This is a genomic window from Nocardioides baculatus (genome assembly GCF_016735675.1).
Lineage (GTDB): Bacteria > Actinomycetota > Actinomycetes > Propionibacteriales > Nocardioidaceae > Nocardioides > Nocardioides baculatus.
The window spans coordinates 1074822-1174169 of the sequence record NZ_JAERSG010000001.1 but is presented as its reverse complement, the minus strand read 5'-3'; the positions used below and the strand labels follow the sequence as shown (position 1 = coordinate 1174169).

The following is a 99348-nucleotide window of genomic DNA, read 5'->3' as shown; positions in this document are numbered from 1 at the left end:
GAGGATCGGGTTCCACCGGGTGGCGAAGTCCTCATAACCCGCATCGACCAGGTCCTGGGAAGCCGGCGGGAACATCGCGACGTACTTCCAGATCGACGACCCGGTGAACCCCACCACCACGTCGACACCGAGCCGGCGTGCGGCCCGGGCCGTCATCTTCATCTCCTCCGCCGCCCGCTGACGCACACCCTCGGCGTCACCATCACCCCAGATCCGGTCCGGCAGGATCCCGCGGTGCCGCTCGTCGATCGGGTCGTCACACACCGCCTGACCCTTGAGGTGGTTGCTGATCGCGAACACCTGGAGGTCGTGCTTCTTCAACACCTCCAGCTTCGCCGGCACGTAGGAGTCGTCCTCCACCGCCGCCCACGGGTCGAAGTGATCACCCCAGCAGGCGATCTCCAGACCGTCGTAACCCCACCCCGAGGCGAGCCGGCACACCTCCTCGAACGGCAGGTCGGCCCACTGGCCGGTGAACAAGGTGATCGGGCGTGGCATGCGGGCTCCTCGGATGGCGGTGGTCGTGCGGTCCTGACGTCGGTGCTGCGGTGGTGCGGTGACACTGGTGCGAACCGGTGCCGGGACGGAGCGCGCTGTCCCGGCACCGGTCGCGGGGGGCGGCGCCTGTCGGCGCCACCACCCCGCCCGTACGGGGACCCGACCACCGTCCTCCCCCAGGGCCGAACCCGGGGGAGGTCGGCTGCGTCACCTCGCGGTGCCGCCGGCCGAGTCACCCCTGTGCGGACGTTCTCCTCTCTCTCCTCCCCGCGCCTACAGCTGCTTCTTCAGCGTGCGGGCGAGGTGCTTGAGAGCCTTCCTGGCCTCCGCGTCGTCGACCTTCGAGGCGAGCTTGGTGAAGCGCTTGATGGCCTTGCGGGCCTCGCCCTTCTCCTTGCTCTTGTCGGCGCGCTTCACGGCCTTCAGCTCCTTCTTGAGCTTCGTGCCGAGCTTTGCGCCGATCGTGTCCTCACGGTCGAGCCGCTTCACGAGCTTCTTGGCACCGCCATAGCTGGCGACCACCTTGAAGCCGATCGTCGACGACGCCTGGTTGCCCGCCTCGTCGGTCACGGTGACCGAGAGGGTGTGGCTCCCGCTCCGCAGCGACAGCGCGTCGATGCGGGTCGGGGAGTCCACGAGGGCGCCGTCGAGACGGACCACCCGCTCGGTGACCCCGGACGTCGCGTCGGTGGCGTTGACCAGGGCCTGACGGACCGCAGCCACGTCGAGCCTGGCCTTGTCGGCGATCCCGCTGATGCTCAGCGTCGGCGCCGTCGCGTCCATCTTGATGGTGACCGTCTCGACCGCGGAGGTCTTGCCGGTCGTGTCCGTCGCCCGGGCCTGGACCAGGGTGACGCCGTCGGCCTTGATGGTGAAGGGCGCGGTGTACGCCGTCCACGGACCGTTGCCGATGCGGTACTCCAGGTTGAGGTTCCCCGTGCCACCGCTACCCGCGAGGGTGACGGTCACCGGTGCGGTGAACCAGTTCTTGCGGCCGTTGGCTGCAGCGGGCGACGTGGTGATCGCGACGCTCGGCTTGGCCGTCTCGACCGGCGGCTCCTCGCCCTGGGGCACGACCACCTCGAACGAACCCGTCGTGGTGTTGTCCGCCGCGTCCTTGGCCGTGTAGGACACGACGTGCGTGCCCGGGGCCGTGATCTCGAACGGACCGTCGTACGCCGTCTCGGCTCCCCCGTCGACCGTGTAGGTCAGCGAGGTGACGTCGACATCGTCCGTGGCGTCCAGGACGACTGTCCCGGGGCCGGTGAGGTCGAGGTCGACGCAGCCGATGATCGCGCCGTCGCGGTGCAGGGCGAGGATGCCGCCCTGGATGCGAGGTGCCCACGGGACCGTGGCAGTCGCGAACGACGTACCGTCGGCGGCGGCCTTGATCCGTGCCTCACCCGATCCTGCGGTCCAACCCGGGTTGGTCGGCCACAGCTCGTTGGGCGGCACGCCGTCGCCGGCCGGGTCGTCGCGGTAGTGGCCCGCGAACCCGCCGCAGGTGGTCCCGATGTGCAGGTGGGACTCGTAGTTCTGCGAGGGGTCGAGACCCGCGAGCGTGAGCTCCACGGTCGTGGTGAATCCACTGCCGTCGGCCGCGGAGACCATGGTGGCCTCGCCCGTGACGCCCGTGCTGGCCTGGTCGACCAGCTCCCCGGCGTACGAACCGAGGACCGTGGCCCCCACCTCGGGCTTCGTCGAGTCGTCGACCACCACGGTGGTGGTGCCGACGTCCGAGACGTTGCCCGCCACGTCGGTCGCCCGGAAGCGGACGACCTTGGTGCCCACCTCGTCGATCGTCAGCGGCGTGGAGTAGGTCGTCCACGTCGTGGCGTCGCCGATCTGGTACTCGATGCTCGCCACACCCGAGGTGGCGTCGGTGGCGGTCAGGGTGACCGTCTTGGTGGTCGTGCCTGCGGTCGCGCTCGTCACGGTCGGGTCGACCGTGTCGATCTTGACCGTCTGCGACTTGATGGACTCCACGTTGCCGGCCGAGTCCTTGGAGCGGTACTCGATCAGCTTCGTCCCCTCACCGGGCACCGACACCGCAGTGGTGTACGGCGTCCAGGTGCCCCCGTCGATCCGGTACTCGGTCGAGGCGACGCCCGACCCGCCCGTGTTGTCGGTGGCAGCGAGGGTGAACGACGGACGCGTGTTGTACCAGCCGGCCTGCCCGTTGGGGAGCGGGATGGTCAGCGTCGTCGTGGGTGCCGTGGTGTCGCTCGGCCCCCCGCCCGGCTGGCAGGTGTCGTCCTGACCCAGCGTGAAGAAGTCGAACTTCGCCACGAGGTTGTCCGCAGCACCGGCGGCCGTGGCCCCCAGGGCCACAAGACCGACCTTGGGTGCCGTGATGCCGGTGAGGTCGCGTGCTGCGTTGGCGGCGGTGACGGGGAGCCAGGTGGCGCCGTCACTGCTGTAGGAGGCAGTCACGGCATTGCCATCGGTGCTCGACAGCCGCAGCCACACGGTGTCGGGGAAGGCCGCGCCGAGTGCTGCACCGTTGGTCTCCGATGCGACGGCGTTGGTCTCCTTGAAGAACTGGATGATGTTGGCCGCCTTGCTCCCCGCGGCCGCGGTGGAGCGGCCCGAGTAGACCAGCTTGATGTAGTTGTCATCATCGCCGTAGATGGTCAGACCGCCCTGCTGGTAGCCCTTGGTGGCGTTCAGCGTGACCTTGGTGGTGACCACGAACTTGCCCGTCGGGAGGTCCCGGAGCACCACGTTGGGCGTGGTGTTGGTGGTCTGGTAGAGGTCGGAGTTGGTCAGCGGGATGTTGAGCGTCCCGTCGGCCACGGTCATCGTGTCGTTGACGCGCACGCTGCGGTTCCAGCTCGTGAGGTCCAGCGCGTTCCCGTTGAACTGCTCGACCTGGCACGGAGTGGCGCACGGAACGGCCGTGTCGTCCGGCGTGAGGGTGAAGTAGTCGAACTTCGCCGTCAGGTTGTCCGCCGCTCCCGCAGCCGTGGCACCCAGGGCGAGCAGCCCGATCCTGGGTGACGTGATGCCGGTGAGGTCGCGAGCCGCGTTGGCCGCAGTGACGGGGAGCCAGGTGGCGCCGTCAGAGCTGTACGAGGCGGTGACGGAATTGCCGTCGGTGCTCGACAGCCGCAGCCACACGGTGTCGGGGAAGGCCGCGCCGAGGTTGGCGGAGTTGGTCTCCGTGGCCGTGGCATTGACCTCCTTGGCGAACTGGATGATGTTGGCTGCCTTGCTGCCGGCAGCTGCCGTCGAGCGGCCCGAGTAGACCAGCTTCAGGTAGTTGTTGTCGTCGCCGTAGACGATCAGACCGCCCTGCTGATAGCCCTTGGTGGCGTTCAGCGTGACCTTGGTGGTGGCCTCGAACGCTCCGCCCGGCAGGTTCTGCAGGACGATGTTCGGGGTCGTGTTCGTGGTCTGGTAGAGGTCAGAGTTGGTCAACGGGATGTTGAGCGTCCCGTCGGCAACGGTGAGCGACTGGTTGACCCGCACGCTCTGGTTCCAGCGCGACGTGTCGAGCGAGGTGCCCAGGAAGTCGTCGGACCGGCCGCTGAAGCAGATGGGCGCCGCAGCGGTGACGGTGATCTCCGTCGTCTTCGTCGTCTTCGCACCACGGGCGTCGGTGACCGTCAGGGAGACGGTGTACTTGCCCGGGTTGGAGTAGGTCTTGCTCGGGTTGGGCGCGGTCGACGTCGTCGTGTCGCCGAAGCTCCACGCGTACGTGAACGGGGCGTCGTTGTCGGCGTCGCTGACCGTGCTCGTGAAGTCCACGGGCAGCGGGGCCGACCCGGTCAGCTTGCTCGCGCTGATCGAGACCGTCGGCGGCGTGTTGTCGGTGACTCCACGGCCGGCGAACTCCACCCAGTTGACGTTGGCTCCACCGGTGGTGGCGACGAAGTACAGCGGGACGCTGGTCGTCGTCGCTCCGGTGAACGTGGTCGACACGTTCTGCCAGGTCTGGGCGCCGCCGGTGTTGGGCACCGTCAGCGTCCCGATCGCGGTGCCGGTGGGCGAACCCTGCCGGACCTCGAACGTGGCACCCGTCGTGGTGGAGGCGGCCCGCATGGTGACCCCGGTGATGTTGGTGAGGTTCATGACGTCCCAGCGGAACCAGTCACCGGTCTCGACGCCAGTGACGTTGAGGCCGCCATTGGTGTCGGTGGTGGTCTGCGTGGCCACACCGGCGGTGCCGGCGGTGTTCGAGCCCGTCCGACCCGTCTGGTCGTAGAACTCGGCTTCCTTCTTCTTGGTGTGCAGGACCGCGCCGTCGATGCCCGTGAGGGAACCAGCCGCGCCGTTGCCACCGTCCTTGTAGGTGGCGGTGACGGTGCCGAAGACGTTGGCTCCGGAGTGTCCGGCGTCACCGGGAAGCACGAAGCTGCCCTCGCAACCGGTGTACTGCTCGTAGCCGTGCGAGTGCTGGTCGTGGCCCAGGCCCGGCTGCACGATGACCTTGCTGCAGTCGATCGTGCCGTCCTCGGCGTCGGTGACGACCACCTTGTACTTGATGGTGTCGCCGAACTCGAAGAAGCCACCGTTGAGCGGCAGCTGCAGGTCGACCACCGGCGCGCTGTTGCCCGCGACGATGTCGATGTTCGTCGTACCGGTCTTGCCGTTCGCGGCCGTCACGGTCAACCGGGCGGTGTAGTTGCCAGCCGCGTTGTAGGTGAAGGACGCGGTCGGCGACGTGGCGTCGACGGTGCCGTCGCTGGTGAAGTCCCACGCATAGGTGAGGCCGACGTTGCTGCCGGTGTCACCGTCGAACGACCCGGTGCCGTCGAAGTTGACGGTCAGCGGAGCGGCACCGGACGTCTTGTCGGTGGTCGCGCGGGCGGTCGGGGAACGCTCCCCTTCCACGTAGTCGATGCGGTAGACGCCCGAGTCGGCGTTGTTGCCGTCGAACCCACTGCCCCACTCGATCATGTAGAGCGCGCCGTCCGGGCCGAACTGCAGCGCGTGCGGTCGACGCATCTGCAGGTTGGGCAGGAACCGGTTGATGTCGGTGTAGTTGGTGCCGCCGTCGTTCATCTGGACGGTGAAGAGCCGGCTGTTGTTCCAGTCGGCCCAGATCGCCTTCTCGTCGAAGTAGGCGGGCCACTTGCGGTCCGACACCAGGTCGGGGTCGTAGTCGTAGGTGCCCGAGGTCATCGGCGCACCGCTGGCCCCGATCTCCGGAGTGCCGGTGATGGAGGCGTTGTTGCTCTGCCAGATCACCGCAGCCTTCGCGGGGGGCAGGTTCGTCAGGCCCGTGTTGTTGGGCGAGTCGTTGACGGGAGCGGCGCAGTTGAACGTCGCACCAGCCGTGCCGCTGGCGAAGTTGTAGTCGTTGTAGGGCGTGTTGGCGCCGACACAGTAGGGCCAGCCGTAGTTGCCGGGCTGGTTCAGGATGTTCCACTCGACCCGGCCGTTGGGGCCACGGGTGGCGCTCGTGGAGCCCGAGTCAGGGCCGTAGTCGGCGACGAGGAGCTTGTTGTTCTGCTCGTCGAGACCGATGCGGAAGGGGTTGCGGAAGCCCATGGCGTAGATCTCGGGCCGGGTCTTCTGCTGGGTGTCGGCCGCCTCGTCGAAGAGGTTGCCGGCGGGGATGGTGTAACCGCCACCGGCCGAGGGCTTGATCTTCAGCACCTTGCCGTTGAGGTCGTTGGTGTTGGCCGAGGTCCGCTGGGCGTCCCAGGCCTCGCGGCCAGGACGCTCGTCGATCGGGTTGAACCCGTTGGAGTCGAACGGGTTGGTGTTGTCACCCGTGGCGAGGTAGAGGTTGCCGTCGTGGTCGAACTCCATCGACCCACCCGCGTGGCAGCACTCGTTGCGCTGCACCGGGACGTCGAGGATCGTGACCGCCGATGACAGATCCAGCGTGTTGCCGTTCATCGTGAACCGCGAGATCCGGTCGATGGATGCCGTGCCCTGCGGTGCGTAGTAGAGGAACACGTGGTTGTTCGTGGCGAAGTCGGGGTCGAGGGCGATACCGAGGAGACCGAACTCCTGACCCGTGTAGACCGGCACCGTGCCGGCGGTGACCACGCTCCCGTTGCTCGGCAGGATGATCTTCACCGCGCCGGCGCGGTCGATGTAGAAGACCCGCCCGTCGTCGGCGATGGCGAGCTCCATCGGGTTGGTGGTGTTCTCGTCGAGCGCGACCTTCTCGAAGCTGGGCTGGAGGGTGGCCTTGCAGTCCGAGGGCACGACACCGGCGGCGGTCTCGATGCCACCGAGGATGTGCTTGAGGAAGTTCGCGTCGGCGAAGGAGGCGTCGGTGTGGCCCATGCCGGTGTACCAGCTACGGCCACCGTCGTAGTCCTGGCACCAGGCGATGGGGTGCTCGACGCCCATGGCACCGGTGCCCGGGGCGTAGGTGGTCTCGTCGAGGGAGGCGAGGATGTGGATCTTGTTGCGTGCGGTCGCCGGGTTGGTGCGGAAGTTGTACCACTCGTCGGTGCGCTCCCAGCGCTTCGGCAGGCCGGCGGTCGACGGGTGCGCCGGGTCCTCGACCTTGACGGTCGCGGTGGGCGTGCCGTTGGGGTGGTTGTTGAAGTAGGCGCCGACCAGGTTGCCGTACCAGGGCCAGTCGTACTCGGTGTCCGAGGCCGCGTGGATGCCGGCGTAGCCACCGCCGGCCTGGATGTAGCGCTCGAACGCGCCCTGCTGCGTCTCGTTCAGCACGTCGCCGGTGGTGGACAGGAAGATGACCACCTCGTACTGCTCGAGGTTGGCGTCGGTGAACGCGGTGCTGTCGGCGGTCACGGTGACGTTGAAGTTGTTGTCGGCGCCCAGCTGCTGGATGGCGGCGGTGGCGACGGGGATGTTGGTGTGCGGGAACGCCGCGGTCTTGTTGAAGAGCAGTGCGTCGAACTGCTCGCCCGCGGCCGCGGCCTCGGCGGCCGCGTCGGCGGTCTGGCCGAGGGTCCACGGCTCGGCCTTGCCGAGCTTGGTGGAGGAGGTGTCGGAGGACTTGTCCGAGGACTTGCCCGAGGTCTTGTCGGAGGTGGTGGTCGTGCGTGCCGTGTCGGCGGCCCGGCCCGTCTCGGCGGCGGCCGCCGCAGAGACGCCCATGCCGAGCGCTGCCGCGAGCGGCAGCGCCACGATGACGGCCATGGACGAGCCGACGACGACGCGCGAGCGTCGTTGCAGCCGCGTGATGAGTGAGTTCATCACGATCCCTTCGTTGTGATGGATTGCGCTCCATCGGTTCCGGGGCGGGTCCCCGGGCGTCGGCCCTACGTGCTGGTGGTGCGGTGGTACGTCGTGCGGTCGTGCGGTCGTGCCGCGCCGCGAGGGCGAGGCTGATGGGAGGTGGTTGCCAGGGGGGTAGGGGGTGGTTGCTAGGGGTTGGTGCTCACGGGACCCCACCCACGGGCACGGTCCGACGAGCCACCTGCGTGGGATCGGCGAAGACGGTCTCGAGCGACGCGGTGGCGCCGCCTCGGACGGCGGCGCTGAAGCCGAGGGTGGACAGCTCGACGCGGGTGCCGCCGGAGTCGGGTGCGAGCACGCCCGCGCGCAGCTCGCGCTCGATGGCCGGGCGCATGTGGTGCCCGACGGCGGCGTAGTAGCCGGTCAGCACGATCGTGGCGGGGTTGAGCGCGTTGGTGAGGACGGCCGCACCGACCCCGACCCAGCCCCCCACGTCGTCCAGCGCCCGCAGGGTACGGGTGTCGCGCAGGTCCGCCCGGCGGTTGAGCTCGGCGAGCCGGTCGTCGAGGGCCATCGCGGGGTTGCGGATGGGGTCGTCGGGGTCCGCGGCCATCTCGAGCAGGGCGCGCAGTCCGCTGACGGTCTCCCAGCAGCCCTGACGACCGCAGCCGCAGCGCAGCCCGCCCGGCTTGACGATCATGTGGCCGAACTCGCCGGCGTAGCCGTGGCTGCCGCGCAGCAGGCGTCCACCGCTGACGATCCCGCCACCGACGCCGACCTCACCGTGCAGGACCAGGATGTCCTGGCGACCGGGGTCGCCGGGGGTCACCTCGGCCGCCGCGGCGAGGTTGCCCTCGTTGTCGACGACGATGCGGAAGGTCGCGCCGAGGTCGCGGCGCAGGATCGCCCCGACCGGTACGTCGTACCAGCCGAGGTTGGGGCCGTGGGTCAGCACGTCCCGGGTCTGGTCGTAGAGCCCGGCCACGCCGACGGTGAGACCGGCGATCGAGACGCCGCGCACCTCGAGGGACGACACCGTCTCGCGCACCAGGTCGGCCAGGTGGGCCAGGACGCGCTCGGCGTCCAGCGAGCGGGCGTCGAGGGCGAGCTTGCGCTCCTCCACCACCTCGCCGCGGAGGTCGAGCGCCATGGTCGAGACGTGGTTGACGTTGATCTCGGCACCGATGCCGCACACGGTGCGGCCGTCGACCTCGACCGCGGTGCTCGGTCGGCCGACCGTGCTGTGCACCGGCTGTCCGTCCGTCACCAGACCGCGCTCGATCAGCTCGGACACCAGGGTCGAGATCGTGGACCGGGTCATGCCCAGCTCGGCCGCCAGCGCGGCACGCGAACGGGGACCGTGGTCGCGCAGGTGACGCAGCGCGAGCCCGAGGTTCGAGCGCCGGACGTCGAAGTTGGCGAGGCCGTGGTCCGTGGCGGACTGGGGCATCGTCGACATGGCGCCTCCTCTCCGAGCTGGATGTGACCACGATCACGCTTTGTTGGGACGACGCCCAAACTAAGGCCGTGCCGAGGAGGGCGACAAGTGGCCACAGGACATTTCCAATTCGAAATGCGCACTTGTGACGGAGGCGGTTCTCATTACGACCGAAACGGTCGTAAGTCGGCCGTCAACCGACCGTGGGGTGCATGCTCCACGCGTCGATCGCTGCCGACGCGGCACCCACGGCCACCCCCTGCTCCCCCAGCTCGCTGAGCACGATGTCGAGGTCCTCGGCCGCCCGGGCCGGCGCGAGGCGGTAGACCGTCGCGCGCAGCTCGCCGAGCAGCTGACGCCCCAGGGCGGCCACCGGTCCGCCGACCACCACGACCCGCGGGTCGACCTGCGCCACCTGGGCAGCCACCACCCGACCGAGGCGCTGGCCGAGGTCACGGGCGAGCTGGGCGACGACCGGGTCGCCGGACCGTCCCGCGGTCACGAGGTCGTCGAGCACGAGCGTCCCGGTGCGTTCGAGCACCGGCCCCATCGCCGGGGAGCGCCCCCGGCGGGTGAGGTCGGTGGCCTGCTCGACGAGCGCGCCGGCACTCACGAAGGAGTCCAGGCAGCCGGTGAGGCCACAGGTGCACGCGGGACCGAACTCCTCCACGCGCAGGTGTCCGATCTCCCCGGCGCGACCCGACGCGCCGTGGTCGAGGTGCCCACCCGAGATCGTCGTCGAGGTGACGGTGTCCCCCAGCCGGATCGCCACGAGGTCGTCCGTGCCGCGCGCGACCCCGGCTCGTCTCTCGCCGAGTGCCATCGCCCGCACCGCAGCAATGGTGGCCTGGGGAGTGTCCGGATAGGTCTCGGCGACCTGCTGCGCGACGCGCAGGTGCAGGGACGACTCCACGTCCAGCGTCGCCGTCCCGATCGCCGTGGGGACGTCGTCCCCCAGCAGCTGGCGCACCGCTCGCAGCACCGTGCCCGCCAGCAGGTCGACGTCGGTGCCACGGTCCCGGAGGTCCACGCTGAGGCTGTTGGCGATGGTCAGGTGCCCGTCCAGGAGGACCACTCGCGCCCTGCGTTCGCCGATCGACACGACGAGCACCCGTCGCCGGGGCGAGATGCGGACCAGGAGCGAGCGCCGACCTCCCGAGCTCGCGGCGAGCGTCCCCTCCTCGACGTGGCCGGCCGCGGCCAGCGAGCGGAGGGAGACCGACAAGGTGGTGCGGGGGACGTCGAGCGAACGGGCGAGCTGGTTCCTGGTCTGTGGACCGCCGTCGACCAGTGCCCTCAGCAGCTCGCCCTCCAGCCCGCGCCTCATGCGGGTCAAGGTCTCACATCGGGTAGGTCCGTGCAGTCGGGGGCGGCTACCGGCCGGCCTCCGACAGCGCGAGACCGGTCCCGGCGTCGAACAGGTGCGCGCGGTCGAGGTCGACCGCCACGGCGAGCTGCTCGCCCGGCGTCCCGGTCACGCTGGGGCGGGCCTTGACCTTGACCATCTCCTCGCCCACCTTGACGTCGACGACGGTGCGGTCCCCGAGGGGCTCGAACCCGTAGAGCTCGCCCGGCAGGGACGCCTCGCTCCGCGTCTCGACCGACAGGTCCTCGGCGCGGAGACCGAGCATCAGGGGTCGTCCGTCCTCGGCGGTGGTCCAGCGCGGACGCGGCAGGGACCAGCCCTGGGCGCCGACCAGGCGGTCACCCTCGGCGTGGCAGGCGAGCAGGCTGATGCGGGGGCTGCCGACGAAGCCGGCGACCCACTGGTTGGCCGGCCGCTCGTAGACCTCGGTGGGGGTCCCGACCTGCTGCACCTTGCCCTCGCGGAGCACCGCGACCTGGTCGGCCATGGAGAGCGCCTCCACCTGGTCGTTGGTGACGTAGACGAAGGTGCCGCCCAGGCTGCGGTGGATCCGGGTCAGCTCGGTGCGCATCTCGACGCGGAGCTTGAGGTCGAGGTTGGTCAGCGGCTCGTCCATGAGGAACGCTCGCGGCCGTCGTACGAGCGCACGCGCCAGGGCGACGCGCTGCTGCTCACCGCCCGACATCTGCGACGAGCGCCGCTCGAGCAGCCGCTCGATGTGGAGGAGCTCCGAGACCTTCTGCACCGCTTCCTTGATCTCTCCCGACGACGCGCGACGGGCACGCAACGGCGAGGCGATGTTCTCGTACGCCGTCTTGCGCGGGTAGAGCGCGTAGCTCTGGAACACCATGGCCAGGTCGCGCGCGGCCGGGGTGTCGGCGGTGGCGTCGCGGCCGTCGAGGTGCACGGTGCCGCCGTCGAGCCTCTCGAGGCCGGCGATGGCGCGCAGGGTGGTCGTCTTGCCCGCGCCGGAGGGGCCCAGCACGACGAAGAACGAGCCGTCCGGGACGTCCAGCGTGACGCCGTCGAGGGCCTGCACCTCCCCGAACGACTTGCGCAGCTCGTGTGCTGCCACGGTTCCCATCAGGCCACCAGCTCTTCCGTGCTCACGTCGTAGACCGGCGGGGTCCCGCCGGCGTGCCGCAGCCCCACCGGGGCGTCCGGGGCGAACCGGACGGTCGGTGGCATCCGGACGCGGACGTCCCGAACGCCGCCGTGGTCGAGGACGTAGATGATCTCGTCGCCGAGCGCCTCCGCCGACACGACGCGCGCGGCCACCGTGCCGTCGGTCCCCGCTGCGGTGACCTCGAGCGCCTCCGGTCGTACGCCGGCGACCAGCGTGCGGTCGCGCGGCAGGCCGGGCGGCGGCGGGAGGACCAGGCCCCCGGCTCCACGCAACGCTCCCTCGGCGACCTCGACGTCGATGAGGTTCATCGGGGGCGAGCCGATGAACGAGGCACAGAAGAGGCTGGCCGGCCGGTCGTAGACCTCGAGCGGGGTGCCGACCTGCTCGACGCGTCCCTTGTTGAGGATCGCGATGCGGTGCCCGAGCGACATGGCCTCGACCTGGTCGTGCGTGACGTAGACCATCGTCGTTCCCAGCTCCGCCTGCAGGTGCTTGATCTCGGTGCGGGTGTCCGCCCGCAGCTCGGCGTCGAGGTTGGTCAGCGGCTCGTCCATCAAGAAGGCCTGCGGCCGGCGCACCAGCGCACGCGCCAGTGCCACGCGCTGCTGCTCGCCACCGGAGAGCCGGTGCGGGCGACGGTCGAGCAGCGGGTCGAGCTGCATCATCCGCGATGCCTCGGCGACCCGCTCGCGGACCTCCTTCTCCGGCAACCCCTCGGCGCGCAGCGGGAAGGCCAGGTTGTCCCGGGTCTTCAGGTGCGGGTAGAGGGCGTAGAACTGGAAGACCATCGCGATGTCGCGCTCGGCCGGGGGCAGGTCGTTGACCAACGTGCTCCCGATCCGGATGTCACCGGACGTCTGCCGCTCCAGGCCGGCCATCGCGCGCAGCGTCGTGGTCTTGCCGCAGCCGGAGGGGCCGAGCATCACGAAGAGCTCGCCGTCACCGATCGACAGGTCGACCTCCTCCACCGCGACGGTCCCGTCGGGGTAGCGCTTGTGCAGCTGGGTGACCTCGATGCCCGCCATCAGCGACGCACCGCCCCGAGGGTCACGCCGGCGACCAGGTGCTTGCGCACGAGGAAGGCAAAGACGAGGACGGGAAGGGCGAAGACCACCGCGGAGGCGGCCACCAGGCCCCAGTCCACGGTCGTGCCGCCGATGAGGCCGGCGATGGCGGGAGGAGCCGTACGGACCTCCTGGCTGGAGGTGAGGAAGATGGCGAACACGAACTCGTTCCAGGAGAAGATGAGGGCGAAGACCGCGGTCGCGGCGATGCCGGGCACGAGCAGGGGCAGGGTGAACTTCCGGAACGCCTGGAGCCGGGTGTAGCCGTCGAGCATCGCGGCGTCCTCGTACTCGGCGGGGACCTCGTCGACGAAGCCCTTCATCATCCAGATCGTGAACGGCACGTTGAACGCCGCGTAGATCAGGATGAGCCCGAGCTTGCTGTCGATGAGCCCGAGCTCGCGGTACATCAGGAAGATCGGGATGACCACGACGACGGGCGGCATGAAGCGGGTCGAGAGGATGAAGAACAGCTGGTCCTTCTTGGCCTTCAGGGTGAAGCGGGAGTAGGCCCAGGCCGCCGGCACGCCGAGCACGGTGGCCAGGATGGTCGAGGCACCGGCGACGATCACCGAGTTCAGGAACGAGCCGGACAGGTCCGACCTGCCGCCTCCCTGCGCGACGAACACGTCCTTGAAGTGCTGGAGGGTGAAGTCGAAGTTGAAGAACTTCGCCGGCACGGCGTAGACGTCGCGGTTCTCCTTGATGGACGTCTCGACCATCCACAGCACCGGGAAGAGCATCGCCACGGCCAGGGCCACGAGCAGCACGACCTCGATCACCCTGCGCGCCCGCCCTCCTCGGCGGCGCGCGGCAGGCGCGTCGTCCGTGACCGGGGCGGGCACGGCCTCGTCGATGGAGATGGCCATCAGCCCTCCTTGAGCTTGTTCAGGTAGCGCAGGTAGAACTGCGCCAGGACGATGACCACGAGGACCATGAGGATCCCGTAGGCGGAGGCGGTCCCGGTGTTGAAGCCGAGGAACGCGACCTTGTAGACGTGGAAGGACAGCGTCTCGGTGGAGACGCCTGGGCCGCCGCTGGTGAGGATGTAGACGAGGTCGAACAGCCGGAACGCCTCGATCGCACGGAACATGACCGCGATGAGCAGCAGCGGCCAGACCATCGGCAGGGTGATGTGCCGGAAGCGGAACCACTCGGAGGCACGGTCGATGGACGCGGCCTCGTACAGGTAGTTCGGGACCGCCGTGAGCCCGGCGAGCGCGATGAGCATGATGAACGGCGTCCACTGCCACGTGTCGACCACGATCAGCGAGAACAGCGCGGTCCGCTGCCGGGTGAGCCACTCCACCTGCCCGAAGCCCAGCGAGCCGAGCATCGAGTTGATCACGCCGAACTGGGCGTCCAGCATGAACTTCCAGAACAGCCCGACCACCACGGGCGAGAGCATCATCGGCACCAGGAACAGCGTCGTCAGCGCACCGCGACCTCGCGTGCGCCGCGAGATCAGGTAGGCGATCGAGAAGCCGAGCACGGTCTGGAGCAGCACCGCACCGACCACGTAGATCAACGTCGTCAAGGCACGCTTGTGCACCTCGGACGAGCCCAGGATGAGGCTGTAGTTGTCGAAGCCGACGAAGTTGGCGCCCGTGGCGCGGGTGGCCGAGTAGTCGGTGAAGGACAGGTAGAGCGCCCACAGCAGTGGGAACACGGACATCCCGAGCAGGAGCAGCAACGCAGGGGAGATGAACGCCACGGCCAGGCCGCGGTCGCTGAGACGGGGGGAACCCCCCGGTGCAGGAGTCGTCGAGGACGCCTCCTGCACCGGGCGGTCGGTCGTGGTGGTCATCGGGTCAGCTCACAGCCCGCCGCCGCCGTCGAGCACGCCCTGCTGCTGCTCGGCGATGTCGTTGAGTGCGTCCTCGGGGCTCTTGGCGCCGTTGAGCGCGGCGTTGACGTTGGTGTTCTCGATGTCGATGAGCTTGGCGTACTCCGGGACGTTCCACATGTCACGCATGCGGGCCACCGAGTCGGCGTAGACCTGGTTGAACGGACCGGCCTCGAGGAACTCCGGCGACTGGATGGCGTCGGTGCGCGACGGCACACCGCCGGCAGCGGCCCACTTCTTCTGGATGTCCTCCTGCTCGAACCACTTCATGAAGTTGAGCGCCTCGGCCTGCTGGGACTCCGAGACGTAGGCCGAGATGTGCATGCCCATCCCGCCGAGCGGGACGACGTCGGAGTCCTGCGTCGGGAGCGTCGCGAACCCGAGCTTGTCGAGGATCTCGTCCTCGGTGGTGCCGAGCGTCGACTGCGCCGGGTCGAGCAGGCCACCGGCGGCGGCGATCCACTGGAACGCGATGCAGGCCTTGCCCTGGGCGACCGCGGCGTTGGTCTCGTCGATGAACCAGTTGCCGGAGCCCTTGGCGGTCAGCGGCTTCATCTCGTTGACCAGGACGTCCATCGCCTTCTGGCCGGCCTCGTCGTTGATGACGCCCTCGATCTGCTTGTCGGCCGAGTTCCACAGGTTGCCGCCGTAGACACCGTTGACGGTGTTGTAGGTGACGGCGGCGGCGTCGGAGCCGTTGGCCTGGTGGAAGGCGAGGCCGCTGACGCCCGGGTTCTCGTCCTGGCACTTCTGGGCGGTGTCGATCATCTCGTCCCAGGTCTCCGGCGGCTCGTCGCCGATGAGGTCCTTGCGGTAGATCATCGTCCAGGTGTCACCGAGGAGGGGCAGGCCGTAGAGGCTGGCGTCCTCGTCGCGCTGACCGGTCTCGGCCTGGGGGTACTGGCCGTACGCAGCGAGCAGGTAGGGGTCGTAGGCGTCGACGTCGATGTTCTCGTTCACGAAGTCGGTGATGTCGAGGATGTTGCCGTTGGTGACGGCCTCGCCGATGTGCTGCGAGTCGAGGATCGCGATGTCGAAGTCGGTCTGCTGGGCCGCGAACTGCGTGAACATCGCGTCGTGCCAGTTGGCGTTGGGGACCGTGTTGACCTCGATGGTCACGTTGGGCCGCTCCTTGGTGTACTCCGCGTTGGCGAAGTCCTCCAGCGCCTGCGCGGGCGGCCACTCGAACCAGACGAAGCTGAGGGTCGTCGGGTCGTCGGAGAGCTCGGGAACGGTTGCCGGGGCCTTCGGGCCGCCGGCCGCCGGGGTGCCTCCGTCGTCGTCGCCGTCGTCGCCACCACCTCCGCACGCGGCGAAGGTCGTTGCCACGAGGAGCGCTGCCGTCGCCAGCCGCACCTTCCGGCCGGGGAGGGACGAGAGTCCCGCTCGCTTCGAGTACCGCATCTGTTCTCCTGCTTCCTGCATCGGGGGATCGGTTGGTTGGTGCTCTGCCCGAGGGTGGTGCTGGGTTCGTGGGGTCTCGCCGGTCACCAGGACGTCGCGATGTAGTGGGCCTCCATGAACTCGAGGAGGCCCTCCGTGCTGCCCTCGCGGCCGAGCCCGCTCTGCTTGGTGCCGCCGAAGGGTGCGGCCGGGTCCGAGACCAGCCCGCGGTTCAGGCCGACCATGCCGCTCTCCATCTGCTCGGCCATGCGCAGGCCGCGGGCGAGGTCGGCGGTGTAGAGGTAGCTGACGAGGCCGAAGACCGTGTCGTTGACGAGCGGGAGGACGTCCTGCTCCCGCTCGAACCGGACGACCGGCGCGACGGGTCCGAAGACCTCCTCGTGCAGGATCCGCGCGTCGTGCGGCACGTCGACGAGGACGGTGGGCGGGTAGAAGTGGCCCTGCCCCCCGGCGGGGGCTCCCCCGAGCAGCGCCCGGGCGCCGCGGTCGAGGGCGTCGCGCACGAGCTCGTCGACCTTGCGGACGGCAGCGTCGTTGATGAGCGGCCCGCACTGGGTGGCCTCGTCGCTGCCCGGCCCCATCCTGACGTCGCCCATCCGGGCGACGAGGCCCTCGACGAAGGCGTCGTGGACGGCGTCGGCCACGAAGAAGCGGTTGGCAGCGGTGCACGCCTGGCCGCCGTTGCGCATCTTGGCGACCATCGCGCCCTCGACCGCCGCAGGGATGTCGGCGTCCTGGAGGACAACGAAGGGGGCGTTGCCGCCGAGCTCCATGCCGCACTTGAGGACGTTCTCCGCCGCCGTGCGCAGCAGCACGCGGCCCACCTCGGTCGACCCGGTGAACGACACCATCCGCACCCGGCTGTCGGTGAGCATGGACTCGACGACCGGACCGGGCGTGGACGTGGTGACGACGTTGAGCACGCCGTCGGGCAGCCCGGCCTCCTCGAGGATCGCCGCCACCGCCAGCGCGGTGAGCGGCGTCTCGGCGGCCGGCTTCAGCACGGCCGTGCATCCTGCCGCCAGCGCCGGCCCGATCTTGCGGGTCGCCATCGCGGCGGGGAAGTTCCAGGGGGTGACCAGGACGCTCACCCCGACGGGCTGGTAGCCGACCACCAGTCGGTTCGCGCCGCTCGGCGACCACCCGAGGTGGCCGTGCAGGCGTACGCCCTCCTCGGCGTACCACCGGAAGAACTCCGCCGCATAGGCGACCTCGCCGCGTGCGTCGGCCAGCGACTTCCCGTTCTCGAGGCTGATGAGCAGGGCGAGCTCCTCGCTCCTGCTCTGCATGAGGCCGAAGGCCCGCATCAGGAGGTCGGCGCGTGCGCGCGGGCTGGTCGCGGCCCAGTCGGCCGCCGCACCGGCAGCGGCGGCGACGGCGGCGCGTGCGTCGTCCACGTCAGCGTCCGCCACCGAGGCGAGCACGGAACCGGTCGACGGGTCGTTGACCTCGATCCGGCGTCCGCTCGCGGCGGGGCGCCACTCGCCTGCGACGAACAGCTCCGTCGGCACGTCGATCGCGTCCAGCACCGGCGCCAGTGGCGCGTCCACGGTCGTCATCGGCCGTCCGCCGTCGTCGCAGCAGAGGCACCGGCCAGGACGGGGGCCGCGTCGCGCAGCGCACCCCGGTCGCCGGAGTGCGCGGCCCGCACGATCTGCTCCAGCGCGTCGACGTCCAGCGGGCGGGGGTTGTTGGTGACCAGCCGTTCGGCGAGGAGCGCCTGCTCGGCGGTCCACCGCAGCCGATCGGCCGGCAGGCCGAGGTCCGCGAGCGTGCGCGGCACCTCGACGGCGGCGAGCAGGTCCGCGACCCTCTGGATCGCCTCGTCGGCCAGGTCCTCGGGCGAGGAGTCGGGCGAGGCGCCCATGGCGAGCGCGACGGTGGCCAGCTCCGGGATCCGGGAGGGTCGGTTGAACTCCATGACGTAGGGCAGGAGGCAACCGACACCGATACCGTGGGGGGTGTGGGTGATCGCACCCACCGGGTACTGGATGGCGTGCGCCGCTGCGGTGCCGGCCGTGCCGAGGGCGAACCCGCCGGCGGTGGCCCCCAGCATCATCGCCTCGCGGGCCTCCATGTCCGTCGGGTCCGACCAGGCGCGGAAGAGGCTCCCGGCGATGAGCCGGATGCCGAGCAGCGCGAAGGTGTCGGCGATCTCGCTCTTGCCGACGAAGACGCGCTCCGTGGCGAGCTCGGGGCTCACCGGGCGGCGTACGGCCGTGAACGCCTCGATGGCGTGCGACAGGGCGTCGGCACCGGCACTGGCCGTGAGGCCGGGCGGGCAGCCGAGGGTGAGCTCGGGGTCGCACAGCGCCGTGTGCGGGATCAGGAACGGGCTGGAGATGCCGACCTTGCTCGTGCGCTCCGGGTCGGTGAGCACCGCGACCGGGGTCACCTCCGAGCCGGTGCCCGCGGTCGTGGGCAGGGCGACGACCGGCAGGACCGGACCCGGGACGCGCATCTCGCCGTAGTAGTCGGACGGCTGCCCCCCGTGGGTGAGGACGACGGCCACGGCCTTGGCCAGGTCGATGCAGCTGCCACCGCCCATGCCGACGACCACGTCCGGCGAGACCCGGCTCGCGAGCTCGGCACACTCCCCGACCTGGTGGACGGGCACGTCGGGCAGCACCTCGGTGAACGCGGTGACCCGGACACCGGCCTGCTCGAGGAGCCGCACCAGGTCGGCGAACTCGGGGGTGCTGCCGAACCGGGCGTCGGTGACGACCAGGGCGTGGGATCCCAGGGCGGCCGTGACCCGTCCGAGCGCGGCTCGTTGACCGGCTCCGAAGAGGACCTGTTGCGGTCCACGTAGGACGGCGAGCATGCTCATGGACACTCCGGGGGATCGAGAAGCACGGGAAGGACCGGCTCATCGCTCTGTGCGATCTGCCATTTCCTATAGGATCTGATCGGTGATCATGAGGCATGCGTCACACCGTGTCAACACGGACGACCATTCGAGGAGAGGAACCTCACGACGTGGACGAAGGATCACTCAGCGAGGCAGGCAACCGGTCCAGTCCGGACCACACCCATCTGGCGCGCCGCCGCGGCCGCATGGCCGACGAGGTGTACGACACCCTCCTCGGGCAGCTGATGTCCCTGCGGATCGTGCCCGACTCGCGCGTCACCATCGACGCACTCGCACGTGAGCTCGGCGTCTCCCAGACACCGATCCGCGACGCGCTGAACCGGATGGAGGCCGATGGCCTGGTCGTGCGGGTCCCGCACGCCGGCTACCGCATCCCTCCGCAGATCACGCGGGAGCGGTTCGAGGACATGGTCGACCTGCGCCTCCTGCTCGAGCCGGCCGCCGCGAGGCGCGCTGCTGAGCGTGCCTCCGCGGAGCAGGTGGCCGCGTTGCGCCGGATGCTGGAGGAGATGGCCGACCTGGTGCAGGGCGACAACCACCTCGCCTACGGCACCTTCGGACTGCGGGACGCGGCCTTCCACGACCTCATCGCCGAGACCGCCGGCAACCAGCTCGTGCGCGAGGCGCTGGCGCGGCTGCACACCCACGTCCACCTGTTCCGCCTGGTCTTCGACACCGAGGTCACCTACGCCGCCATGGGCGAGCACGACGAGGTGCTCGCCGCCGTGGCGGCCTGCGAGCCCGACGCCGCGGCGTACGCCATGCGCCGCCACATCCTGCTCTCGCGCGACCGCTTCCGCCGGCTCTTCGACGGGGGGACGAACGACACCTGGGTCGGCGAGGAGGCTTGACGCGGCGCGCCCCGAGCCGCCACTGTTGTCAGCCGGACCAAAATCAAATCCGATCTGATCTGACCCGATGGGGGCCAGTTCACTCACCCTTTCGTGCGAGGAGACCGAGTTGCCCAGAGCGCTGCTCATGACCGGCGATGCCGCCGAAGAGCTCGACACCATGTACCCCTACTACCGCGTGCGCGAGGGCGGGTGGGACGTCGACGTCGCCAACCTCACGACCCGCGACGTGCAGCTCGTGATCCACGAGTTCGACCCCAACTCCGACGCCTACGTCGAGAAGAACGGGCGCAAGCTCCCCGTCGACCTCACGTGGGCCGAGGTCGACGTCGAGCGCTACGACGCACTGATCATCCCCGGCGGCCGCGCACCGGAGTGGATCCGGACCGACGCGGACGTCCGCCGGATCACCGAGCACTTCTTCGCCCGCGACCTGCCGATCGCGCTCGTGTGCCACGGGGCACAGGTGCCCGCGGTCTACGGGCTGCTGAAGGGTCGCAAGACCGCGTGCTTCCCGCCGATCACCGGGGACATGGAGAACGCCGGCGCGACGGTCATCGACGCGCCCGACGTCGTCGACGGCAACCTGGTCTCGTGCCGGGGCTGGCCCGACATGCCGTGGTTCGGCCGGGCGATGATGGAGCTGTTCGACAAGTCGATCGACTCCGCATCGTCATGAGCTCCCCCGACGTACGTCGGTGACGTCCACCCGCACCCTCGACGTCCTGGGCCACCCCGTCCGCCTCCTCGAGGGGGGCGACGGCCCTGCGGTGCTGCTCCTCCACGGCTCCGGACCCGGCACCACCGGGTCCGGGGCGTGGGGAGCCACCGTCGAGGCCCTCGGCACGTCGTGGCGCCTCGTCGCGCCCGACCACGCCGGCTTCGGTGGATCCGCCCTCCCTCCGGGTTCGAGGGGCGGGCTGCAGGTGTGGACGGACCGGGCAGCCGGGCTGATGGACGCCCTCGGCGTGGGCTCCTTCGCCGTCGTCGGCCACTCGATGGGCGGGGCCGTCGCCCTCGCGCTCGCCGCCTCGCTCCCGGACCGCGTGACCCAGGTCGTGGCCGTGTCCACGTTGGGCGCGCCCGGGGCTCCCCTGTCCGACGACCTCGACGCCCTGTGGGCGGCCAGGCCCGGTGTCGACGGTGCCCGCGACATGCTGGAGCGGCTCCTGCTCGACCGGTCCCTGGTGACACCGGACGCCGTCGATGCGCGAGCACGGGCGATGGTCGACGGCGCCTCCGCCTTCGACACCCTGTTCCCTCCCCCGCGGCAACGCTGGGTCGACGACCTCACCCTGTCCGAGGAGGCACTCGCGGCCGTACGGGCTCCGGTGCTCCTGGTGCACGGCGCCGACGACGGCGTCACTCCCCTCGCGACCGCGGCTCTCCCCCTCCTCGGCCTGCTCCACGATGTACGACTGCACGTCCTCGGGAGGTGCGGGCACGTGCCCAGCGTCGAGCATCCCGGCGAGTTCCGCCGGGTCGTGTCGTCGTTCCTCCACCACGCACGCGCGCCGCGCACCGACGCGACCTGAGACCACCCCCACCCCCGAGAGAGCGAGCCGCGCGTGCTGGACCGGCTGGGGCAGTGGCTGCACCGACGACGGGGTGTCGTCCTGTCCGTCTGGGCCGTCGTGGTCGTCGCCGGCGCGGTCCTCGGCGGCACGGTGTTCGACAGGGCCGAGGACGTGGGGCTGCGCGCCGGTGCCGAGTCGACGCGGGTCGACCAGCGGCTCGACGAGGTCGATCCCGAGGGCCGTCGGCTGGTCGTGCTGCTCGCCGGTGCCGATCCCGTCGACGCGGCCACGAGCGAGGCTGCGGCCCAGGTCATCCAGCCCCTGCGTGAGCTCCCGGGCGTCGCCGACCTCCGGGACCCCTGGACCACGAGCTCCTACGACCTGGTCGCCGGCGACCGCAGCAGCGCTCTGGTGGAGGTGGAGCTCGATCCCGCGCTCGACGACGAGGCCGCACTCGCCCTGGCCGACCGGATCACCGCGGCGCTGCGGACCACTCCCTTCCCCGAGGTCGCCGCGGGCGGGGACCTCCTGGCCGAGCGGACCTTCACCGACCAGGCGGTCCAGGACGCCGCGCGCGGGGAGGGTGTCGCCCTCGTGGTGGTCACGCTCCTGCTGGTGGTCGCGCTCGGCGGCGTCGTGGTGGGGGTCCTGCCCGTCCTGACGGCTCTCGCGGCCGTCGCCGGATCCCTGCTCGCCCTCGTGGCGGTGGCCGACCTGTGGTCGGTCAGCGACTTCGCGGTCAATGTCGTCACGGTGCTGGCGCTGGGACTGTGCGTGGACTACTGCCTCCTCGTGCTCGCCCGGTACCGCGAGGAGCGCGCCGCGGCCGGCCCCGAACCCGACGCGGCGGTCGTGCTCGGCCGGACCCTCGCGACGGCCGGTCACACCGTGCTGGTCTCCGGGGCCACCGTCGGGATCTCGCTCGCCGCTCTGCTGCTGCTCGACGACCCGCTGCTCTCGGGGATGGCGACCGGTGGTGTCGTGGCCGTGGCAGTGGTGACCGCGGCGGCCCTGACCCTCGCGCCGGCGCTCCTGACCGTGTGCTCGTCGCGGATCCCGGCCGACGGACGCAGGCCACGAGGAGCGGTCGCCCGCGCCCCCGGGCGAACGCTCCTCGCCCGGCTCGCCGGCGTGGCGCAGGCGAGACCGTGGCCGGTCCTGCTGGTGTCGGCCGGACTCCTCGTCGTGCTGTCCCTCCCGCTGCTCGGGCTCCAGGTCGGTGCCTCGGACGCGCGCTCACTGCCGCCGGGCAGCGAGGCGCGCACGGTCGTGGAGGTGGTCGAGCGTGACTACCCCGACATCAGGACCGCACCGGTCGACCTGCTCGTCGACGCGCCGCTGGGCGACGCCCGCCTGACCACGCTCACCGAGCAGGTGACGGCGCTGCCTGACGTCAAGGACGTCGTGGTGCGCGACGGGCTGCCCGACGGCTGGAGCCGCTTCTCGCTGGTCCCCCGCGGCACCACCAGCGGACCAGCAGCGCAGCGGGTCGTGGACGACGTACGCATGCTCGGTGACGGGCTCGACGTGCAGGTCGGCGGACCGGCGGCCGAGCTCGTCGACGCCCGAGCGGCGCTGGCGGCCCGGTTGCCCTGGGCCGTCGCCGCGGTGGTCCTCGTTGCCGGTCTCCTCCTGCTCCGCCTCACGGCGTCACCCGTCGTGGCGCTCAAGACGCTCCTGCTCAACCTGCTCTCGCTCACCGCCACCCTCGGCGTGGTGACCCTGGTGTTCCAGCACGGGTGGGGTGGACCGCTGCTCGGCGGCACCGCGACCGGCACGCTGGACCTCACCTCGCCGCTGCTGCTCTTCATGTTCGCCTTCGGGCTCTCGATGGACTACCACCTCTTCCTCGTGTCCCGCATCAAGGAGGAGTGGGACGCGCGCGCGACCGGGCACGGCTCGCGGCGCGACAACGACGCTGCCGTCCTCGCCGGGATCACGGCATCAGGGCCGGTCGTCACGCTCGCGGCGCTCGCCATCTCGGTGGTCTTCATCGGCTTCGCGGCGGGACAGCTGGTCGCCGTCAAGGAGGTCGGCGTCGGCATGACCGTGGCCATCGCACTCGACGTCACCGTGGTGCGCGGCCTGCTGCTCCCGGCTGCCATGACGCTGCTGGGCGAGCGCAACTGGTGGCGTCCGGGGCTCGGCACCCGCAGGACGGGGACCGAGGGAGTCGCGGCTCAGCGCACCGAGACCGAGCCCACGCGGTAGGCGCCGGACGAGGTCCGGCCGCGGTTGGCGAGGTACATCGGCGCGGAGTAGCCGCTGGGGTCGACGACGCTGACGGAGACGTCGTACCGCCCCTTCCTCAGGCTCGGTACGGCGACACGGGTCCGGCTGCTCGACGAGTCGGTGACCCCGCGCAGCTGGTCGCCCAGCGACACGGTCGTCGCCCTCCCCTTGCGGGTGAGGGTGAGCTGCACGTCCCAGCGGTCGTACGTCGGCGCGCTCCCCTGGTTCAGCCACGACGTCCGCACGGCCACCTTGCCATCGGCCTCGATCCGGCGCGGGAGGGTGAGCGAGCGGAGGCGGAGGCGGTAGCCGGCCGTCGCGACCGCGGTGGCGTACGCCGACCGCTGCGGGGGCGTGAGCGTGTCGAAGGTCCAGGGCATGTTGCTCGACGACAGCGTCGAGACGTGGAACTGACGCACCTGCTTCGCGCCGAGCACGGGGTCGGCCCGGGTGCACCACTCGGAGAAGAACGGGCGGGTCTTCCAGACCTTCTGCAGCCGCCTGTCGACGGCGACCATCGAGTACATGTCCGGGCAGCCGAGGCTGTCGGTGCGGATGCCGAGGTTCGGGTTGGCCTCCAGCGCGGCCAGGGTGAAGTCGACCGAGGTCATCGTGTTGATCAGGACGTGCTTGGTCGGGAACGCCGAGGTCACCGCCTCCACGACCGCGAGGCCATTGGGCTCGGCGATCCCCGCGCCGGTGTCGACGTGCCACTCGCCGTAGCTGCCGTAGCCGCCGACGTCGACGTAGCCAAGCCGCGGGTCGTCGCCGTAGCGGCGCCCGAGCTCGGCCATCAGCTCCTGCCACTGGGCGAGGAAGGCCGGGGAGTTCCAGTCGGGGACGGCGGTGCCGGGCTGGAGCGGGACGAACGACGGCGTGACCGCCGGGAAGTCCGAGCGGTAGTTCATCCAGCAGCCCGGGCAGTAGGCGAGCACCCGGAAGCCGAACTTGCCGCCGCGGGCACCCGCGTCGGCCAGCCCCTGGTCGATCAGGGAGAAGTCCCAGGCGTTGTCGGACGGCTCGATACGGCCCCAGTAGACCTGGTCGCGGTAGTAGACGTCGTTGGACGTCACCGTCGACGGCGTCGGGTCGGTGCCGAACCAGCGGTACTGCCCGCGCAGCGGGTTGGGGAGGTCGACGCCCACGCTCGCAGGTGCGAGGGCGAAGGTCTTCTGCGCGCGCTTGCCCGACGGGGCCGACTGGGCCGTGGCGGACGACGGGCCGAGGACCGCGGTGGCCAGGCAGGCGACCGCCACGAACGTCGCGAGGGCGCGCGCGGCCACCCACGTCGTAGGACGGTCTCGATCGGTCACGGACGCAAGTGTGCGCGAGACCAAGGATCACCGCAGGAATACCCAAGGATCCGTCAAGCCCAGCGTCCTTCGTCAGGGCAGCGTGACCCGCAGGAAGTGGGGTCGGTAGAGGAGCGGGTCCTCCAGCACCTCACCGAAGTCGGTGCTGTTGCGGCTGTAGGAGACGACCATCGTGCCGGGTCTCGGCAGCAGGTCGGGGTGGGCGAGCGGCATGTAGCGGAGCAGCCCGGAGGCAGCGTCGGACGGGAGCTGGGCCAGCGCCGGCTGCCGCGTGAACGGGCCGGTCGGTCCGGGAGCGGTCCAGACGGTGAGGTCGGTCCCGAGCACCTCGTCCCGCTTGCTGAGGGCGTACCAGGTGCCATCGACCTCGAAGACGCTGAGCGTCTGCGACACGCCACCCTCGGACGGGATCAGCGTCGCCGCGTCGGCGGCGCGCGACGACCACGACGTCCCGTCCCAGTAGCGCCACCTGGTCTCGTCGAGGAGGTCGTCGGGACGGACGCGCGCGACGTGGAGGGCGTAGCCGAAGATCCCCGCGGTGTCGGGCCGGGAGGTGCCGTAGAGGTAGACCCACGGGTCGGCGGCGGAGGTGACGAGCGACGCGGCGCCCCACGTGGGACGGCCGGGATCGGCGTCGTCCGGTCCGATGTCGCGCTGGTCCACGAGCTGGGGCGGCTGCCCGGCCGGGACGACGAAGACCGCGATGGAGGTGCCGAGGTTCTCGAAGTCGAAGACACCCGAGCCCACCGTGCGGACCCGCTGGGCGGCGACGGCGACCAGGTCGTAGCCGGGTCGCTCCACCCTGCCGATCGACATCGGCCAGTAGCCGACCCGCGCAGCCGCCGCGCCAGACCCACCCGCCGGGCTCGGGCGGTCGGGGATCACGGCGCCGCGGTCGGCCGGCAGCACCACGCTCAGGCAGTCGGGACCGATGACGAGCATCGAGTTGCGGACCAGGCCCTGGCCGCCGAAGTCGCCCCCGCGCAGGGTGTCGCCGAAGACCCACAGCCGGCGGCCGTCCTGGAGCTGCACGTCGGCGCCGACGTCGCCACCCCGGAAGGCGGCGCTCCCGCGCAGCCGACCGGCCACCCGGTTGAGGTCGCCCACGGTCCGCAGCCGACCGGTGGCCAGGCACCTGGTCTCCGTGGCCTGGGACGGCAGGTCCGCCGTCGCGGCCGTGTCGTCGGGCACCAGCACTGCTCCACCGATCAGGAGAGCCGCGACCGGCACCACCGCGGCGAGGACGGCCCAGGTGCGCCCGCCCAGGCCGGCGTACGACGACGAGGTGTCCGGCACCTCGCCGGTCCACCGCCGCACCCAGCGGGCCGACAGGAGCGCGAGCACGGCCACCGTCGTCCAGGCGAGGAGGACGAGCGCCGGCTGCAGCAGGTGTGACCCGCCGAAGAGCACGAGCGAGTCGACGCCCTCGAACGCGGCGCCGCTCGGCGACCAGGTCGCCAGCCGCGCCCAGGAGGTCGGCAACAGGTGCGGGTCCGTCCGGGCCAGCAGCGGCGCGGTCAGCCCGAGGCCGGCCACCGCCGCGACCACCAGGCCGGACCGACCGAACATCGACTGGAGCGCGAGGGCCAGCAGGGAGACGGCGAGCACGTGCAGGGTCACCACCGGCGTCGCGAGGGCCGGCAGCCCGAGGAGGACGACCGCCCCACCACCCACGACCAGCGACGCGACACCCACCAGGAGGGCACGGCGTACGCCTGCGCCCAGGCTCGCCGCGACGGGTCCACGCCGGGCAGCGACCACGGCTGCCAGCGCGAGTCCGGCCAGGGTCGAGGCGAGGGCCAGCAGGCGCGCACCGCCGGCGCCGATGGGGCCTGTGGGACCCACCCGCTCGACCACGATCGTGCGGTCGCGGGTCGCCTCCGTGCGGTCGACCCGTTCGGTGACGGCGCGGGCGAGGGCGGGGTCGGCCCCCGCGTGGAGGACGAGGGTGTCCTCGGTGCCGCGGAGGTCGACCAGCAGCGTGGCCACCACCGAGCCGTCGGCCACCCGGCCGCGGGAGGCGGTCGCGTCGTCCTCGGCGACGGCGCTCGCGGCGAACGGGTGGCCGGCGAGCGACTCCGCCTGCTCGGCCAGCGACTCGGCGACCAGCGCCGGGGCGACCACCTCGACCGGGACGTCGTGGGGGCCGCCCGCGCGCGGGTCGCGGACCAGAGCGCCGAGGAGCACGAGCTCTCCCAGCACGAGCAGGACGCAGGCGAGCACCGCCGGCCGGCGGAGCAGGCGCACCATGGGCATCACGGCAGCGTCACGGGGGCGTCACGGCAGGGTCAACGGCGGCGTCACCACCGTAGGGTCAGCTGCTGACGCCCTCGGTGGCCACGCCGCGTACGCCCGAGTCGGTGAGCTCGGCCTCGCGGGCCGCGGCCGCCTCCAGCTCCTGGCGGCGGGTCTCCTCCATCATCGCGCGCGTCGCGTCGTAGATGCCCGGGTCGGACACCAGGTCGGCGGCACCACGCCGCAGCCGCGCGAGCGCCGCACGAGCGAAGATCTGCTGCTCGGTGGTCGTCCGCTCGGAGCGGTTGTTGCTGATGAAGGTGATCGCCCAGCGCATCAGCGCCGACACCTGGTTCTTGAAGCCGGTGAGGTAGACGAGGTGCACGCCGAGCCACATCAGCCAGGCGATGATGCCGGTGAGCCGGAGCTTGCCGACCATCGCGACCGCGCGGAAACGGCTGATGATCGCCATCGACCCCTTGTCGAAGTACTTGAACGGCTCCTGGGGCTGCTTGCCCTCGAGGCGGTTGCGGATCTCCTTGGCGGCGTACTTGGCGCCCTGGATCGCGACCTGCGCGACGCCCGGGAGGTTGTCGAGGGCGATCATGTCGCCGACGACGAAGACCTCGGGGTGGCCCGGCAGCGTGAGGTCGGGGTTGACGCCGATCCGTCCCGCACGGTCGAGCGGCGCACCGGACTGCTCCGACAGCGTCTTGCCGAGCGGGTTGGCCTGCACGCCGGCGGCCCAGATCTTGGCGACCGAGTTGATCCGCTCGACGCGCCCGTCCTTGAACTTCACCTCGAGTCCGCGCTCGTCGACCTCGGTGACCATGCCGCCGAGCATCACCTCGACGCCGAGCTTCTCGAGCTCCTTCTTCGCCTTCTCGCCGAGCTTGGCGCCGAAGGGCGGCAGCACCTGGGGTGCCGCGTCGACGAGGACGACCCGCGCCTGGCGGGTGTTGATCGCGCGGAAGTCCTTCTTGAGCGTCCGGTGCGCGAGCTCGGCGATCTGGCCGGCCATCTCCACACCGGTCGGGCCGGCGCCGACGACGACGAACGTCAGCAGGTGGTCGACGTCGTCGCCGCGCGTCGCACCGAGCTCGGCCATCTCGAAGGCGCCGAAGATCCGGCCGCGCAGCTCGAGTGCGTCGTCGATGCTCTTCATGCCGGGCGCGAACTCGGCGAAGTGGTCGTTGCCGAAGTAGGACTGGCTGGCACCGGCCGCCACGAGCAAGGAGTCGTACGACGTCACCGTGTCGCGGCCCAGCACCTGCGAGGTGACCGTGCGGGCCTCGAGGTCGATGCCGGTGACCTCGCCCAGGATCACCCGGGCGTTGTCCTGGCCGCTGAGGACCTCGCGGGTCGGCGGGGCGATCTCGCCCTCGGACAGGATGCCGGTCGCCACCTGGTAGAGCAGGGGCTGGAAGAGGTGGTGCGTGGTCTTCGCGATCACCGTGACGTCGACGTCGGCGCGGCGGAGGGCCTTCGTTCCGAAGAGGCCGCCGAAGCCGGAACCGATCACGACCACCCGGTGTCGCGGGGCCTGCGTGGTGCTCATCGGAGCTCCTTGGGGTCGGGTTGCACACCTCATGCTGACGCTGGAAGACCATTCTCCTCCCGGCCCGACCAGCAGGCGAAACGCCGGGAACGTCTCGTTGCTCACATCCACTACCCGGACCTGCGAGAAACTATGGTGATGGTCGAGGTTTGAACTATCCACTCGGGGGGTAACCATCGCCCCACTGGACTGCCCACCCCCTCGAAAAGAGTCCCAGTGCCGCTGAGCTCCGAGTTGACCCTCGCGTCGTCGCCGCGCGCTGCGGCCGACGCCAGGCGTTGGGTGAGCGACGTCTTCGAGCGGCTGGAGCGCGACGACCTCGTCGAGTGCGCCGAGCTCGGCGTCTCCGAGCTGGTGGCCAACGCCGTCCTGCACGCCACCGCGCCCTTCAAGGTGCGGGTGCGCGGGACCGTCAGCCACCCCCGCATCGAGGTGATCGACGGGTCCACCAGCCCGCCCGTCCCACCGGTCCCGCTGGCGGGCGACGACCTCGACCTGCTGCTGACCTTCGGCCGCGGCCTGTCGATGGTGGCCCAGTGCGCGACCGCCTGGGGCGCCACGATCGAGTCCGACAGCAAGATCGTCTGGTTCGAGCCGGCCGCCCAGATGAGCGACGAGGGCGGCGCCGAGTGGGTGATCGACGTCCACGACCAGCACGCGCCCGAGCCGATCAGCGACACCGCGGTCGAGGTGCGGCTGCTCGGCCTCGACGTCCCGCTCTACTCCTCGCTCGCCCGCCAGTACCACGAGCTGCGCCGTGAGCTGCGGCTCCTGTCGCTGTCGCACCAGTCCGACTACCCGCTCGCCGGCGACCTCACCTCGATGTTCGCCAACTTCGAGCGCCAGTTCCCTGATGCCTTCAGCGAGCAGCTGCGCGCTGCCGAGCGCGACTCCCGCCCGCGCGTCGACCTGATCTTCCCGATGGTGCGCGAGGCCGGCCCGATCTTCGTGACGATGACCGAGATGTTCGACGTCGCCGACGCGTTCTGCCGGGCCGAGCGGCTGCTGTCGATGGCCCGCACCCCCGCGCAGCGCGCCCTCCAGAACTGGTTGCTGACCGAGCTCGTGCAGCAGCTCGGCGGGGCGAGCGCCCAGCCGTGGGACGCCCAGGGCCACACCAAGCCGTCCACCAGCCAGGTCGGGTGAGCGCACGCCGCACCGGCGCGGCCGGTCTCGTGGTCGTCGCGGTCGGCGGTGCCGTCGGCGCCCTCCTGCGCCTCGGGGTCGACACCGCGGCTCCGGACTCCCTCTTCCCGTGGCCCACGCTGGCCATCAACGTCGTCGGCGCGTTCGTCCTCGGCATGCTGCCGGCGCTGGCCGTCGTACGCCGTTCGCGCACCGTCGCGCTCTTCGTCGGTCCGGGCGTGCTGGGCGGGTTCACCACGGTGTCGGCGTGGGCCGGTCAGGTCCGCCGGCTCGCGGACGACGGCCATGCCGGGCTCGCCGGGCTGTGCCTGCTGGTGACCCTGGCCGCCGGCCTCACCGCGGCCGCCCTCGGCCAGCACCTCGCGCGTCGGGCTGAGCCGCAATGACGGCCCTGCTCGTCGCGCTCGGTGCCGCCGTCGGGGCACCCCTGCGCTACACGATCGGCCGGGCGCTCGACGGCCGGTTCCCGACCGGCATGCTCGTGGTCAACGCGCTGGGCTCGGGGCTGTTCGGGGTGTTCGCGGCGCTGTCCCTGGGCGACGCGGGCTGGGCGCTGCTCGGCACCGGCTTCTGCGGCGCCTTCACCTCCTTCTCGACCTTCGCGGTGCAGTCCGTCGAGCGACCGGCGCGCACCGCGACGGCGTACGTCGTCGCGACGGCGGTGCTGTCGATCGGCGCGTGTGCGGCCGGATGGAGCCTCGTCGGCGTCGTGGGCTAGACCACCGGACGGCAGGATCCGACGGCAGTCGACGACCTCCCGGGAGGTCAGCCCCAGCCGAGGGCGTGCAGCCGCGCGTCGTCGAGACCGAAGTGGTGGGCGACCTCGTGCACGACGGTGATCCGCACCTCCTCCTCGAGGTCCTCCACGGTGTCCGCCATGTCGAGGAGCGGGCCGCGGAAGAGCAGGATGCGGTCGGGCAGCTCGCCGGCATGGTTGGCCGGTCGCTCCGTGAGCGCGAGGCCGTCGTAGAGGCCGAGCAGGTCCGGGTCGTCGGCCGGGGCGTCCGCCTCGACGAGCACCACGACGTTGTCGACGAGCCGCGCGAGGTCGTCGGGAAGGCCGTCGAGCGCGCGGCCGACCATGGCGTCGAACGCGGCGGGGTCGAGGTCGATCGGCATGCGAACAGCCTAGGAGCCACGGTAAATGCGGCGATGTGGCCGAAATGCCACACAGGCTGAGCCTGGCGGCTCAGCCTGTGTGGCATGCGTTGGCGACCCCGACGGGACTCGAACCCGCGGCCTCCGCCGTGACAGGGCGGCGCGCTAACCAACTGCGCTACGGGGCCAGATGGACGAACTGTGTGGTGCCTGGGTGGTGCTGGTGAAGCGGGTGGAACTCTAACCCAAGGTCTTCCGGGACCACCAATCGGCGTCCGATCCCGACCCGGGTCGCACCCCCAACCGGATTCGAACCGGCGCTACCGCCGTGAAAGGGCGGGGTCCTGGGCCGCTAGACGATGGGGGCCAGCTTGCCTGGGCGAGCCCATCCAAGCGTCGACCAGCATAGAGGCAGCCGCCGCCACGCTCCCAACCACCGCCTCGAAGGGAGGTGCCGTCCGACACAGTGCCGGGAACAGGCGCGAAGTGTCGGTGGTCCTGACTACGCTTGGGCCGTGAGCACGGGGGCACGACAGCTGCGCTTCCTCGTTGTCGACGACAACGAGGACATCCGCGACGTGTTCTGCCGCCTCGTGGAGCGTGCCGGGCACGTCGCGTCGACGGCTGTCGACGGGCTGGAGGCGGTCGAGTGCCTCCAGCGTGAGACCTTCGACGTGATGCTCCTCGACCTCACGATGCCCCGGATGAACGGTGTCGAGGTGGTGCGCTGGATGCGGGACCACCCCAAAGTAGGTGCGTCGATGCGAGTCGTGGTCATCAGCGCCTGGGCAGGTGAGCACAGAGCGGCGCTCCAGGAGCTCGGAGTTGAAACTGTGATGCAGAAGCCGCTGCGGATTCAGCAATTGACTGATCTGATTGCGGAGACGCTGCCCGACCCTGAGTCCTGACTCCCGACCCTGACAGCTTCACGGGGGCCAGTTCTACGGGTGGTGTCGGGGCGTGCCCGTCCGGGCGCGCTTCTCGGCAATCCTCCTGGAGAAGAAATCATGATGAACCGCATCCGCACCCGCATCGAGTCCGCCCGCGCCAACAACCAGCTGCAGTCCTACTACCTGTGGCGCCCGGCCCCCGGCCGTCGCTGAACAGCTGGTCACGACGCGGACGTGACGCACACACAGTGATGCACGCACCGTGATGCACATGGACAGCGTCGAGTCGGCCGGCGGTCGGCTCGGCGCTGTCCTCTCAGCCCCACGCTCGGGGGCCGTCGCCCTCGGCCGCCACGGACCGTGGCTGGTCACCACCCCGGCTCTCGCGCGGCGGGTGCTGACCGACCCCGGCCGCTTCGACTTCCCCGGCGACGTCAGCCGCAGCGGCGACCTCTCGTCGAGCCGGGGCGCGACCCGCTCGGGACACGTCGTGTTCGCACCGCTGACCCCGGACGCGGTCGCGCGCGGGGTCGCCGTCCTCGACGGCGAGTGGGACGCCGCACTGGCCGAGCACGACCGGCGTGCTCCGGGTGAGGCGTACGACGCCATGGCGCTGCTGCGCCGTCCGGTGGCCCGCTCCACCGTGGCCGCGGTGCTCGACACCGACACCCGTACGCGCGACCTGGTCGCCGACCTCACGCTCGCCTGGATCGACTCCCTCGCCCCCGTCATCTCCGCACGCCGTCCGCCGGGGCGCTGGAGCCGCGTCCGCCGCGGCGAGCGCGACGCCCGCTTCGCCCTCGACGACGCCCTGTCCGCCGTGCCCGGCCTGCCGGCGCCCGCCGAGCAGGTGGCCACCGTGCTCGCCGCCGGGGTGCAGGTCCCGATCGCGGCGGGCGCCTGGCTGCTCGGCTGGATCGCCGCCCACCCCGCCGACCACGACCCGGTGCACGCCGTGTGGGAGACCTTGCGGCTGACGCCGCCGACCTGGATCACGGCCCGCATCACCACCGAGCCGGTCGACCTCGCCGGCACCGCGGTTCCGGCGGGGCGGGTCGTGCTGGTCAGCCCGCTGCTCCTCGGCCGGCTCGACGAGCTGGTGCCCGGTGACCCCGATGGCGGTTTCGACCCCACCCGGTGGGAGGACACGTCGCGCCGGCCGGGGGCCTGGCTGCCCTTCGGTGCCGGGCCCCACGCCTGCCCGGGGCGCACGCTCGGACTGGGACAGCTGGTCCACGTCGCGACGTGGGCCGGGCGCCACCGGCTGGCGCTCGCGGAGCACGTGAGAATCGACCAGAGCCGGGGCATCTCACCGCTACCGTGTCGTTTCACCGTTGTTTCCTGAGGGGAGACGCGCATGACCGAGCACCCCGCCCTGCAACCCCTGACCAGCGGGGGGCCCGTCTCCGCCTCGGCAGCGGCGATCGCCGCGCAGGTCGTCGACCAGCAGCTCGGCCTCGACGAGGCCCTCGGACGCGCGGTGGAGCACTTCCAGGCCGACGGCCGGGTGGAGATCGTGACCGTGGTGCTGACCAGCCTCGCCCCGGAGGATCCGACGGGCTGGACCCCGCTCGGCGGGCGCGCCTGGGTCCGTGAGTGGACGCCGCCGGGATCGACCCGCACGCTCCTGCCCCCTCCCGGCGCAGGTCCCGAGGCGGCCCTGACGATGCCCTGGCTCTCACGGCGCGGACGCGAGGCCATCATGGTGGTCCTGAGCGACCGGGAGCTCCTCACCCCCGATGCCGCGGAGGACCGGGGCCAGCTCGAGCGTGAAGGGGTCCGCAGCCTCGTCGCCGCCTCGCTGCGGTCGCGGAGCGAGATGTTCGGCAGCATTTCCCTCTCGAGCGACGCGGCAGGTCCGTGGCCCCAGCAGCTGCTCGACGACTTCCGGCTGCTCACTGCCGCGATCACCTCACGGCTCACGCTCGAGCAGGCCCGTCGGGCCCTCGCCGAGGCGATCGACGCAGGAGCCGAGGCGCAGCTGGGCTACCAGCAGCTCTTCGGCGCGGTCGGGCACGAGCTGCGTACGCCGATCTCGGCCGTGCTCGGCTACTGCGAGGGGCTGATCGACGACGCGCAGCACGGCACGCCCGACGAGCTGGTGTCCGGGATGCTGCGCGACGGCCCCCGGATCGTGCGGGCGTCGGAACAGCTGCTCGCCATCGTCGACAGCCTCCTCGGCGCCGGCCGCGCGCTGGCCAGCGACGACGCCCGCCAGCACGTGGGGGTCGCCGCCGCGCTGGCCGACGTCGTCCACTGGCACCGCACTCCCGCGGCGACCGCCCAGGTGGACATGACCGTCGACGTCGACCCCGACCTGACCGTGTGGGCGCACGCGTCCGGCGTACGCCAGGTCCTGACCAACCTGCTCGGCAACGCCATCACCCACCACCGTCCGGGCGGTGGCACGGTCCAGCTGTCGGCGGGCCGGCTGGTCGGCGAGAGCGGCCACCCGATGGTGCGGGTCATCGTGCGCGACGACGGTCCCGGCCTCGACGCCGACCAGATGGCCCACGTCTTCGAGCCCTTCGTCCGGTTCGCGGCCGACCGCACCGCGGGCACCGGCCTCGGCCTGTCGATCTCGCGCACCATGGCCGAGCGCGACGGCGGCGCGGTGCGCGGCGAGTCCGTCCCCGGCGTCGGATCGACGTTCTGGCTCGAGCTGCCGGCCGAGGCGCTCGCCTCGGTCCAGGCCGCGGCCGATTGAACCCGCACCATCGCGCTCATGTATCTTTGTCCCCGCTTGGGCAGGTAGCTCAGTTGGTACGAGCGATCGCCTGAAAAGTGATAGGTCGGCGGTTCGACCCCGCCCCTGCCCACAAGCACAGAAGGGCCCCGATCACGTCCCGGTCGGGGCCCTTCTGCGTGCGCGGGCCAACCCCTAGCATCTGCGGATGCGCATCCTCCTCGCGAACTCCGCCTTCCACCGGGTCGGCGGTAGCGAGACCTACCTGACGACCCTGGGCGAGAACCTGGTCCGGCTCGGTCACGACGTCAGGATCTACACGCGCGTCGCGGGCGACATGGCGATGCTCGCCCGCCGCCGCGGGATGGAGGTCGTCGACAGCGTCGACGACCTCGGCGCACCCGCGGATGCCGTCCTCGCGCAGGACGGCATCGTCGCCCACGACCTGGCCGCTGCCTGGCCGGACGTCCCGCAGGCGTTCGTGTGCCACAGCTCGCTCTTCGACGTGCAGCAGCCGCCGATCGTCCCGGGGATCACCGCCTCGGTGATCGTGCTCAACGACCGCGTACGACGACGGGTGGAGGCCCTCAACGCCGACCTGGACGTCGTACGCCTCACGCAGCCGATCGACACGCAGCGGTTCTCCCCCACCTCCGCCCCGAACCAGCGCCCGACGCGGGCCCTGGTCCTCAGCACCTACCTCGACGGCGCCCCGCGTCGGGCCCTCGAGGAGGCGTGGGGTCGGGCTGGCATCGAGCTCGTCTCCCTCGGCATCGACGAGGTCGACCTCGCGCCGGAGGTGCTGATGGGAACCGTCGACATCGTCGTCGGCAAGGGACGCGCGGTGCTCGAGGCGATGTCGTGCGGCCGGGCGGCCTACGTCTTCGACAGCTTCGGTGGCGACGGGTGGATCACGCCCGAGAGCTACGCGGCGGTCGAGGCCGACGGGATCACCGGCCAGCTCGGCGACCAGGGGCTCGACACCAGCCGCCTCGAGAGCGACCTCGCCGACTACAGCCCCGAGCTCGGACGACTCGGACGCGAGCTGGTCCTGCGGCACCACGACGCCCGCCGGCACGCGCACGACGTGCTGGACGTGCTGACCGGTCTCGGCGCCGGCCACGGGCGCCCCCCGACCCTGGAGTCGGAGGTGGGCCGCCAGATCCGCCTGCGGTGGAGCGCCGAGGCGGAGCTGTTCGGGCTGCGCGCCGAGATGCGACGGACCAACGCCCGGGCCGACAACCTCGAGGTCTGGGTCGCGGAGGAGGTCGAGCTCGCCCGCAAGGAGACGACCCACGCCCGCGACGAGCTCGCGACGGTGCTCGAGGAGCTGGAGAAGGTCCGTGAGCGCGTGGACGTCCTGACGGAGCGCAACCAGCGACTGCGTCGACGCCTGCGCCGGCTCGACCCGGAGGCCGACGCCGGGTCCGCCGATGACTGAGCTCCTGGCCTCGGACCGGGCGCCGTACCTGCTGGTCGCGCCCGACGTGGTGATCGGCACCGACGTCGAGATCGGCGCCCACGTGGTGCTGCACGCCGGCGTCGTGCTGGGCGACCGGTGCCGGATCGACGACGGGGCGGTCATCGGGCGGCGGCCCCGAATGGGCGGTCGCTCGGGCTCACCGGACGCCGCGGTCGCGCCCACCCTGGTCGGCGAGGACGTCGTCGTCGGGTGCCACACGGTGGTCAACGTCGGTGCCGTGCTGGGCGAGCGGAGCTGGATCGGCGACCACTGCCTGGTCCGCGAGGGCGCCCGGCTCGGTGTGGACGCCTCCATTGGGCACGCGTGCACGATCGGTCGCGACTGCGTCATCGGCGACCGCGTCCGGATGCAGGGCTACGTCGGCCTCGCCACCGGCGTCGTCGTCGAGGACGACTGCTTCTTCGGCGCCCAGGTGATCGTCAACGGCGGGCTGACGCTGGGCTCGCGACCCTCCGGACCACCCGTGCTGCGCCGCGGGGCGCGGGTCGGCAGCGGGTCGCAGGTCCTTCCCGGGATCGAGGTCGGCGAGCGCGCGGTCGTCGGCGCGGGGTCCGTGGTGGTCCACGACGTCGCCCCCGGAGTGACCGTCCGGGGCGTGCCCGCCCGCTGACCTGGGGCACGATGGGCGCGTGCTGCCTCGCGTCGATGTCGTCCGCCGGCTGCGGCCGATCGACCTCGTCGCCCCGGGCGCCGTTCACCTCGCGAGCGACGAAGGTGGCACCACGACGGTGCCGGTGGTCGCGCCCTACGTCGCCGCGACGTCGGCGGCGTCCGACGGTGCGACGCTGGCCCTGCACCTCGCGGGCGCCCGGCTCTCGGCCTCGCTCCGCGACGGGTCGGTCTCGCTCCGGGTGGGTGAGCAGGACCTCCGGAGCCGGAGGTTCCACCGGGCGGAGGCGCCCGCGCAGATCGGCATCTCGCTGACAGGGACGCACCTGACCGCGTGGAGCCTCGAGGCCGGCGCGTGGCAGGCCCGGGCCCGGCACGACCTGCGCGACACCCTCGACACCCGCGACGAGGCGGCGCTCGCCGACCTCCGGGTCGAGCTCCCGACCGGGGGCGGCACCGTCGGCGGGTTCGGCCAGCTCGGGCTGCGCGACGTCCGGTTCGTGACCGACGCCTCGGGCCGGCCGCTGCGCGAGGACGGCGCCCTGTGGCTGACCGCCACGTCCGCCGGGCCGGGCTTCTTCGACACCGCGCACACGAGCGTGTGGCGCCTCGAGGCCACGTCGCTGGACCTCCAGCACACCGGCGACCTCTTCTTCCGTCGTCCGGACCGCCCGGGCGTCTTCGGCGACCACGCGACCCACCTCGTCCGCGCCGACGACCGGTGGCTGGTGGCGACCAGCACGTGGGGGGACTTCGAGACACCGACGACGCGCTCCGGTCGTCGTACGCCGTCCGGGTTGCGGGTGACCCTCGCCGCGTCGGACGCCGACCTCCTGCGTGGCACCCACGTCCTCGACACCCGCGAGCTGCCGCTGCCGACCGACGGCCTGGCCTCGATCGCGACGTGGGACCCGCACCTCGTGCACCGTGACGGCGAGTGGCTGGTGGGCTTCGTCAGCGCGCGGAAGTTCTTCGACTTCCACCCGGCACTGGCCTCGGGTCCGGCGCTCGACGACCTGCGGCTGCGCGGTGCCGCGACCGACCGCACGTCGACGGAGGGGACGACGCTCGCGGAGGTCGACGGCCGGATGGTCGTGCTGGCCAGCGACGGACGTGACTCCCGGCGCGGCACGCGTGCACGGTTCCCGGTCTTCGACCTCGCCATGTCGGAGGTCGGTCTGCTCGACGCGCCCTACCCGACGAACCTGCCGTGGCCCTCGCTCGCCGAGGTCGACGGCGGCTGGCTGATGGCGACCTTCAACGGCCGCCGGGCCGGTGGCGACCTGCTCGGCTACGGCACCCACGGGGACCTCGTGGTGATGCGGTCCCAGTGATGCGGGCACCGTGATCCTGCGGCGATACGCTGGTCGTGACGGCGGTCACCACCCCTCGACCGCACCGACCAGGTCCGCACACCCCGCGGCCGCACCCACCAGAAAAGGACGCATGACCATGTCTGGAGCCGCCACTTCCGGCGTCGACGTCTTCGAGCTCGGAGCCACGCACGAGCAGGTCGTCTTCTGCAACGACAGCGCGACGGGCCTGCGGGCCATCATCGCCCTCCACTCCACGGCACTCGGCCCGGGCCTCGGCGGTACGCGGTTCTACCCCTACGCCAGCACCGATGACGCGATCGTCGACGTGCTCAACCTCTCGCGCGGGATGTCCTACAAGAACGCGCTCGCCGGCCTCGACCTCGGCGGCGGCAAGGCCGTCATCATCGGCGACCCGGCCGAGCTCAAGACCGAGGCGCTGCTGCGTGCCTACGGTCGCTTCGTCCAGTCGCTCAACGGCCGCTACTACACCGCCTGCGACGTGGGGACCTTCTCGGTCGACATGGACCACATCGCCCGCGAGTGCGACTACGTCACCGGCCGCACCGTCGCCCACGGCGGCGCGGGCGACAGCTCGGTGCTGACGGCGTACGGCACCTTCCAGGGCATGCGCGCCGCAGCCGAGCAGGTCTGGGGCGAGCCCACGCTCGCCGGTCGCACCGTCGGCATCGCGGGCGTCGGCAAGGTCGGGCGCCACCTCGTCCGCCACCTCATCGAGGACGGTGCGTCGGTCGTCGTCACCGACGTCTACGCCCCCTCGGTCGAGGCCATCCGCGCCGAGTACCCCCAGGTCACCGCCGTCGCCTCCACCGACGAGCTCGTCGCGAGCGAGATCGACGTCTACGCCCCCTGCGCCATGGGCGGCGCGATCAGCGACGAGGTGCTCGAGGTGCTCCGCGCCACGATCATCTGCGGCGCGGCCAACAACCAGCTCGCCCACCCGGGCATCGAGAAGCAGATCGCCGAGCGCGGGATCCTCTACGCCCCCGACTACTGCGTGAACTCCGGCGGCGTCATCCAGGTCGCCGACGAGCTCGAGGGCTTCTCCTTCGAGCGCGCCCAGCAGCGCGCCCGCGGCATCTTCGACACGACCCGCCAGGTCTTCGAGCTCGCCAAGGCCGACGGCATCACCTCCGCCGAGGCCGCCGACCGGCTCGCCGAGCGCCGGATGCGCGAGGTCGGCCGCCTGCGCGGCATCCACCTCTAGCGCCGAGCTGACGCTTGTGCACGCGGGGCGACCCTCGAGCTGACGCTTGTGCGCACGACGACGTGCATAAGCGTCACCTCGCCGGCTTCTGCGTGCACACAAGCGTCAGCTCGGCATCACGTGCGCGTGCACAAGCGTCAGCTCGGCGTCAGGGCGCGGTCGTACGCCGCCACACCCGGTCGCTCGGGTGGTGATCAGCTGCGATCGGTGCGGTCAGTCAGTCCGCACGTCGACTGCGGTCGGCATAGTCCGACCACTCGTCCTCGTCCGGCTCGACCTCGGTCGGCCGGGGATGAGAATTGTCATTGCCGTGCAGCTCGTTCGCCAGCGCCCCGAAGTCGGTCTCGTGAGTCCGGTACTTCAGGTCGCGTGCGACCTTCGTCTGCTTCGCCTTAGCTCGGCCGCGCCCCATAGGGTCGACCCCCTCGCACACTTGGCCGGGGCCGCCTGAGGCGCGCCCGGTCTGAACGGTCACATATCGTGAGGACAACGCTACCTGAGCGGTGGCTGTTCCCGCACACCAGATCCGGCATTTCGCGGATCGGGTCCGGATTCGGGCTCACCAGCCGGGGTGCTGGCCCTCCAGGAGCACGCGGCCGCCGTGGTCGTCGTCGAGGCGCACCTCTCCGGCCACCCACGCCCTGATGCCGTGGCCGGCCAGGACGGCGATCGCGGTGTCGACCGAGTCGGGGGCGGTCAGCGACACCATGCCGACCCCGCAGTTGAGCGTCGCCTCGAGGTCGGGCTGGGACACCGAGCCCACCCGGCGTACGACGTCGAAGACCGGCTGCGGCGTCCACGTCGAGCGGTCGAGCCGCACCGACACCTCGGCGGGGAGCACGCGCTCGAGGTTGGCGGCGAGCCCTCCGCCGGTCACGTGCGACATCGCGTGGGTCTCGGTGCGGTCGGCCAGGTCGAGGCAGGCCTTGGCGTAGATGCGGGTCGGCTCGAGCAGCTCCTCGCCGAGCGTGCGCCCGAAGTCGTCGACCTGACGGTCGACGGCCCAGCCGGCCTGCTGCAACAGGACGTGGCGCACGAGCGAGTAGCCGTTGGAGTGCAGGCCGCTGGCCTCCATCGCGATGACCACGTCGCCGGGGCGTACACGTCCGGGGCCGAGCAGCTTGCTCGCCTCCACGACACCCGTCGTGGCGCCCGCGACGTCGTAGTCGTCGGGGTCGAGCAGGCCGGGGTGCTCGGCGGTCTCGCCACCGATGAGGGCGCAGCCGGCGACGACGCAGGCCTCGGCGATGCCCTTGACGATGGCAGCGATCCGCTCGGGCACGACGCGACCGCAGGCGATGTAGTCGGTCATGAAGAGCGGCTCGGCGCCGCACACCACGAGGTCGTCGACGACCATGCCGACCAGGTCGAAGCCGATGGTGTCGTGGACGTCCATCAGCTGCGCGATCTGCACCTTGGTGCCGACGCCGTCGGTCGACGTCGCGAGCAGCGGGCTCTCGTAGCCCTTCAGCGCCGTGGCGTCGAAGAGCCCGGCGAAGCCGCCGAGGCCGCCGATCACCTCGGGGCGGCGAGCCTTGTCGACCCACCCCTTCATCAGGTCGATCGCGCGGTCGGCCGCCTCGATCGAGACCCCGGCTTCGGCGTAGGCCCCGGGAGAGGACTCGGTGGGCTGGTCGGTCACGGGGCTCCTCGGGAGACGGTGGCGGCGGGGCGATCAGGGGTTGTTGAGGACCGGGAGCGCGCGACCCAGGGTGGGCGACTGCAGCGTGGCCTCGAGCAGGTGCTTGCCGAGCAGGCTCTCGTCGGGGAGCTCGACGGGGTAGTCGCCGGTGAAGCAGGCCGTGCACAGCGTCTCGCGGGTCTGCTTGGTGGCGTCGATCATGCCCTCGAGCGAGATGTAGCCGAGCGTGTCGGCCCCGACGCTCGCCGCGATCTCCTCGGGCGTGAGGCCGTTGGCGATCAGCTCGGCGCGGGTGGCGAAGTCGATGCCGTAGAAGCACGGCCACTTCACCGGCGGGCTGGAGATCCGCACGTGCACCTCGAGCGCGCCCGCCTCACGCAGCATGCGCACCTGCGCGCGCTGGGTGTTGCCGCGCACGATCGAGTCGTCGACCACGACGATCCGCTTGCCGCGGATCATGTGCTCGAGGGCGTTGAGCTTGAGCCGGATGCCGAGCTGGCGCAGCGTCTGGCTGGGCTGGATGAAGGTACGTCCGACGTAGGCGTTCTTCACGAAGCCCTGCCCGAACGGGATGCCCGACTCCTCGGCGTAGCCGGCAGCGGCTGGCGTGCCCGACTCGGGCACCGGGATCACGAGGTCGGCCTCGACGGGGAACTCGCGGGCGAGCTGACGGCCCATCTCGACGCGGGACTCGTGCACGCTGCGGCCGCTGATCGTGGCGTCGGGGCGGGCGAGGTAGACGTACTCGAACACGCAGCCCTTGCGGTCGGCCTCGGCGAAGCGGTGGGAGCGCAGGCCGTTCTCGTCGATGACGACCATCTCGCCGGGCTCGACCTCGCGCACGACGCTGGCGCCGATCGTGGCGAGGGCGGCGTCCTCGCTGGCGACCACCCAGCCGCGGTCGAGGCGACCGAGCACGAGCGGGCGGATGCCCTGCGGGTCGCGGGCGGCGTAGAGGGTGCCCTCGTTCATCCAGACGAAGCAGAAGGCCCCGCGGACCTTCGGCAGGACCTCGAGGGCCCGCTGCTCGAGCGAGGTGTCGGGGTGGTGCGCCAGCAGCGCGGTGACGAGGCTGGTGTCGTTGGTCGAGGTCTCCACGTCGCGCGACTGGAGCGGCAGCTCGTCGTCGGGCCCGGGGAGGTCGCGCACCATCTGGGCGAGCTCGTGGGTGTTGATGAGGTTGCCGTTGTGGCCGAGCGCGATCGATCCGTCGACGGTGGGTCGGAAGGTCGGCTGCGCGTTCTGCCAGGTGGAGGCGCCGGTCGTGGAGTAGCGCGAGTGGCCGATCGCGAGGTGGCCCTTGAGCGACTCGAGCGTCGACTCGTCGAAGACCTGCGAGACCAGCCCCATGTCCTTGTAGACCAGGATCTGGCGGCCGTTGCTCACCGCGATGCCGGCGGACTCCTGCCCGCGGTGCTGGAGGGCGTAGAGCCCGAAGTAGGTCAGCTTGGCGACGTCCTCGCCCGGCGCCCACACCCCGAAGACGCCACAGGCGTCCTGGGGGCCCTGCTCCTGGGGGTCGAGCGCCGTGGTCAGGCGGCCGTCGCCGCCCGTACGCCTGCTCATCTCGTAGGGCACGACCCGCAGTCTACGGCCGCGGGATCACATCCTCGAAGCGCCGTCCGCGATCGCCTCGCGGATCCTCGTGTACGTCCCGCAGCGACAGATGTTGCGGATCGTGTCGAGGTCGGCGTCGGTGACCTGGCGACCCTCGGCCTTGACCCGGTTGACCAGCGCGACAGCGGCCATGATCTGGCCGGGCTGGCAGTAGCCGCACTGCACCACGTCGCGCTCCAGCCACGCCTCCTGCATGGGGTGCAGGCCGTTGGCGCCGCGCTGCTGCTCGGCCACCTCTCCCGGAAGCCCCTCGATCGTGGTGATCTCGTCGTCGCTCGACAGCTTGCCGACCGGCACGGCGCACGGGTTGAACGCCTTGCCGTTGACGTGGGACGTGCACGCCTTGCACACGTTGATCCCGCAGCCGTACTTCGGGCCGGTGATCCCCAGCAGGTCACGGAGGACCCACAGGAGGCGTACGTCGTCCTCGACGTCGACCGTGACGCGCTCGCCGTTGACGATGAAGGTCTGCTCTGGCATGTCGGTGCTCCTCAGCGATTCAGGACGTGAGCTCGAGGCCGTTGTCCGGCGACTGCGGGACGGGCGGGACGAACGACTTGGGCTCGAACGAGAGCTGGTCGTGGTTGATCGGGAACTGCGTCGGCATGGTGCCGGTCGCCCGGGCGTACGCACAGGCCACGGCGGCGAACGTCGCGGCGACGCCTGCCTCCCCGGCGCCACCGGGCACCTTCTCCTCCGACGGGACCACGATCACGCGGACGTCGGGCGGGGTGTTCCACTGGCGCGTGTAGAAGTAGTTGTCCCAGCTGGCCTCGAGGAAATGGCCGTCGCGCAGGTGGAGGCTGGACGTCAGCGCCAGGGCGATGCCGTCGTTGATCCCGCCCTGCATCTGCGCCTCGAGCCCACGCGGGTTGATGGCGAGGCCGACGTCGATGGCGAAGGTGACGCGGGTGACGCGCGGGCCGGTGACCGCGTCGCGGATCTGCCGTCCGGTGGTCGCGGGCCGGGTGTCGATCTCCACGAGGCAGGCCGAGACGCCCTTGTACTCCTTGTGGATCGCGATGCCCTGCGCCGTGCCGGCCGGCATCGAGCGCCCCCACTCGCCCGCCTGGGCGACGGTGTCGAGGACCGTCAGGAGCCGTTCGTTGCGCTGGAACTTCCGGCGGAACTGGTAGGGATCCATCTTCATCTTCGCGGCGAGCCGGTCGACGACGAGCTCGCTCGCGACCCGGACGTCGGGCGAGTAGATGTTGCGCATCGACCCGGTGTTGAAGCGGTCGTCGGTCTCGACGAGCGTCTGCGTCACGGCGCCGAAGTCGTAGGGCACCTCCTGGGTCAGCGCGAAGATCGTCTCGGCGAAGCCGAGGTTGCCGACTCCGGCCGGGAGGTCCGCGGCGGCGGCGGTGATGATCTCGCCGAGCCCGTGGCGGAAGTCGGTCTCGACGCACGTCAGCGACTGGTTGAACGCCAGCACGTTGGTGCCGCTGACCGTGGCCTGGACGCGACAGGTGCCCAGCGGGTGCGTACGCCCGACGCGGGCGTCGTCGGCGCGGTGCCACATGAGCTTGACCGGGGCGCCCATCTCCTGCGAGATCTCCGCGGCCTCGAGCGCGCCGTCGAAGAAGAGCCGCCGGCCGAAGGACCCGCCCGCGGTGACGACATTGACCTTCACCTTGTCCTGGCTCATGCCGAGCTTCTCGGCGATCCGCTGCTGCGCGACGATGGGCGACTTGAGGCCCGCCCAGATCGTCGCGCCGTCGGGGCGCACGTCGGCGATCGCGCTGTTGGTGTCCATCGGCGAGTTGCTGCGGAACCAGAAGGTGAAGTCGCCCGAGACGGTCTGGGCGAGCGGGGTGTCGGGCAGCTTGGGCATCGGCAGCTGTGCCGCGCGGACCTTGCGCAGGATCGTCGCGTCGCTCTCCCCCGCGACCGGTCCGGCCTTCCACACCACGTCGAGGGCGCGGACGGCGTCGATGCACTGGCCGAACGTCGCTGCCCTCACGGCGACGCCGGTGCTCACCTGCGCGACGTGGGTGACACCGGGCATCGCCTCGACCTGCGCCTGGTTGCGTACGGACACCGGGGTGCCGTTGAGCGTGGGCGCCCGGCACACCATGGTGGGCAGGGCGTCGGGGACGGCGAGGTCGGTGGTGAACTCCTTCTGGCCGGTGACGGCTGCCAGCGCGTCCACCCGGTTGGTCGGCGTGCCGATGACGCTGAACTCGGCCTCGCTCTTGAGCTCGACCTCGACGGCCCGGCTCCCGACACTGCCGGCGGCCTTGACGGCCAGATCGCCGTAGGTGACCGACGAGCCGTCGCGCGCCGTGATGACGCCGCCCTTGGCGACCAGCCCGGCGACGGTGTCGCCCAGCACGATCGCGGCGGCGTCGAGCAGCGCGGCCCGTGCCACGGCAGCGGCGACCCGGATCGGGGTGTACGTCGCGATGGTGGTGTTGGAGCCGCCGGTGAGCTGGTTGAAGAGCAGCTCGGGTCGCGCCGGCGCCAGGGTCACCCGGACCCGGTCGACGGGCAGGTCGAGCTCCTCGGCGATCAGCATCGCGGTCGAGGTGGTGATGCCCTGGCCGACCTCGGCGCGCGGCAGCTCGAAGCCGGCCGTGCCGTCCTCGTTGATCGTGACGGTGATCAGGTTGGCGGTCGGCCGGGCGGCGTCGGTGAGCATGTCGTTGAGGTCGTAGAGCTCGGCCGGCTGCGGCAGCGTCGGGACCTCCGCGCTCGCGGCCGGGGTGTCGAGCACGAGGTCGGCGGCAGCCACGAGGGTGGCACCGCCGATCACGTAGCCGACGAACCGCCGGCGGTCGACGGCGAGCGGAGTCGCGTCATGAGCCTGGGCGTCGTGGGGGTGGGGCACCGAGCCACCTCGATCGGTCGCCTCCGGCAACCTGCCGGAGAGGAGGTCCCTCCCCAGGAACGACGACCACTGTGACAGTCATGCTGTCAGCGTTCAAGGTCTGTCCCACCTTGCGATACCTGAGGACGTGTGGACGGATCCCGAGGCCGTCGGCGTACGCCGTGTCCTCAGGTACCGAGGACGGAGCGCACGCGGTGGAGGGCGAGCCGAGCCGCGGCGCGGGTGGTGGCCGGCATCGGGAGGGCGTCGAGCAGGCGGTGGGGCCGGGTCCAGGCGGGGTCCGAGGGCAGCGCGGCCTCCGGGCCGGCGTACGCCGGATCGCTCGCGCGCTCGACCGCCTCGGCGAGCCCCAGCAGGAGGCCTCCCTCACGCGGCGACCAGGTGTCGCCGTCGCGGCAGACCATGTCGTGGTGCAGCGACTCGATCAGCGACGTGACCGTGTGGAACGGCGCGGTGGTGGCCAGCGCCGTACCGAGGCCGACCAGCCCCGCGGGCGCGACCGGCACGGGGACCCGGAGCCGGGTCAGACCGGTCCCGCGGCCACATGCGCCCATCAGGGCGGGGTAGGTGACGATGTCCGGCCCCCCGATGTCGACGGCGCCGCGTGGTCCGTCGTCGTCGAGCGCCTCGCCGATCGCACGCAGCACGTCGGACACCGCGATCGGCTGGACGCGGTGGTGCATCCAGAGCGGGACCGGCTGCACCACGAAGAGCGTGGCGATCTGGCGGATGATCTCGAACGACGTCGACCCCGCCCCGATGACGACGCCGGCCCGCAGCGCGGCGGCCTCCGCGGTCGTGCCGAGGAGGATCCGCTCGACCTCGAGGCGGCTGGAGATGTGGGCGGAGAGCTCGCTCTCGGGAGCGTCGGGCACCAGGCCGGACAGGTAGACGAGGCGGCGTACGCCGTGCTCGTCGACCGCCGCCGCCACCGTCTCGGCGCCCAGCCGGTCGCGGTCGGTGAAGTCACTGCGCTGGAGCGAGTGGACGAGGTAGACGACGGCGTCGACGCCCTCGACCGCGGCGGCGACGGACCCGGCGTCCGTCACGTCGCAGCGGACCGCCTCGACCCGCTCGTCCCAGCCGAAGCGGTCGGGGTCGGGCGGCGAGGAGGACGCCGCGACCGCCTCGTGGCCGAGGTCGAGCAGGTGCGGGACGAGGCGCGAGCCGACGTAGCCGGTGGCGCCGAGGACGAGGACCTTCACGCGCTCACGCCTCGCCGAGGTGCTTGAGGAGGTTGCGGGAGAAGACGGCGCCCATGTGCTTCACGACGCTGGCCATCACCCGCTCGACGGCCGGGCGCGCGAGGCCGGGCAGCGGGAGGTTGCAGGCGATCTCGAGGTCGATGCCCACGTCGGTGCCGCCGCCGGCGTGGTCGGACAGGACGTAGGTGCCCTCGACCGCCGTCATCTCGTCCGTGCGCGCCGGGTCGTGGGAGAACTCGATCCGCTCCTCCGGGTGCAGCGACATCACCTCGGTGAAGGTCGGGGCGACCGAGATCCCGAGCACGGGGATCGTGCCCATCCGCCACACCCACCGGTCACCGTCGACGGTGATCGAGGTGACGTAGGGCGTGAACCTCGCCATCAGGTCGGCGTCGGTGAGCGCAGCCCAGACCTCGCTCCGAGGTGCCTGGATCACCGCGGAGGACCGGTCGCGCGCGCGGAAGGTCGCCATCAGCGGGGCAGGTCGCCGAGGTTGCGCAGCAGGAACGCCTCGGCCTTGACGACCTTCTCGAACTCGGCGAGGTGGAGGCCCTCGTTGGCGCCGTGGGCGCGGGTGTCGGGGTCCTCGACGCCGGTGACGAGCACGCTCGCCTGCGGGAAGGCCTCGAGGAACTCCGCGATGAAGGGGATCGAGCCACCGACGCCCATGTCGACCGGGGCGGTGCCGTCCCAGGCCTCGGCGAACGCGGCGCGCGCGGCGTCGTACGCCGGTCCGCTCGCGTCGATCTGCGTGGCCTCGCCGGTGTCGACGACGGTCGTGGAGAGCGTCGCACCCCACGGGACGTGCTTCTCGAGGTGGGCCTGGAGGGCCTGGACGGCGTTGGCGGTGGTGTCGCCGGGCGCGATGCGGAGGCTGATCCGGCAGCGGGCCGCCGGGACGAGGGTGTTGGACGCGCCCTCGACCTTCGGTGCGTCGAGGCCGGTGATCGAGAGGGCCGGCTGGGTCCAGAGCCGCTCGACGACACTGCCGGTGCCGATCCACTCGATGCCCTCGGCGGCACCGGACTCGGCCCGGAGGCGGGCCTCGGGGTACTCCACGTCGGCCGCCGGACCGGAGTGGAGGCCCTCGATCGCGACGCTGCCGTCATCGTTGTTGAGGCTGGCGATCAGGCGGCTGAGCGCCATGATCGAGTCGGGGACGAGGCCGCCCCACATGCCGCTGTGCACGGCGTGGGTGAGCGTGCGGACCTCGACGTCCATCCGCACCAGGCCACGGAGGCTCGTGGTGAGGGCGGGCTCGCCGATGTCCCAGTTGCCGGAGTCGGCGATGACGATGACGTCGGCGGCGAGGCGCTCCTTGTGGGCCTCGAGCAGCTCGACGAGGGTGTCGGAGCCGACCTCCTCCTCGCCCTCGATGAACATCACCAGGTTGACCGGGAGGTCGTCGCCGAAGATCCGGACCGCGCCGAGGTGGGCGGCGATGCCGGCCTTGTCGTCGGCAGCCCCGCGTCCGTAGAGGCGGTCGCCGCGCTCGGTGGGCTCCCACGGCGGGGAGTCCCAGTCGGCGTGGTCGTTCTCCGGCTGGACGTCGTGGTGGGCGTAGAGCAGGACGGTCGGCGCGCCCTCCGGGCCGGCCTTCCTGGCGATCACGGCCGGCGGAGCACCGTCGTGTGCCCGCACGATCTCGGCGTCGAAGCCCTCGGCCGCGAAGAGGTCGCGCGTCGCCTCGGCACTGCGCTCGACCTCGCCGGCGCGCGCCGGGTCGGCGGACACCGACTCGATGCGGACCAGGTCCTCCAGGTCGCGGCGGATGCCGGGCATGACCTCGGCGAGACGGGCGGGGATGTCGATGCTCATGCGGCCAGCCTAGGACGAGGGCGGGACGCCCTAGCCCTCAGGCGTTCATCGACGCCCAGTCGCCGGTGCGCTTCTCCATCATCAGCTGGCGCTCGACGTCGGTGAAGCCGAGGCGCCGGTAGATCCCGATCGCCTCGCCGTCGGTGTCCGCGACGATCACGAGGGTGCGTACGCCGAGCTTCTCCAGGCCGTGCCGGCCGGCCGCGTGGACGACCGCCGCGGCGAGCCCCCGGCGCCGGTGGTCGGTGTGCGTCTCGACGCTCTGGTAGCGCGCGACGCCCTCCTCGGTGACGAAGATGCCCGCCGTCGAGACGAGCGCGCCGTCGACGAAGGCGCCGAACCGGGTGCCGCGTCCGGCGTCGACGAGCCGCCGCTCCTGCGTGTTCTTCTGGCGCGCGTAGGTCATGAACGTGTCCTCGGGCGTGTTCGGGTAGAGCTGCTGGCTCAGCCGGGCCCGCGCCTCCCAGTCGTCGTCGCCGGCGAGCTCGCGGATCTCCGCCTCGACCTCGCGCGGCGCCGTCAGCGCCGAGGCGGTCAGCACGGTGGCGACGTCGACCGTCATGCCGGCCGCCTCGAAGGCGGCCCGCGCCTCGTCGGCGAGTTCCGCGGTGTCGATCCCGATGCTGACGTGGTCGGCCAGCGGGAACTCGGTGTGGAACGCGCCCACGACCTCCTTCTCGCCGCCCGGCACCGGCGGCCGCGCGAGGAGGATGAAGTTGCCCCAGAAGTAGGACGGGTTGTCCGGCGAGCGGACGACGAGGTGCGTCCCGCGGTCCTCCACCACGCTGCCCGAGGAGGTCAGCAGGGCCAGGTCGGTGCGGAATCCGAGGGAGCTCACGTGCATGGTGCGGAGGCTAGTCCTAGGTGAGCGGGAGGTAGGCCGAGAGGTCGGTGCGCTCGCCGCTGGCGACGACCTTGCCGCTGTCGACCGCCTCGTGCCAGCTCGTACGGCCGGTGGCCACGGCCAGCCAGGTCTCGGCATCGGTCTCGACGACCGCCGGCGGCGTGCCGCGGGTGTGGCGGACGCCCGGGACCACCTGCACGGCCGCGAACGGCGGGACGCGCACCTCGACCGACTTGCCGGGCGCGCGCTGCTCGAGGACTGCGAGGTAGTGCTTCACGAGGGCCTTGGTGTCCGAGGCGGCGTCGGCGCTCACCAGCTCGTCGGGACTCAGGACCTTCAGGCGTGCGGGCACGGGTCGAGGCTAGTCGGACGCCGACGTGTCGGGCTGGGGCAGCAGCATCGCGTGGAAGGCGTACGTCGTCCGGCCGTCGTCGCGACCGCGGTTGCGCTCGGTCCAGCGCTGGACCAGCTCGGAGACCTCGGCGGACAGCTGCGCCGCCTCGTCCTTCGTCAGCCGCACGGCGGAGTCCATCGTCGAGCGGTGCGTCTCGGGCGCGCGGTCCTGGCCGTAGGCCGCCTCGACGAGCTGGTGCGCGTAGCCCGCCGCGTTGCGGAGGAAGACCGTTGCCGCCGCCTTGCCGCCCGGCTCCCTCTCCAGCGCACCGACGTCGATGCTGAGGCTGCCGTCGTCCGCGGACCTCCAGACCCGGTCGCGCTGGTCGCGGGCCGCCTCGGGGGCCTCCTCGATCAGGCCGTACTTGGCGAGCTGGCGGAGGTGGAAGCTGGCCTGGTTGGCCGGGATCCCCAGCTCCCGGGCGAGGTCGGCGGCTCGCATCGGCCCGCCGGCCGAGAGCTCGGTGAGGATCCGGTTGCGCACGGGGTGGGCGATCGCCCGCAGCACGCGCGGGTCGTGCACCGTCCCCTTGTTCGCTCTGCTGTCGTCATCCGCCATGCGCCCACCCTAGCAAGTTCCGCACGCACTATTGCGCAAGTAGTATTGCGCAACATAAGGTGCGGGTTATGACCTCCTACCGCTCGCTCTCCCGCAACCGCGACTTCACCGCGCTCTGGACGGGCGAGGCGATCAGCCAGCTCGGCAGCGCCGTGAGCATGTTCGCCTTCTCCCTCGTGGGCTACGCCCTCACCGGCTCGGCGATGCTGGCCGGCCTGCCGACCGCCGCCTTCATGCTCGGCATGGTCGCCGCCCTCCTCCCGGCCGGCGTCGTGGTCGACCGCACCGACCGCAAGCGACTGATGATGCTCGCGAGCGGGTCCGGCTCGATCGTCTACGGCCTGGTCGCCGTCGCCGCGCTGATGGGCGAGCTGCGGTTGTGGCACCTCGTCGTGGCCGCGCTGCTCACCGGGGTCGGCACCGGCGTCTTCGGCCCGGCCGAGGCGTCGGCGGTCCGCTCGGTCGTCACCCGCGACGAGCTGCCGTCCGCGCTCAGCCAGAACCAGGCGCGTCACCACGTCGCCGCGCTCGTCGGCGGCCCGCTCGGTGCCTTCCTGGTAGGGCTGGGCAAGGCGATGCCGTTCGTCTTCGACGCGGTCTCGTTCGCGGTCTCGTTCGTCACGCTGTCGCGGATCCGTACGGACCTCTCGCCGCAGGGCGACCGCGCCCCGAGCAACGTGCGCGCCGACCTGGTCGAGGGCCTGCGCTACGTGCTCGGCCGCCCCTACTTCCGCACGATGATGGCCTTCGCCGCGACCAGCAACCTCGCGGTCAACGCGGTCTTCTTCGTCGCGATCATGAGCCTCGTGCAGGACGGCGTGCACCCCGGCGCGATCGGCGTGATCGACATGCTGGCCGGCCTCGGCGGCATCCTCGGCGCCCTCGTCGCCCCGCGGATCATCGACCGCGTGCCGACGGGTCTGCTGACCCTCGCCGTCGCCTGGAGCTGGGTGCCGCTGCTGGTGCCGCTGCTCTTCTGGGGCTCGCCGCTGGTCGTCGGCGCGGTGCTGTTCCTCGGCATCCTGCTCAACCCCGCCGGCAACGCCGGATCGCAGGCCTACCGGATGGCGATCACCCCGATGCACCTCCAGGGCCGGGTGGCGTCGTCGATGCAGTTCGTCGGCCTGTCCCTCATGCCGCTCGCGCCGATCCTCGGCGGCGTGCTGCTCGAGCACCTCGGCGGCCGCGCCGCGACCATCGGGCTGCTGGCCCTGGTGACGATCAGCGCGCTGATCCCGACGGCGAGCGCGACCGTACGCGCCATCCCGCGCCCCGCCGCCTGGCCCCGGCTCGAGGAGGAGCCCACCCGCCCGCTGGCGGCAGCCGCCTAGGCAGGCGCGATCCGGTCGAGGACCTCCACGCAGGCGGCCCAGGCGTCGCTGGTCGGGTCGATGACGCCGAAGTGCCCACCGGTCACCTCGACCAGCGTGGCGTCGGCACCGGCGGCGGTCGCGGCCTCGACGTAGGTCGTCGACTGGCTGAAGGGCACGATGTCGTCGTCGGTCGCGTGGACCGACCACATCGGGACGTCGAGCGGCACCTGGTTGAGCGGGTCCACCTGGTCGTACGCCGTCTCGCCGGCGTCGCCGAGGAACGCCTGCGCGGCGTCGGCGCCGAGGCCGTCCGCGACCGCGGCCTCGAGGTCGAGCACCCCGGCCTGGCTGACGACGTGGGTGAGCGCCGGGCCGTCGGCCCAGCGCTCGAAGCGACCACGCGCGGCAGCCCAGGTGGCGAGGTGGCCGCCGGCGGAGTGGCCGAGGGTGATCACCGGCCCGTCCACGTGGGTCGCCACGGCGCCGATCGCGGCGTGGATGTCGTCCAGGGTCTCGGGGAAGCCGCCGCCGTTGCCGACCCGGCGGTACTCCACGTTGGCCGCGGTCCACCCGCGCCCGACGAGGTCCTCGGCGAGCGGGGCGCCGTACTCCGCGCCGTACTGCGCCTTCCAGAAGCCGCCGTGGATGACCACGACCAGCCCACGGCTGTCGCCGTCGGGCGTGTGCACGTCGACCCACTGGCTCGGGTCGTCGCCGTAGGCGATCCGCTCGGCCGAGGTGCCGCCGGACTCGCTCACCGGACTGTCGGGCACGGCGGACTCCTCGGAGCAGGCACTGAGCAGGGTCATCGGGACGAGCCCGAGAGCGGGCAGTGACAGGAGCGTACGACGGCGCATGCCCGGGGTTCGGAGCCGATCCCCGGAATGCTCGGTCACGCGGTCGCCGTCCTGGAGAATCGCGCGCCGACCTCGGCGACCCGCTCGGCGAGCTCGGGTGGGGACTCGACGACGAACTCGGCGCCCGACCCGGCCACCACCATCACCGGCCAGTCGAGGTCGTCGACGTTCATCTCCAGCACGCACCCGTCGCCGTCCGCCGTGACGCTCCCCCACCGACCCACCTGCGCCGCCAGCTCGTCGGCGGGCATCGCCAGCCGCACGCGTACGGCGTAGCGCTGGGGCATCCGGCGGATGCCCTGCTGCACGAAGGCCAGCGCGTCCTCGGCCGGGAGCTCCCGGGCCCGGAACCGCTGGCCGGTGGGCTCCGGCGCCGAGATCCGGTCGAGGCGGAAGCTGCGCCAGTCCATCCGGTCACGGTCCCACCCGACGAGGTACCACCGGCGCCCGAGGCTCACCAGGCGGAGCGGCTCGACGCGACGGTGCGTCACCTCGGCCTCGCGCGCGGCGTAGTCGAAGAGGAGCAGCTCGCTGTCGCGGCAGGCCTGGGCGAGCGTCGTGAGGACGGCGGCGTCGAAGACGGGCGCGCCCTCCCACGGCCCGGGCGACTCGGTCTGGCTGGCGACGGCGTCCATCTGGCGGCGCAGCCGCGGCGGCATCAGGGACAACACCTTGGAGAGCGCCTGCACCGACCAGTCGTCCATCCCCGCGACCGCACCGGCCGCCGCCGTACGCAGCCCGACGGCTATTGCGACGGCCTCCTCGTCCTCGAGCAGGAGCGGCGGCAGCGAACCGCCGGCGCGCAGCTGGTAGCCGCCGGCGGCCCCGCGGACGGCGTCGACGGTGTAGCCGAGCTCGCGCAGCCGGTCGACGTCGCGGCGCAGGGTGCGCGCGCTCACCTCCAGCCGGTCGGAGAGCTCCGGGCCCGGCCAGTAACGGTGGGTCTGGAGCAGGGACAGCAGCCGCAGCATCCGCTCGCTCGTGCTCATGTCGTCAAGAATATTCCGAATGCGGTCAGGAACTGACCGCATGGGTTCCTAGCGTCCCTTCCATGACCTCACCTCACACCGGACCGGCGATCGTGACCCGTGGCCTGACCCGCCACTTCACCTCGCGCAAGCAGACCGTCGAGGCCGTCCAGGGCCTCGACCTCGAGATCGGGCAGGGCGAGCTGGTCGCCTTCCTCGGGCCCAACGGGGCCGGGAAGTCGACCACGCTGCGCATGCTCACCACCCTCATCCCACCCACCTCCGGCACCGCGTCCGTCGCGGGCCACGACGTGGTGACGGGCCAGCGCGACGTGCGCCGGGCGATCGGCTTCGTCGGCCAGGGCAACGGCGCCGGGCACCGTCAGCTGGGCCGCGACGAGCTCATCAGCCAGGGCCGTGCCCACGGACTGACCCGGGCCGACGCCCACCGGCGCGCGGACGAGCTGGTCGCGGACCTCGACCTGGAGGCTGTCGCCGACCGCAAGGTCTCCTCGCTCTCGGGCGGCCAGCGGCGCCGGCTCGACATCGCGATGGGCCTGGTGCACCTGCCGCGGGTGCTGTTCCTCGACGAGCCGTCGACCGGCCTCGACCCGCAGAACCGGATCAACCTCCAGGAGCTCATCCAGCGCCTCCACACCGAGACCGGCAGCACCGTCGTCCTCACCACGCACTACCTCGAGGAGGCCGACGCCCTCGCCGGTCGCGTGATCGTGGTCGACCACGGCCGCGTCATCGCCGACGACTCGGCAGCCCGGCTCAAGAGCGGGCTCGGCGACCTCGTCCGGCTCGGCTTCGACTCGGCGGCGTCCGTGGACCGGGCGGCTGCCCGGCTGTCCCGGGTCCCCGAGTCGCGGGTCGACGTCACGTCGGAGTCGGTCGACCTGCGGGTCAAGGACGGCTCCGCCATGGTCGGCGAGGTGCTTGCCGACCTGGCCGCGGACGGCGTACCTCCGACGCGGGTGGAGGTCGCCCGGCCCACCCTCGACGACGTCTTCCTCGACCTGACCGGTCGCAGCCTGCGCGAGACCCAGCAGACCACCGACCCCACCGCCACCACCCGGACCGAGAGCGAGGTCGCAGCATGAGCACCTTCGTCAGCGACACCCTGAACGTGATGAACCGCGAGCTCAAGCCGGTCTGGCGCGAGCCGATGTCCGTGGTCTTCGCGATGATCCAGCCGCTCGTCTTCCTCGGGCTCTTCGCGCCGCTGCTGCCGCGGATGGCCGACGGCTCGGCGCTGCAGTGGTTCGTGCCCGGCATCGTCGCGATGACCGCACTGATGGGCGCGTCGTTCACCGGCGCCAACCTCATGGAGGAGATGCAGTCGGGCTCGCACGAGCGCCAGCTCGTCTCGCCGCTCGGCCGCCCGGCGCTGCTCATCGGCCGCGCGCTCAAGGAGGTCGTGCCGATGCTGATGCAGGTCGCGATCATCGTCGCGGTCGTGACACCGTTCAGCTTCGACCTGCACCTCGGCGGCGTGCTCGTCGCGGCCCTCGTCCTGTCGCTCTTCAGCATCGGCGTCGGCGCGCTGTCGTTCGCGCTGGCGCTCGCGTCGAAGGGGCAGGACTGGATGTTCTGGACGATCCAGCAGACGCTGCTCTTCCCCGCCCTCCTCACCGCCGGCGTGCTGCTGCCGGTGGACGGCGCACCCCGCTGGCTGGAGATCGTCTCGGCGCTCAACCCGATGACGTACGTCGTCGATGCGGTGCGCGCGCTCTTCGCCGGCACCTACCCGATGGACGTCGTCGCTCAGGGGGTCGCCGGCGCGGCCGTCGTCGCGGCCCTCGGGCTCTGGGTCGGCGTCCGCGCGATGCGTCGCTCGAGCTGAGCTTCCAGATCGAAACTGGAGCCTCCACCCCGAAACTTCGGGGTGGAGGCTCCAGTTTCCCCGGGTACCCGGGGATCGCGACGACGAGAGGTCAGGAGCCGAGGGCCGCCGGCAGCGTCGCTCGCCAGGCGGCCTTGGCCTCGGCGACCGGAAGGTCGAAGACACCTTCGACGGCGAGGGTGTCGCCGCCGGTCCGGCCGAGGGGCGTGATCGGTACGCCGTGGTGCTCGGCGAGCGCGACCAGCGCGTCGGCCTGCGCGTCGGTCACCGTCACCAGCACCCGGGCGGTCGACTCGGAGAAGAGGGCCACGAAGGGGTCGCCGGCCAGCGCCACCGAGGCGCCGATGTCGCGCGTGAACGTCGCCTCGACCAGTGCCTGCGCCAGGCCGCCGTCGGACAGGTCGTGGGCCGAGGTGACCACGCCGTCACGCGACGCCTCCTGCAGGAGCGAGGCCAGGGCCTGCTCGGCGCCGAGGTCGAGGCGCGGCGGGAGGCCGCCGAGGTGGCCGTGGACGACGTGCGCCCACTCCGACCCGGACAGCTCGTCGTGCGTCGAGCCGAGCAGGAGGACCTGCTCGCCCGCGGCCTGGAACCCGGTCGGCGTACGACGGGTGACGTCCTCGATGACGCCGAGCACCGCGACGACCGGGGTCGGCAGGATCGCCGTCTCGCCGGTCTGGTTGTAGAGGCTGACGTTGCCGCCGGTGACCGGGACGCCGAGCTCGAGGCAGGCGTCCTTGAGGCCGCGGCAGGCCTCGGCGAACTGCCACATCACGGCCGGGTCCTCGGGCGAGCCGAAGTTGAGGCAGTCCGAGACGGCCAGCGGTCGCGCACCGCCGGTGGCGACGTTGCGGAAGGACTCGGCCAGCGCGAGCTGCGCGCCGGTGTAGGGGTCGAGCTTGGCGAAGCGGCCGTTGCAGTCGGTGGACACCGCGACGCCGAGGTTGGTGTCGGCGTCGACGCGCACCATGCCGGAGTCGGCCGGCTGCGCGAGGACGGTGTTGCCCTGGACGTAGCGGTCGTACTGGTCGGTGATCCACGACTTGTCGCAGAGGTTGGGCGAGGCGACCAGCCGGAGGACAGTCTCGCGCAGCTCGGCGCCGGACGTCGGGCGCGCCAGCGCGTCCGCGGAGTCGGCCTGCAGGGCGTCCTGCCAGTCCGGCCGGGCGAAGGGGCGCTGGTAGGTCGGGCCGTCGTGCGCCACCGACCGCGGGGGTACGTCGACCACGCGCTCGCCGTGCCAGTCGATGTGCAGCCGACCGGTGTCGGTGACTTCGCCGACCACGACGGCCTCGACGTCCCACTTCCGGCAGATCGCCATGAAGGCGTCGACGTCGCCGGGCTCGACGACCGCCATCATCCGCTCCTGCGACTCGCTCATCAGGATCTCCTCGGGGCGGAGGGTCGAGTCGCGGAGCGGCACCTTGTCGAGCTCGACGTGCATCCCGCCGTCGCCGGCCGAGGCGAGCTCGGAGGTGGCGCACGAGAGACCCGCGCCGCCGAGGTCCTGGATGCCGGCGATCACGCCGGCCTGGAAGAGCTCGAGGGTGCACTCGATGAGCAGCTTCTCCATGAAGGGGTCGCCGACCTGCACGCTCGGCCGCTTGGCCGGCCCACCCTCGTCGAAGGTCTCGCTCGCCAGCACCGACACCCCGCCGATGCCGTCGCCGCCGGTGCGCGCGCCGTACAGCACCACCTGGTTGCCGGTGCCGCTGGCGTTGGCGAGGTGGAGGTCCTCGTGGCGCAGCACGCCGACGCAGAGCGCGTTGACGAGCGGGTTGCCGGCGTAGGTCTCGTCGAAGACCGCCTCGCCGCCGATGTTGGGCAGGCCGAGGCAGTTGCCGTAGCCGCCGACGCCGGCCACGATCCCGGGCAGCACGCGCGCGGTGTCGGGGGCGTCGAGCGGGCCGAAACGCAGCGGGTCCATCACCGCGACCGGGCGCGCGCCCATCGCGAGGATGTCGCGGACGATGCCGCCGACGCCGGTGGCCGCACCCTGGTAGGGCTCGACGAACGACGGGTGGTTGTGGCTCTCGACCTTGAAGGTCACCGCGTAGCCCTGGCCGATGTCGAGGACGCCGGCGTTCTCGCCGATGCCGGCCAGCATCTTGCCGACGGGCGTCTCCTGCGGGATCTCCGAGAACTGCTTGAGGTGCACCTTGGTCGACTTGTAGGAGCAGTGCTCGCTCCACATCACGCTGTACATCGCCAGCTCCGAACTCGTCGGGCGGCGGCCCAGGATCTCGCGGATCCGCGCGTACTCGTCGGCCTTCAGGCCGAGCTCGGCCCACGGCTGCTCGCGCTCGGCGTCGGCCGAGGCGATCGCGACCGTGTCGAGGGTCCCGGAGGCGCCTGAGCTGGTCGGCTGGGCGGTGGACGTGGAACGGGGGGCGGCGCTCGAGTCGGGCACGGCAGCAATCTACCGGCGCCCGCGCCGGCCTACTTCAGCAGTCCGTCGGCGACGACCTCGAGCATCGGCCGCACGGCCACGAGGTCCAGCTCGGACTGGTCGGCGACGGTGGCGATGCCGCCGACGAGGCGCGCCACCTGGAGCGGCGTGACGTCGTCGCGTACGGCGTCCTCGTCCCGCAGCCGGTCGAGGACCCGGCCGCCGGCGGACTGCAGCACCTGGCACTTCGTCCGGATCGGGGATGCGTCGTCGCCCATCGCTCCGGTGATCTTGGCCGGGCCGCCCTTGTGCACGCTGATCAGCCGGACGTACTCCTCGAACCAGTTGAGCAGCACCTCGCGCGGGCCGCCCTCGTGGGTGAGCGCCTTGTCGGCCGTCTCCTCGACGTGGTCGACCCACGCCTTCATGACGGCGTCGATCAGGTCGTCGCGCGTCGCGAAGTGCCGGTAGAGGGTGCCCGGGCCGACGCCGGCGTCCTTGGCGATCTGGTCGAGCGAGGTGTCGTAGCCCCGCTCGCGAAAGGCCATTCGGGCAGCCTCGACGATGCGGTCGTAGTTGCGCTGGGCATCGGCACGCACCGGAATCTCACCTCGAGGCTTGCTAAACGGAGACAGTCTCCGTATTGTCGTGGAGGAAGCGGAGTCACCCTCCGGATCTACTGTACCTCGGCCCACGAGGCCAGAACAGGACCCATCCTCATGTCATCCCTCACCGCCCGCGAGCTCCCCACCGAGCTCCCGCCGCACGCCGGCCGCGCAGCCGCCGGCATCGCGATCGTGCTGGTCGCCCAGCTGATGATCGTGCTCGACGCGACCGTCGTGAACGTCGCGCTCCCCCGTATCGACGCCGACCTGTCCTTCGGGCCGGCGGCCCTCTCGTGGGTGCTCAACGCCTACACGCTCGCCTTCGGCGGGCTGCTGCTCCTCGGCGGCCGGCTCGGCGACGTCTTCGGCCGCCTGCGTGCCTTCCAGGTCGGGCTCGCGATCTTCACGGTCGCGTCCGCACTCGGCGGGTTCGCGCAGACGCCCGGACAGCTGGTCGCGACCCGCGCCCTCCAGGGCGTCGGCGCCGCCCTCGCCGCACCGAGCGTGCTCGCCCTGCTCACCACGAGCGCTCCCGACGAGGCCGCACGCAACCGCGCCTTCGCCCTCTTCGGTGCCGTCTCCTCCGGTGGCGCCTCGATCGGCCTGATCCTCGGCGGCCTCCTGACCGACGTCGGGTCGTGGCGCTGGACGCTGTTCATCAACGTCCCGCTCGGACTGGTCGTCCTCCTCCTCGTCGGTCGCTTCGTCGACGAGACCCCGCGCCGGTCCGGCCGGTTCGACCTCGTCGGCGCCGCCAGCGCGACCATCGGCGCCGTCTCCCTCGTGTGGGCGCTCATCGGCGCCCCGGAGCACGGCTGGGGCTCGCCGCAGACCATCGGCGGCTTCGTCCTCGGTGCCGCACTGCTCCTGCTGCTCGCCCGCACCGAGACCCGCCACCCGCACCCGATGGTGCAGCCGCACCTCGTCCGCAACCGCCGCCGCGTCGGCGCCCTGGCCACGACGGCACTGCTCATCGGCGCGAACCTGTCGATGTTCTTCCTCGTCGTGCAGTACATGCAGGTCGTGCTCGGGTTCGGACCGCTCGCCACCGGCTTCGCCTTCCTGCCCTTCAGCCTCGGCATCTTCGGCATGTCGCGACTCACGCCGCGACTGATCGCGCGGGTCGGGCCGCGGGCCATGCTGCTGACCTCCACGTCGGCCCTCGCGGTGGGCTACACCTGGCTCAGCACGGCCGGCACCGACGGCACCTACCTCGGCACGGTCTTCGGTCCGATGCTCATCGCGGGCCTGGCGACCGGACTGGGCTTCATGCCGCTCACCGTCACCGTCCTCGCCGGGGTCGAGCCGGAGCACGCAGGCTCGGCGTCCGGACTGCTGCAGACCACGCAGCAGCTCGGCAGCGCCGTGGGCGTCGCGGTGATCGTCTCGGTGTACGCCGCCGGCGCGGTGCCGGGCGAGTTCGTGCCCGGCCTCCGGGCGGCGCTGCTCACCTCCGCGGGCTTCGCGGCCCTGGCCCTGCTCGTCGTCGCGACGGTGCTCCGCACCCCGCGGGCGCAGGTCGACGAGCTCGTCGCCGAGCCCGATTCGGAGCTGGTCGCCGAGGCGGCCTGATCAGGACCGGCATCGCTCGTCCGCGCCCTCGGCATCGGCCTGTTCCCCCGGGCCGGCGTCGGGGGCGCTGTGCGTCGGCTCCCCCGTCGGCACGGCCTCGGGCGGCGGCTCCTCGCCCGGCGCGACCTCGACCACGATGACGGCGGGCCGCCGGGTCTCCTCGACCGACTCGTCGACGACCTCGTCGTCCGGGCGCTCGTCCTCGTCGTTCGTGTCCTCGTCCTTGGTGTCCCGCTTGCCCTTGCCCTTCTCCCGCTCGGCCTTGCGCGCGGCACGCTCTGCGCGCTTCTCCTCGAGCGCGGCGCGCTTGGCGTCCTTCTCCGCCTGCTTGGCCCGCGCGGCCGCGGCGGCGTCGTCCTCACCCTCGAGCCGGGGGGTCGCGAGCCGACGGGTGCCGGCACGACCACTGGCCATGCCGCGCGACATCGTCCCGGCGCGCGCGCCCATCGCGCCGCCCATGCCCATGCCGCCCGCGGCCTGCGGCGGACCGCTCGACGTACGCCGTCCGCCGCGGCTGCTCAGTCCGGCCGCCGCAGAGGCGACGAACGGAGTGAGGGCGGCAGCGGAGAGACCGGTCAGGCGTGGCATGTCGACCGAGATCGGCGCCACCGGCGGCAGGCCGGCTGCGGTGACGCCGGACTGCGCGGAGCCCAGGACGGAGGTCGATGGGAGAACCGTGCCGACGCCCGACTCCTCCCCGTCGGGGCCGAAGCCGGGGCCGACGCCCGGACCGATGCGGCGACCGAACGTGCCGCCGGTCAGCGTCGTGAGCTCGGTGCGCACCAGCACGAACTCGGCGCGCGCCGTGCGGAGCCGCGCGCTCTCCTGGTCGAGGGACTGCGCGAGGCGAGCGCGGATCTCCTCGGTCTCCACCTTGCCGTGGTCGACCTTGCCGCGGCCCTCGTCGTCCTCCGGCTTGAACACGAGGTAGCGCTGCTCGCCCACCACCTCGTGCGGGACGAGTGCGACCTTGGTCCACGCCTGGTCGAGCTCCTTCTGCGACGAGGTGAGGATCGAGCTGATCGCCCGCAGCGACCCGGAGATCTGCACGGCGAGCGTGGTGAACCGGTCGAGGTTCGCCAGCACCTGGCGCCGGTGCTGCTCGTAGCTCTCGGCGGCCGCCGCGTCCCAGCCCTCCGTCGCGCGGCGGGCGGCCTCGACGATCTCGTCGCCGCGTCGCACCATCAGCGCACCGATGTCGGCCCAGCGCGAGGCCGCGACCTCGAGCGGTCGCACGTCGGCACGCAGCTCCCACGGGTTGGCCGGCACGGTCAGCGACCTCCGCATCCCCGCGTCGGGCCGAGGCCCTCGGCCAGCAGGTGGTTGGTCCGCGCCAGCTCGGCGGCGACGGTGTCGTCGGCACGCACGGCATCCTGTGCGGCATCCACGAGACCGGTGATCCCGAGGTCGAGCGCCTGCACCAGCGCGGTCACGACCTCACCGGCGTCGGCCAGCGAGTCGGCGTAGGACGCTGCGATGTTGAGCGTGCCCGTGGCGTCACCCAGCCCGACGCACGCCTGGTCGAGCTCCTCGACGGCGGCCTGCCAGTCCTTCACCATCGCGCCGAGGATGCCCTCGGAGGTCGCGGCGAGCTCGACCAGCCGGGTCGGATCGACCTGCATCAGCGCTCGCTTGCCACCTTCGCTCACACCAGCGCCGATACCCGCACACACGAGGCCCAAACACCCGAGGTCGGGCGCGGTGGGTAAACAAATGGGTCCCGCCGGTTTCGCTGCCGGTCGTTCGGGGAACGTCGAGGGGAACCACCGGAACTTCTCAGGAGCCGCGATGAACGCCGTGATGACTGTCGACCTCTCCGAGCTCGATGCCTGGTCCGCCCAGGTGCAGCGCGCCAGCGACGACCTCACCGGCATCGCCCGCAACGGCGGCACCTCGCTCGTGCAGACCGACTTCGGGCCGATCCTCGAGACGATGATGGGCGCCTACAACTCCCTCCTCCCGTCGGTGCACCAGTCGCTCGAGGACAACGGCACCGGGATGCGTGACCACGCCGAGGCGCTGCGGGCCACGGCCCGCGACTTCACGCTGACCGAGGACGGTGTCGTACGCCGCCACAACGCGCAGGGCATCGACGGCCGTGACGGGTCGAGCGCCTTCTTCGACGTCGCCGACACCACGATCCGCCGGGCAGGACCGACCGAGACCAGCCTGCCGCAGATCAGCTTCGGCTTCCCCTACGACACCGTGTGCGACCTGGTGCGGATGCTCACCGGCTTCGACATCCGCGCCGAGCTCGCCGAGAAGATCGGCGGCGACGTCGTCAGCGCCTCCTCGCAGGGGTCGTCGTTCGGAGCCCTCGGCCAGTCGATGAAGGGCGTCGCCGACAACCTCCAGAGCGGTAGCCAGACGATCTCGACCACGTGGCAGGGCGGCGCGTCCGACGCGGCGATCAAGCAGATCGGCACGTGGGTCGGCTCGCTCAGCACGCAGGCGGGCCAGCTCGTGCAGATGGGCCAGAACGTCGTCCAGATCTGCAAGGACGCGTGGCAGACCGCGCTCTCCGTCGTGCAGTGCGTGAAGTCGGCCGTCCAGACCGTGTCGTCCGCGCTCGCGACGATGAGCATCCCCGGCGTCGGCTGGGCCCGCGTCGTCCAGGCCGTGTGGCAGGCGTTCCAGGCCGTGATGAAGGCCTACAAGGCGATCATGAAGCTGATCAACATCCTCAAGCAGGTGAAGTCCTTCATCGAGACCGTGAAGAACTTCTTCGACGGTGACAAGGCGCCGGTCTCGACGCCGACCGCCCCGACCTCGACCGGTACGCCGAGCAGCGTCACGCGCGACCCGGGCTCGATCACCACCCCGACGATCGGCCAGCGTCCCGCAGCGGTGACGGTCGTCCCCGCGTAGCCTCGTCCCATGAGTGATCCCCGCAGCCAGGAGGAGATCCTGGCCGCCATCAGCGAGGCCCGTGAGGACCTGTCGACCAGCCTGGCCGACCTCAAGGAGACGGTCGACGCGATGAACGCGCGCCCGCTCCTGACGCCCGAGGAGAAGGAGGCGCTCGAGGAGCAGGCCTCCTCCGGCGAGCTCGGCGAGGACATGGTGACGCTGGTCGAGAAGATCCGCGGCGGCGAGGACACCTGGGAGCAGGTCTTCTCCGGCGAGTCCCCCCACGCCACCCTTCTCCAGGGCCACCTCAACCGGATGGTCGAGGAGCACCAGGAGGACATCGCACTGGCCTTCGAGGAGCTGGTCGAGGCCGAGGAGGCCAAGGGCAACTTCCTCCTCGACGAGGTGCCGACCAGCGACTCCTGAACTACCCGCATGTAGTTCGGCCGAAGCCCTGTGACGGGTGTGACTGGTGTGGTTTCCTGCTCGGGCCGCCCTTCCCCCGTGCCCCTCGGAGTCACCCATGCGCCGCCTCGTCCTCGCCGTCCTCGCGCTGCTCCTCGCGGCGCCGACCGTCGCCTCGTCACCGGCGACGGCGGACGACGCGACAGCCCCACGCCTCGCGTCGCAGCGACAGATCGCCCTGGCGACGCCCGGTGACTTCACCGGTCACGGCTTCGACCAGTGCATGGCTCCGACGCAGTCGGCGATGGACACCTGGTGGGCGAAGTCGCCCTTCACGGCGGTCGGCATCTACATCTCCGGCGACTCGCGCGCGTGCCGTACGCAGCCCAACCTGAGCCCGACGTGGGTCGCCGCGCAGGTCGCCCGCGGCTGGCGGCTCCTGCCGATCGCCCTCGGCCCGCAGGCGTCGTGCCAGCCGCGCTTCCCGCGCTACAAGGACGACTTCAAGATCTCCAACAAGTCCGCCAACGGGTATGCCGCAGCCGCCGCGCAGGGCAGCGTCGAGGCCGACAAGAACGCTGCCGACGCGATGGCGTACGGCATCGGGCCGGGCAGCACGATCTGGTACGACCTCGAGGGCTTCGACCTGACGAACACCGCGTGCCGCGAGTCCGCGCTCGTCTTCACCTCTGCCTGGGTGACCCGGATCAAGGCGCTCGGCTACGTCGCCGGCTTCTACTCCAGCGCCAGCTCGGGGATCAAGATGCTGGACGACGCGCGCACCCAGCGGCCCGGCCAGTTCGCGCTGCCGGACCGCATCTGGATCGCCCGGTGGGACGGCAACGCCGACACCTCGACGACGTACATCCCCGAGGACGGCTGGCGTCCCGGTGGCCGGATGAAGCAGTACCGCGGCGGCCACAACGAGACGTGGGGCGGCGTCACGATCAACATCGACAGCAACTTCATCGACCTCGGCGCCGGCTCCCGGCCCGCACCCGAGGGACGCTGCCCGGGCACCCGCCTGGGCTACTGGAAGTACCCGACGCTCACGCCGACCTCGGCGCAGACGACGCGGGTCAAGGTGCTGCAGTGCCTGCTCACCGAGCAGGGCACCTACTCCGGTCCGCTCAACGGCTCGTACGACGCCGCGACCGTCGCCGCCGCCCGCGCGTGGCAGGCCAGCCGCAGGTTCACGCCGACCGACACCTTCGAGAAGCGGCACTGGACGGCGCTGCTGTCGGCCGGGGCCAAGACGGTCGTCAAGCGCGGCTCGGTCGACGAGTCGGTCCACCGCCTGCAGCGGGCCCTCAACGCCGCGGGCGCCGGCCGGTTCCGGACGAGCGGCGTCTTCGACGCCAAGACCGAGGCCGCCCTTCGCACCTACCAGTCGCGCCTGCGGATCACGGTCTCCGGCGTGGCCACGCCCCAGACCTGGAACAAGCTCCAGCGCGGCCTCTGAGCTCCTTCGTGATCCCCGGCTACCCGGGATCACTGGAGCCGGACGTCAGGCCGGCGGGCCGACGACCAGCGCGACGCCGGTGAGCCCGGCGACCGCGAGGATCCCGACGACGAGGCCCTGCACGGGACGCCGGAGCAGCCACGCGGTGGGCTTCTCGAGGATGCCGCGCGGGTCCTCGGACCGCAGCCGCCAGGAGTCGCCGAGGATCCCGGCGCGCTCGGCGTAGGACTCGAAGGGCACCGTCGCGAACGGCGGGACCGCGGCCAGCAGCCCCAGCGCGAGACGGCCCGCGGACCACCGGCGGTCGACGAAGAGCAGCACCGTCGTCAGGCAGTAGGCGATGAAGACGACGCCGTGCACCATCCCGAAGACCTGCACGCCGAGCTCGGTGGTCTCGGTGACGTACTTGAGGAACATGCCCGTCAGCAGCAGCGCCCACGTCACCGCCTCGGCGCGCGCGACGAGGCGGTAGAGGCGGGTCGGGCTCATCGCGGGGTGATCACGAGGCGAAGACGGTCGAGGCGAGCGAGGTGAAGAAGCCGAGGCCGTCGGTGCCGGGACCGGTGAGGTCCTCGACCGCGTGCTCGGGGTGGGGCATCAGGCCGACGACGTTGCCGGCCTCGTTGGAGATGCCGGCGATGTCGCGGAGCGAGCCGTTGGGGTTGTCGTCGAGGTAGCGCGCGACCACGCGACCCTCGCCCTCGAGCCGGTCGAGGGTGGGCTCGTCGGCAACGAAGCCGCCCTCGCCGTTCTTGAGCACGATCGTGACCTCGGCCCCGGCGGCGTACGACGACGTCCACGGGGTGTCGACGCGCTCGATGCGCAGCCGCTGGTCACGGCAGACGAACTTGCGGTGGTCGTTGCGGATCAGCGCACCGGGCAGCAGGTGGGACTCGCAGAGGATCTGGAAGCCGTTGCAGATGCCGAGGACCGGCATCCCCTTCCCGGCGGCCTCGATCACGGACGTCATGACCGGCGCGAAGCGCGAGATCGCGCCGCAGCGGAGGTAGTCGCCGTAGGAGAAGCCGCCCGGCAGCACGACCGCGTCGACGCCCCGGAGGTCGTCGTCGCCGTGCCACAGCGCGACCGCCTCGTTGCCGCCGATCGTCACGGCGCGGCGGGCGTCGCCGTCGTCGAGCGAGCCGGGGAAGGTGACGACGCCGACCTTCATGCCTCGACGTCCTGGGCGTGCACCTCGAAGTCCTCGATCACCGGGTTGGAGAGCAGCTTCTCCGCCATCGCGCGGACCTCCTCGAGGAGGGCGTCGCTCGGCTCGCCGTCGAGCTCGATCTCGAACCGCTTGCCCTGGCGTACGTCGCTCACGCCGGCGAAGCCGAGGCGTGGCAGCGAGCCGAGCACCGCCTTGCCCTGCGGGTCGAGGATCTCGGGCTTGGGCATGACATCGACGACGTAGCGCGCCACGGGGTGCTCCCTGCTGGACCGGTCTGGACGGTGCGACCCCATCCTAGAGAGGGTCGCTCACCCCAGCGGGCTCGGGTCCGAGCACAGGACGTGCTGGGCGGCCACCGCCCCGCTGCCGTGCTCGAGTGTGGTCGTGCCGTTCGCGCGGCCCACCCCCCATGACGGCTCGGGCTGGCCCGCGACGACGCCGAGGCAGAACCGTACGGAGGTCACCGGGTCCGGCAGCGCGATGGGGCCGTCGCCGAGGTCGTTGCCCCAGGGCGAGAGCCGCTCGAGCGGGAGCGGGACGGCGAGGTCGCGCTGCACGGTGGCGCCGGGAGCGAGCTCGGACGCGCCCGCCCTCGGCGGCTGGGCGAAGGACATCGTGTCGGTCTCGGGCAGGTCGAACAGCCGCGACGCGACCTCCACGAGCCCGTCGGCACCTCCGACGACGTAGGTCGCCTGCGGGTCGTAGACGACGCCCGCGCCCGAGGCCCGGGGGACGCGGTCGACGACGAGCAACGGCCGGTCACCGGTGTTGGTCAGCGTCCAGGAGACGGCGATCGCGTCCGCGCCCGGGGTGACCTCGACGTCGAAGTCGACGTCGGGTCGCGGGGTGTCCTGCCCGGGGTCGGCCGGGCCGCCCTCGGTCGACGTCTCCACCGGCTCCTCCCCGGACCCGGAGCACCCGCTCACCACGAGCAGGCCCGCCAGCGTGCCCGCGACGACCCACCCCGGGCGACGGCGTACGGCATCAGCGGTAGTGGTCACGGTTGGGCAGGCCCATCTCGTCGCGCAGGCCGTTCTCGGTGAGCCCGAAGTCGTGGTCCGGGTCGATGACCTCCGGGGTCGAGGGGTCGTCGTCGTGGTCGATCGGAAGGCCCGTGGCCTGCCGCTCGCCGGTCTTGATGCCGTGGTCGGTGGTGTCGTCGCCGTTGTAGGGATCGGCCTCGAAGGTGTCGTTCATGTAGTCGTAGACGTGCGCGAACTCGTGGTAGAGCACCACGATCGGCGGCGCACCGCGGAAGTCGTCGAGGCGGGTGTTGTAGTTGATCTCGGAGTTGGTGCCGTCGCTCGACGCCGTGCTGTTGTCGGGATCGGCGGGGTTGTAGTACTCGCGGATGGTGAGCGTGTCGGGCCCGTCGGCGATGTGCTGCTGGAGGTTGGCGATCATCTGCTGGCCCTCGGGCGAGCTGGCGAGCATCTGGAGGTCGGCCTGCACCCGCTCGACGAACTCGGGGCTGCCCTCGATCTGGATCCCGGCCAGGCCGTCGGGGATCTCGATGGTGACGGTGCTCTCGACGCCCTCGTTGGTGTCGCCGGCCTCGCCGTTGGCGGTGTCGGAGCCGGTGCCGCCCTGGGTGGTGTCGTTGCCGCGCCCGGCGTAGGACACGTCGTCGCCGCTTCCTCCGCGGAGGGTGTCGTCGCCGTCACCGCCGGACAGGATGTCGTTGCCGTGACCGCCGGAGAGCGTGTCGTTGCCGGTGCCGCCCTCGAGATAGTCCTGCTCGGCGCCGCCGGAGAGCACGTCGGCGCCACCGAGGCCGTAGAGGGTGTCGCGCCCCTCGCCGCCGAAGATCCGGTCGTTGCCGCCCTGGCCGTTGAGGTAGTCGTGGCCGGCTCCGCCCGTGGCGCGGTCGTCGCCGGTGCCCGCGTCGATGTTGTCGTCGCCGTCGAGGCCGAGCAGCGTGTCGTTGCCGTCACCGCCGGTGATGTTGTCCGTGCCGCCGCTGCCGATGAGCGTGAAGCTGATCCCGCCGCCCCGGGGCACGGTGATCGTGTCGTTGCCGTCGCCGCCGCGGATCACGACCTCCTGGCCCTTCGGGACCTCGTAGGAGACGCCGTTGACCGTCACGGTCTGCACGCCGGTGGCCGGGTCGACCGAGACGGTGATGTCGTCGTCGCCGCTCGAGCCGTTCACGATCACCTGGTTGCCGACCACGATGAAGCCGACGTCGGAGCTCCCGGCGGGGACGCTGAAGCCGTCGGTCGTCCCGTCGGCGACGGAGGCCCACTCCCCGGCGGTGGTGTTCCAGAGCTCGGTGGCCTCCGTCAGCGCGGCCGCGTCCTCCGCGAGCTCGACGTCGAGCCGCGAGCGGACCTCGTTGGCACGGTCGATCGCCGCCTGCACCCGCGCCGACTCGGCGTCGTCGCGCGGCTGGAAGGTGACGGTCGCTCCGCCTCCGGTCGACGGGATGTCGGCGACGCTCGCCCACGAGGAGTCGAGGTCGGACTGCGCCTTGCGGATCGAGCCGGCCGCCCGCTGGAGCGCGGTCGACACCCGGGCTGCGGAGTTGGTCGCCTCGTCGATCGAGGTGACCAGCTTGCGCCGGTGGGCGTCGTACGACGTCGCGCTCTCGCCCTCCCACGTGCCGAGCACGCCGCTGGCCTTGTTGTTGACCGAGGTCGCCGCCTCGTCGACCTTCTCCCCCATGTCGAGCCAGGCGTGCGCGGCGGCGTCGAGCGCCTCGGGCCGCGCGGCCAGGTCCCAGAGCCCGGCGCTCATCGCGGGGTCCGCCCGCCGTCGATGCCGGCGGCGCCCTTCTCGTAGGCGGCGGCGGTGGTCTCGTCGGTCGTGGTCATGTCGAAGGCGACGGCGTAGAGGTCGTCCATGTCCTGCTCCAGCACACCGGAGAAGCGACCCATCACGAGGTCGGCCGACTCGCTCGCGCCGGTGTGGGCGCTGAGGAAGGCGGTCGCCCCGGCGGTGTTGCCGGCGACCCCACCGCTGAGCGCCGCGAGCGGGCCGGCCGCGCCGGTCCAGGCATCGAGGACGCCCTGCGACGCACTCAGGCAGGTGCCGGCGAGCTCGGAGAGCTGTTCGGGAACGGTGTACATCGGCGACCCTCTCGTCGTGGTGAGAGGGGGATACCCGCCGCGGGTGTCGTCGAAACTCGGGGTGGGCGACCGGGAGCGGCCGGGGACCGGCCCCCGCCCGGACGGGGGCCGACCCCCGCCCGGACGGGGGCCGACCGATCAGCTCGTGACCGTGAACTTCCTCACCGACGGCGTGGGGTCGACGACCCCGTTGAGCTTCGCGCGGACCTGGACCTTGTGCTTGCCCACCGACAGCTTGGCCGTCTTGACCTTGAGCTTGGACGTGCAGGTCTTCCACTTGCCCTTGTCGACCTTGCACTCGAAGGTCGCACCGGCGGTCGGCGAGGAGAAGCCGAACTTCGCGACCGCGGGCTTGTCGTAGGACTTCTTGCCCTTCACCGCGCCCGTCTCGGGCACGACCGGCGCCGCCGGAGGCGGGGGCGGGGGCGTCGCCACCGCCGGCAGCTGGACCGCCTCGCAGTCGACCACCGTGTCGACCGCGTCGGCCACGACGGTGTCGCTGCCGTCACCGCAGGTGACCACGTCGGCCACGCCGTCGCGCGAGCTGATGGCGTCGTTGCCGTCACCACCGCTCAGGAGGTCGACGCCACCTCCGCCCGTGAGGGCGTCGTTGCCGGTGCCGCCGTAGACGTTGTCGCTCTCCGCTCCACCGACGATCGTGTCCGGGCCGGCGACGCCTCGGACGTGCTGGCGCCCCGGGAAGCCGGAGCCGTCGTAGCTCTGCGTGCCCTGCCGCAGCAGGGTGATGTAGACCTGCTCGATGCTGCTCGCCGCGACCGACTGTGCGGGCAGCCCGTCGTTCTCGATGTCCACCGTCAGGCCGGAGCCGTTGACGACGAACGCGACCAGGGTGTCGCCGACGCCCAGGGTCGACTGGTCGAAGTCGATCTCCCACGAGTCGGTGCCCGGACCGCCGTCGATGCCGCCCGCCGACGTGAACTGGATGAACCGGTCGTCACCGTTGCCACCGGACGCGAGGGTGCTGATCTCCATGAAGGAGTCGTCACCGTCCCCGCCGGAAGCACTGTTGGCGCCCTTGATCATGTCGTCGCCGCCGGCGCCGTTGATGGTGTCGAGCGAGTCGCCGGTCAGCCGGTCGCCGAGGAACGAGCCGGTGACGGTGTCGGCGTCGCCAGAGCTGGCGTCGCCCGTGTAGACGGACACCCCCTTCAGTGCCGGGAAGGTCGCAGGCGTCATCTCCGACAGCACCACCGAGTCGGTGCCGCCGCCCGGGCTGAGGTTGATCGAGGCGAGCGATGCGCAGGTGTCACCGGCGCTCGCGCTGCCCACGGTGAACACGCCAGCGGGACAGCTCACGTACATGGAGTCGTTGGCGCTGTCACCCGTGGCGACGCCGCCCGAGTAGACCGCGATGGCAGCGGCGGCCGGCAGAGCCGTTCCGGTGATGATGAGCAGCGAGGCAGGCAGCGTGGCTGCGGCCGCGAGACGTGCGCGAGATGGAGTCATGCGCCGATCGTCGTGAGGGCCGTCGGCGGTGTCATCGGCGGAACTACCGAGGTCTAGACAGGCGCCGGTCCCGCTTCACCCGCGGCGGCGTACGGCGACCACGACCAGGCCGACGCCGAGCCCGGCGAGGAGCGGCCCGAGGATCGCCCAGATGGTCTGGTCGGTCATCGGGCTGCCCTCGAGGTAGCCGAGGCCCTGGAGGGTCCAGATCGCGCCGACGATGACCATGATCGCCCCGAGGGCGACCGGGAGCGCCCGCATCAGCTCAGCTCGCGCTTGAGGATCTTGCCGGTCGCGGTCATCGGCAAGGCATCGACGAACTCGACGATGCGCGGGTACTTGTAGCCCGCCATCTGCTCCTTGCCCCACGCCACCAGCTCGTCCTCGGTCACCGTCGCACCGTCGTTGCGGATCACGACGGCCTTGATCTCCTCGCCGTGGCTCTCGTGGGGCACGCCGATCACGGCCGCGAGCGAGACGTCGGGGTGGGTGAGGAGGACCTCCTCGATCTCCCGGGGATACACGTTGTAGCCGCCGCGGATGATCATGTCCTTGGACCGGTCGACGATGTAGTACCAGCCGTCGGCGTCCTTGCGGCCGAGGTCACCCGAGCGGAACCAGCCGTCGACGATCGCCTCGTCGGTGGCGTCGGGGCGGCCGTAGTAGCCCTTCATGATGTTGGGGCCCTTGATCGCGATCTCCCCGACGACGTCCGCGGCGTCCTCCACGTCCTCGCGGACCCCGGGCTCCGGGTTGATCAGCTTCATCTCCACCCCCGGGATGGGCTTGCCGATGGAGCCGACACGCGCCGGCTCGCCCCACACCGAGAAGCTCGAGACGGGCGAGGTCTCCGACAGGCCGTAGCCCTCGAGGATCGTGACGCCGAAGCGCCGCTCGAACTCCTTGTGCACCTCGACCGGCAGCGCCGAGCCGCCGGCGGCCGCGACCCGCAGCGTGGCGGCGAGCTTCTTCACGTCGACGCCCGAGTCGTCGAGCGCGCCGAGCAGGCCCCAGTACATCGTCGGGACGCCCGCGAAGAACGTCACGTCCTCGGAGTCCATCAGCGCGAGCGCCGGGCCGGCCTCGAAGCGCGGCAGCAGCACGACGGTGCCGCCGAAGGCGAACCCGGCGTTCATGATCACCGTCTGGCCGAAGGAGTGGAACAGCGGCAGCACGCACAGCAGGGTGTCCGGGTTGTCGGCGTCGGCGCCGAAGAGCGCCTCGCTCGCGAGGGCGTTGCTGATCATGTTGCGGTGCATCAGCTCGGCGCCCTTGGGCTGGCCGGTGGTGCCCGAGGTGTAGAGGATGACGGCGGTGTCGTCGTCGTCCACGTCGACCGAGTCGAAGGCGGGCGACTGACCCGCCAGCGCCTGGCCGAGGGTCTGCGTGCCGTCGATCGGCGACTCCGCGGCCGGGTCGGCGGTGATCACGAAGAAGTGCTCGCACGAGTCGGTCTGCTCGAAGCCGGCATGCCCCTCGGTGCCGATCGGCAGCTCGGGGGTGCCCTGGAAGCAGAAGTAGGCCTTCGCGTCGGAGTCGTCGAGGTGGTAGGCCACCTCACGTCCCTTGAGCAGGACGTTGAGCGGCACGACGGTCGCCCCCGCCTTGAGGATCCCGTAGTAGACGATCGGGAAGTAGGGCAGGTTCGGGCAGCTCAGCGCCACCTTGTCGCCGGGCTCGATGCCCTGCGAGACCAGCAGGTTGGCCACCTGGCTGGAGGCGGCATCGACCTGGGCGTACGACAGGCGCGTCCCGCCCAGCACGACCGCCGTACGGTCCGGGTGGGCCTGCGCGGTGCGCTCGAGCAGCGAGGAGAGGTTCGACATGCCGACAACCTACTCAGGGCATGTGAGCGCCGTCACCGGTCAGGTGCGCGAGGCCATGATCCTGCCAGCCTTGCGGAGGTCGGCGGCGATCGCCCGGGAGGCCATCAGCCCGGCCGCACCGGCGGGCACGGCCCACGCCCCCTGGCCGCTGATCTCGCCGGTGGCGTGCACGCGACACCCGCCGGGCACGTCGGTGAAGTGCAGCGCGAGGGTGGCGGTCACGCCGCGCCAGTGGCCGGTCTCGGCCCAGTCGCGGAACGGCGTGAAGACGGTGGTCTCGAGGTGAGGTCGTACGCCGACCGCCGTCGTCTCGCTCCACGTCTGGCCGAGGTGCGGCTCCTCGTCGGGGGGCACCGCCACCGAGAGCAGCGACGACTGCCACTCCGGCCGGTTGCGGGGGTCGGAGAGGTAGCGGAACGCAGTCTCGGCGCTGACCGGCAGCTGGACGGTCGCGTCGATCGCCCGCGTGGTCAGAACGTCTCCCCGGTCAGCCGCTCGTAGGCCTCGACGTACCTCGCGCGGGTCCGCTCGACGACCTCGTCGGGCAGCGACGGCGGCGCCTCGCCCGAGTGACGGTCCCAGCCGGACTCGCCGGTGAGCCAGTCGCGGAGGAACTGCTTGTCGTACGCCGTCTGGGTGCGGCCGGGCTGCCAGTCGTCGAGCGGCCAGAACCGGCTCGAGTCGGGGGTGAGCACCTCGTCCCCGAGGATCGTCGTGCCGTCCGGCCGCCTGCCGAACTCGAGCTTGGTGTCGGCCAGGATGATGCCGCGCTCGCGGGCGAGGTCGTGGGCCTTGCCGTAGACCTCCATCGTGAGCATCCGCAGCTCGGCGGCGGCGTCGTCCCCGACGGCCTCGCAGACGGCCTCGTAGTCGACGTTCTCGTCGTGGTCGCCGAGGTCGGCCTTCGTCGCGGGCGTGAAGATCGGCTCGTGGAGGCGGCTTCCGTCCTGCAGGCCCGCGGGCAGTGCGACCCCGCAGACCTCGCCGTCGCGGTGGTAGTCGGCCAGGGCGGAGCCGGTCAGGTAGCCGCGCGCGACGCACTCCACCGGGAACATGTCGAGGCGCTCGCAGATGACCGCGCGACCGGCCACCGAGGCCGGGACGTCGGTCGAGACGACGTGGTTGCCGACCAGCCCGGAGAGCCGGTCGAACCACCACAGCGACATCCGGGTGAGGATCTCGCCCTTGTCGGGGATCGTCGTGTCGAGGACGAAGTCGTAGGCCGAGATGCGGTCGCTGGCGACCATCAGCAGCCGGCCCTCGTGCTCGCCCCCGTCGATCCGGTAGAGGTCGCGGACCTTGCCGGAGTGGAGGTGCGTGGTGCCCTCGATGTCGGGCGCGGTGGGGATCATGGTGTCGGCCACGCGGCCAGCCTAGTGCGCGTAGAAGTCCTCGACCCGCGGCCTGCTCGCGAGTCGCCGGTGCCACCAACCCGCGACGACGCCGACGGCGCCCGAGGTGGCGACCACGATGAGGAGCGATCCTCCTCCGGCGCCGACCAGGACCACGACCAGGATCCCCACGATCGCGTAGGTCCCACCGGCCACCACGCGGGCCGCCCGCTCGGCACGCTGCCCGCCGGCGTCGCCCACGAGGAACGCCAGCACGAGCGCGACCAGCAGCCCGAGAACGGCACCGAACATGGCGTGGACCACGAAGAAGGCCACCGAGCGGCCGACGATCCTCGCCATCGGGAGCGGGAGCGGGAGCCCCTGGCCCTCGGGCCCGAAGGTCCCGTAGGCCACGGCGACCCAGACCAGCACAAAGGCGCAGAGCCCGCCGAGGAGGCTGGTGAGTGGCCACATCGCCACCCAGCGCCAGTCCCGGCGACCACGCCACGGGTCGCCGCTGACGTCCACGTCGCCCATGGCAGCTGACCCTAGCGGTGCAGCCACCACGACATCCGGCGCGTGATCCACGGCAGGAAGACGTAGGTCATCAACGGGGTCATCACGGTCGTCACGAGCACGACGCGCGGCACCAGCGGCCAGCCCGCGATCGTCTGCGACGCGACGAAGTTGGCGACCAGGCTGAGCGGCAGGAACACCATGAAGATGGTGACCATCTGCTTCCACCGCGGCGGCGGGGACGGCGCGGCGCTGAGCAGCTCGACCGAGGCGGGCTCGTCGAACCAGCCCTCGATGCCCGTACGCCGTTCGCGACGCTTCTCCTCCACGTCGCCGGCGGCCGCCTCGAGCCACCAGGCGCGCTGCGGGCTGGCCTCCCAGGCCGCGAGCGAGTCGGCGTCCGCGAAGCGGTAGAGCATGTGCCAGTCGGCGGAGTCGGCGCTCGGGCGCACCCACCCCGACCCGAGGAAGCCGTCGAACTTCTCGGCCATCGACGTGCCGGCCTGCATCCAAGCGAGCATCTGCGTGGTGTGCGACGGATCGACGTGGCGCGTGACGGACACGGTGACGGGGGCGGACATGCCTCCAGTGTCGAGCGACCAAGGGTTCCCCGTGAAGCCGACGGCGACGAGATCCCGCCCACTCCCTTCTCCTCCCCGGCCGGGCCGAGTATTGTCGAGTGAGTTACTGGACATTGATGCAGGAGAGACGCATGACCCGAGCACCACGACCGGACTTCCTGGTGATCGGCGCGCCCAAGGCCGGCACCACCGCACTGCACGCGGCGCTGGCACAGCATCCGGACGTCTTCGTGTCCGATCCGAAGGAGCCGAAGTACTTCCTGTGCGACGGCGCTCCTCCGCCGGCGTGGTGCGGCCCCGGCGACAAGCACTCGCAGCAGGAGTGGATCTGGCGGGCCGACCGCTACTTCCCGCTCTTCGAGCCCGCGGCCGAGCGGCAGGTGCGCGGGGAGAGCACGCCGTTCTACCTCTGGAGCCAGGGGGCGCACCGCCGGATCGCCGAGGCCCTGCCCGACGTGAAGCTGGTGGCCGTGGTGCGCGACCCGGTCGACCGCGCCTACAGCAACTGGATGCACCTCTGGTCAGACGGCCTCGAGCCCGAGTCGGACTTCGTCACCGCCTTCGAGCGCGAGGACGAGCGGGTCCGCGCCGGCTGGGCGCCGTTCTGGCGCTATCGCGAGCTCGGCCGCTACGGAGAGCAGCTGCGGCACCTCCACGCGTACGTCGACCCGGCGCGGATCCTGGTCGTCCGCTACCGCGACCTCATCGACCAACCGGGGTCGACCGTCGACCGGGTCAGCCGGTTCCTCGGCATCCGCGAGGGCCTCGTCGACTCGATCCCGCGCGACAACGCGCGCGGGTTCGTGACGCCCGGCCTGCGGGCGAGCGTCGTCGGTCCCGTCGTGCGCGCCGGCGCGCGCCTCGGCCAGTTCGCGCCGCCCGAGGTCTGGCGCCGCATCCACCCGCTGTCGATCGCGTTGCTCGGTGACAGCACGGCCGCGCACCGACCCCGGCTCGACACGATGCGTCGCCAGCGGCTGCTGGAGTCGTACGTCGACGACATCGCACTGCTCGGCGAGCTGACCGGGCAGGACTTCGGCGACTGGCTTTCACCCGCGGACCGGGGGTCGTTCGACGAGCGGGCCACCGGTGCGACCGTGACCGCGCTCAGCGCACGCAGGTGACCAGGTCGTGCGCGCCGTCGTCGCGCGCGGCCTCCACGTAGTAGCGGACCCGCCCGTCCGGCAGCGGCACGGCGGTGGCGTAGCGGAAGGCGCCGTCGGAGTGGGGTGAGCTGATCGGCGGCTGGTCGAGCCGGGTCAGCGCGGTGCCGTCCCAGGTGGCCACCCCGGTCGTCTCGAACCAGTTGGACTCGGCGTCGGGTCGCCCGTCGTAGAGCACCGCGCCGTCCGGCAGCACCGCGCTCACGCGGGCGCCGCGGGCGTCCCACTGGCCCTCGCGCCCGGCCAGCACCTCGCCCTGGTCGGTCCAGTCGAGCCCGTCGGCGCTGGTGAGCCGCCGCGTCGTCATCCGGTCCTCGTGACCGGGCTCGTCGAGCGGGTGGCAGCACAGCCACATCTCGTAGCCGTCGTCGCCGACGGTGATCACCGGGTCCTTCACCCCGGTCGCGGCGTCACCCTCGTGCACGCGACGTCGTACGCCGTCCGGCAGGGCGGCGACCGTGTCGGCCGTCAGGCTGTCGACCCACCAGTGCTTCGACCCGGGTGTCGCGCAGGAGAGGTACAGCCGCCAGCCGCCCTCGCGCAGCGGGACGAGCACGGGACGCTCGAAGGACTCGGCACCGAACGCCTCCCGCGACACCTCGGCGACGGGCTCGAAGGCCAGCCCGTCGTCGGACCTCGCCACGACGACCGAGACGCCCCGGCCGTCCGTCAGCGGACGCCGTACGCGCCAGGTGAGCCAGAAGACGCCGTCGACCAGCACCGCGCTCGCGGCACCCGCCCAGTTGCCGGCGCCGGGACCGGGCGCCGGGACGACGACCTGGACGTCGTCGTAGGTGGGCGGGGCTGAGGTGGCCGTCGTCATGCCCCCACGATAGTCGACAAGATCACTCGAGTTCGGGGTCGCGGAGATCAGGCGCAGCCGAGCGCCCCCTGCCAGCCCTCCGGCACCCGGCCCGCGGCCAGCTCGTCGGCGAGCTCCCAGAGCACCTCGGGATAGTCACCCGTGGCGTCCATCTCCCGCAGGATCGCCCAGTCCCGACTGGTGGCCATCGCATCGGACGCCTGCGAGGCAGCCGCCTGGTCGCCGGACCGGGTCGCGCGCTCGAACTCAGCGATCCACTGACAGGCCACCGAGCCGGCGACGGCCGCGCCGAGCTGGTAGCGGTCCGTCTCGGTCGAGTCGGGCTTCTCCCAGTCGGGTGGCACCGGGACGTCGCTCAGCATCTGCTCGACGACGTCACCGCGCTCGGCGCCGGTCACCGACGACTCGGGCAGCGACGCCTCGAATCCCGCCTGGTCGGTCCACCGCAGCTGCGTGAGCAGGTCGAGGTAGGCGGCCCGCGCCATGCCGGCTCCGCGCACCTCGGGATAGACGCCCTGTGCCGCGACCCCGATGGCGGTGTGGTCGTCGGCCGAGTAGGGCCACATGAGGGCGTCCGCGCCGGCCAGCTGCACGGGCGTGCCCGGATCGACCTCGGGGTAGTCGAGGCGCTGGCGGTCCGCGACGTAGTCAGCGCGGAGCTCGGCCCCCACCACGCTGACGTCGAGGCGCTGGCTGCCGTTCTCGTACTGCACCTCGTGCCACCCGTCGGCACCGGAGCTGTAGGTGAGCTGCCACCCCGGGGCGTCGAGCACCAGCCACTCGTGCACGACGCCGGGAACTGCGGTCGACGGCTCCGGGGTCGCGGTGGGATCGGACGCGTCGGCCGGCGCAGGCGCGTCGGCCGGGGCGGGCGCGTCGGAGCCGCCCCTCGCGAGCAGATAGCTCGGCACCGCGACCAGGGCCGCGGCAGCAGCAGCGGCGGCGATCGTCGCCACCCAGCGACGACCCCGGCGCGGGCCCTCGTCGTCGTGCTCGGTGGGTCGTCCAGCGGCGGACACGGACATGATCTCCTCCAGGAGCTCGGCCCGAGCCGCGGCGAGCGGCAGCTCGGACACGGCCTGGTCGGTCAGGCGTGGGTTCATCGCTCCTCCTCGCGGGACGGGGTCGGGTGCTTGTCCTGGATGTGTCCGGCAGCCGGTGGATCGTTGCCGAGCAGCTCGCGCAACCTGGCGCGGGCGCGGGAGAGCCGCGGCCGCACCACGGTCCCGGAGAGCCCGAGGACCTCGCCGATCTCACGCGGCTCGAGGCCCTCCCACAGGTGCAGCTGCAGCACCTCCTCGTCGCGCGCGCTGAGCCTGGCCATCGCGGCGTCGACGGTGTGGTCCTGCACCACCTGGTCGCTGACGTCCGGGACGACCACAGCGAGGTCGTGACGCAGCCGCTCCCCGAGCCGCCGGCGTCGCAGCTCTCCGCGGCGCTGGTTGGCGAGCTGGCGGCGGGCCACGGCGTACAGCCACGGACGCGCCGCGTCACCGACCGGGACGTGCTGGAGACGACGCCAGGCGACGAGGAACGTCTCGGCCGTCACGTCCGCGGCGTCCTCGGCGCGCGACGTACGCCGGAGCGCGTAGCCCAGGACGCAGTCGAAGTGTGCCGCGTACAACCCGCGGAAGGTCTCCTCGCGCGTGTCCCCCGATGCGTTCATGACTCCCCCGTGTCCGCCTCGCCCCGGATCGTTGCAGGCGTCGGGCGGATTTCTTCCCAGGATCAGTAGCGCGTCTCGAACGACGTCGCGCCGCTCGCCGCCGCCTCCCGTACCGCCACGTCGGTGACGCGCGCCATCGACGGCCCGGTGCGGCACCAGGTGACGAGCGCGTCGACCGCGACGTCCTCGCCCTCGGCGTGGACGAGCACCGAGCCGTCGGGCTCGTTGCGGACCCAGCCGGTGACGCCGAGCTGCCGCGCCCGCTCCTGGGTGCACCAGCGGAACGAGACCCCCTGCACCCGTCCGGTCACCCGGGCCTGGACCGCCAACATGTCCCGATCATGCCCCGACGGGCGGGGACGGCGCATGGCAGCGGGTGCAAGGCTGGCGCCGATGACGCAGAGCGAGGAGACCGACGCCGCCCGCGGCGAGGCGACGTACGAGCCCGACCCCCGTCGCTGGCGCGTGCTCGCGGTGTCGCTGGTCGTGGGATTCATGTCGCTGCTCGACGTCACGATCGTCAACGTCGCGGTCCCGTCGATCCGCGCGGGCCTCGACACCAGCGCGGCGACCATCCAGTGGGTGGTGTCGGGGTACGCACTCGCGTTCGGGATGACGCTGGTCGCCGGCGGGCGGCTCGGCGACGCGCACGGCCGGCGGCGCCTGATGACGATCGGGCTGACCGGCTTCATCGTCTCGAGCCTCGCCGTCGGGCTCGCGCCCAACGCGGCCGCCATCGTCGTCGCGCGGCTGGTGCAGGGTGCGAGCGCGGGCCTGCTGACGCCGCAGAACTCCGGCCTGATCCAGCAGCTCTTCCGCGGCGAGGAGCGGGGGCGCGCCTTCGGGATGTTCGGCTTCACGGTCGCGGTCGCCTCGGCCGCCGGGCCACTCATCGGCGGCCTGCTCATCGGCCTGCTCGGGGAGGACAACGGCTGGCGCTCGCTCTTCCTCATCAACGTCCCGATCGGCCTCGTCGCCCTCGTGCTGATCCGGCGGATGGTGCCCGACAACGACGCCGGCGCCGACGCCGAGAAGGACCCGCGGGTGGACCTGCCCGGTGCCCTGCTGCTCGGGCTCGCGGTGCTGGCGGTCCTCTACCCGCTGATCAGCCTGGAGGGCGGGGTCGGGCTGCCGCTGGTGCTGCTGCTCGCCTTCCCGCCGCTCGCGTGGGCGTTCGTGCGGTGGGAGGCGCGGACGGTGGATCGCGGTCACCCGCCGCTGCTCGACGTCTCGCTGCTGCGCGGGTTGCCCGGCTACGCCAACGGGCTGCTGGTCGGCACCCTCTACTTCACCGGCTTCACCGGGATCTTCCTCGTGCTGTCGGTGCACCTGCAGGAGGGCGAGGGGTTCTCGCCGCTGCGGGCCGCGCTGCTGATGACGCCCTTCGCCGTCGGCGCGGCCGCCACGTCGCCGCTGGCCGGCAAGCTGGTCGGACGGCTGGGCCGCAAGGTCACGCTGGTGGCGCTGTCGGTGATGATGACCGGCACCGCGCTCGCAGCGCTGCTGGTGACGCAGCCGACCGACCGGTTGTGGTGGACCCTCGCGCCGGCGATGTTCCTCGCGGGCATCGGCGGCGGCGGTGTCATCTCCCCCAACTTCACGCTGACCCTCGCCGAGGTGCCGCCCCAGATGGGCGGCGCGGCCGGTGGCGCGCTCCAGACCGGCCAGCGCATCGGGTCCGCCCTCGGCGCGGCCCTGCTGATGACGGTCTACCAGGCCGTCAACGCCGCAGCGTCCGCTCCCGTGGCGGCGCGCTCGGCCCTCCTAACGGCGCTCGCCGTGCTCGCGATCGCCCTCGCCGCCGCCGTCCGGTCCTGGCGGCTCGGGGACTGACCGCGGGTTCCTTCAGCGAGAGCCTGACAACCCCCGGTCAGAGGATCGCGCCGGGGACGTACGCCGCCGCGTCGGGGTGGCGGGCCGCGAGCGCCTCGACCCGGGCGACGACCGCACGGGTCTGGGCGACGGCCGCGCCGGTGAACTCGATGGGGTCGGCGACGAGCGCCTCGATCTGGTCTCGGGTGAGGCCGAGGCGGGCATCGGCGGCGAGCTTGGCGAACACGTCGTTGTCGGCCCGGCCGCCCCGCATCGCCAGGGCCGTGCCGACGGCGGCCTCCTTGATCGCCTCGTGCGCGGCCTCGCGGCCGACGCCGTTGCGGACCGCAGCCATCAGCACCTTGGTGGTGGTCAGGAACGGCAGGTAGCGGTCGAGCTCGCGCTGGATGACCGCCGGGAAGGCACCGAACTCGTCGAGCACGGTGAGGAAGGTCTGGAAGAGCCCGTCGGTCGCGAAGAAGGCGTCGGGCAGGGCGACCCGGCGGACGACGGAGCAGGACACGTCGCCCTCGTTCCACTGGTCACCGGCGAGCTCGCTCACCATCGAGAGGTGGCCGCGGAGGATGACGGCGAGGCCGTTGACCCGCTCGCAGGAGCGGGTGTTCATCTTGTGGGGCATGGCCGACGATCCGACCTGGCCCTCCTTGAAGCCCTCGGTCACCAGCTCGTGGCCGGCCATCAGCCGCACCGTGGTGGCGAGGTTGGACGGGCCGCTGACCAGCTGCACCAGCGCCGACACGACGTCGAAGTCGAGCGAGCGGGGATAGACCTGGCCGACGCTCGTGAGCGTCTGCTCGAAGCCGAGGTGCGTCGCCACGCGCTGCTCGAGGTCGTCGAGCTTCGCGGCGTCGCCGTCGAGCAGGTCGAGCATGTCCTGCGACGTGCCCATCGGACCCTTGATCCCGCGCAGCGGGTAGCGCGCGAGCAGCTCCTCGATCCGCTGGACGCCGGTCAGCATCTCGTCGGCGACGGTCGCGAAGCGCTTGCCGAGCGTGGTCGCCTGGGCGGCCACGTTGTGCGAGCGGCCCGCCATCACGGTGGCCTCGTGCTCGGCGGCCAGCCGGCCGAGCCGGACCAGGGCGGCGACGGCGCGGTCGCGCACGACCTCGAGCGAACGGCGTACCTGGAGCTGCTCGACGTTCTCGGTCAGGTCGCGCGAGGTCATGCCCTTGTGGATGTGTTCGTGCCCCGCCAGGGCCGAGAACTCCTCGATGCGCGCCTTCACGTCGTGGCGGGTGACGCGCTCACGCCGAGCGATCGAGTCGAGGTCGACCTTCTCGATCACCGACTCGTAGGCCTCGACGACGCCGTCGGGCACGTCGATGCCGAGGTCGCGCTGGGCCTTCAGGACCGCGACCCAGAGCTGGCGCTCGAGGACGATCTTGTGCTCGGGCGACCAGATCTCGGCGAGGTCGGCGCCGGCGTAGCGGGTGGCCAGGACGTTGGGGACGCTCACGGCCCTCATTCTCCCACCGTCGGTGACCAGTCGTCCCACGGCGCCCACCAGCGATCGTCACGGTCGAGCAGATCGGCGACCTCGGAGCCGGCATCCAGCACGGCGAGCAGCTCGTCCTGCGAGATCCGACCGGCGGCCAGCGAGGGCGCGAGGTCCTGCACGTCCTTCCAGCGCCACGGCTCACCGGGCGGGATCACGATGTCGAGCTGGAGGTCGTTGACGTCGATGCCGTCGGGCTGCCGGACGTAGGGCGTCTCGAAGTTGACGTACCACGACAGGTGGGCGCCGTCGGCGTCGAAGAACTTCCACACGGCATACCAGTCGCCGGCACGGCGGAGCTTGAGCACCGACGTGCCCTGCCAGGCGTCGAGGTGGCCCCACGGGTGCGGGGTCGGGTGGGGAGGGAAGGACAGAGGCGTGCCGCTGGGCTGGAAGGTCGCAAGGACACCGTGGGGCCCGTCGTCCGCGACGACCCGCTCGAGCCAGTGGGCCCACAGCGCGCCGTGCAGCACCTCGCGCATCACCAGGTCCGTGCCCAAGGTGAAGGCGTCAGCCACGCGACGCCGCTCCCTCGACGACGCCGAGCGGCTCGGCGGCGATGTCGCGGCGCCACTGGGCGCCCGGGAAGCTGATCGACGAGATGCCCTCGTACGCCTTCGCGCGGGCGTCGGCGACGTCGGACCCGGTCGCACGGACCGCGAGCACGCGCCCGCCCGCCGTCACCAGTCCGGCGTCGGTGCGTGCCGTACCGGCGTGGATCACGTCCACGTCGGTCTCGACCGCGAGCGTCTCGGTGCCGACGATGACGTCGCCCGCCGACGAGCCCTCGGGATAGCCGGCGCTGGCCATCACCACGGACACCGCTGCTCCGTCGGCGAACTCCGGCTCCGGTACGTCGGCCAGGTTGCCGACCGCTGCCGCGGCGAGCAGCGCGCCGAGCGGCGACTCCAGCAGGGCGAGCACCGGCTGGATGTCGGGGTCACCGAAGCGGACGTTGAACTCGATGACCTTCGGGCCGGCCGACGTCAGCGCGAGGCCGACGTAGAGGCAGCCGACGAAGGGAGCGTCGAGGCGTCGCATCTCGGCGAGCGTCGGGTCGACGACCTTGGCCATCACGGCCTGCACCATGTCGCCCGGCAGCCAGTCCAGCGGCGCGTAGGACCCCATGCCACCGGTGTTGGGACCGCGGCCGCCGTCGAAGATCCGCTTGAAGTCCTGGGCCGGCAGGAGCGGTCGGCCGATCGTGCCGTCGCAGACCACGAACAGGGAGAACTCGGGACCGTCGAGGAACTCCTCGACGACGACCCGCTCGCACCCGGCCGCGTGAGCAAGGGCCTCGTCGCGGTCGTTGGTCACCACCACGCCCTTGCCGGCGGCGAGGGCGTCGTCCTTGACGACGTGGGGTGCGCCGAACGCGTCGAGCGCCGCGGCGACCTCGTCAGCGGTGGCGCAGGTGCGGGAGCCGGCGGTCGGCACGCCGGCGGTGGCCATCACCTCCTTGGCGAAGGCCTTCGACCCCTCGAGCCGGGCGGCGGCCAGCGACGGCCCGAAGCAGGCGATCCCGGCGTCGCGTACGGCGTCGGCGATGCCCGCCACGAGGGGTGCTTCCGGCCCGACGACCACGAGGTCGGCGGCGAGCGCCGTCGCGAGGGCGGCGACCGCCGCGCCGTCCATGGAGTCCACGTCGTGGAGGGTGGCGACCTCGCCGATCCCGGGGTTGCCGGGGGCCGCGTGCACCTCGTGCACGGCCGGGTCGAGCGAGAGGGCCAGGGCGAGCGCGTGCTCCCGGCCGCCGGTGCCGATGACGAGGGTCTTCACGGGAGGCGAGCCTATCGGCGCCGGGCGTGCCGCAGGTCAGCCAGCACCGGGGCTGCCGAGGCCACCAGCAGCACCAGGGCCGCCGGCACCAACGTGACGAACCCGAACCGCAGGTAGCCCGCGGCGCCCAGGACTCCGCCGACGAAGAAGAGCGACACCAGCGTCACGAGCAGGCCGAGCTTGGCCCGGTCGGCCTGGACCGGCGCCAGCCCCGGCGTGCGCGGCACATAGGTGAGCTTGCCCAGCTCGATGCCGATGTCGGTGATCATCCCGGTGACGTGGGTGGTGCGGATCTGGGCACCGGAGATCTTGGTGATCACGGCGTTCTGCAGGCCCATGGTGAAGCAGAGGACGCCGACGAAGAGCAGCTCGTCGTGGGACCACCTCGACACGTCGGCGAGCAGGCCGAAGCAGAGGATCAGCACCGCTTCGACCACCAGCACCAGGGCGTACCTGCCGCGCAGGTCACGACGGCGTCCCCAGTTGAAGACCCAGGCGCAGGCCATCGAGCCGAGCACGAACGACGCCAGGGCGCAGCCGGCCGTGCCGACCGCACCCGCTCCGCCGAGCACCAGGTGGTCGGCGAGGCTCGCGGTGATGCCGGTCATGTGCGAGGTGTAGACCGACACGGCCACGAAGCCGACGGAGTTGAGGATGCCGGCGACCAGCGCCAACAGGCCGGCGAGCTGCGCGTTGAGCGCCTGGGTGCGGTGCGCCCCCGCGACCCGGAGGAGGTGGTCGCCCACCGACCTGGTCACGGCACCGTCAGTCCTCGTGGACCACCACGGTCTGCTCGCGGCCCGGCCCGACACCGACGCCCCAGATCTTGGCGCCGGAGATCTCCTCGAGCGCCTGCACGTAGACCTGCGCGTTCTTCGGGAGGTCGTCGAAGGACCGGCAGCCGGAGATGTCGCTCATCCAGCCGTCGAAGTACTCGTAGACCGGCTTGGCGTGGTGGAACTCGGTCTGCGTCATCGGCATCTCGTCGACGCGGACCCCGTCGATCTCGTAGGCGACGCACACCGGGATCTGCTCCCAGGCACCGAGGATGTCGAGCTTGGTGAGGAAGAACTCGGTCAGGCCGTTGACCCGGCTGGCGAAGCGGGCGACCACGGAGTCGTACCAGCCGCAGCGGCGCGTCCGGCCGGTCGAGACGCCGATCTCGCCGCCGAGCTGCTGGAGCTGGACGCCGTCCTCGTCGAACAGCTCGGTGGGGAACGGGCCCGAGCCGACGCGGGTCGTGTAGGCCTTGATCACGCCGATCACCCGGTCGATGCGCGTCGGGCCGATCCCGGCACCCACGCAGACGCCACCGGCCACCGGGTTGGACGACGTGACGAACGGGTAGGTGCCGTGGTCGACGTCGAGCATCGTGGCCTGGGCGCCCTCGAAGAGCACCGTCTGGCCGGCGTCGAGCGCCTGGTTGAGCAGCAGCGAGGTGTCGCACACCATCGGCTGGAGCCGGTCGGCGTAGGCCAGCAGCTCCTCGACGACGGCGTCCACCTCGATCGCCCGGCGGTTGTAGACCTTGGTGAGCAGGTGGTTGCGCACGTCGAGCGCCGCGTCGATCTTCTCGCGCAGGATCTTCTCGTCGAAGAGGTCCGCGATGCGTACGCCGACGCGGTTGATCTTGTCGGCGTAGGCCGGGCCGATGCCGCGACCCGTGGTGCCGATCTGGTTCTTGCCGAGGAAGCGCTCGGTGACCTTGTCGATGGTGGCGTGATAGCTGGCGATCACGTGCGCGTTGGCGCTCACCTTGAGGTCGGCCACCTCGACGCCGCGGGCGATGAGGCCGTCGAGCTCGCGGAAGAGCGCCTCCGGCGAGACCACGACGCCGTTGGCGATCACCGAGGTGGCGCCGGGGGTCAGGATGCCGCTGGGGAGCAGGTGGGTGGCGTACTTCTCGCCGTTGACGACGATGGTGTGGCCGGCGTTGTGCCCGCCACTGGTGCGTACGACGAAGTCGATGGGGTCGGTGGTGGCGAGCAGGTCGGTGGCCTTGCCCTTGCCCTCGTCGCCCCACTGGGCGCCGAGCACGACGATTGCGGGCATCTCAGCCCTCCTGTGTCATTCGACAGAAAACGAAACAGCCCCGGCACAAGGCACCGGAGCTCTTGCGACGCCACGCTACCGCACCCCCACCGTGGGTGGACTACTGTCCGATCGTGCGCTCGCTCCTCGTCATCACCAATGCCGACGCCGGCACGTCCGACGAGGAGACTCTCGCCACCGCCCTCGAGATCCTCCGGTCCGGGGCGTCGGTCGAGGTGGCCAAGACCTCCAACCCCGGCGAGCTCGACGGTGTGCTGCACCGCGCCGGCGGCCGTACGGTCGTCGTCGCCGGCGGTGACGGCAGCATCCACGCGGTCGTGACCGCGCTGCACAAGCGCCACGAGCTGGCCGGCTCGACGCTCGGCCTCCTGCCGATGGGCACCGGCAACGACTTCGCCCGCGGCAACGACATCCCGCTCGACATCGAGGACGCCGCGCGGCTGGTGCTCGACGGCGAGCCGCGCAAGGTCGACCTGATCATCGACGAGACCGGCACTGTCGTGGTCAACAACGTCCACGTCGGCGTCGGCGCGCAGGCCAGTCGCAAGGGAGCCAGGTGGAAGGGCCGGCTCGGCGCCGTGGGTGTCGGCAAGGTCAACCTCGGCAAGCTCGGCTACCCGATCGGCGCCCTCCTCTCGGCATTCCACCCGCCCAGCTGGCGGATGCGCGTCGAGGTCGACGGCAGGGTCGTCAACGACGTCGACCGCCCGGTGCTCATGGTCGCGATCGGCAACGGCAGCAACGTCGGCGGTGGCACCGAGCTCAACCCCGAGGCCGACACCGAGGACGGCCAGCTCGACGTGATGATCAGCCGGGCGGTGGGACCGATGGCGAAGCTCGGCTACGTCGCCAAGCTGCGCAACGGTGACCAGGACGACCGCGACGACGTGCTGATGCTCCGCGGGAAGTCCGTCAAGGTGAGCGGCGACGAGTTCTGGATGTCGGCCGACGGAGAGATCGACGGGCCCGAGCGCAGCCGCAGCTGGCGCCTCGAGCCGGCGGCGTACTCCATGATCCTGCCGTCATAGCCACCCGCGGCGGACCGCCTCCACTCCAGCCTGGAAGCGAGTGTCGACACCCAGCTCGACCATGAGCTCGGCGATCCTGCGTCGCACCGTCCGCAGGCCGATGCCCAGCTTGCGCGCGATGACCTCGTCGGTGGCGCCGGCCATCAGCTGCTCCAGCAGGAAGCGTCGGGAGTCGAGGTGTCCGGCGCCGCCCTCGAGCTCGGGCAGCGGCGACGCGCGGAGCCACAGCGCCTCGAACCACAGCGTCAGGGCGGCCACGACCGATCGCTGGCGGATGTGCACCCGTGGCTCGTCGGCGAAGCCCAGCGGCTCGGGCAGCACCGCATGGGAGTCGCCGAGGACGAACATCCGCGTCGGGACCTCGGAGATGACGCGCACCTGCTCCCCGAGCCGTGCCCGCGTGCGCAGCGCCTCGGGCGCCTCCGTGACCGCACGCACCGGATAGATGGCGCGCGAGCGACGTCCCGTCGCCATGGCCTCGGCGAGCAGCTCGGCGATGCGCGACTCCCGCGGCATCGCCCATGCGTCGGGACGCAGCCACAGCATGTCGCCGCGGCTGGTGCGCACCATCAGCTGCAGCAGGTCGATCGGGTTGCCCCCCGAGCTGAGCTCGCCGTCCAGGGGCCGCACCTCGGCGAGGTCCTCCCGGTCCGGACGGGTGGCGGCCGCGACCAGGTGGGGCACCGCCGAGGAGAGCTCGGCCAGCCTGGTCGCGGACGTCGCGGCGATCCGCGCCTCGCGCAGGACCAGCTCCGAGACCGCCTCGGCCAGCGGAGGCACGATGATGCGCTCGTCGGCGACGACGACCAGGCCACGCTCCACGATGGGCCGGACGTCCCGGAGCAGTCGGTCCGGCTCGGTCTGCACCAGCTGCGCCACTCCCACCACCGTGTGGCCCGACAGGGGCGCCAGCCGGAAGTAGAGGTTCTCGGCGGTCCGGTCGAGGCCGAGCGCGGCGAGCACCGAGGAGGGGTCACCAGCCATGCGTGGCAGTTTAGTGCCAGCGGCACTATTGATCCGCGTGGCAGCGACCGGCCACTCCATACTTGCGGCGCGAGCCGACGCGGGGGTGTGCGGCTTGCTCGCTCCGACGGAGCACGGCGTCGGAGCCGCCGCGGGGGACGGCTCCGGCGCCCCTCCTCGCTCCGACGCCGGCTCACGGCCCCGGGGATCGCGCCCGACTGCCACCGATAGCCTTGCCCGCATGGCACGAGGTGGACAGAAGAGCAAGGGCGACCCGGTCGACTGGGTGACGCGCGCGGCGGACGACGCCGTACGCCACGCGGGCGAGGGCAACCTGGTCACCGTCGCCTCCGGCGCCTCCCCGAGCGGGCCGATCCACCTCGGCAACCTGCGCGAGTTCATCACCCCGCACTTCGTCGCCGAGGAGCTGCGCCGCCGCGGGGTGCCGGTGCGCCACCTGCACTCGTGGGACGACTTCGACCGCTTCCGCAAGGTGCCCGCGGGCGTGCCCGCGTCGTGGGCCGAGCACATCGGGCGCCCGCTGACCGCCGTGCCCGACCCGTGGGAGTGCCACGGCTCCTGGGCCGACCACTTCAAGGCCCCGCTCCAGGAGTCGCTGCGCGAGCTCGGCGTCGAGATGGAGGAGGTCTCGCAGACGGAGATGTACACCTCCGGCGCCTACCGCGAGCAGGTCCTGCTCGCCGTCTCGCGCCGCGACGACATCGAGGCCGTCCTCGCGAAGCACCGCACCAAGAAGGTCGCCCCCGCCGAGGACGCCTCGGAGCAGGAGGCCGCCGACCTGGCCGACTCCGTCGCCAACGAGGACGACGACGCCCCCTCCGGAGGCGACGCGATCACCCGCTTCCCCTACCGCCCCTACTGCCGCCAGTGCGGGCGCGACACCGTCACCACGACGGCGTACGACGACGACACCACGACGCTGAGCTACACCTGCTCGTCCTGCGGCTTCGAGGGCACCACCGACCTGTCGACCGACACCGACGGCAAGCTCGTCTGGAAGGTCGACTGGCCGATGCGGTGGGCCTACGAGTCGGTGAACTTCGAGCCGGCCGGCCGCGACCACATGACGCCCGGCTCGTCCTACACGGTCGGCACCGAGATCGCGCCGTCGATCTTCGACTGGCGCGCTCCCGCCCGGGTCATCTACGCCTTCGTCGGCTTCGCGGGCGTGCAGAAGATGTCGTCGTCGGCCGGCGGCGTGCCCACCGCGACCGACGCCCTGCGCATCCTCGAGTCGCCGATGCTGCGCTGGCTCTACGTCCGCCGGGCGCCGACGCAGGCCTTCGACATCGACTTCGGACCGACCGTCGTACGCCTCTACGACGAGTGGGACGCGCTGGGCCGCAAGGCCGCCGACCCGGAGAAGTCCGACGTCGCCACGCTGGCCTGGCACCGCGCCGCCGAGACCTCGGCCGGCCCCCTGCCCTCGCCCGAGGTGGCCGTCCCGTTCCGGCTGCTGTCGTCGGTCGCCGACGTGACCGCCGGCTCTGCCGAGCACATCTCCCGCATCGTCGAGTCCTCGGGCTACCCGCACGGCTCGACCGCCGACCTCGAGCCGCGCCTGTCGAAGGCGATGCAGTGGACGGCCGAGCACGTGCCGGCGGCGGAGCGTACGACAGTGCGGGACACGCCCGACGCCGACCGTCTGGCCGCGCTGTCGGAGGACGAGGAGCTGTGGCTGCGGATCTTCCTCGACCGGCTGCCGACGGAGCCCGACCTCGACGCGGTGACCTCCGTCGTCTACGGCGTGCCCAAGGTCGCCCGCGGCCTCGGCTTCGAGGACGCCCCGACCGACCAGGTGAAGGCCGACCAGAAGGACTTCTTCCGGCTGCTCTACCACCTCCTCGTCAGCGCCGACCGCGGCCCGCGCCTGCCCACGCTGGTGCTGGCGCTCGGGCCGGAGAAGGTGCGTCGGCTTCTCGGCGCCTGACCAACGCAGGCAGCTCGCCGCGTGGTCGGTGCGGCGCGAGCGTGGGCGGACCCTGCCGACCCGCGAGCTGCCTTCCCGAGTCAGCGCCGGAAGGCCACCGGCTCGCCGAGGTAGCGCTCGAGGTCGGCGCGCACGGACTCGCTGATGGTCCACGCCGACTGGGCGTGGTGGTCCCACAGCACGTTGACGCACTCCCAGACCGCGGCCGGGCCACCGCCCGCCTCGACCCGCAGCTCGGCGGACACGGTGAACGACGAGCGTCCCACCCGCGAGAGCCAGAGCACGGCGACGAACGGCTGGTAGGGCACGAACCGCATCTCGGCGTGGTACTCGATGGTCTGCGAGGCGACGAGCTCGGACACCCCGGCGTCGACACCGTGCAGCAGACCGGTCGCGCCCTCGGGGAGGCCGGGCAGCCGGGCGAACCGCAGGAACTCGTAGCGCGCCTCGTCGAGCACCCGCACGGCCTCGACGTTGTCGACGTGGCCGGCGAGGTTGATGTCGCGGTAGCGCGCCTGGATCTCGGTCGTGAAGGTCTCGCCCATGGCGGCAGTCTCCCGGACGGCGTACGCACCTAGGCTGGGGGGCATGAGCACCTTCGGTGGCGACCTGATGGCCGGCCCTCCCCCCACCCACCTGCCCGCGGACCCGGCGGACGCCGAGCTCGCCGGTGGCGACGCCCCGGCAGCGGTCGTACGCCGTCACCCGGCGTCGCCGGCCGCGTGGGCGGCGCTGGCGCAGCAGGCCCAGGACGCCGGGGCGGATGACGTGACGGTCTACGCCTACTCCCGCGTCGGCTACCACCGCTCGCTCGACATGCTGCGCCGCAACGGGTGGAAGGGCCACGGTCCCGTGCCGTGGGAGCACGAGCCCAACCGCGGCTTCCTGCGCTCCCTCGCGCTCCTCGCCCTGGCGGCGCGCGCGATCGGCGAGACCGAGGAGTGGGAGCGCTGCTCCACCTTCCTGCGCGACTCCAGCGCGGCCGCGGCGGACGAGCTGCTGGGCTGACCGTTCGTCGCGCCAGACCGACCGCTCGTCGCGCAAGCACCGCGCGGATGAGCGTGACCGTCGTCACCGCGTGGTGGTCTGGACCACATGAGTTCGAGCCCTACCCCGTCGCGCCCTGACCAGGGCCCACCCCCGACCGACAAGGGCAAGATGGCCATCGCCGCCGTCCTGCTCGCGATCCCGATCGTCGCGCTCCTCTGGGTGCCGAGCTATGCCAAGGCCGACCCGGAGCTCTTCGGCTTCCCGTTCTTCTTCTGGTACCAGTTCCTCTGGGTCTTCATCTGCTCGGCGCTGACCTGGACGGCCTACAAGCTGACCCTCTCGGCGCGCGGGAAGACCACGCACGAGGCGGGTGAGGAACGATGACGCCGCACCTGACCGTGATGGCTGCCGACGGTGGCATCAACGGAGTCGCCCTGGGCGTGCTGATCGCGCTGTTCCTGCTGGTGTCCGTGGCCGGATTCATGGCCTCGCGCTTCCAGCGGGCGGACTCGCTCGAGTCCCTCGACGAGTGGGGCCTGGGCGGCCGCAAGTTCGGCACCTGGATCACGTGGTTCCTGCTCGGCGGCGACCTCTACACGGCGTACACGTTCGTCGCGGTGCCGGCGGCGATGTTCGCGACCGGCGCGGTGGCCGGCTTCTTCGCCGTCCCCTACACGATCGTGCTCTACCCGATCATCTTCATCTTCATGGCCCGGCTGTGGTCGGTCAGCCACCGCCACGGCTACGTGACGACGGCCGACTTCGTCCGCGGACGCTACGACAGCCGGGGCCTCTCGCTGGCCGTTGCGGTGACCGGCTTCGTGGCGACGATGCCCTACATCGCGCTCCAGCTCGTCGGCATCCAGGCGGTGCTCGAGGTGGCCGGCGTCGGAGGCGGCGACAACATCGTCGCCAAGGACGCTCCCCTCTTCATCGCGTTCGCCGTGCTGGCGGCCTTCACCTACTCGAGCGGCCTGCGTGCCCCCGCGGTGATCGCGTTCGTGAAGGACATCCTGATCTACCTGGTCATCATCGTCGCGGTGATCTACCTGCCCGGGCAGGTAGGCGGCTGGGACAACATCTTCGGCTCCGCGCAGGAGAAGATGGCCACGGTCAACGAGGCCACCGGCAAGCCGACCGGCGCGTTCCTGCCCGGCGTCGGTGCCGGATGGGCGTACGCCACCCTCGCCCTCGGCTCGGCGATGGCGCTGTTCATGTATCCCCACTCGATCACCGCGTCGCTGTCGTCCAGCAGCCGCAACACGATCCGGCGCAACGCCGCGATCCTGCCGGCGTACTCCTTCGTGCTCGGCCTGCTGGCCCTGCTCGGCTGGGTCGCGATCGCGGCCGGCACGACGCCGATCGGCCTCGACGGCGAGCCCAACGCGCAGCTGGTGATCCCGCAGCTGTTCGAGGACATGTTCCCGGCGTGGTTCGCCGGCGTCGCCTTCGCTGCCATCGCCATCGGCGCGCTCGTGCCGGCCGCGATCATGTCGATCGCGGCGGCCAACACGTTCAGCCGCAACATCTACAAGGAGTGGCTCAAGCCCGATGCGACGCCCAAGCAGGAGGCCAAGGTCTCCAAGCTGATGTCGCTGCTGGTGAAGGCGTTCGCGCTGGTCTTCGTGCTGACGCTCGACAAGCAGAACGCGATCAACTTCCAGCTGCTCGGCGGGATCTGGATCCTCCAGACCTTCCCCGCGGTCGTGTTCAGCCTCTTCACCCGGTGGTTCCACCGCTGGGCGCTGCTCGCCGGCTGGGCGGTCAGCATGGTCTACGGCACCGTCGAGGCCTACCAGGTGATCAACCCGGTGACCGGCAAGCACTTCGGCGGCTCGCTCGGGCTGATCCCGGGGCTGGACCAGATGGGCTACATCGCGATGACGGCGTTCGTCATCAACCTCGTCATCGCCGTCGTCCTGAGCGCGATCTTCAACGCCATGAAGGTCTCCAACGGCAGCGACGAGACGATCCCGTTCGACTACTTCGCCGACGCGGACGACCCGCGCGTGCAGAAGGACCTCGCCGAGCACGGGACGCACGACGAGGCCTACGGAGACCCGGACGACATCCCGGGCAACGCACCGGCGCGCTGATCCATCGCTGGTTGAGGTGCGAGGGCGCCTGCGCCCGAGCCTCGAAACCTGACTGGTTTCGAGGCTCGCTGCGCTCGCACCTCAACCAGCGAACACGGCGGAGGAATCGATGTCGGACGGCGGGTGTTCACTTGATCCGTGACCGCAGCAGCGCAGCAGACCGCCACCGAGACGCCCACGCCGACCGAGCCGTGGCCCGCCCTCTGGGCGCTGTGCATCGGCTTCTTCATGATCCTGGTCGACACCACGATCGTGACGGTGGCGACGCCGGCGATCATCGAGGACCTGCAGGCCGGGGTCAACGAGGTCGTCTGGGTGACCAGCGCCTACCTGCTCGCCTACGCCGTGCCCGTGCTGATCACCGGCCGGCTCGGTGACCGCTTCGGCCCGAAGAACCTCTACCTCGTCGGGCTCACCGTCTTCACCCTGGCCTCCCTCGCGTGCGGGCTGACCACGACGATCGAGGGCCTGATCGCAGCACGCGTCGCGCAGGGCCTCGGCGCCTCGATGATGACGCCGCAGACGATGGCGGTGATCACCCGCATCTTCCCGATCGAGCGGCGCGGCTCGGCGATGGCGCTGTGGGGTGCGACCGCGGGCGTCGCCACGCTCGTCGGCCCGATCCTCGGCGGCGTGCTGGTCGACAGCCTCGGCTGGGAGTGGATCTTCTTCGTCAACGTGCCCGTGGGGGTCGTCGCCTTCGCGCTGGCCTGGCGACTCGTGCCGCGCCTCGACACCAACGACCACCGCTTCGACTGGCTGGGCGTGGCGCTGAGCGGTGCCGGCATGTTCCTGCTGGTCTTCGGCATCCAGGAGGGCGAGCAGTACGACTGGTCGACGATCACCGGCCCGATCACCGTCTGGAGCCTGATCATCGCGGGCCTGGTCGTGATGGGTCTCTTCGTCCTGTGGCAGGCGCGCAACCGCCAGGAGCCGCTGGTCCCGCTGAGCCTGTTCCGCGACCGCAACTTCTCGGTGTCCAACCTGGCCATCACGACGGTGTCCTTCGCCTTCACCGCGATGGGCTTCCCGCTGATGCTGTGGGCCCAGCTCGTGCGCGGCTACTCCCCCACCCAGGCCGGGCTGCTGCTCGCGCCGATGGCGATCACCTCGATCCTCGCCGCGCCCGTCGCGGGCCGACTCACCGACAAGGTGCACCCGCGCGTGCTGACCCTGGCGGGCTTCGCCGGTCTGGCCGCCTCGCTGCTCCTGCTTGCCCTGGTGCTCGCGCCCGACACCCCGCTGTGGCAGCTGATCGCGGTCTTCGCGCTCGTCGGCCTCGGCAGCTCGTTCCTCTGGGGACCGCTCGCCACGACCGCCAACCGCAACCTCCCGCCCCAGCGCGCCGGCGCCGGTTCCGGCGTCTACAACGCCACCCGCCAGGTCGGCGCCGTCCTCGGCTCGGCCGCGATCGCCGTGCTGATCGATGCCCGGCTGGCCGCCAACGGCCTGACCTTCTCGCCGACCGAGGCGTCCGGCGGCTCGTCGCTGCCCGCCCAGGTGGCCGGGCCCTTCACCGACGCCATGTCGCAGGCGCTCCTGCTGCTGCCGTTCGTCCTGGTGCTCGGACTGGTCGCGGTGCTCTTCTTCGAGCGCCCGCAGCACTTCGCCCCGGCCCCGGCCGCCGAGCCCGCAGCGGCCGCCGGGCACTGAGTCGTCGTACGGTCGGGGGCGCGCCACCCAGGACACGCCAGCGAGCGGTGGTCCGGCCACATTGTCCGCGTGGGAATTACGGGTGGACCACCGCTCGAAGGTCGATCAGCTGGAGAGCGAGGTCCCGGCGGAGCGCAGGTTCTCGCAGGCCTCGACGATGCGCTCGGCCATGCCGGCCTCGGCCGCCTTGCCCCAGGCGCGCGGGTCGTAGAGCTTCTTGTTGCCGACCTCGCCGTCGACCTTCAGCACGCCGTCGTAGTTGGCGAGCATGTGGCCGGCGACGGGACGCGTGAAGGCGTACTGGGTGTCGGTGTCGACGTTCATCTTCACGACGCCGAAGTCGACGGCGTCACTGATCTCCTGCGCGGTCGAGCCCGAGCCGCCGTGGAAGACCAGGTCGAAGGGACGCGCGTCGGAGCCCAGGCCGAGCTCGGAGGCTGCCGCCTCCTGCGCGAGCTTGAGGATCTCCGGGCGGAGCTTGACGTTGCCCGGCTTGTAGACGCCGTGGACGTTGCCGAAGGTCAGCGCCGTCATGTAGCGGCCGCGCTCGCCGGCACCGAGCGCCTTGATCGTGGCGATGGCGTCCTCGGGGGTCGTGTAGAGCTGGTCGTTGATCTCGTTGGCGACACCGTCCTCCTCGCCGCCGACGACGCCCACCTCGATCTCCAGGATGATGTGGGCAGCCGCGCACTTGGCGAGCAGCTCCTCGGCGATCTGGAGGTTCTCGTCCATCGGCACGGCCGAGCCGTCCCACATGTGCGACTGGAAGAGCGGCGCCTCGCCCCGCGCGACGCGCTCGGCGGAGATGTCGAGCAGCGGGCGGACGAAGCCGTCGAGCTTGTCCTTGGGGCAGTGGTCGGTGTGCAGCGCGATGTTGACCGGGTAGTTCTTCGCGACCTCGGCGGCGTAGGCCGCGAACGCGACGGAACCGGTGACCATGTCCTTGATCGACGGGCCGGAGAGGTACTCCGCGCCGCCGGTCGAGACCTGGATGATGCCGTCGGAGCCGGCGTCGGCAAACCCCTTGAGCGCGGCGTTGAGGGTCTGGGACGACGAGACGTTGATGGCCGGGTAGGCGAAGGACTTCTCCTTCGCGGCGTCCAGCATCTGCGCGTAGACCTCGGGGGTGGCGATGGGCATCGGGGTTCTCCTCGGAAGCGATCAGGAAAGGCGTTGCCAACCCTAGTGGCTACCCGCCAGTCGCTTCTGCGCCGCAAATCCGTCTCAGCACGTGACAACCGACGCGGGACGCGCTCCGTGTGGACCGGTGCAAGACTCACTGCGGGGGAAGGACCGGACATGGGCACCGAGATCGACTGGCAGCGCGAGCTGGACAGCTCGTTCGGGACCGGGCAGGACCAGCCGCCCGGGCACTACGTCGCGACGGGACGCGCGGCCGTACGACGCCGGCGTGCCGCGTCGTTCGCGATCGTCGCGTCGATGGTGGTCGGCGCCGGCGCCGCCTGGGCGAGCGGCCCGGGAAGCGCGCCGCGCGGCGATGCACCGGTGGCGACACAGGGTGCGTCCCCCACCGCCGACGCCCGGCCGACGATGTCGGCGAAGGAGGCACGACGCAAGCGGCTCGAGCGGATGCGCGACGCGGCTCGTGACTCCCTCGAGACGATGGGCAGCCCGGGAGTGCTGACCTATTCCGGCTTGGTGCTGGCGCCGGGCGCAGGCCCGGTCCTCGAGCGGGTACCGAACCCGATGGGCTACGCCGAGGACGAGGGCCGCTCCCTCGGCGTCCGGCTGATGGTGGACGGCCGGGAGCAGTACGCGCTGCTCACGGCCTACCCGAACCAGGGCGCGTCGGCGACGAACGTGCAGAGGACGGGTGACTTCGAGGGCTGGTTGGCCCAGGCGGTGCGGAGCCAGCACACCCTCGACGTCGCCAACGGGGTGACGCCGTCGAGCGGTGACACCAGTGACCAGGCCTGGCTGGTGCTCGACGGGGCCGGGAACGTCTCGTCGGCCCGCCCGGGCATCGTGGTCGTCGAGCAACGCACCGACGTCGACCTCGGCGAGAGCTTCTCGATGGACGCCACCGCCGCGGGCGTCGTACGACTCCTCGTCGATGGCCGCTCCGAGTTCGCCGCCTACCGCGTGATCGGCGGCACGCTCGACGTCGTCCCGGCCGGGGGCACCTTCGACTCGATGAGCGCCTTCATCGAGTGGGCCCGCGAGCAGTACGCGTCCGGGTCGGGCATGCGATGAGGGGCACGGACCGCGACGCGGCCTTCTCGGAGTTCGTGGCCGCGCGCCAGACGCACCTGCGCCGGATCGCGTACGCCCTGTGCGGGGACTGGCACCGAGCCGACGACCTGCTCCAGACGGCGCTGACCAAGCTCTACGTCGCGTGGCCGCGGATCCGGCACGAGGGCGGCGAGGAGGCCTACTGCCGCCAGATCATGGTGCGCGCCAACATCGACGAGTCCCGCCGGCCGTGGCGCCGCGAGCGGCCGACCGACCGACTGCCGGAGCGGGGTGCGGACGGGCCGACACCGGTCGAGGAGAGGTCGGCGCTCTTCGACGCCCTCCAGGCGCTGCCCGAGCAGCAGCGCAAGGTCGTCGTCCTGCGCCACTGGCTCGGCCTCTCGGTCAGGGAGACCGCGACCGAGCTCGGGATCAACGAGGGCACGGTCAAGAGCCACAGCAGCCGCGGCCTCGCCGCCCTGGAGCAGGTGCTCGCCCCGCAGCGCCGCTGACGCGGAGGTGGGGGTGCGAACTGCACCCCCACGGATGAAGAACGTGCCCCTGTCCGCGACATACGGTCTGGCCTTGCGGCAGCACGCCTGCCTCGCGCAGCGGCCCGGGACCGTGTGGGGACGCCCCGGACCGCTGCGCGACCCACCTCGTGATGACAACCGATCCACGTCGGCGACGTACTCACCCGTGACAGCATCAGTCAGCACGCAACGGGGAGACGTCATGGACCTCAAGGACCGCTTCGACCAGGCCACCTCGGGTGGTCCGTCCCACCCGCCGCTCGAGGAGCGGCTCCACCATGGTCGGCGTGCCGCGGGTCGCCGCACCGCCGGACGGGCGCTCGGCGGGATCGTCGTCGCCGCCACGGTCGCGACCGGCGTGGCGACCCTCTCGACGGGCCAGGAGGACCGCGCAACGGATCGTCCGGCTCCCGCGGTCTCCTCGCCGACGCCCGCGCCGGCGCTGGACATCCCCGTGACCGCCTCGATGGAGAACTGGGAGCCGGAGGAGTGGGCGCGGATGAACCCGCGCACAGCAGAGCTCACGGTCCGCCGCGGCGTCACGGCGACGAACATGGTCGACCCGGCCATCCGTGGCTTCACGTCGGTGGCGCTCGACCTGACCCGCGACGGCCAGCGACGCTACGTGCTGCTGGTGCGCAGGCAGGGCATCGTCAGCGTCAGCTGGGACGCGCCCGCCGGGCGCACGCTGCGAGAGTTCGTCGCGGACGAGCAGGACCCCATGGACTCCCTGCCGATCGCGACGGTCCGCGGAACCCTCGACGCTTCCCTTCCGCTCGTCGGCTACCGGGACGGCGAGCTCTACACGGTGGGAGGCGCGGAGATCGTCCGCGTGGTCGAGGATCCGATCGAGGGCTTCTGCGCGCCCAACGCCACCGCCGCCGTGGAGCTGCTCCACGAGGGCGTGACCTACTTCGCGGTCCTCGGGGACGGGAACTGCGGATCCTCGTTCAGCAAGCTCGGGGACGTCGCGTCGCTCGAGGCGATCGTGGCCAGGCGCCGTGCGAACATCGACTGGGCGGCGGACGCACAGGGGGAGCGCCAGCGGAAGGAGCTCGAGCGCGAGGTGGCGGAGAAGCGCGAGCAGTCGGACCGCCGGTGATGGCACGCGCACGCCGGCACGAGGCCGCGTTCAGCGACTACGTGGTGGCCAGCCAGGACCGGCTGCGCCGGGTGGCGTACGCGCTGTGCGGCGACTGGCACCTGGCCGACGACCTCCTCCAGGAGGCGTTCACCAAGCTCTACCTGGCCTGGCCCCGGCTCAGCGCCGACCGCGACCCCGACGGCTACGTCCGCACCACGCTCGTACGGACCAGCATCGACGCGCACCGACGGCGCCAGCGACGGGTGCGCACCGTGGCGCTCGGCGCGGGGCAGGACCCCGCGGCCGCGGCGGACACCCCGCTCGAGGAGCGCGACGCCCTCATCACCGCGCTCCAGGAGCTGCCCGAGCAGCAGCGCAAGGTCGTGGTGCTGCGGCACTGGCTCGGGTTGTCGGTGCGCGAGACCGCCGCCGAGCTCGGCATCAACGAGGGCACGGTCAAGAGCCACAGCAGTCGCGGGCTGGCATCCCTCGAGAGGGTGCTGGCGCCGCAGCGGCACGGGTGAGCCCCGATCCAGCGATCGACGCCGGCGCGCAGCGGGCGAGAGATCGGTGGATCGGGGCCGGGTCAGCCGCGCCAGGCACCCGCGTCGCCGAGGTCGGCGTACGCCCTGATCCAGCTGTGCATCGCGATCGCGGCCGCCGAGCTGGCGTTGATCGACCGGGTCGAGCCGAACTGCGCGATCGAGAAGGTGCCGTCGCACACCTCGCGCGCCTGCTCGGAGAGCCCCGGGCCCTCCTGGCCGAAGAGGAAGCAGACGTCGCGCGGCAGCTCCATCGTCTCGAGGTGCTCCGAGCCGGGCAGGTTGTCGATGCCGAGCAGCCGAACCGGTGTCGACAGTCCGTGGAGGTACGTCGCGAGGCTCGCGGCGTCGGCGTGGTGGCGGACGTGCTGGTAGCGGTCGGTCACCATCGCGCCGCGCTTGTTCCAGCGTCGGTTGCCGACGATGTGCACCTCGGCGGCGAGGAACGCGTTGGCGGTGCGCACGATCGTGCCGATGTTGAAGTCGTGCTGCCAGTTCTCGATCGCGACGTGGAAGCCGTGCCGCCTCGTGTCCAGGTCGGCGACGATCGCGTCGAGGGTCCAGTAGCGGTAGCGGTCGACGACGTTGCGCCGGTCACCGTCGCGCAGCAGCTCGGGGTCCCACGTCTCGCCCTCGGGCCACGGACCCTCCCACGGACCGACGCCCACCTCGGGGCGCCCGTGCGGCATGGGGTCGTAGGGCGCCCGGGCGGCGTCGTACGCGTCCTCGTGCATGCGAGAACAGTAGGCAGTGCTGGTTAGGGTGACGCGCGTGAGCGTCCCCGACCTGTCCAGCCTGCCTGGTCTCGCAGTCACCCCGCTGCTGCTGGGCATCGACTGGATGGACCCGAACTACCTGCTCGACCGCTTCGGTACGGAGCTCTTCTGGATCAGCATGCTGATCGTCTTCGTGGAGTGCGGGCTGTTCTTCCCGATCCTCCCCGGTGACACGCTGCTGTTCGCGCTGGGCCTCTTCATCGTCACCGGACAGCTCGACCTCTTCCCGGGGCCGCCGTTCGTCGAGCTGCTCATCGCGATGGCGTTCCTCACCGTGGCCGCCTTCCTCGGCAACGTCGTCGGCTACGAGATCGGACGCAAGATCGGGCCACCGCTCTACGAGCGCGACGGCCGGATCATCAAGCGCAAGTACTTCGACCAGACCACGGCGTTCTTCGACCGGCACGGCAACAAGGCTCTCGTGATCGGGCGGTTCGTGCCGTTCGTCCGGACCTACATCACCGTCGTGGCCGGCGTGACGCGCATGGACCGGGCCCGCTTCTTCCTCTGGAGCCTCGTCGGGGCCGTGCTGTGGGTCCTGTCGATCACGCTGCTCGGCTACTTCCTCGGCGACGCGTTCCCCACGCTCGGCGAGAGCATCGACAAGCTCGTCATCGTCATCGTCGCCTTCTCCCTCATCCCGATCGTCGTCGAGTGGTGGCGCCACCGCCGCACGGATGCGCCCGGCGCGGAGATCGGCGAGC

92 protein-coding genes and 3 tRNA genes (1 of these 95 cut by a window edge) are annotated in these 99348 nt (G+C 71.6%); 35 read left to right on the top strand and 60 right to left on the bottom strand.

From position 1 onward, the window contains the following. From JI751_RS05655 to JI751_RS05605, 11 genes are all read right to left on the bottom strand, one after another. Positions 1-498, bottom strand: a 498-nt coding sequence (locus JI751_RS05655; RefSeq protein ID WP_201934372.1) for a sugar phosphate isomerase/epimerase family protein, incomplete at its 3' end; no start/stop codon positions are given. A 273-nt stretch (positions 499-771) separates the two neighbouring features. Next, positions 772-7629 (bottom strand): ThuA domain-containing protein, encoded by a 6858-nt coding sequence (locus tag JI751_RS05650; protein WP_201934369.1) that lies wholly within the window; start codon positions 7627-7629, stop codon positions 772-774. Positions 7630-7813: 184 nt separating this feature from the next. Beyond that, a complete protein-coding gene (locus tag JI751_RS05645) occupies positions 7814-9070 on the bottom strand; it encodes an ROK family transcriptional regulator (protein ID WP_236665557.1) in 1257 nt (418 codons plus the stop codon). A 172-nt stretch (positions 9071-9242) separates the two neighbouring features. Continuing rightward, positions 9243-10376, bottom strand: a complete 1134-nt coding sequence (locus tag JI751_RS05640; RefSeq protein WP_201934367.1) for an ROK family transcriptional regulator — start codon at positions 10374-10376, stop codon at positions 9243-9245. 46 nt (positions 10377-10422) lie between these two features. Next, positions 10423-11490 carry an ABC transporter ATP-binding protein gene (locus JI751_RS05635; RefSeq protein ID WP_201934365.1) on the bottom strand — a complete coding sequence of 356 codons (1068 nt, stop codon included), beginning with the start codon at positions 11488-11490 and terminating at the stop codon, positions 10423-10425. Positions 11491-11498: 8 nt separating this feature from the next. Then, positions 11499-12566, bottom strand: coding sequence for an ABC transporter ATP-binding protein (locus tag JI751_RS05630; protein WP_201934363.1), 1068 nt, complete (start codon positions 12564-12566; stop codon positions 11499-11501). Then, complete coding sequence (locus JI751_RS05625; RefSeq protein ID WP_201934362.1) at positions 12566-13474, bottom strand: carbohydrate ABC transporter permease; 909 nt, start codon at positions 13472-13474, stop codon at positions 12566-12568. The genes JI751_RS05630 and JI751_RS05625 overlap by 1 nt, the downstream gene beginning before the upstream one ends. After that, a complete protein-coding gene (locus tag JI751_RS05620) occupies positions 13474-14412 on the bottom strand; it encodes a carbohydrate ABC transporter permease (protein WP_201934360.1) in 939 nt (312 codons plus the stop codon). Before JI751_RS05620 ends, JI751_RS05625 begins: the two co-directional genes overlap by 1 nt. Before the next feature lie 9 nt (positions 14413-14421). Beyond that, positions 14422-15855, bottom strand: coding sequence for an extracellular solute-binding protein (locus JI751_RS05615; RefSeq protein ID WP_201934358.1), 1434 nt, complete (start codon positions 15853-15855; stop codon positions 14422-14424). Between the two features lie 83 nt (positions 15856-15938). After that, entirely contained in the window at positions 15939-17414 is a 1476-nt protein-coding gene (locus JI751_RS05610; protein WP_201934355.1) for an NAD-dependent succinate-semialdehyde dehydrogenase, read from the bottom strand. Then, positions 17411-18685 (bottom strand): iron-containing alcohol dehydrogenase, encoded by a 1275-nt coding sequence (locus tag JI751_RS05605; protein ID WP_201934354.1) that lies wholly within the window; start codon positions 18683-18685, stop codon positions 17411-17413. The genes JI751_RS05610 and JI751_RS05605 overlap by 4 nt, the downstream gene beginning before the upstream one ends. A 149-nt stretch (positions 18686-18834) precedes the next feature. Between JI751_RS05605 and JI751_RS05600 the strand changes: the two genes are divergently transcribed. From JI751_RS05600 to JI751_RS05585, 4 genes are all read left to right on the top strand, one after another. Next, positions 18835-19578 carry a GntR family transcriptional regulator gene (locus JI751_RS05600; RefSeq protein WP_201934353.1) on the top strand — a complete coding sequence of 248 codons (744 nt, stop codon included), beginning with the start codon at positions 18835-18837 and terminating at the stop codon, positions 19576-19578. Between the two features lie 109 nt (positions 19579-19687). Next, the gene (locus tag JI751_RS05595; protein ID WP_201934352.1) at positions 19688-20257 is read left to right on the top strand and encodes a DJ-1/PfpI family protein; all 570 of its coding nucleotides are present in this window, start codon (positions 19688-19690) and stop codon (positions 20255-20257) included. 19 nt (positions 20258-20276) lie between these two features. After that, positions 20277-21113 (top strand): alpha/beta fold hydrolase, encoded by an 837-nt coding sequence (locus JI751_RS05590; RefSeq protein WP_201934350.1) that lies wholly within the window; start codon positions 20277-20279, stop codon positions 21111-21113. 33 nt (positions 21114-21146) lie between these two features. Beyond that, positions 21147-23306: an MMPL family transporter gene (locus JI751_RS05585; RefSeq protein WP_201934347.1), complete on the top strand. Its 2160-nt coding sequence runs from the start codon at positions 21147-21149 to the stop codon at positions 23304-23306. Here the strand turns inward: JI751_RS05585 and JI751_RS21725 are convergent. The 3 genes from JI751_RS21725 to JI751_RS05570 all read right to left on the bottom strand — a co-directional run bounded on the left by JI751_RS21725 (position 23276) and on the right by JI751_RS05570 (position 28433). Next, entirely contained in the window at positions 23276-24640 is a 1365-nt protein-coding gene (locus JI751_RS21725) for a DUF4832 domain-containing protein (RefSeq protein ID WP_201934339.1), read from the bottom strand. The two genes, JI751_RS05585 and JI751_RS21725, sit on opposite strands and share 31 nt — an antisense overlap. 72 nt (positions 24641-24712) lie before the next feature. Next, positions 24713-26896 carry a DUF5005 domain-containing protein gene (locus JI751_RS05575; RefSeq protein WP_201934337.1) on the bottom strand — a complete coding sequence of 728 codons (2184 nt, stop codon included), beginning with the start codon at positions 26894-26896 and terminating at the stop codon, positions 24713-24715. Positions 26897-26954: 58 nt separating this feature from the next. Beyond that, the gene (locus JI751_RS05570) at positions 26955-28433 is read right to left on the bottom strand and encodes an NAD(P)/FAD-dependent oxidoreductase (RefSeq protein ID WP_201934335.1); all 1479 of its coding nucleotides are present in this window, start codon (positions 28431-28433) and stop codon (positions 26955-26957) included. Positions 28434-28715: 282 nt separating this feature from the next. Here JI751_RS05570 and JI751_RS05565 point away from each other — a divergent pair, with 282 nt between their 5' ends. Genes JI751_RS05565 through JI751_RS05555 form a run of 3 tightly spaced genes read left to right on the top strand, consistent with a single transcriptional unit; the run spans position 28716 to position 30297 of the window. Next, complete coding sequence (locus JI751_RS05565; protein ID WP_307813856.1) at positions 28716-29579, top strand: ATP-binding protein; 864 nt, start codon at positions 28716-28718, stop codon at positions 29577-29579. After that, on the top strand, positions 29576-29965 hold the full coding sequence (locus JI751_RS05560; protein ID WP_201934331.1) for a fluoride efflux transporter FluC: 390 nt from the start codon (positions 29576-29578) through the stop codon (positions 29963-29965). The genes JI751_RS05565 and JI751_RS05560 overlap by 4 nt, the downstream gene beginning before the upstream one ends. Beyond that, the gene (locus tag JI751_RS05555; protein WP_201934330.1) at positions 29962-30297 is read left to right on the top strand and encodes a fluoride efflux transporter FluC; all 336 of its coding nucleotides are present in this window, start codon (positions 29962-29964) and stop codon (positions 30295-30297) included. The genes JI751_RS05560 and JI751_RS05555 overlap by 4 nt, the downstream gene beginning before the upstream one ends. 47 nt (positions 30298-30344) lie before the next feature. On the opposite strand, the gene JI751_RS05550 is transcribed toward JI751_RS05555, so the two are convergent. The 3 genes from JI751_RS05550 to JI751_RS05540 form a co-directional block, all read right to left on the bottom strand. Continuing rightward, positions 30345-30698: a metallopeptidase family protein gene (locus tag JI751_RS05550; protein ID WP_201934328.1), complete on the bottom strand. Its 354-nt coding sequence runs from the start codon at positions 30696-30698 to the stop codon at positions 30345-30347. Positions 30699-30788: 90 nt separating this feature from the next. Then, positions 30789-30865, bottom strand: a tRNA-Asp gene (locus JI751_RS05545). 106 nt (positions 30866-30971) lie between these two features. Then, a tRNA-Glu gene (locus JI751_RS05540) sits at positions 30972-31044 on the bottom strand. A 148-nt stretch (positions 31045-31192) separates the two neighbouring features. On the opposite strand from JI751_RS05540, the gene JI751_RS05535 reads away from it, so the two are divergent. From JI751_RS05535 to JI751_RS05500, 8 genes are all read left to right on the top strand, one after another. Continuing rightward, positions 31193-31585, top strand: a complete 393-nt coding sequence (locus tag JI751_RS05535) for a response regulator (RefSeq protein WP_201934327.1) — start codon at positions 31193-31195, stop codon at positions 31583-31585. A 253-nt stretch (positions 31586-31838) separates the two neighbouring features. Then, entirely contained in the window at positions 31839-32912 is a 1074-nt protein-coding gene (locus JI751_RS05530) for a cytochrome P450 (protein ID WP_201934326.1), read from the top strand. A gap of 12 nt (positions 32913-32924) precedes the next feature. Then, positions 32925-34274 (top strand): sensor histidine kinase, encoded by a 1350-nt coding sequence (locus JI751_RS05525; protein WP_201934325.1) that lies wholly within the window; start codon positions 32925-32927, stop codon positions 34272-34274. Between the two features lie 38 nt (positions 34275-34312). After that, positions 34313-34386: transfer RNA gene (locus tag JI751_RS05520), tRNA-Phe, on the top strand. Positions 34387-34461: 75 nt separating this feature from the next. After that, positions 34462-35694 (top strand): glycosyltransferase, encoded by a 1233-nt coding sequence (locus JI751_RS05515; RefSeq protein WP_201934324.1) that lies wholly within the window; start codon positions 34462-34464, stop codon positions 35692-35694. Next, positions 35687-36346 carry a DapH/DapD/GlmU-related protein gene (locus JI751_RS05510; RefSeq protein WP_201934322.1) on the top strand — a complete coding sequence of 220 codons (660 nt, stop codon included), beginning with the start codon at positions 35687-35689 and terminating at the stop codon, positions 36344-36346. Before JI751_RS05515 ends, JI751_RS05510 begins: the two co-directional genes overlap by 8 nt. 19 nt (positions 36347-36365) lie before the next feature. Then, the gene (locus JI751_RS05505) at positions 36366-37679 is read left to right on the top strand and encodes a hypothetical protein (RefSeq protein WP_201934321.1); all 1314 of its coding nucleotides are present in this window, start codon (positions 36366-36368) and stop codon (positions 37677-37679) included. A 112-nt stretch (positions 37680-37791) separates the two neighbouring features. Next, positions 37792-38886: a Glu/Leu/Phe/Val family dehydrogenase gene (locus JI751_RS05500; RefSeq protein ID WP_236665554.1), complete on the top strand. Its 1095-nt coding sequence runs from the start codon at positions 37792-37794 to the stop codon at positions 38884-38886. A 217-nt stretch (positions 38887-39103) separates the two neighbouring features. On the opposite strand, the gene JI751_RS05495 is transcribed toward JI751_RS05500, so the two are convergent. From JI751_RS05495 to JI751_RS05445, 11 genes are all read right to left on the bottom strand, one after another. Continuing rightward, positions 39104-39298: a DUF3073 domain-containing protein gene (locus JI751_RS05495; protein ID WP_129427513.1), complete on the bottom strand. Its 195-nt coding sequence runs from the start codon at positions 39296-39298 to the stop codon at positions 39104-39106. 147 nt (positions 39299-39445) lie between these two features. Continuing rightward, positions 39446-40528 (bottom strand): phosphoribosylformylglycinamidine cyclo-ligase, encoded by a 1083-nt coding sequence (purM, locus tag JI751_RS05490; RefSeq protein WP_201934318.1) that lies wholly within the window; start codon positions 40526-40528, stop codon positions 39446-39448. Positions 40529-40561: 33 nt separating this feature from the next. After that, positions 40562-42094, bottom strand: a complete 1533-nt coding sequence (purF, locus tag JI751_RS05485; protein WP_201934639.1) for an amidophosphoribosyltransferase — start codon at positions 42092-42094, stop codon at positions 40562-40564. A 36-nt stretch (positions 42095-42130) separates the two neighbouring features. Continuing rightward, positions 42131-42625, bottom strand: a complete 495-nt coding sequence (locus tag JI751_RS05480) for a (2Fe-2S)-binding protein (protein ID WP_201934316.1) — start codon at positions 42623-42625, stop codon at positions 42131-42133. 19 nt (positions 42626-42644) lie between these two features. Continuing rightward, positions 42645-44975: a molybdopterin cofactor-binding domain-containing protein gene (locus JI751_RS05475; RefSeq protein ID WP_201934313.1), complete on the bottom strand. Its 2331-nt coding sequence runs from the start codon at positions 44973-44975 to the stop codon at positions 42645-42647. A gap of 167 nt (positions 44976-45142) precedes the next feature. Beyond that, the gene (locus tag JI751_RS05470) at positions 45143-46180 is read right to left on the bottom strand and encodes an NAD(P)H-binding protein (RefSeq protein WP_201934311.1); all 1038 of its coding nucleotides are present in this window, start codon (positions 46178-46180) and stop codon (positions 45143-45145) included. Positions 46181-46184: 4 nt separating this feature from the next. Next, positions 46185-46652 (bottom strand): SRPBCC family protein, encoded by a 468-nt coding sequence (locus JI751_RS05465; protein ID WP_201934308.1) that lies wholly within the window; start codon positions 46650-46652, stop codon positions 46185-46187. Further along, positions 46652-47998 (bottom strand): dipeptidase, encoded by a 1347-nt coding sequence (locus tag JI751_RS05460; RefSeq protein ID WP_201934306.1) that lies wholly within the window; start codon positions 47996-47998, stop codon positions 46652-46654. Before JI751_RS05460 ends, JI751_RS05465 begins: the two co-directional genes overlap by 1 nt. 37 nt (positions 47999-48035) lie before the next feature. Next, on the bottom strand, positions 48036-48842 hold the full coding sequence (locus JI751_RS05455) for a GNAT family N-acetyltransferase (protein ID WP_201934304.1): 807 nt from the start codon (positions 48840-48842) through the stop codon (positions 48036-48038). A 16-nt stretch (positions 48843-48858) separates the two neighbouring features. Next, positions 48859-49194, bottom strand: a complete 336-nt coding sequence (locus tag JI751_RS05450) for a sterol carrier family protein (protein ID WP_201934295.1) — start codon at positions 49192-49194, stop codon at positions 48859-48861. 9 nt (positions 49195-49203) lie between these two features. Beyond that, positions 49204-49794, bottom strand: coding sequence for a winged helix-turn-helix domain-containing protein (locus JI751_RS05445; RefSeq protein WP_201934292.1), 591 nt, complete (start codon positions 49792-49794; stop codon positions 49204-49206). Positions 49795-49862: 68 nt separating this feature from the next. Between JI751_RS05445 and JI751_RS05440 the strand changes: the two genes are divergently transcribed. Next, positions 49863-51125: an MFS transporter gene (locus tag JI751_RS05440; protein ID WP_201934289.1), complete on the top strand. Its 1263-nt coding sequence runs from the start codon at positions 49863-49865 to the stop codon at positions 51123-51125. Here JI751_RS05440 and JI751_RS05435 read toward each other — a convergent pair. Together JI751_RS05435 and JI751_RS05430 are read right to left on the bottom strand one after the other, a co-directional pair. Further along, positions 51122-51916 carry an alpha/beta hydrolase gene (locus JI751_RS05435; RefSeq protein ID WP_236665553.1) on the bottom strand — a complete coding sequence of 265 codons (795 nt, stop codon included), beginning with the start codon at positions 51914-51916 and terminating at the stop codon, positions 51122-51124. The two genes, JI751_RS05440 and JI751_RS05435, sit on opposite strands and share 4 nt — an antisense overlap. An 83-nt stretch (positions 51917-51999) precedes the next feature. After that, entirely contained in the window at positions 52000-52953 is a 954-nt protein-coding gene (locus JI751_RS05430) for a helix-turn-helix transcriptional regulator (RefSeq protein ID WP_201934285.1), read from the bottom strand. A gap of 62 nt (positions 52954-53015) precedes the next feature. Between JI751_RS05430 and JI751_RS05425 the strand changes: the two genes are divergently transcribed. Both JI751_RS05425 and JI751_RS05420 read left to right on the top strand, forming a co-directional pair. Continuing rightward, positions 53016-54038, top strand: coding sequence for an ATP-binding cassette domain-containing protein (locus JI751_RS05425; RefSeq protein WP_201934278.1), 1023 nt, complete (start codon positions 53016-53018; stop codon positions 54036-54038). After that, the gene (locus JI751_RS05420; protein ID WP_201934268.1) at positions 54035-54781 is read left to right on the top strand and encodes an ABC transporter permease; all 747 of its coding nucleotides are present in this window, start codon (positions 54035-54037) and stop codon (positions 54779-54781) included. Before JI751_RS05425 ends, JI751_RS05420 begins: the two co-directional genes overlap by 4 nt. A gap of 91 nt (positions 54782-54872) precedes the next feature. Here the strand turns inward: JI751_RS05420 and purL are convergent, their stop codons facing one another. Together purL and JI751_RS05410 are read right to left on the bottom strand one after the other, a co-directional pair. Continuing rightward, complete coding sequence (purL, locus tag JI751_RS05415) at positions 54873-57104, bottom strand: phosphoribosylformylglycinamidine synthase subunit PurL (protein ID WP_201934630.1); 2232 nt, start codon at positions 57102-57104, stop codon at positions 54873-54875. Positions 57105-57220: 116 nt separating this feature from the next. Next, a complete protein-coding gene (locus JI751_RS05410) occupies positions 57221-57769 on the bottom strand; it encodes a TetR/AcrR family transcriptional regulator (RefSeq protein WP_201934267.1) in 549 nt (182 codons plus the stop codon). Positions 57770-57889: 120 nt separating this feature from the next. Between JI751_RS05410 and JI751_RS05405 the strand changes: the two genes are divergently transcribed. Further along, the gene (locus JI751_RS05405; RefSeq protein ID WP_201934266.1) at positions 57890-59347 is read left to right on the top strand and encodes an MFS transporter; all 1458 of its coding nucleotides are present in this window, start codon (positions 57890-57892) and stop codon (positions 59345-59347) included. Here JI751_RS05405 and JI751_RS05400 read toward each other — a convergent pair whose 3' ends face one another. After that, on the bottom strand, positions 59348-60616 hold the full coding sequence (locus JI751_RS05400; protein WP_201934265.1) for a hypothetical protein: 1269 nt from the start codon (positions 60614-60616) through the stop codon (positions 59348-59350). A gap of 2 nt (positions 60617-60618) precedes the next feature. Next, positions 60619-60969, bottom strand: a complete 351-nt coding sequence (locus tag JI751_RS05395; RefSeq protein ID WP_201934264.1) for a hypothetical protein — start codon at positions 60967-60969, stop codon at positions 60619-60621. A gap of 166 nt (positions 60970-61135) precedes the next feature. Between JI751_RS05395 and JI751_RS05390 the strand changes: the two genes are divergently transcribed. The 3 genes from JI751_RS05390 (at position 61136) to JI751_RS05380 (ending at position 64064) form a co-directional block, all read left to right on the top strand. Further along, positions 61136-62215 (top strand): hypothetical protein, encoded by a 1080-nt coding sequence (locus tag JI751_RS05390; RefSeq protein ID WP_201934262.1) that lies wholly within the window; start codon positions 61136-61138, stop codon positions 62213-62215. A gap of 9 nt (positions 62216-62224) precedes the next feature. Beyond that, the gene (locus JI751_RS05385) at positions 62225-62623 is read left to right on the top strand and encodes a hypothetical protein (RefSeq protein WP_201934260.1); all 399 of its coding nucleotides are present in this window, start codon (positions 62225-62227) and stop codon (positions 62621-62623) included. Between the two features lie 97 nt (positions 62624-62720). Next, positions 62721-64064 (top strand): glycoside hydrolase domain-containing protein, encoded by a 1344-nt coding sequence (locus JI751_RS05380; protein ID WP_201934258.1) that lies wholly within the window; start codon positions 62721-62723, stop codon positions 64062-64064. A 45-nt stretch (positions 64065-64109) separates the two neighbouring features. Here the strand turns inward: JI751_RS05380 and JI751_RS05375 are convergent, their stop codons facing one another. The 13 genes from JI751_RS05375 to JI751_RS05315 all read right to left on the bottom strand — a co-directional run bounded on the left by JI751_RS05375 (position 64110) and on the right by JI751_RS05315 (position 74024). Beyond that, positions 64110-64553 (bottom strand): DUF3817 domain-containing protein, encoded by a 444-nt coding sequence (locus JI751_RS05375; RefSeq protein ID WP_201934256.1) that lies wholly within the window; start codon positions 64551-64553, stop codon positions 64110-64112. Positions 64554-64563: 10 nt separating this feature from the next. After that, positions 64564-65235, bottom strand: coding sequence for a phosphoribosylformylglycinamidine synthase subunit PurQ (gene purQ / locus JI751_RS05370; RefSeq protein WP_201934254.1), 672 nt, complete (start codon positions 65233-65235; stop codon positions 64564-64566). Continuing rightward, positions 65232-65486: a phosphoribosylformylglycinamidine synthase subunit PurS gene (gene purS, locus JI751_RS05365; RefSeq protein WP_201934253.1), complete on the bottom strand. Its 255-nt coding sequence runs from the start codon at positions 65484-65486 to the stop codon at positions 65232-65234. Before purS ends, purQ begins: the two co-directional genes overlap by 4 nt. A 57-nt stretch (positions 65487-65543) precedes the next feature. Beyond that, complete coding sequence (locus JI751_RS05360; protein ID WP_201934248.1) at positions 65544-66236, bottom strand: hypothetical protein; 693 nt, start codon at positions 66234-66236, stop codon at positions 65544-65546. Next, entirely contained in the window at positions 66220-67971 is a 1752-nt protein-coding gene (locus tag JI751_RS21425; RefSeq protein WP_201934246.1) for a M91 family zinc metallopeptidase, read from the bottom strand. Before JI751_RS21425 ends, JI751_RS05360 begins: the two co-directional genes overlap by 17 nt. Beyond that, positions 67968-68303, bottom strand: coding sequence for a hypothetical protein (locus tag JI751_RS05350; RefSeq protein ID WP_201934245.1), 336 nt, complete (start codon positions 68301-68303; stop codon positions 67968-67970). The genes JI751_RS21425 and JI751_RS05350 overlap by 4 nt, the downstream gene beginning before the upstream one ends. A 138-nt stretch (positions 68304-68441) precedes the next feature. Further along, positions 68442-69770, bottom strand: a complete 1329-nt coding sequence (locus JI751_RS05345; RefSeq protein WP_201934242.1) for a calcium-binding protein — start codon at positions 69768-69770, stop codon at positions 68442-68444. A 75-nt stretch (positions 69771-69845) separates the two neighbouring features. Further along, complete coding sequence (locus JI751_RS05340; RefSeq protein ID WP_236665551.1) at positions 69846-70031, bottom strand: hypothetical protein; 186 nt, start codon at positions 70029-70031, stop codon at positions 69846-69848. Then, positions 70031-71596, bottom strand: coding sequence for a long-chain-fatty-acid--CoA ligase (locus JI751_RS05335; protein ID WP_201934240.1), 1566 nt, complete (start codon positions 71594-71596; stop codon positions 70031-70033). The genes JI751_RS05340 and JI751_RS05335 overlap by 1 nt, the downstream gene beginning before the upstream one ends. A 39-nt stretch (positions 71597-71635) precedes the next feature. Further along, entirely contained in the window at positions 71636-72055 is a 420-nt protein-coding gene (locus tag JI751_RS05330; protein WP_307813867.1) for an SRPBCC family protein, read from the bottom strand. 11 nt (positions 72056-72066) lie between these two features. Then, positions 72067-72948 carry a phosphoribosylaminoimidazolesuccinocarboxamide synthase gene (locus tag JI751_RS05325; RefSeq protein ID WP_201934625.1) on the bottom strand — a complete coding sequence of 294 codons (882 nt, stop codon included), beginning with the start codon at positions 72946-72948 and terminating at the stop codon, positions 72067-72069. 21 nt (positions 72949-72969) lie between these two features. Continuing rightward, entirely contained in the window at positions 72970-73464 is a 495-nt protein-coding gene (locus JI751_RS05320; RefSeq protein ID WP_201934237.1) for a hypothetical protein, read from the bottom strand. A gap of 11 nt (positions 73465-73475) precedes the next feature. Then, positions 73476-74024, bottom strand: a complete 549-nt coding sequence (locus JI751_RS05315) for an antibiotic biosynthesis monooxygenase (protein WP_201934234.1) — start codon at positions 74022-74024, stop codon at positions 73476-73478. 131 nt (positions 74025-74155) lie between these two features. On the opposite strand from JI751_RS05315, the gene JI751_RS05310 reads away from it, so the two are divergent. After that, positions 74156-75148 carry a sulfotransferase family protein gene (locus JI751_RS05310; protein ID WP_201934218.1) on the top strand — a complete coding sequence of 331 codons (993 nt, stop codon included), beginning with the start codon at positions 74156-74158 and terminating at the stop codon, positions 75146-75148. On the opposite strand, the gene JI751_RS05305 is transcribed toward JI751_RS05310, so the two are convergent. From JI751_RS05305 to JI751_RS05290, 4 genes are all read right to left on the bottom strand, one after another. Next, positions 75132-76010, bottom strand: a complete 879-nt coding sequence (locus tag JI751_RS05305) for a hypothetical protein (protein ID WP_201934216.1) — start codon at positions 76008-76010, stop codon at positions 75132-75134. The genes JI751_RS05310 and JI751_RS05305 overlap by 17 nt on opposite strands. Before the next feature lie 47 nt (positions 76011-76057). Next, positions 76058-77113, bottom strand: coding sequence for a hypothetical protein (locus JI751_RS05300; protein WP_201934213.1), 1056 nt, complete (start codon positions 77111-77113; stop codon positions 76058-76060). Next, positions 77110-77676 carry an RNA polymerase sigma factor gene (locus JI751_RS05295; RefSeq protein ID WP_201934212.1) on the bottom strand — a complete coding sequence of 189 codons (567 nt, stop codon included), beginning with the start codon at positions 77674-77676 and terminating at the stop codon, positions 77110-77112. Before JI751_RS05295 ends, JI751_RS05300 begins: the two co-directional genes overlap by 4 nt. A 62-nt stretch (positions 77677-77738) precedes the next feature. Then, positions 77739-78008, bottom strand: a complete 270-nt coding sequence (locus JI751_RS05290; RefSeq protein WP_236665550.1) for an acylphosphatase — start codon at positions 78006-78008, stop codon at positions 77739-77741. Between the two features lie 61 nt (positions 78009-78069). On the opposite strand from JI751_RS05290, the gene JI751_RS05285 reads away from it, so the two are divergent. Then, positions 78070-79509: an MFS transporter gene (locus tag JI751_RS05285; protein ID WP_201934210.1), complete on the top strand. Its 1440-nt coding sequence runs from the start codon at positions 78070-78072 to the stop codon at positions 79507-79509. A gap of 37 nt (positions 79510-79546) precedes the next feature. On the opposite strand, the gene purB is transcribed toward JI751_RS05285, so the two are convergent. The 5 genes from purB to JI751_RS05260 are packed head-to-tail and all read right to left on the bottom strand — an operon-like array spanning position 79547 to position 84835. Then, complete coding sequence (gene purB, locus JI751_RS05280) at positions 79547-80974, bottom strand: adenylosuccinate lyase (protein WP_201934209.1); 1428 nt, start codon at positions 80972-80974, stop codon at positions 79547-79549. After that, a complete protein-coding gene (locus JI751_RS05275) occupies positions 80971-81522 on the bottom strand; it encodes a ribonuclease FAU-1 family protein (protein ID WP_201934207.1) in 552 nt (183 codons plus the stop codon). Before JI751_RS05275 ends, purB begins: the two co-directional genes overlap by 4 nt. Continuing rightward, complete coding sequence (gene purD, locus JI751_RS05270; RefSeq protein ID WP_201934204.1) at positions 81515-82783, bottom strand: phosphoribosylamine--glycine ligase; 1269 nt, start codon at positions 82781-82783, stop codon at positions 81515-81517. The genes JI751_RS05275 and purD overlap by 8 nt, the downstream gene beginning before the upstream one ends. A gap of 11 nt (positions 82784-82794) precedes the next feature. Continuing rightward, a complete protein-coding gene (locus JI751_RS05265; protein ID WP_201934203.1) occupies positions 82795-83541 on the bottom strand; it encodes a YoaK family protein in 747 nt (248 codons plus the stop codon). 7 nt (positions 83542-83548) lie between these two features. Then, positions 83549-84835, bottom strand: coding sequence for an adenylosuccinate synthase (locus JI751_RS05260; RefSeq protein WP_201934200.1), 1287 nt, complete (start codon positions 84833-84835; stop codon positions 83549-83551). A 113-nt stretch (positions 84836-84948) separates the two neighbouring features. Here JI751_RS05260 and JI751_RS05255 point away from each other — a divergent pair, with 113 nt between their 5' ends. Next, on the top strand, positions 84949-85863 hold the full coding sequence (locus tag JI751_RS05255; RefSeq protein ID WP_201934198.1) for a diacylglycerol/lipid kinase family protein: 915 nt from the start codon (positions 84949-84951) through the stop codon (positions 85861-85863). Here JI751_RS05255 and JI751_RS05250 read toward each other — a convergent pair. Beyond that, entirely contained in the window at positions 85858-86847 is a 990-nt protein-coding gene (locus JI751_RS05250; protein WP_201934195.1) for a helix-turn-helix transcriptional regulator, read from the bottom strand. The genes JI751_RS05255 and JI751_RS05250 overlap by 6 nt on opposite strands. Positions 86848-87067: 220 nt before the next feature. On the opposite strand from JI751_RS05250, the gene lysS reads away from it, so the two are divergent. Next, complete coding sequence (gene lysS / locus JI751_RS05245; protein ID WP_201934192.1) at positions 87068-88777, top strand: lysine--tRNA ligase; 1710 nt, start codon at positions 87068-87070, stop codon at positions 88775-88777. 80 nt (positions 88778-88857) lie between these two features. Here the strand turns inward: lysS and JI751_RS05240 are convergent, their stop codons facing one another. Continuing rightward, complete coding sequence (locus JI751_RS05240) at positions 88858-89322, bottom strand: acyl-CoA thioesterase (protein WP_201934191.1); 465 nt, start codon at positions 89320-89322, stop codon at positions 88858-88860. A 43-nt stretch (positions 89323-89365) separates the two neighbouring features. Between JI751_RS05240 and JI751_RS05235 the strand changes: the two genes are divergently transcribed. The 4 genes from JI751_RS05235 to JI751_RS05220 all read left to right on the top strand — a co-directional run bounded on the left by JI751_RS05235 (position 89366) and on the right by JI751_RS05220 (position 93516). Further along, a complete protein-coding gene (locus JI751_RS05235; protein WP_201934190.1) occupies positions 89366-89785 on the top strand; it encodes a DUF3151 domain-containing protein in 420 nt (139 codons plus the stop codon). Between the two features lie 87 nt (positions 89786-89872). Then, positions 89873-90151: a DUF3311 domain-containing protein gene (locus JI751_RS05230; RefSeq protein ID WP_201934189.1), complete on the top strand. Its 279-nt coding sequence runs from the start codon at positions 89873-89875 to the stop codon at positions 90149-90151. Continuing rightward, complete coding sequence (gene mctP / locus JI751_RS05225) at positions 90148-91863, top strand: monocarboxylate uptake permease MctP (protein ID WP_236665548.1); 1716 nt, start codon at positions 90148-90150, stop codon at positions 91861-91863. Before JI751_RS05230 ends, mctP begins: the two co-directional genes overlap by 4 nt. A 138-nt stretch (positions 91864-92001) precedes the next feature. Next, entirely contained in the window at positions 92002-93516 is a 1515-nt protein-coding gene (locus tag JI751_RS05220) for a DHA2 family efflux MFS transporter permease subunit (protein ID WP_201934188.1), read from the top strand. A gap of 105 nt (positions 93517-93621) precedes the next feature. Here the strand turns inward: JI751_RS05220 and fbaA are convergent, their stop codons facing one another. After that, the gene (fbaA, locus tag JI751_RS05215) at positions 93622-94656 is read right to left on the bottom strand and encodes a class II fructose-bisphosphate aldolase (RefSeq protein ID WP_201934180.1); all 1035 of its coding nucleotides are present in this window, start codon (positions 94654-94656) and stop codon (positions 93622-93624) included. A 159-nt stretch (positions 94657-94815) separates the two neighbouring features. Here fbaA and JI751_RS05210 point away from each other — a divergent pair, with 159 nt between their 5' ends. The 4 genes from JI751_RS05210 to JI751_RS05195 all read left to right on the top strand — a co-directional run bounded on the left by JI751_RS05210 (position 94816) and on the right by JI751_RS05195 (position 97850). Beyond that, positions 94816-95730, top strand: a complete 915-nt coding sequence (locus JI751_RS05210) for a hypothetical protein (RefSeq protein WP_201934177.1) — start codon at positions 94816-94818, stop codon at positions 95728-95730. After that, complete coding sequence (locus JI751_RS05205; RefSeq protein WP_201934175.1) at positions 95727-96221, top strand: SigE family RNA polymerase sigma factor; 495 nt, start codon at positions 95727-95729, stop codon at positions 96219-96221. The genes JI751_RS05210 and JI751_RS05205 overlap by 4 nt, the downstream gene beginning before the upstream one ends. 223 nt (positions 96222-96444) lie before the next feature. After that, the gene (locus tag JI751_RS05200) at positions 96445-97344 is read left to right on the top strand and encodes a hypothetical protein (protein WP_201934174.1); all 900 of its coding nucleotides are present in this window, start codon (positions 96445-96447) and stop codon (positions 97342-97344) included. Then, positions 97344-97850, top strand: coding sequence for a SigE family RNA polymerase sigma factor (locus JI751_RS05195; RefSeq protein WP_201934173.1), 507 nt, complete (start codon positions 97344-97346; stop codon positions 97848-97850). The genes JI751_RS05200 and JI751_RS05195 overlap by 1 nt, the downstream gene beginning before the upstream one ends. A 62-nt stretch (positions 97851-97912) precedes the next feature. On the opposite strand, the gene JI751_RS05190 is transcribed toward JI751_RS05195, so the two are convergent. After that, positions 97913-98602 carry a TrmH family RNA methyltransferase gene (locus JI751_RS05190; RefSeq protein ID WP_201934172.1) on the bottom strand — a complete coding sequence of 230 codons (690 nt, stop codon included), beginning with the start codon at positions 98600-98602 and terminating at the stop codon, positions 97913-97915. 37 nt (positions 98603-98639) lie between these two features. On the opposite strand from JI751_RS05190, the gene JI751_RS05185 reads away from it, so the two are divergent. Next, positions 98640-99348, top strand: partial view of a DedA family protein gene (locus JI751_RS05185; protein WP_307813849.1) — the 5' portion only. 47 nt of this gene lie beyond the right edge of the window; only the first 709 of its 756 coding nucleotides appear in the window; the start codon lies at positions 98640-98642; its stop codon lies off the right edge, out of view.

What these genes read in the sequence shown, in the direction of transcription:
- JI751_RS05425 (WP_201934278.1), top strand. Translation starts at nt 53,016, where the DNA reads ATGACCTCACCTCACACCGGACCGGCGATCGTGACCCGTGGCCTGACC.
- JI751_RS05290 (WP_236665550.1), bottom strand. Translation starts at nt 78,008, where the DNA reads ATGTTGGCGGTCCAGGCCCGGGTGACCGGACGGGTGCAGGGGGTCTCG.
- JI751_RS05510 (WP_201934322.1), top strand. Translation starts at nt 35,687, where the DNA reads ATGACTGAGCTCCTGGCCTCGGACCGGGCGCCGTACCTGCTGGTCGCG.
- JI751_RS05420 (WP_201934268.1), top strand. Translation starts at nt 54,035, where the DNA reads ATGAGCACCTTCGTCAGCGACACCCTGAACGTGATGAACCGCGAGCTC.
- JI751_RS05405 (WP_201934266.1), top strand. Translation starts at nt 57,890, where the DNA reads ATGTCATCCCTCACCGCCCGCGAGCTCCCCACCGAGCTCCCGCCGCAC.
- fbaA (WP_201934180.1), bottom strand. Translation starts at nt 94,656, where the DNA reads ATGCCCATCGCCACCCCCGAGGTCTACGCGCAGATGCTGGACGCCGCG.
- JI751_RS05390 (WP_201934262.1), top strand. Translation starts at nt 61,136, where the DNA reads ATGAACGCCGTGATGACTGTCGACCTCTCCGAGCTCGATGCCTGGTCC.
- JI751_RS05195 (WP_201934173.1), top strand. Translation starts at nt 97,344, where the DNA reads ATGGCACGCGCACGCCGGCACGAGGCCGCGTTCAGCGACTACGTGGTG.
- JI751_RS05235 (WP_201934190.1), top strand. Translation starts at nt 89,366, where the DNA reads ATGAGCACCTTCGGTGGCGACCTGATGGCCGGCCCTCCCCCCACCCAC.
- JI751_RS05445 (WP_201934292.1), bottom strand. Translation starts at nt 49,794, where the DNA reads ATGGCGGATGACGACAGCAGAGCGAACAAGGGGACGGTGCACGACCCG.
- JI751_RS05325 (WP_201934625.1), bottom strand. Translation starts at nt 72,948, where the DNA reads ATGATCCCCACCGCGCCCGACATCGAGGGCACCACGCACCTCCACTCC.
- JI751_RS05340 (WP_236665551.1), bottom strand. Translation starts at nt 70,031, where the DNA reads ATGCGGGCGCTCCCGGTCGCCCTCGGGGCGATCATGGTCATCGTCGGC.
- JI751_RS05305 (WP_201934216.1), bottom strand. Translation starts at nt 76,010, where the DNA reads ATGACGACGGCCACCTCAGCCCCGCCCACCTACGACGACGTCCAGGTC.
- JI751_RS05465 (WP_201934308.1), bottom strand. Translation starts at nt 46,652, where the DNA reads ATGGCGACCTTCCGCGCGCGCGACCGGTCCTCCGCGGTGATCCAGGCA.
- JI751_RS05620 (WP_201934360.1), bottom strand. Translation starts at nt 14,412, where the DNA reads ATGACCACCACGACCGACCGCCCGGTGCAGGAGGCGTCCTCGACGACT.
- JI751_RS05260 (WP_201934200.1), bottom strand. Translation starts at nt 84,835, where the DNA reads ATGCCCGCAATCGTCGTGCTCGGCGCCCAGTGGGGCGACGAGGGCAAG.
- purQ (WP_201934254.1), bottom strand. Translation starts at nt 65,235, where the DNA reads ATGAAGGTCGGCGTCGTCACCTTCCCCGGCTCGCTCGACGACGGCGAC.
- JI751_RS05500 (WP_236665554.1), top strand. Translation starts at nt 37,792, where the DNA reads ATGACCATGTCTGGAGCCGCCACTTCCGGCGTCGACGTCTTCGAGCTC.
- JI751_RS05625 (WP_201934362.1), bottom strand. Translation starts at nt 13,474, where the DNA reads ATGGCCATCTCCATCGACGAGGCCGTGCCCGCCCCGGTCACGGACGAC.
- JI751_RS05605 (WP_201934354.1), bottom strand. Translation starts at nt 18,685, where the DNA reads ATGAGCATGCTCGCCGTCCTACGTGGACCGCAACAGGTCCTCTTCGGA.
- JI751_RS05435 (WP_236665553.1), bottom strand. Translation starts at nt 51,916, where the DNA reads ATGACCCTGCTCAGTGCCTGCTCCGAGGAGTCCGCCGTGCCCGACAGT.
- JI751_RS05480 (WP_201934316.1), bottom strand. Translation starts at nt 42,625, where the DNA reads ATGCCAGAGCAGACCTTCATCGTCAACGGCGAGCGCGTCACGGTCGAC.
- JI751_RS05240 (WP_201934191.1), bottom strand. Translation starts at nt 89,322, where the DNA reads ATGGGCGAGACCTTCACGACCGAGATCCAGGCGCGCTACCGCGACATC.
- JI751_RS05645 (WP_236665557.1), bottom strand. Translation starts at nt 9,070, where the DNA reads ATGTCGACGATGCCCCAGTCCGCCACGGACCACGGCCTCGCCAACTTC.
- JI751_RS05395 (WP_201934264.1), bottom strand. Translation starts at nt 60,969, where the DNA reads ATGCAGGTCGATCCGACCCGGCTGGTCGAGCTCGCCGCGACCTCCGAG.
- JI751_RS05380 (WP_201934258.1), top strand. Translation starts at nt 62,721, where the DNA reads ATGCGCCGCCTCGTCCTCGCCGTCCTCGCGCTGCTCCTCGCGGCGCCG.
- JI751_RS05650 (WP_201934369.1), bottom strand. Translation starts at nt 7,629, where the DNA reads ATGAACTCACTCATCACGCGGCTGCAACGACGCTCGCGCGTCGTCGTC.
- JI751_RS05570 (WP_201934335.1), bottom strand. Translation starts at nt 28,433, where the DNA reads ATGAGCACCACGCAGGCCCCGCGACACCGGGTGGTCGTGATCGGTTCC.
- JI751_RS05575 (WP_201934337.1), bottom strand. Translation starts at nt 26,896, where the DNA reads ATGCCCATGGTGCGCCTGCTCCGCCGGCCGGCGGTGCTCGCCTGCGTC.
- JI751_RS05515 (WP_201934324.1), top strand. Translation starts at nt 34,462, where the DNA reads ATGCGCATCCTCCTCGCGAACTCCGCCTTCCACCGGGTCGGCGGTAGC.
- JI751_RS21425 (WP_201934246.1), bottom strand. Translation starts at nt 67,971, where the DNA reads ATGAGCGCCGGGCTCTGGGACCTGGCCGCGCGGCCCGAGGCGCTCGAC.
- JI751_RS05250 (WP_201934195.1), bottom strand. Translation starts at nt 86,847, where the DNA reads ATGGCTGGTGACCCCTCCTCGGTGCTCGCCGCGCTCGGCCTCGACCGG.
- JI751_RS05295 (WP_201934212.1), bottom strand. Translation starts at nt 77,676, where the DNA reads ATGAACGCATCGGGGGACACGCGCGAGGAGACCTTCCGCGGGTTGTAC.
- lysS (WP_201934192.1), top strand. Translation starts at nt 87,068, where the DNA reads ATGGCACGAGGTGGACAGAAGAGCAAGGGCGACCCGGTCGACTGGGTG.
- JI751_RS05440 (WP_201934289.1), top strand. Translation starts at nt 49,863, where the DNA reads ATGACCTCCTACCGCTCGCTCTCCCGCAACCGCGACTTCACCGCGCTC.
- JI751_RS05640 (WP_201934367.1), bottom strand. Translation starts at nt 10,376, where the DNA reads ATGAGGCGCGGGCTGGAGGGCGAGCTGCTGAGGGCACTGGTCGACGGC.
- JI751_RS05335 (WP_201934240.1), bottom strand. Translation starts at nt 71,596, where the DNA reads ATGTCGAACCTCTCCTCGCTGCTCGAGCGCACCGCGCAGGCCCACCCG.
- JI751_RS05555 (WP_201934330.1), top strand. Translation starts at nt 29,962, where the DNA reads ATGACGGCCCTGCTCGTCGCGCTCGGTGCCGCCGTCGGGGCACCCCTG.
- JI751_RS05300 (WP_201934213.1), bottom strand. Translation starts at nt 77,113, where the DNA reads ATGAACCCACGCCTGACCGACCAGGCCGTGTCCGAGCTGCCGCTCGCC.
- JI751_RS05550 (WP_201934328.1), bottom strand. Translation starts at nt 30,698, where the DNA reads ATGCCGATCGACCTCGACCCCGCCGCGTTCGACGCCATGGTCGGCCGC.
- JI751_RS05430 (WP_201934285.1), bottom strand. Translation starts at nt 52,953, where the DNA reads ATGAGCACGAGCGAGCGGATGCTGCGGCTGCTGTCCCTGCTCCAGACC.
- JI751_RS05525 (WP_201934325.1), top strand. Translation starts at nt 32,925, where the DNA reads ATGACCGAGCACCCCGCCCTGCAACCCCTGACCAGCGGGGGGCCCGTC.
- mctP (WP_236665548.1), top strand. Translation starts at nt 90,148, where the DNA reads ATGACGCCGCACCTGACCGTGATGGCTGCCGACGGTGGCATCAACGGA.
- JI751_RS05315 (WP_201934234.1), bottom strand. Translation starts at nt 74,024, where the DNA reads ATGTCCGCCCCCGTCACCGTGTCCGTCACGCGCCACGTCGATCCGTCG.
- JI751_RS05205 (WP_201934175.1), top strand. Translation starts at nt 95,727, where the DNA reads ATGAGGGGCACGGACCGCGACGCGGCCTTCTCGGAGTTCGTGGCCGCG.
- JI751_RS05630 (WP_201934363.1), bottom strand. Translation starts at nt 12,566, where the DNA reads ATGGCGGGCATCGAGGTCACCCAGCTGCACAAGCGCTACCCCGACGGG.
- JI751_RS05210 (WP_201934177.1), top strand. Translation starts at nt 94,816, where the DNA reads ATGGGCACCGAGATCGACTGGCAGCGCGAGCTGGACAGCTCGTTCGGG.
- JI751_RS05230 (WP_201934189.1), top strand. Translation starts at nt 89,873, where the DNA reads ATGAGTTCGAGCCCTACCCCGTCGCGCCCTGACCAGGGCCCACCCCCG.
- JI751_RS05455 (WP_201934304.1), bottom strand. Translation starts at nt 48,842, where the DNA reads ATGCACGTGAGCTCCCTCGGATTCCGCACCGACCTGGCCCTGCTGACC.
- JI751_RS05310 (WP_201934218.1), top strand. Translation starts at nt 74,156, where the DNA reads ATGACCCGAGCACCACGACCGGACTTCCTGGTGATCGGCGCGCCCAAG.
- JI751_RS05285 (WP_201934210.1), top strand. Translation starts at nt 78,070, where the DNA reads ATGACGCAGAGCGAGGAGACCGACGCCGCCCGCGGCGAGGCGACGTAC.
- JI751_RS05385 (WP_201934260.1), top strand. Translation starts at nt 62,225, where the DNA reads ATGAGTGATCCCCGCAGCCAGGAGGAGATCCTGGCCGCCATCAGCGAG.
- JI751_RS05190 (WP_201934172.1), bottom strand. Translation starts at nt 98,602, where the DNA reads ATGCACGAGGACGCGTACGACGCCGCCCGGGCGCCCTACGACCCCATG.
- JI751_RS05495 (WP_129427513.1), bottom strand. Translation starts at nt 39,298, where the DNA reads ATGGGGCGCGGCCGAGCTAAGGCGAAGCAGACGAAGGTCGCACGCGAC.
- JI751_RS05460 (WP_201934306.1), bottom strand. Translation starts at nt 47,998, where the DNA reads ATGAGCATCGACATCCCCGCCCGTCTCGCCGAGGTCATGCCCGGCATC.
- JI751_RS05320 (WP_201934237.1), bottom strand. Translation starts at nt 73,464, where the DNA reads ATGGGCGACGTGGACGTCAGCGGCGACCCGTGGCGTGGTCGCCGGGAC.
- JI751_RS05350 (WP_201934245.1), bottom strand. Translation starts at nt 68,303, where the DNA reads ATGTACACCGTTCCCGAACAGCTCTCCGAGCTCGCCGGCACCTGCCTG.
- JI751_RS05200 (WP_201934174.1), top strand. Translation starts at nt 96,445, where the DNA reads ATGGACCTCAAGGACCGCTTCGACCAGGCCACCTCGGGTGGTCCGTCC.
- purB (WP_201934209.1), bottom strand. Translation starts at nt 80,974, where the DNA reads ATGAGGGCCGTGAGCGTCCCCAACGTCCTGGCCACCCGCTACGCCGGC.
- JI751_RS05615 (WP_201934358.1), bottom strand. Translation starts at nt 15,855, where the DNA reads ATGCGGTACTCGAAGCGAGCGGGACTCTCGTCCCTCCCCGGCCGGAAG.
- JI751_RS05345 (WP_201934242.1), bottom strand. Translation starts at nt 69,770, where the DNA reads ATGACTCCATCTCGCGCACGTCTCGCGGCCGCAGCCACGCTGCCTGCC.
- JI751_RS05610 (WP_201934355.1), bottom strand. Translation starts at nt 17,414, where the DNA reads ATGACGACCGTGGACGCGCCACTGGCGCCGGTGCTGGACGCGATCGAC.
- purF (WP_201934639.1), bottom strand. Translation starts at nt 42,094, where the DNA reads ATGAGCAGGCGTACGGGCGGCGACGGCCGCCTGACCACGGCGCTCGAC.
- JI751_RS05375 (WP_201934256.1), bottom strand. Translation starts at nt 64,553, where the DNA reads ATGAGCCCGACCCGCCTCTACCGCCTCGTCGCGCGCGCCGAGGCGGTG.
- JI751_RS05530 (WP_201934326.1), top strand. Translation starts at nt 31,839, where the DNA reads ATGGACAGCGTCGAGTCGGCCGGCGGTCGGCTCGGCGCTGTCCTCTCA.